Annotated in this window: 98 protein-coding genes, 6 tRNA genes and 1 riboswitch (2 of these 105 running past the window's edge); of the genes, 52 read left to right on the top strand and 52 right to left on the bottom strand. The window is 35.7% G+C overall.

What is annotated here, in order from left to right:
* From ACHZAX_RS10265 to ACHZAX_RS10280, 4 genes are all read left to right on the top strand, one after another.
* Positions 1-189 carry the final stretch of an alpha/beta fold hydrolase gene (locus ACHZAX_RS10265; RefSeq protein ID WP_320019042.1) on the top strand. The gene continues 693 nt to the left of window position 1, outside the view, so the window shows 189 of its 882 coding nt (coding positions 694-882); its start codon lies off the left edge, out of view; it ends in the stop codon at positions 187-189.
* Between the two features lie 53 nt (positions 190-242).
* On the top strand, positions 243-698 hold the full coding sequence (locus tag ACHZAX_RS10270) for a methionine-R-sulfoxide reductase (protein WP_320019043.1): 456 nt from the start codon (positions 243-245) through the stop codon (positions 696-698).
* A 329-nt stretch (positions 699-1027) separates the two neighbouring features.
* On the top strand, positions 1028-1633 hold the full coding sequence (locus tag ACHZAX_RS10275) for a MarC family protein (RefSeq protein WP_320019044.1): 606 nt from the start codon (positions 1028-1030) through the stop codon (positions 1631-1633).
* Positions 1634-1733: 100 nt separating this feature from the next.
* Entirely contained in the window at positions 1734-2474 is a 741-nt protein-coding gene (locus ACHZAX_RS10280; RefSeq protein ID WP_101308627.1) for a sulfite exporter TauE/SafE family protein, read from the top strand.
* A gap of 76 nt (positions 2475-2550) precedes the next feature.
* On the opposite strand, the gene ACHZAX_RS10285 is transcribed toward ACHZAX_RS10280, so the two are convergent.
* From ACHZAX_RS10285 to ACHZAX_RS10320, 8 genes are all read right to left on the bottom strand, one after another.
* Complete coding sequence (locus tag ACHZAX_RS10285; protein WP_320019045.1) at positions 2551-5016, bottom strand: TonB-dependent receptor; 2466 nt, start codon at positions 5014-5016, stop codon at positions 2551-2553.
* A gap of 204 nt (positions 5017-5220) precedes the next feature.
* A complete protein-coding gene (locus ACHZAX_RS10290; protein WP_218973003.1) occupies positions 5221-6069 on the bottom strand; it encodes a patatin-like phospholipase family protein in 849 nt (282 codons plus the stop codon).
* 21 nt (positions 6070-6090) lie between these two features.
* Entirely contained in the window at positions 6091-6825 is a 735-nt protein-coding gene (locus tag ACHZAX_RS10295) for a lysophospholipid acyltransferase family protein (RefSeq protein ID WP_101308630.1), read from the bottom strand.
* A 411-nt stretch (positions 6826-7236) separates the two neighbouring features.
* The gene (locus ACHZAX_RS10300; protein ID WP_101308631.1) at positions 7237-7932 is read right to left on the bottom strand and encodes an SIMPL domain-containing protein; all 696 of its coding nucleotides are present in this window, start codon (positions 7930-7932) and stop codon (positions 7237-7239) included.
* Positions 7933-8084: 152 nt separating this feature from the next.
* Positions 8085-8345 (bottom strand): zinc ribbon domain-containing protein, encoded by a 261-nt coding sequence (locus ACHZAX_RS10305; protein WP_101308632.1) that lies wholly within the window; start codon positions 8343-8345, stop codon positions 8085-8087.
* A 189-nt stretch (positions 8346-8534) separates the two neighbouring features.
* Positions 8535-9182: an HAD family hydrolase gene (locus ACHZAX_RS10310; protein ID WP_320019046.1), complete on the bottom strand. Its 648-nt coding sequence runs from the start codon at positions 9180-9182 to the stop codon at positions 8535-8537.
* Positions 9169-9786 carry a sugar O-acetyltransferase gene (locus ACHZAX_RS10315; RefSeq protein WP_320019047.1) on the bottom strand — a complete coding sequence of 206 codons (618 nt, stop codon included), beginning with the start codon at positions 9784-9786 and terminating at the stop codon, positions 9169-9171. Before ACHZAX_RS10315 ends, ACHZAX_RS10310 begins: the two co-directional genes overlap by 14 nt.
* 161 nt (positions 9787-9947) lie before the next feature.
* Positions 9948-10403 (bottom strand): ferritin-like domain-containing protein, encoded by a 456-nt coding sequence (locus tag ACHZAX_RS10320; RefSeq protein ID WP_320019048.1) that lies wholly within the window; start codon positions 10401-10403, stop codon positions 9948-9950.
* 374 nt (positions 10404-10777) lie between these two features.
* Here ACHZAX_RS10320 and ACHZAX_RS10325 point away from each other — a divergent pair, with 374 nt between their 5' ends.
* From ACHZAX_RS10325 to ACHZAX_RS10345, 5 genes are all read left to right on the top strand, one after another.
* Positions 10778-14839, top strand: coding sequence for a hybrid sensor histidine kinase/response regulator transcription factor (locus ACHZAX_RS10325; RefSeq protein WP_320019049.1), 4062 nt, complete (start codon positions 10778-10780; stop codon positions 14837-14839).
* A 374-nt stretch (positions 14840-15213) separates the two neighbouring features.
* Positions 15214-16878: a DUF1735 domain-containing protein gene (locus ACHZAX_RS10330; RefSeq protein WP_320019050.1), complete on the top strand. Its 1665-nt coding sequence runs from the start codon at positions 15214-15216 to the stop codon at positions 16876-16878.
* 37 nt (positions 16879-16915) lie between these two features.
* The gene (locus ACHZAX_RS10335; RefSeq protein WP_320019051.1) at positions 16916-20062 is read left to right on the top strand and encodes a SusC/RagA family TonB-linked outer membrane protein; all 3147 of its coding nucleotides are present in this window, start codon (positions 16916-16918) and stop codon (positions 20060-20062) included.
* A gap of 32 nt (positions 20063-20094) precedes the next feature.
* On the top strand, positions 20095-21786 hold the full coding sequence (locus ACHZAX_RS10340) for a RagB/SusD family nutrient uptake outer membrane protein (RefSeq protein WP_320019052.1): 1692 nt from the start codon (positions 20095-20097) through the stop codon (positions 21784-21786).
* 85 nt (positions 21787-21871) lie between these two features.
* Positions 21872-23269: a DUF6055 domain-containing protein gene (locus ACHZAX_RS10345; protein WP_320019053.1), complete on the top strand. Its 1398-nt coding sequence runs from the start codon at positions 21872-21874 to the stop codon at positions 23267-23269.
* 256 nt (positions 23270-23525) lie between these two features.
* Here the strand turns inward: ACHZAX_RS10345 and ACHZAX_RS10350 are convergent, their stop codons facing one another.
* From ACHZAX_RS10350 to ACHZAX_RS10360, 3 genes are read right to left on the bottom strand one after another with little or no spacing between them, the layout of a single operon-like run.
* A complete protein-coding gene (locus tag ACHZAX_RS10350) occupies positions 23526-23984 on the bottom strand; it encodes a ferritin-like domain-containing protein (RefSeq protein WP_320019054.1) in 459 nt (152 codons plus the stop codon).
* A 12-nt stretch (positions 23985-23996) separates the two neighbouring features.
* Positions 23997-25499, bottom strand: coding sequence for an NADPH-dependent glutamate synthase (gene gltA, locus ACHZAX_RS10355; protein ID WP_320019055.1), 1503 nt, complete (start codon positions 25497-25499; stop codon positions 23997-23999).
* A gap of 23 nt (positions 25500-25522) precedes the next feature.
* Positions 25523-26341 (bottom strand): sulfide/dihydroorotate dehydrogenase-like FAD/NAD-binding protein, encoded by an 819-nt coding sequence (locus ACHZAX_RS10360; protein WP_101308711.1) that lies wholly within the window; start codon positions 26339-26341, stop codon positions 25523-25525.
* A gap of 281 nt (positions 26342-26622) precedes the next feature.
* Between ACHZAX_RS10360 and ACHZAX_RS10365 the strand changes: the two genes are divergently transcribed.
* The 3 genes from ACHZAX_RS10365 (at position 26623) to ACHZAX_RS10375 (ending at position 27644) form a co-directional block, all read left to right on the top strand.
* The gene (locus tag ACHZAX_RS10365; protein ID WP_101308642.1) at positions 26623-26958 is read left to right on the top strand and encodes a TraR/DksA family transcriptional regulator; all 336 of its coding nucleotides are present in this window, start codon (positions 26623-26625) and stop codon (positions 26956-26958) included.
* 45 nt (positions 26959-27003) lie between these two features.
* Entirely contained in the window at positions 27004-27207 is a 204-nt protein-coding gene (locus ACHZAX_RS10370; protein WP_394698260.1) for a PLDc N-terminal domain-containing protein, read from the top strand.
* Positions 27208-27308: 101 nt separating this feature from the next.
* On the top strand, positions 27309-27644 hold the full coding sequence (locus ACHZAX_RS10375) for a translation initiation factor (protein WP_101308644.1): 336 nt from the start codon (positions 27309-27311) through the stop codon (positions 27642-27644).
* Positions 27645-27818: 174 nt separating this feature from the next.
* On the opposite strand, the gene ACHZAX_RS10380 is transcribed toward ACHZAX_RS10375, so the two are convergent.
* Together ACHZAX_RS10380 and ACHZAX_RS10385 are read right to left on the bottom strand one after the other, a co-directional pair.
* Complete coding sequence (locus tag ACHZAX_RS10380; RefSeq protein ID WP_320019056.1) at positions 27819-28769, bottom strand: phosphoribosylaminoimidazolesuccinocarboxamide synthase; 951 nt, start codon at positions 28767-28769, stop codon at positions 27819-27821.
* Between the two features lie 234 nt (positions 28770-29003).
* Positions 29004-29981: a PhoH family protein gene (locus ACHZAX_RS10385; protein ID WP_101308646.1), complete on the bottom strand. Its 978-nt coding sequence runs from the start codon at positions 29979-29981 to the stop codon at positions 29004-29006.
* 137 nt (positions 29982-30118) lie between these two features.
* Between ACHZAX_RS10385 and ACHZAX_RS10390 the strand changes: the two genes are divergently transcribed.
* The 24 genes from ACHZAX_RS10390 (at position 30119) to ACHZAX_RS10505 (ending at position 56170) form a co-directional block, all read left to right on the top strand.
* A complete protein-coding gene (locus ACHZAX_RS10390) occupies positions 30119-30907 on the top strand; it encodes an SAM hydrolase/SAM-dependent halogenase family protein (protein WP_320019057.1) in 789 nt (262 codons plus the stop codon).
* On the top strand, positions 30897-31187 hold the full coding sequence (locus ACHZAX_RS10395; protein ID WP_320019058.1) for a putative quinol monooxygenase: 291 nt from the start codon (positions 30897-30899) through the stop codon (positions 31185-31187). Before ACHZAX_RS10390 ends, ACHZAX_RS10395 begins: the two co-directional genes overlap by 11 nt.
* 169 nt (positions 31188-31356) lie before the next feature.
* Complete coding sequence (locus tag ACHZAX_RS10400; RefSeq protein WP_180327210.1) at positions 31357-32058, top strand: phosphatase PAP2 family protein; 702 nt, start codon at positions 31357-31359, stop codon at positions 32056-32058.
* A 15-nt stretch (positions 32059-32073) separates the two neighbouring features.
* Complete coding sequence (locus ACHZAX_RS10405) at positions 32074-33672, top strand: ArnT family glycosyltransferase (protein ID WP_320019059.1); 1599 nt, start codon at positions 32074-32076, stop codon at positions 33670-33672.
* Between the two features lie 2 nt (positions 33673-33674).
* Entirely contained in the window at positions 33675-34640 is a 966-nt protein-coding gene (locus ACHZAX_RS10410) for a glycosyltransferase family 2 protein (RefSeq protein ID WP_320019060.1), read from the top strand.
* A complete protein-coding gene (locus tag ACHZAX_RS10415; protein WP_320019061.1) occupies positions 34555-35508 on the top strand; it encodes a lysylphosphatidylglycerol synthase transmembrane domain-containing protein in 954 nt (317 codons plus the stop codon). Before ACHZAX_RS10410 ends, ACHZAX_RS10415 begins: the two co-directional genes overlap by 86 nt.
* Before the next feature lie 458 nt (positions 35509-35966).
* Complete coding sequence (locus ACHZAX_RS10420; RefSeq protein WP_320019062.1) at positions 35967-37916, top strand: ATP-binding protein; 1950 nt, start codon at positions 35967-35969, stop codon at positions 37914-37916.
* A 600-nt stretch (positions 37917-38516) separates the two neighbouring features.
* Positions 38517-40115: a vitamin K epoxide reductase family protein gene (locus ACHZAX_RS10425; protein WP_320019063.1), complete on the top strand. Its 1599-nt coding sequence runs from the start codon at positions 38517-38519 to the stop codon at positions 40113-40115.
* 72 nt (positions 40116-40187) lie between these two features.
* The gene (locus ACHZAX_RS10430) at positions 40188-40337 is read left to right on the top strand and encodes a hypothetical protein (protein ID WP_320019064.1); all 150 of its coding nucleotides are present in this window, start codon (positions 40188-40190) and stop codon (positions 40335-40337) included.
* Between the two features lie 67 nt (positions 40338-40404).
* Positions 40405-40557: a hypothetical protein gene (locus tag ACHZAX_RS10435; protein WP_320019065.1), complete on the top strand. Its 153-nt coding sequence runs from the start codon at positions 40405-40407 to the stop codon at positions 40555-40557.
* Positions 40558-40631: 74 nt separating this feature from the next.
* Entirely contained in the window at positions 40632-40787 is a 156-nt protein-coding gene (locus tag ACHZAX_RS10440; protein WP_320019066.1) for a hypothetical protein, read from the top strand.
* A gap of 148 nt (positions 40788-40935) precedes the next feature.
* Complete coding sequence (locus ACHZAX_RS10445) at positions 40936-41076, top strand: hypothetical protein (protein WP_320019067.1); 141 nt, start codon at positions 40936-40938, stop codon at positions 41074-41076.
* A 644-nt stretch (positions 41077-41720) separates the two neighbouring features.
* The gene (locus ACHZAX_RS10450) at positions 41721-42866 is read left to right on the top strand and encodes a DEAD/DEAH box helicase (protein WP_320019068.1); all 1146 of its coding nucleotides are present in this window, start codon (positions 41721-41723) and stop codon (positions 42864-42866) included.
* A 51-nt stretch (positions 42867-42917) separates the two neighbouring features.
* Positions 42918-45125, top strand: coding sequence for a B12-binding domain-containing radical SAM protein (locus ACHZAX_RS10455; protein WP_320019069.1), 2208 nt, complete (start codon positions 42918-42920; stop codon positions 45123-45125).
* A gap of 51 nt (positions 45126-45176) precedes the next feature.
* Entirely contained in the window at positions 45177-45425 is a 249-nt protein-coding gene (locus ACHZAX_RS10460) for a VF530 family protein (protein WP_101308658.1), read from the top strand.
* A gap of 31 nt (positions 45426-45456) precedes the next feature.
* Positions 45457-46089 (top strand): class I SAM-dependent methyltransferase, encoded by a 633-nt coding sequence (locus ACHZAX_RS10465; RefSeq protein ID WP_320019070.1) that lies wholly within the window; start codon positions 45457-45459, stop codon positions 46087-46089.
* A 1373-nt stretch (positions 46090-47462) separates the two neighbouring features.
* The gene (locus ACHZAX_RS10470) at positions 47463-47927 is read left to right on the top strand and encodes a hypothetical protein (protein ID WP_320019071.1); all 465 of its coding nucleotides are present in this window, start codon (positions 47463-47465) and stop codon (positions 47925-47927) included.
* Positions 47928-48159: 232 nt separating this feature from the next.
* On the top strand, positions 48160-48393 hold the full coding sequence (locus ACHZAX_RS10475) for a hypothetical protein (RefSeq protein WP_320019072.1): 234 nt from the start codon (positions 48160-48162) through the stop codon (positions 48391-48393).
* Between the two features lie 379 nt (positions 48394-48772).
* Positions 48773-50689 carry an ATP-dependent nuclease gene (locus ACHZAX_RS10480; RefSeq protein WP_320019073.1) on the top strand — a complete coding sequence of 639 codons (1917 nt, stop codon included), beginning with the start codon at positions 48773-48775 and terminating at the stop codon, positions 50687-50689.
* A 160-nt stretch (positions 50690-50849) separates the two neighbouring features.
* Positions 50850-51851 (top strand): DUF2971 domain-containing protein, encoded by a 1002-nt coding sequence (locus ACHZAX_RS10485; protein WP_320019074.1) that lies wholly within the window; start codon positions 50850-50852, stop codon positions 51849-51851.
* 234 nt (positions 51852-52085) lie between these two features.
* Entirely contained in the window at positions 52086-53261 is a 1176-nt protein-coding gene (locus tag ACHZAX_RS10490; protein ID WP_320019075.1) for an acyltransferase, read from the top strand.
* Between the two features lie 282 nt (positions 53262-53543).
* Positions 53544-53972: a cupin domain-containing protein gene (locus ACHZAX_RS10495; protein ID WP_320019076.1), complete on the top strand. Its 429-nt coding sequence runs from the start codon at positions 53544-53546 to the stop codon at positions 53970-53972.
* Between the two features lie 287 nt (positions 53973-54259).
* On the top strand, positions 54260-55243 hold the full coding sequence (locus ACHZAX_RS10500; RefSeq protein ID WP_320019077.1) for a bile acid:sodium symporter family protein: 984 nt from the start codon (positions 54260-54262) through the stop codon (positions 55241-55243).
* Positions 55244-55390: 147 nt separating this feature from the next.
* On the top strand, positions 55391-56170 hold the full coding sequence (locus tag ACHZAX_RS10505; RefSeq protein WP_320019078.1) for an N-acetyltransferase: 780 nt from the start codon (positions 55391-55393) through the stop codon (positions 56168-56170).
* A 295-nt stretch (positions 56171-56465) separates the two neighbouring features.
* Here ACHZAX_RS10505 and ACHZAX_RS10510 read toward each other — a convergent pair whose 3' ends face one another.
* The 6 genes from ACHZAX_RS10510 to pta form a co-directional block, all read right to left on the bottom strand.
* Positions 56466-57626 (bottom strand): twitch domain-containing radical SAM protein, encoded by a 1161-nt coding sequence (locus ACHZAX_RS10510; RefSeq protein WP_320019079.1) that lies wholly within the window; start codon positions 57624-57626, stop codon positions 56466-56468.
* A 1012-nt stretch (positions 57627-58638) separates the two neighbouring features.
* Complete coding sequence (locus ACHZAX_RS10515) at positions 58639-59550, bottom strand: phosphate acyltransferase (RefSeq protein ID WP_320019080.1); 912 nt, start codon at positions 59548-59550, stop codon at positions 58639-58641.
* 104 nt (positions 59551-59654) lie between these two features.
* A complete protein-coding gene (locus ACHZAX_RS10520) occupies positions 59655-60560 on the bottom strand; it encodes a bifunctional enoyl-CoA hydratase/phosphate acetyltransferase (protein WP_156197111.1) in 906 nt (301 codons plus the stop codon).
* A gap of 196 nt (positions 60561-60756) precedes the next feature.
* Positions 60757-63798 (bottom strand): sensor histidine kinase, encoded by a 3042-nt coding sequence (locus ACHZAX_RS10525; RefSeq protein ID WP_320019081.1) that lies wholly within the window; start codon positions 63796-63798, stop codon positions 60757-60759.
* 204 nt (positions 63799-64002) lie between these two features.
* Positions 64003-65211: an acetate/propionate family kinase gene (locus ACHZAX_RS10530; protein WP_101308672.1), complete on the bottom strand. Its 1209-nt coding sequence runs from the start codon at positions 65209-65211 to the stop codon at positions 64003-64005.
* A 38-nt stretch (positions 65212-65249) separates the two neighbouring features.
* The gene (gene pta / locus ACHZAX_RS10535) at positions 65250-66251 is read right to left on the bottom strand and encodes a phosphate acetyltransferase (RefSeq protein ID WP_101308673.1); all 1002 of its coding nucleotides are present in this window, start codon (positions 66249-66251) and stop codon (positions 65250-65252) included.
* 204 nt (positions 66252-66455) lie between these two features.
* On the opposite strand from pta, the gene ACHZAX_RS10540 reads away from it, so the two are divergent.
* Positions 66456-69386 carry an FAD-binding and (Fe-S)-binding domain-containing protein gene (locus tag ACHZAX_RS10540; protein ID WP_320019082.1) on the top strand — a complete coding sequence of 977 codons (2931 nt, stop codon included), beginning with the start codon at positions 66456-66458 and terminating at the stop codon, positions 69384-69386.
* A 13-nt stretch (positions 69387-69399) separates the two neighbouring features.
* On the opposite strand, the gene ACHZAX_RS10545 is transcribed toward ACHZAX_RS10540, so the two are convergent.
* The 9 genes from ACHZAX_RS10545 to ACHZAX_RS10585 form a co-directional block, all read right to left on the bottom strand.
* Positions 69400-69966 (bottom strand): cysteine hydrolase family protein, encoded by a 567-nt coding sequence (locus ACHZAX_RS10545; RefSeq protein ID WP_320019083.1) that lies wholly within the window; start codon positions 69964-69966, stop codon positions 69400-69402.
* A gap of 45 nt (positions 69967-70011) precedes the next feature.
* Complete coding sequence (locus tag ACHZAX_RS10550) at positions 70012-70659, bottom strand: TenA family protein (protein WP_320019084.1); 648 nt, start codon at positions 70657-70659, stop codon at positions 70012-70014.
* A complete protein-coding gene (gene thiD, locus ACHZAX_RS10555; protein ID WP_320019085.1) occupies positions 70659-71471 on the bottom strand; it encodes a bifunctional hydroxymethylpyrimidine kinase/phosphomethylpyrimidine kinase in 813 nt (270 codons plus the stop codon). Before thiD ends, ACHZAX_RS10550 begins: the two co-directional genes overlap by 1 nt.
* The gene (gene tenA, locus ACHZAX_RS10560; protein ID WP_101308678.1) at positions 71468-72136 is read right to left on the bottom strand and encodes a thiaminase II; all 669 of its coding nucleotides are present in this window, start codon (positions 72134-72136) and stop codon (positions 71468-71470) included. Before tenA ends, thiD begins: the two co-directional genes overlap by 4 nt.
* A complete protein-coding gene (gene thiE, locus ACHZAX_RS10565; protein WP_101308679.1) occupies positions 72137-72784 on the bottom strand; it encodes a thiamine phosphate synthase in 648 nt (215 codons plus the stop codon).
* Positions 72781-73575, bottom strand: a complete 795-nt coding sequence (gene thiM / locus ACHZAX_RS10570; protein WP_245870259.1) for a hydroxyethylthiazole kinase — start codon at positions 73573-73575, stop codon at positions 72781-72783. Before thiM ends, thiE begins: the two co-directional genes overlap by 4 nt.
* A 12-nt stretch (positions 73576-73587) precedes the next feature.
* The gene (locus ACHZAX_RS10575; protein WP_320019086.1) at positions 73588-74289 is read right to left on the bottom strand and encodes a class I SAM-dependent DNA methyltransferase; all 702 of its coding nucleotides are present in this window, start codon (positions 74287-74289) and stop codon (positions 73588-73590) included.
* Between the two features lie 119 nt (positions 74290-74408).
* Positions 74409-74507: riboswitch (TPP riboswitch) on the bottom strand.
* A gap of 106 nt (positions 74508-74613) precedes the next feature.
* Entirely contained in the window at positions 74614-75174 is a 561-nt protein-coding gene (locus ACHZAX_RS10580) for a cysteine hydrolase family protein (RefSeq protein ID WP_320019087.1), read from the bottom strand.
* 45 nt (positions 75175-75219) lie between these two features.
* Complete coding sequence (locus tag ACHZAX_RS10585) at positions 75220-76440, bottom strand: DUF6051 family protein (RefSeq protein WP_320019088.1); 1221 nt, start codon at positions 76438-76440, stop codon at positions 75220-75222.
* A 184-nt stretch (positions 76441-76624) separates the two neighbouring features.
* On the opposite strand from ACHZAX_RS10585, the gene ACHZAX_RS10590 reads away from it, so the two are divergent.
* From ACHZAX_RS10590 to ACHZAX_RS10600, 3 genes are all read left to right on the top strand, one after another.
* Positions 76625-77044 carry a hypothetical protein gene (locus tag ACHZAX_RS10590; protein WP_320019089.1) on the top strand — a complete coding sequence of 140 codons (420 nt, stop codon included), beginning with the start codon at positions 76625-76627 and terminating at the stop codon, positions 77042-77044.
* 344 nt (positions 77045-77388) lie between these two features.
* Positions 77389-77769, top strand: coding sequence for a C-GCAxxG-C-C family (seleno)protein (locus ACHZAX_RS10595; RefSeq protein ID WP_101308685.1), 381 nt, complete (start codon positions 77389-77391; stop codon positions 77767-77769).
* The gene (locus tag ACHZAX_RS10600; protein ID WP_320019090.1) at positions 77769-78167 is read left to right on the top strand and encodes a (deoxy)nucleoside triphosphate pyrophosphohydrolase; all 399 of its coding nucleotides are present in this window, start codon (positions 77769-77771) and stop codon (positions 78165-78167) included. Before ACHZAX_RS10595 ends, ACHZAX_RS10600 begins: the two co-directional genes overlap by 1 nt.
* On the opposite strand, the gene folK is transcribed toward ACHZAX_RS10600, so the two are convergent.
* Genes folK through ACHZAX_RS10615 form a run of 3 tightly spaced genes read right to left on the bottom strand, consistent with a single transcriptional unit; the run spans position 78153 to position 79649 of the window.
* On the bottom strand, positions 78153-78527 hold the full coding sequence (gene folK, locus ACHZAX_RS10605; RefSeq protein ID WP_101308687.1) for a 2-amino-4-hydroxy-6-hydroxymethyldihydropteridine diphosphokinase: 375 nt from the start codon (positions 78525-78527) through the stop codon (positions 78153-78155). The genes ACHZAX_RS10600 and folK overlap by 15 nt on opposite strands.
* Before the next feature lie 27 nt (positions 78528-78554).
* Complete coding sequence (folX, locus tag ACHZAX_RS10610) at positions 78555-78917, bottom strand: dihydroneopterin triphosphate 2'-epimerase (RefSeq protein WP_101308688.1); 363 nt, start codon at positions 78915-78917, stop codon at positions 78555-78557.
* A 9-nt stretch (positions 78918-78926) separates the two neighbouring features.
* Positions 78927-79649 (bottom strand): SDR family NAD(P)-dependent oxidoreductase, encoded by a 723-nt coding sequence (locus ACHZAX_RS10615; RefSeq protein WP_180327221.1) that lies wholly within the window; start codon positions 79647-79649, stop codon positions 78927-78929.
* Positions 79650-79833: 184 nt separating this feature from the next.
* Here ACHZAX_RS10615 and ACHZAX_RS10620 point away from each other — a divergent pair, with 184 nt between their 5' ends.
* Positions 79834-80493 (top strand): B3/B4 domain-containing protein, encoded by a 660-nt coding sequence (locus ACHZAX_RS10620; protein WP_320019091.1) that lies wholly within the window; start codon positions 79834-79836, stop codon positions 80491-80493.
* Between the two features lie 63 nt (positions 80494-80556).
* Here ACHZAX_RS10620 and ACHZAX_RS10625 read toward each other — a convergent pair whose 3' ends face one another.
* The 7 genes from ACHZAX_RS10625 to ACHZAX_RS10655 form a co-directional block, all read right to left on the bottom strand.
* Positions 80557-81273, bottom strand: coding sequence for an energy transducer TonB (locus ACHZAX_RS10625; protein WP_101308690.1), 717 nt, complete (start codon positions 81271-81273; stop codon positions 80557-80559).
* Positions 81274-81460: 187 nt separating this feature from the next.
* On the bottom strand, positions 81461-82159 hold the full coding sequence (locus ACHZAX_RS10630) for an energy transducer TonB (protein ID WP_180327222.1): 699 nt from the start codon (positions 82157-82159) through the stop codon (positions 81461-81463).
* 86 nt (positions 82160-82245) lie between these two features.
* Complete coding sequence (locus ACHZAX_RS10635; protein ID WP_320019092.1) at positions 82246-82950, bottom strand: energy transducer TonB; 705 nt, start codon at positions 82948-82950, stop codon at positions 82246-82248.
* Between the two features lie 101 nt (positions 82951-83051).
* Positions 83052-84830: a M56 family metallopeptidase gene (locus ACHZAX_RS10640; protein WP_320019093.1), complete on the bottom strand. Its 1779-nt coding sequence runs from the start codon at positions 84828-84830 to the stop codon at positions 83052-83054.
* 56 nt (positions 84831-84886) lie between these two features.
* Positions 84887-85261 (bottom strand): BlaI/MecI/CopY family transcriptional regulator, encoded by a 375-nt coding sequence (locus ACHZAX_RS10645; protein ID WP_101262091.1) that lies wholly within the window; start codon positions 85259-85261, stop codon positions 84887-84889.
* A gap of 128 nt (positions 85262-85389) precedes the next feature.
* Positions 85390-86169, bottom strand: a complete 780-nt coding sequence (locus ACHZAX_RS10650; protein ID WP_320019094.1) for an amidohydrolase — start codon at positions 86167-86169, stop codon at positions 85390-85392.
* A gap of 13 nt (positions 86170-86182) precedes the next feature.
* Positions 86183-86731 carry a 1-acyl-sn-glycerol-3-phosphate acyltransferase gene (locus tag ACHZAX_RS10655; RefSeq protein WP_320019095.1) on the bottom strand — a complete coding sequence of 183 codons (549 nt, stop codon included), beginning with the start codon at positions 86729-86731 and terminating at the stop codon, positions 86183-86185.
* Between the two features lie 183 nt (positions 86732-86914).
* Between ACHZAX_RS10655 and ACHZAX_RS10660 the strand changes: the two genes are divergently transcribed.
* Positions 86915-88024, top strand: a complete 1110-nt coding sequence (locus ACHZAX_RS10660; RefSeq protein WP_320019096.1) for a YitT family protein — start codon at positions 86915-86917, stop codon at positions 88022-88024.
* 23 nt (positions 88025-88047) lie between these two features.
* Here the strand turns inward: ACHZAX_RS10660 and ACHZAX_RS10665 are convergent, their stop codons facing one another.
* Both ACHZAX_RS10665 and ACHZAX_RS10670 read right to left on the bottom strand, forming a co-directional pair.
* Positions 88048-88770 carry an RNA polymerase sigma factor gene (locus ACHZAX_RS10665; protein ID WP_320019097.1) on the bottom strand — a complete coding sequence of 241 codons (723 nt, stop codon included), beginning with the start codon at positions 88768-88770 and terminating at the stop codon, positions 88048-88050.
* A 133-nt stretch (positions 88771-88903) separates the two neighbouring features.
* Positions 88904-89713 carry an SDR family oxidoreductase gene (locus ACHZAX_RS10670; RefSeq protein ID WP_101308698.1) on the bottom strand — a complete coding sequence of 270 codons (810 nt, stop codon included), beginning with the start codon at positions 89711-89713 and terminating at the stop codon, positions 88904-88906.
* Positions 89714-90111: 398 nt separating this feature from the next.
* On the opposite strand from ACHZAX_RS10670, the gene ACHZAX_RS10675 reads away from it, so the two are divergent.
* From ACHZAX_RS10675 to ACHZAX_RS10710, 8 genes are all read left to right on the top strand, one after another.
* Positions 90112-90184 (top strand) — tRNA-Lys (locus tag ACHZAX_RS10675).
* Positions 90185-90219: 35 nt separating this feature from the next.
* Positions 90220-90292: transfer RNA gene (locus ACHZAX_RS10680), tRNA-Lys, on the top strand.
* A gap of 35 nt (positions 90293-90327) precedes the next feature.
* Positions 90328-90400 (top strand) — tRNA-Lys (locus ACHZAX_RS10685).
* Positions 90401-90435: 35 nt separating this feature from the next.
* A tRNA-Lys gene (locus tag ACHZAX_RS10690) sits at positions 90436-90508 on the top strand.
* Positions 90509-90544: 36 nt separating this feature from the next.
* Positions 90545-90617, top strand: a tRNA-Lys gene (locus ACHZAX_RS10695).
* A gap of 36 nt (positions 90618-90653) precedes the next feature.
* A tRNA-Lys gene (locus ACHZAX_RS10700) sits at positions 90654-90726 on the top strand.
* 484 nt (positions 90727-91210) lie between these two features.
* Positions 91211-92251, top strand: coding sequence for a Fic family protein (locus tag ACHZAX_RS10705; RefSeq protein ID WP_320019098.1), 1041 nt, complete (start codon positions 91211-91213; stop codon positions 92249-92251).
* A 287-nt stretch (positions 92252-92538) separates the two neighbouring features.
* A complete protein-coding gene (locus ACHZAX_RS10710) occupies positions 92539-93099 on the top strand; it encodes a DUF2867 domain-containing protein (RefSeq protein ID WP_320019099.1) in 561 nt (186 codons plus the stop codon).
* Between the two features lie 68 nt (positions 93100-93167).
* Here the strand turns inward: ACHZAX_RS10710 and ACHZAX_RS10715 are convergent, their stop codons facing one another.
* Positions 93168-94202: a LacI family DNA-binding transcriptional regulator gene (locus tag ACHZAX_RS10715; protein ID WP_320019100.1), complete on the bottom strand. Its 1035-nt coding sequence runs from the start codon at positions 94200-94202 to the stop codon at positions 93168-93170.
* A gap of 183 nt (positions 94203-94385) precedes the next feature.
* Here ACHZAX_RS10715 and ACHZAX_RS10720 point away from each other — a divergent pair, with 183 nt between their 5' ends.
* Together ACHZAX_RS10720 and ACHZAX_RS10725 are read left to right on the top strand one after the other, a co-directional pair.
* Positions 94386-95807 carry a tagaturonate reductase gene (locus ACHZAX_RS10720; protein ID WP_320019101.1) on the top strand — a complete coding sequence of 474 codons (1422 nt, stop codon included), beginning with the start codon at positions 94386-94388 and terminating at the stop codon, positions 95805-95807.
* A 5-nt stretch (positions 95808-95812) separates the two neighbouring features.
* Positions 95813-97450 carry a UxaA family hydrolase gene (locus tag ACHZAX_RS10725; protein WP_320019102.1) on the top strand — a complete coding sequence of 546 codons (1638 nt, stop codon included), beginning with the start codon at positions 95813-95815 and terminating at the stop codon, positions 97448-97450.
* A 155-nt stretch (positions 97451-97605) separates the two neighbouring features.
* Here ACHZAX_RS10725 and ACHZAX_RS10730 read toward each other — a convergent pair whose 3' ends face one another.
* From ACHZAX_RS10730 to ACHZAX_RS10780, 11 genes are all read right to left on the bottom strand, one after another.
* Complete coding sequence (locus ACHZAX_RS10730; RefSeq protein WP_320019103.1) at positions 97606-98820, bottom strand: pectinesterase family protein; 1215 nt, start codon at positions 98818-98820, stop codon at positions 97606-97608.
* Positions 98821-98889: 69 nt separating this feature from the next.
* Positions 98890-99867: an alpha/beta hydrolase gene (locus ACHZAX_RS10735; RefSeq protein ID WP_320019104.1), complete on the bottom strand. Its 978-nt coding sequence runs from the start codon at positions 99865-99867 to the stop codon at positions 98890-98892.
* 193 nt (positions 99868-100060) lie between these two features.
* Positions 100061-102538, bottom strand: a complete 2478-nt coding sequence (locus tag ACHZAX_RS10740) for a glycoside hydrolase family 95 protein (protein WP_320019105.1) — start codon at positions 102536-102538, stop codon at positions 100061-100063.
* Positions 102539-102567: 29 nt separating this feature from the next.
* On the bottom strand, positions 102568-102954 hold the full coding sequence (locus ACHZAX_RS10745) for a cupin domain-containing protein (RefSeq protein WP_320019106.1): 387 nt from the start codon (positions 102952-102954) through the stop codon (positions 102568-102570).
* Between the two features lie 257 nt (positions 102955-103211).
* The gene (locus ACHZAX_RS10750; RefSeq protein WP_320019107.1) at positions 103212-104849 is read right to left on the bottom strand and encodes a glycoside hydrolase family 43 protein; all 1638 of its coding nucleotides are present in this window, start codon (positions 104847-104849) and stop codon (positions 103212-103214) included.
* 276 nt (positions 104850-105125) lie between these two features.
* Entirely contained in the window at positions 105126-106736 is a 1611-nt protein-coding gene (locus ACHZAX_RS10755) for a DUF5123 domain-containing protein (RefSeq protein ID WP_320019108.1), read from the bottom strand.
* A gap of 16 nt (positions 106737-106752) precedes the next feature.
* A complete protein-coding gene (locus tag ACHZAX_RS10760) occupies positions 106753-108534 on the bottom strand; it encodes a RagB/SusD family nutrient uptake outer membrane protein (protein ID WP_320019109.1) in 1782 nt (593 codons plus the stop codon).
* Between the two features lie 20 nt (positions 108535-108554).
* Positions 108555-111788, bottom strand: a complete 3234-nt coding sequence (locus ACHZAX_RS10765; RefSeq protein WP_320019110.1) for a SusC/RagA family TonB-linked outer membrane protein — start codon at positions 111786-111788, stop codon at positions 108555-108557.
* A gap of 10 nt (positions 111789-111798) precedes the next feature.
* Complete coding sequence (locus ACHZAX_RS10770) at positions 111799-113127, bottom strand: pectate lyase family protein (protein ID WP_320019111.1); 1329 nt, start codon at positions 113125-113127, stop codon at positions 111799-111801.
* 59 nt (positions 113128-113186) lie between these two features.
* A complete protein-coding gene (locus ACHZAX_RS10775; RefSeq protein WP_320019112.1) occupies positions 113187-114374 on the bottom strand; it encodes a glycoside hydrolase family 88/105 protein in 1188 nt (395 codons plus the stop codon).
* A gap of 7 nt (positions 114375-114381) precedes the next feature.
* Positions 114382-115343 carry the 3' portion of a glycoside hydrolase family 28 protein gene (locus ACHZAX_RS10780; protein WP_320019113.1) on the bottom strand. The gene runs 637 nt beyond the window's last position, so 962 of the gene's 1599 nt are visible here — the last part of the coding sequence; the start codon falls outside the window, past its right edge; the stop codon is at positions 114382-114384.

The raw sequence follows: 115343 nt of genomic DNA on the forward strand, positions 1-115343 counted from the left end.
AGCTATATACAAGGCAAAAAAGATGTTTTAGTGCCTTACCAAACACAAGCCTACTACCTTAAATTTCATAAAAATGCAGATCATAAATTGCTCGAAGATTTGAATCATTTTATTCCATGGTCGAATCCGGAACTTATTGTTCAGGCAATAAAAGAAGCAAATTCGCTGAATAGGTACAGTAAATTTTGAACTGAATCGTTTTTCAATTAACTTTAGAATCATTAAAAATAAGGAGGCGAATTATGAAGAGATATATCATTTTACTTGGACTTATCCTTTTTGTTAGTAACAATCTATTAGCACAAAAAGCAATGACAAAAGATAAATACAACGCGCTTAGCGCAGATGAAAAAAGGGTAATTATTGATAAAGGAACCGAATATCCGGGAACCGGAAAGTATTTACACAATAAAGCAAAAGGTGTTTATACCTGCAAGCAATGCAATGCTGAACTTTATCGATCGGACAGTAAGTTCGAATCAAATTGTGGATGGCCCAGCTTCGATGATGAGATTGATGGTGCAGTGAAACACATTCCTGATGCAGATGGAAGACGTATAGAAATTGTTTGCGCTAATTGCAATGGACACCTGGGTCATGTATTCACTGGAGAGGGATTTACAAAAAAAAATACGCGGCATTGCGTCAACAGCATCTCCCTCAATTTCGTACCATCGGAGGAGATTAAGAAGAAATAACAGAACATATAATTGTAAAAAAGACTTACCTCAGGTAAGTCTTTTTTTGCATAAACTACTAATACCTACTCTTCCTCCATAAAATATTTCAGCTAAGTTTAGAGGCAATTTCAAAAAAAGATATATCTTCGCGAAAGTTTAAAATTTTAACACGATTATTGTTTTTCTGTTTTATTTTAAACATACATATCAGTTTTATAGTTATTTTTCACAACAATAGCTTACTAAAATTAGAAGTTAGAAAGCCTGAACTTACTCATTAGATTAAAAAATTTGTAAGTTTATCCGAGAATCAATAGCTACACTTACAAGTCCAAAATTTTATTGTCATGAATTTCAATTTTATTCAAATCATCACCTCTTCAATGGTTCTTTTCGCAGTAATAGATATTATTGGATCCATTCCAATCATTGTAGATTTACAGAAAAAAGGAGGTAAAATTGAAGCCCTTAAAGCAACTCTTGTTGCACTTATTGTACTAATAGTCTTTACTTTTCTAGGTCAGAAACTTCTTGGACTATTTGGAGTTGATATTTCAAGCTTTGCAATTGCAGGTTCATTTATTCTATTTATTATGGGTGTAGAAATGGCTTTGGGAATCGAGATTATTAAGTATGATGGTCCCAGTGGTGTTTCAATTGTTCCAATCGCCTTCCCGTTGGTAGCTGGTGCTGGTTCATTTACAACGGTTCTTGCATTGCGTGCCGAATATGCAATGGAAAACCTAATTGTTGCCATTGTGCTAAATATGATATTTGTTTACATCGTACTGCGGTCAACGAATCTTGTTGAGCGCATTATAGGCGAAGGTGGAATTCATGTTTTGCGTAAAGTTTTTGGAATTATTTTGCTGGCCATTTCGGTAAAGCTGTTTATGACTAACGTAGCAATTCAGATTTATTCCTTATTTCCTTTCTTAAGGGAGGTTCTATAACATTTCTCAGAAAGGAATTTTAAGCATATTTAACGCTCAACATATTTTTGAATCCACTAACTTTGTATCATTCAAATACAAATTATTAATTGGTTTCCTAATGCATGACATTACCATAATTCAGATCATTCTCTGCACTATCGTTATCCTTTCGGCAGCATTTATAAAAGGGATGACCGGTTTTGGATTTGCATTACTGGCAATCCCATTTCTTTCTTTTATTTTCCCCATGCAGGTATTGGTTCCTGCCATGAGTTTATTCAATTTAATTACCAGTCTGGTGATTCTGTTTAAACTGCAGGAAAAAATAAGGGCATACTATTTTATTCCCATGTTTATTGCTAGTTTAGGAGGAATTCCTTTAGGTATTTATGCTCTTGAATATGTTAGCAGCGATACTTTACGACTTATAACCGGAATTCTCATTATTCTGTTTTCGATACAAATGTTAGGCAAGGTGAAATTGGCCAAACGCTTTTTAAATTTGCCAATTGTTTTTGCTGGTTTCATAAGCGGTCTTTTGGGCAGCGCCATATCTGTGGGTGGTCCCCCATTGGTTATTGCAATGAATCGTAAAGGCTATTCAAAAGAAAGGTTCCGTGGTGTATTTGCCTGGTTCAGTACTTTTTCAGCCTTTTTCACAACAGCAGCCTTTTTAATGAAAGGCATGATTGAAATGGAATCTGTAAATCTTGCTCTTTTCTGCCTGCCTATTCTATTTTTTGGATCGCATTTTGGAGCTAAGTTTTCCGGGAAAATTGAGCCTGAAAAATTCCGAAAAATAGTGATTGGGATTAACATCATTACAGGATCCTTCATTGTGATTTCGAGCCTTATTTAGCCATCCAAAATTAAGAGCATAAAAAAGGATGTTCCTTAGAACACCCTTTAAAATTAATTCGATATGGTTGTTGTTATTACATTTCAAATTCTTCTACATCAACCCCGCCTTCTGATCCTCTTTCACGCTTCATTTTATAGTTGTTAATTTTAAAACTTAATTTCAAATTGAAAGTCGGCGATTTATGACTAAACCGGCTAAAGTTGTAAAAATTATCCCCTTCGTATAAGGTTTCATGTTTTGCTGTTCCAAAAATATCGCGAACCTGGAAAGTAGCAGACAGCCTGCGTTTCATAAAATCGCGCTTTAAAGCTGCTGATGTTGTAAAGAACCCCTTGCGTTTCCCTTGAGCCCAATTTGTTTCTGATTGATAGTTCGCAGTAAACTGAACCCGTGTTTTTGGATCAAAAATAATGGTTGAATTATTCCTAAGTCCCCAATTGTAACTTTTCGTTGAGAAATCCTTATAAATATCCTCATCAGATGAATTGGTTATCGTAAAATCACCTTCTTCTTTGTAGTGATAGAAATTACCTATTAAATCGTTCTTAAACCATTTGCCAAAAGATAAATTTATAGTCGCTTCCATTCCTAAAGAATAATCATTACCTACATTAACAGAAGTGCTCTTCATTACGTTTCCCTGCTCTTCCCAAGGATATCTAACACTTTCTATTTTATTGTGAGTGACTTTATAATAAGTTTCAAAAGTCACTGACTGATCTCCAAAACGTTTCGAATAAGCCAACTCGTAAGAGTCAATATATTCAGGATTCAAATCAGGATTTCCTTGTCGCACATTGTAGGCATCTGTCCAGGTAACAAAAGGCTCCAACCAATAACCTCTCGGACGTTGAATTCGTCTGGTATAACTTGCCATTATCTGATTGTCTGATCCCAAATCCATCTGTGTATGAATGGTTGGAAAGAAATCCCACCGTTTAATGGTGAAAACCTCAGATTCATCTTTAAAATCAATTTCCCGGTTTGTATATTCAGATCGGAAACCCAGTTGGTAGCCAAACTTTCCAATTTTTGAAGCATAAGTTGTATACAAACCATGCACTTGCTGATCGTAAGTTACATCATGACTGTATAATGGCTGAGGCTCATATTGTTTGCTTACAACATTATAATCCTCTTGCTTCGTATCTGCCTCACTGGAGCGAATCTGACCTTGATATCCGAGTTCAAACTTTGCATCCTTTCCCAGTGGCAAAGTATAATCGGAACGGATTTCCCATCTGGTTCCAGGCCCATCCTCAGTTGCAATTTTCCCGGATGTTTGATTGCCATTAGCATCAAACAATTCGTTGGTTGACTGCTCATCCCCACTTCCGCGATGCGAATAAGTAACCTGAGAAGCCAACTGATGACCTTTACCACTAAATTTTCTGGTGTACGAAAAGTTTGAATTCACAAAAGTCATTTCTTTCTCCCAAAGATCTTGACTGTCGTATAAAATTCTTTCCGGATCAGTACTGTCAAACTCCTGATAATCCAAAACCGAACCCCGTTCCATGTCTCTGTTTCCGTATCGAAATCCAAACGAAATTGTATTTTTATCATTGATATCAAAATCGAAACCAGTACGAATGCCATAACCCAAACGCTTCATTTTAGCTTCACCATCCGATAACACAGAACTTGTAACACCCTCATAAATGGTTCTGTTTTCGGTTTTAGTTGTCCCTTCAAACTGACGGTTGCTGTAATCCAATCCTAAATTCCAATTCCATTTCTTCTTGCGGTAATTAATTAAAATATCACCGCTTCGGTTTTCCTGGCTACCCATTGATAAGTTAGCCACTCCATTCAATCCCTTTTCGGAATTCTTTTTTGTGATAATATTAATAATTCCAGCCGTTCCTTCCGGATCGTATTTCGCTGAAGGATTGGTAATAATTTCAATATTCTCGATTACACTTGCAGGCATTTGCTGCAAAATATCCGATGCATCCAAAATAGAAGGTTTTCCATCTACCAAAACGGTAAAATTTGAATTGCCCCGAAGACTTACATTCCCTTCAATATCAACACTTACAGATGGAACATTCTCCAAAACATCAACAGCAGTTCCACTTGCTGCAGTAATTTGCCGGCTAACAGGAATTACCTTTTTATCAATTTGATACTGCACCGGAGCACGTTCAGAAGTTACAACAACTTCGTTTAATGCTTCGCTTGCCTGTCGTAAGTTCACAATCTTTAAATCAGCCAGATTTCTGTTTCTATCGATTGGAATATTTCTAACGATGGCTTTATTATAACCAATAAAAGTAATTTCAACGAAGTATTTTCCAGGCTTCATCTTTGCAAGCTCGAAAGCCCCTTTTTCATCAGTAATGGTTCCGTCAATAAGGCTTGAGTCGGCCATATTGTAAACAGAAACCGTTGCGTATTCAACAGGAATATCCATAGCATTGTCCATCACAATACCTTTTATTACTCCGCCTTTCATTTCCGGTTTTAAAACCGGTTCCTCTGCCTTAGCTGATATTACTATAAAGCTTAAGCAGATCAGAAGAATTAATCGATTCATTTAAATTGAATTATGAGTTTTATAAATTGTCCAGACAAACTTACCATTCAAAAGCCAAAAACATCTACGAAATTTGATTTTTAGATTTTCGTTAACATTTGGGCGATCAAAAAGCCTATTCGCCGGACTATCATTCCTCTCTATAGACAATAAAAAAGGCAAAAGGTTTAAAAAGAAAATTATTTTTCCGATCGGAGGATCAAATTACAGAAGATTCCATTTTTCGATTGCAATTCGCCCCATTTCCCGTCCCAGTTCGTAATCTGTTACCAGTGTGGCATAATCTTGAGTGAATCGCTTTGTTTTGAAACTTTCGGGAGGACAAATATCCAAAATCTGAATGTTTTGCGGTGGATTTTGAATAAAATCGATTGATGAATTGTAATTGTCCGGACGATTCAACAATGCTTTCACCAAACCCGGATGTTTTCGAAAGAGCAAACGTCCCAATTTCGATTCCATTCCTTTTTTCATCCGAAAAGAATTTGGACGGGAACGAATCACCATAATTTTAACAGCTCCCTTTTCCACTGCTCTTTGAATTGGAATGGGTGCAGAAACGCCTCCATCTGAAACTATTTGTCCGTCTATTTTCAAAAAATTGCGGTAAAAAAGAGGAACTGTACAGCTGGCCTTCATCACATGACTAAGGCTTTCTGCATCAGGCTTGATAAAAACCGATCGGCCATCTGAGTTCATGGTAACTCCAATTTCAAAATCAGGATTGTTGGCAAACAACACATCCAGATCAATAGGCAGTTCGCGGGTAGTGATATCCCATGACCAATCTAAATCCATTAAATGTCCACCGGCTAAAAACTTCTTCCAACTGATGTATTCAGGCCGTAAAGAATAATCTGTAAACATCTTGAAATTTCTCTTTCTCTGCCTGGAAAGATAAGTGGCCGCATTAACTGCTCCAGCGGAAACACCTAATACAGAGTGAAAAGGATTGAATTCCATCTCTATAAACTGATCCAAAACACCCGCAGCAAAAATACCGCGCATTGCACCACCTTCCACTACCAATGCTGTTTTGTTGTTTTGGTTCATCATTGAGCTTTTCCTTAGTAATTATTGGTTCAATTCTTTCTTAATTAAAGCTTCAACCATTTCGGTTAGTTCAATTGCAGTGTAAGCTGCAGGCTCAATAGGTTCTAAAACTTTATATCTAACCTTAGCTCCCAAACACAAGGGGAACATTCCTTTTTCTTCAATTTTATAATTTCCATCGACCACAAAAGGAACAATTAACGCATTTGGCGCGGCCTGAAGTAAAGCCTCTATTCCACCAGCTTTAAAAGGTTTCATCACTCCTGTTTTACTTCTGGTTCCCTCAGGAAAAATGCTGGCTGCATAATTGTTTTTTGCGATTAACTGACCCAGCTTATAAATTTCAGGTATTGCCTGAGCTCTGTTCTTTCTATCGATTAAAGCAGCTCCCGAATGGCGAAGATTATAAGACACGCTCGGAATGTTTTTAGCCAATTCCTTTTTTGAAATGAACTTTGGATGGTGTTTTCTGAAAATCCAGACAATTGGCGGTATGTCGTATACTCCCTGATGATTGGAAACAATGATTAACGGCCGGTCGGTCGGCAAGTTAACTTTTGGCAAAGATGTAATACGAACGCCTAAAAACACAACCACACGCATTAAAAAAAAGTTTAAAACATCAACCGAATTCTTGTGAGCCTGATAGCCAAACAACTTGTGGCAAATTACTTGTATTGGATGAAAAATCACCAATAAAAGCAAAAACAGGATGTAAAATATAAAGCTGAGAATATAAGACAGGATCTTGATCATTTATTTTTCGATTTTGTATTTCTCCACAAAAGAACAAAAAAAAACATTTATAGATAAAGTGTTGCGGGAAAAATTGACGAATTGCCGCTAAAAATACCACTATTCCTGGGATAGCTGAAGTGAAAATTTAATCACAAAGAACTCGAAGTACTGCACAAAGTATCACAAAGCGTCTGTTTCTTTTCTTTGGGTGACTTCGCGATAAGCTAATGGGTGACAATTTAAAAAACACAGTAAAATTTAACCGCAAAGTGCTCGAAGTACTGCACAAAAGTATCACAAGGCGTCTGTTTCTTTTCCTTTGTGTGACTTCGTGATAACTTTATTTTTCCTCGGTGGTAAATGCCTTTTCTGAAGCATAAAAAAGATCCCTATTTTTATAGAGATCTTCGTGTTTCTTTCCGGTTAATTCTATTCCAAAGCAAAGCTGATCATCACGGAATATTCCAATTTAATTTTCTGAAAATCAAGATCAGGAACACCCATAGCCGATTCAAAGTTTTCACTTTTAACCCGCATCATTGTATTTACCATTTGTCGGCCATAGGGCGAAGAAACTTCATTGATATAAATGGCTTTCCCCACTTTTTGTCCGATTGCCTCGGCCAGAGCTACAGCTTTTTCTTTACCTGCTATAACAGCATTTATTTTAACCTGCTTGCGATACTTCTCAATTTCGGAATGATCCACTCTCAAAATACTGATATTTGATATCTTGATTTTATCCAACTCAACAAACACCTTTCCGAGTGTTTTAGAATCGTGTACCAACAGCTCAAAATCTTTCGATTTCTTCATATCGGCACGTTGAAAAAAGTGATTCTGCAAATTACTGGCAAAATCAGATACTGAAAGCTGCTCCTCCAAATTGATACCGGCCTTTTTTAAAGCCACAAACATTTGCTTTTCCAATACTTCAATGCTTTCCTTGTTCTTGGTGTCTTCCTCATCCAAATGAATGTTTAAATAAATTTCATCGGGAACGACCTCTAATTCTGCCAATCCTTTTACTTCAATGTAGTTTTGATCAATAAAGTTTTTCTGAGCTTGTGCCATTGCACTCCAGCTAAGGAAAACAGCCAATAGTAGTATTACATTTCTTTTCATCTGTTTATAATTTTTTGTATGAATGTTATTTTTTACAAGGTTTTAGTAAACAAATACCGTGCTAAGCATTATTCTTTATTCAAGATAAGATGAATTGTATGCAATTTAGTTGCGTCAAACTTTACTAAAAAACAATATTCTAACAAATATCACTACTTCTTCCATCTTTCCAAACGTCCCATACCTCGGGTAAACAACCAGGAAATAAGCTTCGAATGTCCGCCTTCCATCATCTTTTGTTTACAGAAATTCTGAAAATCGTGAAGCGTTCCTGTATAAAGAAACTCTCCGTTCGCGTAACAGTAGCTGCAGTATTTCAAATTTTTACTTCCATCGGCATTGGTTCCTCCAGCCTGAGGGTCTTTTTTCATGGGCATTCCACAACTCTGACACATTTTATTTGCTTTATTCATGCTGTTATCGTTTAAATGATGTATTTGGAATTATAATTTAGTTCGGTAATCTGATTGTGAGACTTACCTTATCAATTGAAAAACGGAAACAAACTACAGCCTTGAATTTACGAAAAAAACAACAATTATCCCTACAGCCTATTGAAGGTAAATCGCACAATTACAAGAATTTGTCAGCGATTATCAAATTTAAATTTTGGAATTTATCCAATCGGTAAAATCACTGGTATTATAAAATAATTCTTCCGGATACAACTCTGCAAGTTTCTCCGGTTCGGTTGAATTTGCCCATGCCGCTGCAGCTATTGGAATGCCGGCATTTTTACAGGCAACAATATCACTTGGAGCATCGCCAACATAAATTACTTCATTCTTGCTTACATCCTTAAAGTAATTTAAAACAGCAGTTATTCCTTCCGGCTTTCGTGGTCCGAATGAATGTCCGGTTTCAATTGTTTCAAATAAATGAGCAATACCAAATTTCTGTAATGAAATAATTGTACTGTATTTTCCTTTGCCGGTAACCATGGCAAGCCTGATTTTTCTATCTTTTAAATCGGCCAACAGGTTTGATATTCCATTAAAAGGTGTTGGACACATTTCGTGCAGTTGCTCATAATAACACAAGTAACGCGAAATGCCTTCCTCGTAATTGTTGGGAGCCAATGCCATTATTGTTCCTTCCTCCGAAGGGCCGAAGGTTGCAATTATTTCTTCATCGGAAATTGATCTGCCAATAAGCGGTTCTATTGATTTTTTGAAAGCTTTAATACACAATGGCAAAGTATCGCCAATGGTTCCGTCGAGGTCAAAAATTACAGCTTTAATCTTTTCCATGCGATCTGTTTTGCTCATTTATTTTTCGGATTATTTTGCATGGATTACCAACCGCTACACAATTTTCAGGAATCGATTTGGTTACAACACTTCCTGCTCCAATCACAGAATTCTTTCCGATTGTTACTCCTGGTAAGATAATCACACCTCCTCCAATCCACACATTGTCCTCAATTTTTACGGGCAGTGCATAGGTTCTAAAGAATGGAAGTTCTGTACCGGGATCCCAATCAGTTACCAAACGCTCGTTTACATCTGTTGAATGAGTTGCAGTATAAATCTGCACATTTGAGGCGATCAACACATTGTTTCCAATTTCAATTTTATTACAATCAACAAAAGTGCAGTTGATATTGATAATTACGTTGCTGCCAACAAAAATATGCTTGCCGTAATCGCAGTAAAAAGGCGTATCAATATTTACATTATCGCCTAGTTTCCCAAATAGCCCGCGCAAAATATTCTTTCGGTTTTCGGCATCGGTACTTTCTGTCGAATTATAGCTTTTTGTTAATTTCCGCGCCTTGTGTATCAGACTTTGATTTTCCTCGTTGGATGTATTAAAGACTTCCCCATCCAAACATTTTTGCATTTCAGTTTTCATTTCATTCGTTTTTGAAATTCAAAAATAGAGAAGAACAGCCGATTATTTTTTCATCTATCTTAAAATCATCCATTCGCCCGTATGGTAATTAAATGTTGTTGGGTCATTCCCAAATAGGAAACAATATATCCCAAATTTACCCGGCTAAATATTTTCTAATTTTAATTCTCTGTTAAAATATTATTATTGTATTCCACTTCAAAACAAAGTTTATGCTTTGCTTCTTCCTGAGCAAGCACAAGGAATAATTTTTTCGACGGTTCATCTAGGGCTGCAGAAGCTAGATCCTTATACAATCTAAAAGCGATTTTCTCCTTTTTCATGGCAATAATCAGTGCGTCCTGATAGGTAAAATCATTTCTGGTGTGATCTACATCCTCAAGACTACCAGTAATTTTCATATCCTTAATTTCATCCAGGTTCAATTCCGGTTTCGCATCCTTCATCTTCTCCAGTCGAAGCATTCTGGCTGTTTTCTCTAAAGCAATATCCCCAAAAAGTCCTTTCACATGTTTCCTGTCCATTCGACTTGCAACCTCCGAGTAAAACTCAACTTCATCCATCTCCTTATCGATTGCATAATCAATAATTTCTTCAAATGTCCAACGTCTTTTCACACCCTAAATTTAACTGTTTTAAATGTGAAATTTTACTCCGGTCGTTTTAGGGGCTAAACTAGGTGTGTTTTTCTTTTCAGCTGTAGTAACAATCAATACAAATGAATTTTTGTATATGAATTCTCAATTCTATCCATCCTCAAATTGAGAGAATCTATTAGTCATCAAAAAGCTAACTTAATATAATCACCAATTAAAAACACCATCATATTCAAGCAATAAACTTCTCATAAAATGATTCAAACATGTTTTAGAGCAATATATTGTACATCTGAAAAGAATAAATATCTCAAAATTGCATTTCTTCTATTATCGTACATATATTAGCACAATTATTATATCAACTTCAATACTTGGAACTCATCATCCAGATCATGAAACAATTAAGTTTACACCAAAAAAAATGGCGAATAAAACATATTCTTCTCATTATTATTATTTTTTTACACATCGCTATCCCTTCAAATGCACAAAAAATAAAAACTCCACTCGAGTTTACTCATTATACAACTAAGGATGGATTGCAATCAGCATATATTAAAAGTATCGTTCAGGACTCTGATGGTTTTATATGGGTTGCTGACAGAAATGATGTATTACGTTTTGATGGAGAAAATTTCAGCAAATTTCCTGCATATGATGCTTCGGGAAAACAAACAAAATTATATTGTCAAAAGCTATTCGTCACTTCAGACTCCATTTTGTTAGGAAGAACTAATCTAAAAGAATTTTACTATTTCGATAGTAAAACTGAATGCTTTTTACCTTACAAATTATTAAATGACTTGAATCCTATTCAGGAAATTGCCACATCATCAAAAGGATTTTGGATAAAAAAATCAAACAAGATTTTTTTCCTTGACCCTAAAAACGGACATATTGAAAATATCCTGCACAAGCTGCAGATAAAACAAACTCCAGAGAATGCAAATCTTTATACAGTATCAGTAAATAATAAATGGTTAGTTTTTAATTCTGAAAACCAATTGTACTGTTATAATCTAGAAAATGAAGAATTAATAACACATACCTTCTCCTCCGAAGAAAATTTAATTCAATATGAGTTATTGTTTCTCGATTCGAAGCAAAATATTTGGTTAAGTTCATTTTATTCAGGCATTTTAAAATTTAATTTAAAAAGTAAAAAATGTATCCACTTTTCAAAATCCAAAAATGGTAACTGTCATCTACCCAGCAATTTTATACATTCTTTCTCTGAAGATCAATTAGGCCGAATCTGGATTGGGACAGAATATGGATTGGCTGTTTACGATAATGAGTTGGAAAAGATGAGTATTTACAATCATCAATTTTCCAATCCTAAAGGACTAAATAGTGATCCAATATACGACACATACTGTGACAAACATGGCAACATTTGGCTGGGAACCTATTTTGGAGGTATTAACTTGTGGAGTAATAATAAAACTTTCTTTCAAAAATGGACCCCTGGCCTGGGAGAAGGACAAATCAAAGGGGATGTTGTTAGATGCATAACCGAAGACAACACAGGCAACCTTTGGATTGGCTTAGAGGACAAAGGACTCAATAAGTATTCCCGGCTAACCGGTAAAGTCACACACTTTACCGATAAATACAACAACCGACTATCATACAATAATTTGCACGACATTATATTTATTGATGATACTAATGAGCTTTGGATCGCAACTTATACTGGAGGTATTAATGTTTTAAACGTCCAAACCAATAAGTTTCATTATTTCAACCGCGAAAACACCCCTGAATTATTTGTTAATGACATCTGCATGTTTGAAAAATATGGCGACTCTATTTACATTGCCACTTACAGTGGTATATTAATATATTCACTAAAAGATAAAACATTTCGAAAATTAAAACCTAACCGCATTAATAATATTGTAGTCTCGAGTATATGCAAAACAAAAGATGCCTTATGGTTTTCTGCCCTTAACCTTATTTATAAATATGTACCTGAATCTGATTCGTTAAGCATTTTCGATAAATTCCCTGAATTGCACGGGATTAACTTTGTTAAGACCGATTCCAAAAACAAAATTTGGGTAGGTGATTGTTACGACGGCTTATTCTGCTATAACAAAGAACAAGATAGTCTTTCACACTTTTACCTCGAAAATGGATTTCCCGCGAATTGGATTTATAGCATGGAAGAAGGAAGTGATGGCTGGATCTGGGTAGGAACAGACAAAGGATTGGTGAAATTTCTTCCGGATAGTGCTAAAAGTATTGTTTACGATAATAATTCCGGAATACCTATTGAACAATTTAATTACAATACCTCTTTTACTGATAGCAAAGCAAATATTTATTTTGGAGGAAACGGTGGAATGATATCTTTTAATAAAGATGCTGATCCACCAAAACTTCAGAAATTATCAATTGTATTTACCGGGGTTAAACTTTTTAATAAGTTGCTTAAACCTGGCGACTTAAAAAATTTCGATCAATCAATTAACAAGCTCGAAAAACTGATACTCAAACATGACCAAAACATTATCACACTAGAATTTTCTGCATTAAGCTATGCATCAAATGAAAAATGCAAATATTCCTACTATCTGGATGGCTTTGAAAAAAATTGGAACGAAATCAGTAATCGTAATTCTGTTACATATACCAATCTAAATCCAGGAAAATATACATTTAAAGTAAAGGTCTTTAAAGATGATTATATTGTTGAATATGGAAAACGTGAATTACAAATTATTGTATTGCCCCCATTTTGGTTAACATGGTGGGCATACACAATATATTTTGCTATTGGAGTTGTACTGATTTTCTTCATTTTTCGTGTTGGGAAAAACCTTGAGAAATCAAAATTCAGTGCAGAATTTGAACATCGTGAGAAATTACATAACGAGGAAATACATAAGATAAAGATGGATTTTTTCACCAACATCTCTCATGAACTTAAAACACCATTAATGCTCATACTTGGACCAATTAATAAGATCCTTGAAAAGCAGAAAATAAGTCCAGTGGTAAGAAGAGATCTAAATAATGTAGAACAAAATGCCGAACGCCTATATACTCTCACCAATCAATTGCTTGAATTTCAGAAAATTGAAAATAGTAAGGAAATGTTACGGGTAAGTAATTGCGATCCAACACTATTTTTCAATGAAATATCAAGTTCTTTTGAATCATTAGCCGAATCTAGAAGTATTCTTTTCCAAACAGATTTCCCAAAAGAAGGAGAAAAAATATGGATTGACCTTGATAAAATTGACAAAATCATTTTTAATCTTTTATCCAATGCATTTAAATTCACTCATGAAGGAGGAAAAATCACCCTTTCAATCCAACTAATTAAACGTTTTCCTTCTTTAAACAGCTGTTTTGATTTGCTGATTACTGTAAAGGATTCAGGAAGAGGTATTCATCCTGAAGAGCTTGATAAAATATTCGAACGCTATTATCAGGCAAAAGAAAATTCTAACGGTTCAGGTATTGGGTTAGCTTATGTGAAAAGTCTGGTTACGATACACCGCGGAACAATTAATGTGGATAGTATTGTTAATACAGGAACTTCTTTTACTGTTAAAATTCCGATAAATAAAACTGATTATACTGAAAATGAATTTAATACTGCACCCGATCAATTTATTCCTCATAAAGAAATCCCTATTCTGCAAATAAACAAAAGAAAAAGTAATTCGATAGATATGGATATCCTCTCGAAAAAACCTCATATTCTAATTGTAGAAGACAATATAGAATTGCTTGATTTTTTAAAAGAGGCACTCGAAGAGAACTTCAGAATTACAACTGCGATTCATGGAGTAGATGCCCTTGAAAAATTGGAGAAAATTACTCCTGAGCTAATTGTTAGCGATATTATGATGCCACAGATGGATGGAATCCAATTAACTGTTCAACTAAAAACAAATTTGAAATACTCACATATTCCTATTATTCTACTGACATCAAGAAGCGGAACTAAAAATAAATTAGAAGGGTTACAAACTGGAGCCGACTTTTATATTGAGAAACCATTTTATCCTAAACTCCTTGAACAGAACATTAAAAACATTTTGAATACCAGAAAAAATGTGATAAATAAATTCAAAACAGAGAACAATGTCGCCATTGAAGAAATGACAATTTCCGAACCGGATAAGATTTTTCTGGAAAGAATTATCGCTATAATTAGAAAAAATATCAGCAATCCTGAACTTGATGTAATGTTCTTAATTAAAGAAATGAGTATAAGCCGTACGCTGCTGCATACAAAACTAAAAAATATTGTTGGATGTTCATCAACCGAATTTATAAGATCCATACGATTAAAAGAAGCCGTAAAACTAATATCTTCAAGAAAATGTAATATTTCGGAAGCAGCCTACGAAACAGGATTTTCCAGTCCTCAATATTTTTCAAAACGTTTTCGTGAGTATTTTGGTAAATCACCCAGAGAATATTTTGATATTTAGTAGTCCCATTTATAGTATAAGTAAGGATACATATCACAAAAGATAACTAAGTCAAAATAATAATTTGAATTCAATTACAACTATAAATAGTCTGTTGAGGAATGAATAATATTCTCTGACAGACTTTTTTTTCAATGATTTTTTAACCCCAATTAAAAAATAACCATCCCAAAATCCTTATCTCTTCTGTACTTTACCGCAAACGTTTGATGAAGAACATATTAAACAAATTCAATCAAGCTTTTATTTGTGGTTTCTGAACATTGATTTAAGTTTTCTGAACATCTATAACCTTTCGTTTCAATTCTTTAAGCTTATTTGCATGCATAAGTAAATATAGTAAAATACCTAACCCTTAATCAATCTATTGTAATATGAAAATAAGAAAACTTTGCTATCCAATTTTAGCTATTTTCCTGTTAAGTGCATGCGGGGATGATTTAATGAATCCTGTCCCATTAATAGAAATCGATCCCGGATTTGCAACTTCAGGATTTTACAATGCAACTTCAGTTTCACAAAATGAATCTGAAAAATATACCATTGAATACAACAGAGTTCATGGAATATCCAGAGAACTAAGTATGAGTTTTATTATTGACGAAGCATCCCTTGAAAAGTACAACGAGGACAATGGAACCAGTTATCAACTCTTACCGTCCGAGTATTATTCGATAACAGAAGGTGTGAAATTTGACATTAAATCGAAAAAGACAAGTTTTGAAATGACCTTGTATTCAAAAAAACTCTATTTATACGCTGGTTCTGTTGAGGCTGCATCAAACTATCTATTACCAATTAATGCAGTTACTACTGAAACTAAAGGTGTAGACATTTCTGAAAACAAAAATACACTTTTGGTTCATGTAAATATGAAATCCTCTGCCATTACTGTTTCTACATCTGCACCTACAAACCTTTATTTATCAAAAGACAGTGAAATAAAAGAAACAATTAGTGTAACCGGGGCTCTAAATTTTACGGGCATTTATCCTAACACTGTGTTAATGTTTGTAGATACTCAGGCACCTTTATTAAGCACAGGAGAATATACTCTTTTACCTGAAGAAAATTATTCGTTTTCGGAAGATAATGTTCAAGGCTCCGGAAATATAACTGTGAAAGGAGAAATTAATGCGACGGGTTTAACTGAAGATAAAAAGTACCTGCTGCCATGTCGTTTACAATCATCCAATTCCGATTATCTTATAGTTCAGGAAGATCCGGTATATTATATTATTAATATTTCTGACCTTAAGGTATCCATAACAGAAGCAAGCGCATCGGAGACTGTTGAAACGGCATCCTGTTTAAATATTCTTAATAGTTCGGTGAATGTTACAACAAACACAATAGTATCAAGCGATTTATCAATTAATTTCAACTACGATCCATCTCTGATTTCTGCTTTTAACACTAACTCAGGCACAAACTACCAAACTTTACCTGAAGGAACTGTAACAATTGAAAATGGCAAGGTAGCTATTGGAAGTAAAACCGCAAATATCCCTTACAGCATAGACCTTTCCGATATAGATCTCAGCAATGATGTTCATTATTTGGTTCCATTTGTTTTAAATGAAGGAAATTTGGAAACAGGAACAATATCCGGATCAAATACAATTTATCTTGACATAACAAAATCGTTGGCCGGAACCTATAAATTAAACATTACTGATAATGCACGTTCTCGTAATATTGGGAATGTAGTATGGGATGCTTCTAAATGTCAACGTGCAGGCGATACAGCTTGGGATGCGGTTATTGCTGATGCTCAGTATGGTTTCAATGGAGATGGTGATTGGTATGTTGTATTATTCTCTGTTACAGATGAAGATATGACAGGCAAAGAAAATTGTAAAAAAATAAAGATCCACACTTTCCTTGAATTATTAGAAGAAAACGGAGGAACAAACAAGGTAACAGAAAACAAATCATATTTCAATACACTTACCGGCGAGGTTTATATCGACTGTTATGTTTATGAAAGCTGGTTTGAAAAATCATATAAAGAAACCTATTCATTCACATTAGAATAAAAATCTAAACCCAATTGAAATAATAAAATAAAAGAATATGAATGAAAATTTAAAATTCAATCCAATATTGCGTAAAATCATATTTTACACAATAGTATGCCTTTTACTCATTTCTTTCTTTCCCGCAAATGCGGCAATAACAAAGGATGATATTGCTATCCTTCAAGGTGAAGTAATTGTAAAAGGGACTGTCAAAGACATAAATGGAGAACAATTAATAGGAGTCAACGTTATCGAAAAAGGAACAACAAATGGAACAATTTCTAATCTTAACGGAGATTTTTCGATAACTGTTTCTTCTGAGAATGCAACTCTTGTATTTAGCTATATCGGTTTTAACCAGCAGGAATTCGCTATTGGAAATAAAAGAGAATTTAATGTAGTCATGAAAGAAAATATGACAGGATTAGACGAAGTTGTTATTGTTGGTTATGGTTCCCAAAAGAAAGCAACTCTCACCGGTTCTATTTCGCAGGTAAGTGGTGATGATCTCAAGAAAGTTTCAGCAGCCAACCTTACCAATACTTTGGCAGGAAAAACTGCCGGTGTGATTGCTAATGTGAGATCCGGTGAGCCGGGAGAAGACAATGCAACAATTTTTATTAGGGGAAAAGGGACAACTGGAAATAACAGTCCGTTGATAATTGTAGATGGAATTGCCGGCCGGGGATTTTCCCGACTAAATCCGGAAGATATTGAATCAATCTCGGTACTAAAAGATGCTTCGGCGGCAATATACGGTGCCAGAGCTGCTAATGGTGTAATTCTTGTTACCACAAAACGCGGAAAAAAAGGTGGCATTACAGTTAAATATAATGGTGACTACTCCATTTCGCAGCCAACACGCATCCCCGATATGCTAAATTCACTTCAGTATGCAACATACGTGAACGAATACGACAGAGGACACGGATTATCAGAAACTTATAGTGAAGATGCTCTGCAAAAACTGCAGGATGGTTCTGATCCCATTAATTATGCCAACACCGATTGGTGGAATTCCGCAGCAAAAAAGTGGGCTCCCAAAACACAGCATAACATCTCGGTAAGCGGAGGTAATGAGAAAGTGCAATTCTATACTTCAGCTCAATACATGTGGCAGGATGTCATCTATAAGAACAGTCCGCAGGACTATTCTCAGTATCAGTTTACAGCAAATTTAGATGCGGAACTTTCCAAGCGGATCCGTTTTGGTTTGGATGTTAATGGCCGTCAGGAGAGCCGGAAACGTGGAGTTTATGCTACTGATTATCTTTTCGGTTATTTCTTAACAACAAATCCGATGGCTGCTCCATACTACGAAAATGGTTTGCCTCGTGTTGGATTTGATGGAGTTACAAATAACGCAGCGGTAATGGTAACCGATCAGCCTGGCACCAGTGAAAAAAAGAATAATATTATCAACTTGAAACCATTTTTACATATTGACCTTGATTTTATTACAAAAGGTCTTTACACTGAAGGATATGCAGCACTTGACTATTCATTTCAAAATGGGAAAGATATAAATCATCCTTATGATTTATATCAATACGATTCAGCAACCGATAAATATAACAGCAAGAGATCAGCAACCGGAGCTATTTCGTTAAATTCCTGGGCAGATAATTCAGATGCAATAACCATTAATGCTCGTTTGGGCTATCAAAATTCATTTGGCAATCACAAAATAGATGCTTTTGCTGCTTACGAGCAATACAAATACAATTATAATAATGTATCGGCATATCGAACCAACTATCTTTCTACATCCATAATGCAGATTTTTGCAGGCAGCAGTAATCCTGAGGATCAAGGTACCGGAGGATATGCTGGTGTGAGTGCCCGCCAAAACTATTTTGGACGTATTAACTATAATTTCAACGATAAATATCTTGCAGAAATAAGCCTTCGTTATGATGGATCAATGAATTTTCCTGCTAATAAACGTTGGGGACTTTTCCCAGCTATATCAATAGGCTGGATTATGTCTGAAGAATCATTTTTTAGTCCTTTAAAATCTGTTGTAAACTTCTTTAAACTAAAAGGCTCTTGGGGAATGATGGGTAACGATAACATCAATCCATTCCAGTTTTTGTCAAGTTATGGCTTTATTTCAACTGAAGATCACTCATCAGATGGAGTTTTGTTTGGTGATGCTGTGCAAAAAGGGCTTTTCGAGAAAGTTACAGCCAATCCTTACATTACCTGGGAAACAGCTAAAACAACAAACTTAGGAACTTCAGCTCAATTCCTTGATGGAAAATTCAATCTTGACTTTGATTACTTTGTCTCTAAAAGAACTGATATTTTACGCACAAGAAATGCCTCAATTCCTGACTATGCCGGTTTAGCTTTACCTGCTGAAAACATTGGCAAAGTAAAAAACAGCGGTATCGAGATTGTTGCAGGTTATAACGGCAGCCATGGTGACTTTAAATGGAATGTCAGCGGTAATTTCACCTTCGCTGAAAATAAAATGGAATACATTGATGAAGCTGTATCAACACCAGCTTGGCAACGTGCAACAGGACATCCGATTGATGCAATGGTTTTATACGATGCTCTTGGAATTTACCAAACACAGGAAGAAGTTGACAACTCAGTGCACATCGATGGAGCCAAGCCTGGAGATCTGATTTACAGAGATACAAATGATGATGGAAATATTACTTACGATGATGCCATCAGAGTTAACGAATCAGCAACCCCAAAAATTGTTTATGGTTTAACATTAAACGGAAGTTGGAAAGGCCTTGATTTTAATGCCTTTTTCCAAGGACAGGCAAAAGCAAAAATGATGGTACAGCCTACTATGAATATGATGACAGATTTTTATGAAGGTCGCTGGAGTGATGCAAATTCTGCAGAAAAAAATGCAGAAGCCCGCTGGCCAAGAGCCTTCATAAAACAAACTTATGGGGATGATTTCAACGGCAGAGCTTCTACTTGGTGGTTAAGGGATGCAAGGTTTTTACGTTTAAAATCAGTGGAGTTAGGTTATTCATTACCAAAATCAATATCTCACAAAATGGGAATAACAAACTTGAGGTTTTACGTAAATGGAAGCAATTTATTTACAATCGACAAAATCAAAGATTTTGATCCTGAAATATCTATTAATGCTGATAACTATCAAGCCAACGGACTTACTGCTTATCCTCTGCAAAGGACAATTACAACAGGGGTAAATCTATCTTTCTAATCAGGTAAAAATCAAAAACAAATTATAATCATATGAAAAAATATATTATATACGGACTTGTATTATTCGCGTCTTTATGCATAATTTCCTGCGACGACGAGATACTGGATGTCGATCCGGTAGATACATTCACCGATGCTGCAGTATGGAATGATTTAGCTTTGGCCGAATCTTACTTAAATACTTCATATACCAAAATAAAAGCAGAAGCAGAAAAGGGTTCAAGATTTGCAAGCCTTTCAGAAGAAATTTTTCAGATGCACACCTATGGTACAGAAAATGTTCGGCAAGGTTATCTCTCTTCTGATAATTCAAGCTTTGGTTGGGAAGACGACATGTGGAATCCTTGGGATTACTTCTATGGAGCTATAAAAGATGTAAATCTATTTCTCGAAAACATAAAAGAAGTCCCAACTCCAAGTTCAGGAGATGATATCTGGAAAAATGATTTAATCGGACAAGGACATTTTTTAAGAGCTTATTTCTATTTCCAGCTTTACAGTCTTTATGGAAGAGTTCCATTAATCAGTCAGGTATATCCGTTGGATACAAAAGAATTTACAGAAACCCGCGCATCACTGGAAGATGTAGCTAGCTTTATTGTTACCGAGTGTGATTCCGCCGCGAACCTTTTACCTCTGGAATATAGTAACGCTAAAAATTTTGGAAGAGCTACAAAAGGTGCAGCTCTCATGCTAAAAGGCCGGACATTGCTCTTTGCTGCCAGCCCTTTATACGATAAAAATTATCCAGATCAGATAAAATGGCAAAAAGCTGCAGATGCAAATAAAGCTGTCCTCGATCTGCATAAGTACAGTTTACAATCCATCTCCAATTCTGATGAATATGCTTCTTTATTTTTAGATTCTAAGAATCCTGAAATTATTTTCGAAAAGTTGTATGATAAAAAATATGTTGCGGGTTCTAATAATGTTTTCCTGCATCAGGCTCCTTGCGGAACAGGAAATGGGTTTCAGGGATGGGGAACCTTACAGCCAACACATAATGTTGTAAGTAAATTCCAAATGAGTGACGGTTCTAAATATATTCCCAATACAAATACAGAAAAGCCTTGGGACAACAGGGATCTGCGCCTTCATGCCACTATTTTTGTAGATGGAGACAACTGGGGATTCGGTGATGATAATCGTGAAATAGAATTTTTTGTTTCAGGAGAAGCTGAAGTCGATCCAGGGAAAGACAGCCGGGAAGGGCCATCGTGGTGGAATGCCACTCAAACTGGCTATGGATTAAAAAAGTTCCTTGATCCGAACTATGATAATTTTGGCACTAATGCCAACACAACGCCATGGATTTATATGCGGCTTGCTGAAGTGTATTTAAACTATGCTGAATGTTTAATTGAATTACACAAAAACCCAGAAGCGCTTATCTATATCAACCTTGTTCGTGAGCGCTCCTTACTGCCTCCCGCAGAAGGCGTAGATATACGTGCAGAATATGAATACGAACGCCAGATAGAACTATTGTTTGAAGGTCAGCGTTGGTTCGATATCCGAAGATGGAAACAAGCTGAAGAAATTTACAAAACACCAATTGAAGGAATAAACATCAAGAAATTTAAAGATGGAAGTAAAACCTACGAGCTAAAATCAGAAGCAATTGAAACCCGTAACTTCTATGCTCCGAAAAACTATTGGATGCCAATTCCTCGCAGTGAGTTAAGAAAAGCACCACAACTGGATGCTACTCCGTACGAATAAGTTTATAATAATTGACAATACAGAGCTTGAAGAAGGGAATTCTCTTCTTCGAACTCTTATTTATTCAACTTAAAACGTTTTAAAAATGATCAAAATACGACCCTACTTATTCTGCCTTATCTTTCAAGTGTTGTTTTTTTGCAGTTGCGGAGATTCTGATGATTCTCCTGATAATCCTATAGTTAAACCTGATCCTGAATTCCCCGAAGAAGAAAGTTCAAAAGAAACCTATTACCCAGCAAGTATCTGGAATGTGGAACAAGATAATGACTACCAAAATAGTGCAAGTCAGTTCTCTGTTGCGAGAATGAAGGAAACAGCAAATTTGGTTGCTTTTTGGGAATCTAAATTTGGAAATGATCCTTCAAAAACAGCAGATACAGAATATCGATTTCAATTGGACGATCTAATAGAAGAAAGTGAAAAAATGTACAAATTCTATCGTGACAGTCTCAAATTTGTAGAGAAGGGAAACTCCCTTACCGACAAATACCGAATGAACTTCTACATTTATTATAGCAACGAAGGAACCGTTTATGGAGGAGGTGCAGAAAATAAAATTGGAGCAATGTGGCTTACCCCCAACCGGATTAAAACCAAACCTTATGCAGCTATGGCTCATGAAATGGGACATGCTTTTCAATACATGGTATCATGCGATGGTAAATGGGGATTTACATCCGGCAACAACGTGTCCATCTTCGAAATGACTTCGCAATATATGCTGTTTCAGTTTTATCCAAACTGGATGGAACTGGAGAATTACCACTTCGACAATTTCATGCTGAATACACACAAGGCTTTCCTTCACGAGGATAATATGTATTGTTCTCCCTATATTTTGGAATATTGGTCAGACAAACACGGAATTGATTTTATTGGTAAACTTTGGAATAAAGCCATAAACGGGGAAGATCCTGTTATGACATACCAAAGAATAACTAAAATAGATCAAGCCGCCTTCAACAATGAAATATTAGATGCTGCCCAAAAATTTATGACTTGGGATATGGATCGCATTCGTCCTTATGCAAAAAATTATGCAAATAAACATACCTGCGCTTTTAAATCAATAGGTGACGGCTGGTACCGCATTGCAGAAAACCGATGTCCTCAAAACTACGGTTACAATGGAATAAGATTGGAAGTTCCTGCGTCCGGAACGGAAATAAGACTTGATTTTGAAGGCATTGCCGGTGCTGACGGATACAATGCAGTGAATGTGGATAAAGTAGGTTGGGGCTATGCTTTTGTAGCTGTTAAAACCAATGGTGAAAGAGTGTACGGCACTCCCAATTTCAATTCAATTGGTAAGGCTTTATTTACAGTTCCCGAAAATACTTCTTACTTATGGTTAGTTGTTACAGGTGCTCCTTCCGAACATTGGATACACAATAATGACGGGTTTTCAGGCAACGATGAACAATGGCCCTACAAAATTAAACTTACAGGAACAACGTTACATAGTTCTGTAAATAAGTAAAAGTTCCCTTTTCTCATACAGAGGTGAATTTTTGAGTCGGTTAATTCGTTTTAAGAATTGCCGGCTTTTTTATTACAACCTCCTAATTTAAATCTTCTGTTCAGTTTGAGTCCAATTATCCATTCTTTGCTTTAAAGAAGATCTTTTAATTTTTGACTCACGAACTAAAGACCTCCACTCTATATCTATTAAAGCATAATAATAAAAAAGAGCTGCAACCCAATGCTGCAGCTCTTCCATACAAAGTTTTCTAATTCTAATTCTCTGTTAGAATATTATTGTCGTATTCCACTTCAAAACGAAGTTTATGCTTTGCTTCCTCCTGAGCAAGCATAAGGAATAATTTTTTCGACGGTTCATCTAGGGCCGCAGAAGCTAGATCATTATACAATCTAAAAGCGATTTTCTCCTTTTTCATGGCAAGAATTAACGCTTCCTGATAAGTAATATTTGATTTATCAACATCTACATCCAGTAAATAATCCCCAATTTTCAAATCTGCAACTTTAGCTTCTGAAACCTGGTACTTTTTACCATTCTTAATTGCCTCCAATTTGGCTCGGTGACCAAGTTCTTCCAAGGCATATTGCTCAAAAGTATCCTTCATCTCCTGATGCTTCATTTTCCCAGCAAGTTCTGTGTAAAAATCGGCAGCCATTTGTTCTTCATTAATGGCAAAATCTAAAATATCTTCAAGTGAATTAAACTCTTTCATTTTTTCTAATTTTTAGTGTTCCACTTTATTGGATAAATATTTTTCCTGCAAATAGATATTCATATTTTTAGCAGCTTTTCTACCATCTCCCATTGCAAGAATAACTGTAGCGCCACCGCGAACAATATCTCCACCCGCAAATACTTCAGGTATTGACGATTGCATTTTATCTTTTACAACTTCAATCGTTCCCCATTTCGAAACCTCCAAGCCTTCCACAGAATTTGGAATCAATGGATTTGGAGAAACTCCTACTGCTACCACAACTACTGTTGCATCAATAGTATATTCAGAACCTTCCATTGGAATTGGTCTTCTTCTGCCCGATGCGTCAGGTTCGCCTAATTCCATTTTCTGAACCTTAATTTGCTTTACACGACTATTTTCATCAGCAATGTATTCAATTGGATTCGTTAAGGTAAGGAACTCTATTCCTTCCTGCTTTGCATGATGAACTTCCTCAACACGGGCAGGCATTTCTTCTTCAGAACGACGATAAACAATAATTGCTCTTTCAGCACCTAATCGTTTTGCAGTACGAACCGAATCCATAGCAGTATTACCACCGCCAACAACCACAACATTTTTACCTCGTAATATTGGCGTATCCGATTCTTCCGAATCAGCTCCCATCAAATTCACACGGGTTAAATACTCATTTGATGACATAATTCCGTTCGAATTTTCACCCGGAATATTCATAAACCGAGGTAAACCAGCACCACTACCTACATAGAATGCTTTATATCCTTCTTCTTTTAAATCATCTAAGCTTGCAGTTTGTCCTACAATGTAGTTAGTGATGAATTTCACACCCATTCGGCGTAAATTTTCAATTTCCACATCAACAACTGCATTTGGCAAACGGAATTCAGGAATGCCATATTTCAACACTCCGCCAATTTCATGCAGAGCTTCGAAAACAGTTACATCGTAACCCAATTTAGCCATATCGCCGGCAAAAGACAAACCTGATGGTCCGGAACCGATAACTGCAACTTTAACACCATTTGATTCTGCCAATTCAGGAACAGAAATTACTCCGGATTCTCTTTCAAAATCTGCAGCAAAACGTTCCAAATGACCAATTGCTACAGAAGGCAGATTCAATTTCTCAACATAAAAACACCTTTGCTCACATTGTACTTCCTGAGGACAAACACGACCACAAACCGCTGGCAAAGCGCTGGTTTCTTTTAAAACAGATGCCGCTTCCAAAATATTGCCGCGCTCGATATTTTTAATAAATTTAGGAATATTGATACTAACAGGGCATCCTTCCATACAGGTTGGATTTACACAATCCATACAACGCGTGGCTTCACGCATTGCTTCCTCTTTGGTTAAACCAACATTCACCTCAACGCGCTGAGACTTAATTCGTTCTTCAGGAGCCATTTCTGTCATCTCCACCCTTTCAACCGCCATACGATCTTTGGCTTTTGTCAGTTTTTGGAGTTCGACTCTCCACTCTTTTTTACGTTCGTTTTTTATATATTCTTCAGACCTTTCCATTGTCCTGTTTTGTCTTTAATTGATTAATTTTGAAAATGATCCATTTTGTCATTTTCTTCTTCCTTGTAACCGCCTAATCTTGACATCATTTCGTCAAAATCAATTTTATGAGCATCAAACTCAGGTCCATCTACGCAAGTAAATTTAGTTTTACCATCAACGGTAACCCTGCATGCTCCGCACATACCCGTTCCGTCAACCATAATACTATTCAAACTCGCCATGGTAGGAATTTCATATTTCTTGGTCAGCAAGGAACAGAATTTCATCATAATGGCAGGCCCAATGGTGATGCACTCATCCACTTTTTCACGCTTAATAACCTCTTCCATACCTTCAGTAACCAAACCTTTTCTTCCATATGAACCATCATCAGTCATCACGATAAGCTCATCGGAATGTTTGCGCATTTCATCTTCCAGGATCAAAAGCTCTTTTGATCTTGCTGCAATAACAGTAATAACACGATTACCCGCTTTTTTATATCCTTCAACAATTGGAAGCAGTGGCGCAACACCAACACCACCACCGCAGCAAAGCACAGTGCCAACATTGTGAATTTCAGTTGGTTTTCCAAGCGGACCAACTAAATCTGTTACATATTCACCAACTTCAAGCTGACACAATTTAGTAGACGACACGCCCATTTTCTGAACGATAATGGTAATTGTTCCCTTTGCAATATCTGCACCGGCAATTGTTAAAGGGATACGTTCCCCTTTTTCGCCTACCCGTACAATTACAAAATTACCTGGTTTGCGAGCCTTAGCAATTAAAGGTGCCTCAACCACAATTTTTACTACTTTTTCTGAAAAATTCTCTTTTTCAACTATCTTGTTCATTACTTTTCTTAAATAAATGAATGAATAAAATGCTAAATAACTGGAATACCACAATTCAAACAATCTGATTCGCAATCGATTCCATTCTGATACTACAGCACATATTTACAATTCAAAAGTATAAAGAAGTAAGATTCCAGCCTAGCCAAACACATATAAATTAGCCTGATAAAATACTTTAGGATGAATCTAAATAGACACCGAAATAATTCATTCACATCCAAACAGAAAGAACAAAATACTTTTTAATTTTACCTTGTTATTGATTTCAACAGTAATTTATGCCTGAATTAAACAGAGTTCAAATCGAAATACTAATTACCGATAGAATTTCAAAACTTGAAAATGAAATCGTAATGCTGAAAGATCTCACCCAACCTGTTTCGCCGGATTGTGCCATTGGCAGAGTTAGCCGAATGGATGCAATAAACAACAAAAGTGTAAATGAGGCTGCTTTGCGTAAAAAGGAAATTCAACTATCGGCCTTGAAAGATGCTCTGAAGAATATTGATTCGGATGATTTTGGAAAATGCATAAAATGCGGAATTCAAATTCCCATTGGAAGAATCATGATTATGCCTGAAAGCAAGAAATGTGTAAATTGCGCCAATCAATAAAGTAACTAAATTGACGAACATCAAATCACAAATTTAAAACTTACGATGATACTTTCAATCATATTTGACATTTGGCTGCTAAGCAAACTAATAGCAATATTACTTCCGATAATTGCCATAATTGATATACTCCGTAGAGATTTACTAGGCATCAACAGATTAATCTGGATATTACTTGTTGTTTTTATCCCTTTTGTAGGCTCAATCATCTATTTCTATGATCGGTTTACTTACAAAGCCAAATTTTAAATATCTTTGTACTGATAGTAATAAATAACTGGTGCTTCGTGGTAAAATATCCATTTTAGACTGGTTACTGTGTACTAATTACTAACATACAATTAAATAAAATGGCAAAAAGTAAAAAAAATATCGTTTACTCAACGAACCCCGACTACAATTACGAATACGATGATGAACCGGTAGAAGAAACCTTAGCTCCGAACAAACAAAAACTAAGAGTTTTACTGGACAAAAAACAGAGAAAAGGTAAAGTTGTTACTTTAATTGAAGGTTTCGTAGGTACTTCTGATGACCTAAAAGAATTAGGCAAAATATTAAAAAGCAAATGTGGCGGCGGAGGTTCTGCCAAAGATGGAGAAATCTTAATTCAAGGCGATCACCGAGATAAAATCATGGATCTTTTAAAAGCAGAAGGATATCAGGTTAAACGAGTTGGAGGATGATTCTAAAGATCTGAGAAATTAGATTTCAGATATTAAGCGAATCAAATCTCAGCCTTTTATACGATTTTAGATACAAAATTACACAAATGATCTAATACAAAAACCGAAATCCATAATGGATTTCGGTTTTATTTTTTCTTTCCTATTAGTCCCCTTTAGGGGATTTATGGGTAATTATTTTAAAGATTCCAAACAAGTTAAAATGTTCTTCTCTATTCTTGCATTTACACTTTTAGCATCTGCTTTCACGAACTTTTCACCAATAATTTGCTCGTACAACTCGATGTAACGCTCCGAGATTTCATTTACTTTTTCTTCAGTCATTTCAGGAACTTTTTGTCCGTCTTTACCTTGAAAACCATTCTCCATTAACCATTCGCGAACAAACTCTTTCGACAATTGTTTCTGCTGCTCATTCTTAGCCAAACGCTCAGCATATCCCTCCGAATAAAAGTAACGGGATGAATCTGGTGTATGAATCTCATCAATCAGGTAGATCACACCATCTTTTTTACCAAATTCATATTTTGTATCAACCAAAATCAAACCTTTTTCGGCAGCAATTTCAGTTCCTCTGGCAAATAAAGCCTGAGTATATTTTTCAAGCATTTCGTAATCTTCTTTAGATACAATGCCTTGTTTCAATATTTCTTCTTTGGAAATATCTTCATCGTGACCTTCCATTGCCTTTGTTGTTGGCGTAATGATCGGTTTTTCAAATTTCTGATTTTCCTTCATTCCCTCAGGCATCGGCTCACCACAAAGTGCGCGTTTACCTGCTTTGTACTCTCTCCATGCATGACCGGTTAAATATCCTCTAATCACCATCTCAACCATAAACGGCTCAGCCAGATGACCAATTGTTACCATTGGATCAGGAGTTGCAATTTTCCAGTTTGGAACGATATCCGATGTTGCATCTAAAAAGCGGGTTGCAATTTGATTCAATACCTGTCCCTTAAAAGGAATACCTTCAGGTAATACAACATCAAAAGCTGAAATGCGATCAGAAACAACCATAGCAAGATACTCATCGTTAATATTATAAACGTCTCTTACCTTACCTACATATAGATTCTTTTGATTCGGGAAATTAAAATCTGTTTTAACAATTGCTTCTTTCATTGCTCCAAAAATTCTAATAATTTATAAAAATGGTTTAAACTATAAGCCATTAGCCGTAAACTGCCAGGCATCAGCTGATATTTGCTGCATTCTGCTACCAAAATAACAATAATGTAAAATTCAGCTTTTAATTTAGTGCGAAGATATATAAAAGTAAAAAAGCAGAAAAGCTGTAACAGTTATTTATATCCATCTTCACCATACTTTTTACAAAACTGTTTACCGATAACTCTTTTACTGATCTTTGCTTTCTCTCTTTTTTTCCTGCCTATCCTCTTCAATTTCGTAGGCCGTCACAATCTCTTTCACCAGCCGGTGACGAATTATATCCGACTTATCGAATTCAACCATTGCAATTCCTTTTATATCCTTTAAAATCCGAAAGGCCTGAATCAATCCTGATTGTTGCTTTCTGGGCAAATCAATTTGCGTAATATCGCCTGTAATCATAAACTTACCGCTGGTTCCCATGCGGGTTAAAAACATCTTCAGCTGCTTTGTTGTTGTGTTTTGCGCCTCATCTAAAATTACAAATGCCTCATTCAAAGTTCTTCCTCGCATATAAGCCAAAGGTGCAATCTGAATGATTTCGGCCTCCAGATAATCGGCTAGTTTACGAGGCGGAATCATATCCAGCAGGGCATCATACAGTGGTTGCAAATAAGGATCAATTTTCTCTTTTAAATCTCCGGGAAGGAAACCAAGATTCTCTCCTGCTTCAACTGCAGGACGACTCAAAATGATCTTTCTCACCTCAGAATTACGCAGGGCTTTAACAGCCAGGGCAATTGCCGTATAGGTTTTACCCGATCCGGCAGGACCAACTGCAAAAACCATATCGTTTTTTGCTGATTTTTCGACCAACTTTTTTTGGTTCGCTGTGCGGGCACGAATAATTTTTCCATTATTACCAAAAAGAATAACACTTTTAGGATCATCTGGATTTTGTATATCCGGCGTGTTTTCCAATACAATCCGTTTTATGTTGGCCAGCGTAAGAACATTGTATTGATTGTAGTGCTGAATCAAAAGATTCACTTTCATTTCAAACAAGTCAAGGGTCTTTTCTTCACCGCTGGCAAATATTTCATTCCCTCTTCCAACAATCTTCAATTTTGGAAACATCTCCTTTAAGACTACCAATTTTGAATTATTAATTCCATAAAATTCAAGAGGATCAATTACCCCTAAAGATATACTCTTTTCAATCATATATTCCGTTCAATATTCATTACTTTTGAGCCTACAAATTAATTATTAATTCTGATTTGTTTAGCAGTACCAAAGAGAAATCTGAATATATTTTTGTTTAAAATAATTCCTCTTTCTCTTTAAATTTAGATCCATTTATGGCAATAATAAGTTTAACTACCGATTGGCAGCACCGCGATTACTATCTGGGGGCACTTAAAGGGCGCCTCCTATCGATCTGTCCCGGAGCACAATTGGTAGATTTAAGTCACAATGTTGACAACTACAATATATCTCAGACATCTTTTATTATAAAAAATGCCTTTGTCCATTTTCCAAAAGGAAGTATTCATATTATTGGTGTTAAATCAGAAGAAACACCGGAACATCCGCACGTAGTTGTAAAGTATCAGGATCATTATTTTATTGGTGCCGACAATGGTATTTTCAGTCTGATAATGAAAGGCGATCCTGAAGAAATTGTACGCATTGAAAATATTGAAAAGGAAGATCACTTTCATACTTTTCCGGAACTGAATGTATTTGCCAAAGCGGCTTCTCACATTATTAAATACAACAATCTATCAGGACTGGGATCTACCCAAAAAGAACTGTTCCGATTGGTTCCCATCCGCGCGTTAATTCAGAAAGGAACAATTACCGGACAGATTATTTACATTGATTCGTATGGGAATGTAACCACAAATATTTCAAAAGACTTGTTTGAATCGGTGCGTCAGGAAAGAGAATTCGAAATTTTGGTGCAAAGCAATCATTACCGGATTTCCAAAATCAATCAGAACTATCACGAAACTTCCGAAGGTGATTTTCTGGCACTCTTCAACTCATCAGGCTTACTGGAAATAGCCATAAACAAAGGCAATTTAGCCGAACTGCTGCAACTGGATATTAACTCAGATATTAGAATCAAACTTCATGATTATTAGATTTGTAAAGCTGGAAATACTTCCACAATATATTACCGATTTTAAAAATCTTACTTCAGGCGAAAAAAAAGATATTATTGCTTTCCCAGGTTGTTCTCATCTTGAAATTTTACAGGATGTATCAAATCCATCGGTATTTTTCACGGTGAGCCATTGGCAATCGGAGGAAGATTTAAACCATTACCGAAACTCTGATTTTTTTCAGGGCAACTGGAAAAAGGTAAAACAATGGTTCGCAGCCAAACCTGAGGCATGGAGCTTATTTAAAGCTGTAGAATAAACCTGAAAAAGCAAATAGAATATCCAAAAATAAAATATTCACCCTAAAATAACAACCAAACAGTTCTTAACTTTTTTGACACAAAAATTCAATTATTTCTTAAATCTTATTTCATCTACTGGAATTATTTAAAATTCATATTTGTACTGAACTTCTATCAGTATAAAAGATGAAATTAAACAATCTGGATTCCAACGTTCGATATGCTGTTCAGCTATTTACAGGATTCGTAGTAATCGGTGCAATATTACTGTTCATTTTTTCAGATATCGAATTCTCAATTCTCGTAAATAAATATTCCAATCCATTTCTTGATCCCTTTTTTAACGGAATTACCCAACTTGGATTGGGAGCACTTTTAGCCGTTTTAGCCGTTGTTCTTTTATTTATTCGCTACTACTATGCAATTCTTTGTGCTGGAATTCTTTTGGTTTCGGGCATCGTAACTTTTGTTTTTAAAAAGATATTGTTTGCCGACGCTATGCGTCCACTCTTCTTCCTGTCTGGCAAACAATTAAGATTCCCCATTGGCATGGAAGAGCATTTCAAACATTCATTTCCAAGTGGACACACAATGACGATTTTTGCTATTGCTTTTATTCTATTTTGGATCTATAAAAACTCCAGAGTTGCTACCATAAATTTTACTCTTGCTGTATTTGTCGGCATTTCCAGAATCTATTTATTCCAACACTTTCTGATAGACGTATATTTTGGTGCTATCCTGGGAATTGCAGAATCGATATTTGTAGTTTGGCTTTTCGAAAATAAATTCAGACTCCATCAAATAAAAATCCTCCGTAAATCAATACTTTCCAACAAAAGAATTCCTCAATGGGATTTCAATAAAGGAAAAATGGCTCCTCAATAATATCACTTCGATTTTATGAATTTTTTATTTTCTCAGATGCAAATAAGAAACTGGATTCCGGCAATCATATTTTTCATATCCTTATTCTCTCTTTCTGTAGGTATAAACGGAGATATTTTTATTGTAGATGAAGCCAGAAATGCTGAATGTGCAAGGGAAATGCTTGAAAGAGGGGATTTAATAGTTCCTACATACAATTATGAGCTTCGAACTGATAAGCCTCCTCTGCATTACTACTTTATGATGATTTCCTATTCCCTTTTTGGTGTTTCTGAATGGTCGGCCAGATTGTTTTCTGTTCTTTTCGGTTGTTTTACAATTTTAATAAGCTACCTGTTTGCAAAACGCTGGTTAGGTATTAAAACTGCTGTTTGGACTGTTGTTGTGTTGCTTTCGTCAATCCACTTTAGCGTACAATTTCATATGTCGGTTCCAGATCCATATTTAATTTTCTTTATCACATCAAGCTTGTTCTTATTTTTCGACTGCCTAAAAAACAAAAGCAAAGCAAAAGCATATTTAATGTATTTGTGTCTGGGATTGGGAGCTTTAACTAAAGGACCAATTGCCATCGCCTTGCCAGGCTTAATTATGTTATTGTATTTGATTTTCAGCAAGCAATTTTCATTAAATACCATCTTATTATTACGCCCTTTTGAAGGCTTACTTATTGTATTATTTACTGCACTACCATGGTATTTGGCTGTACACCAGCAAACGGATGGAGCGTGGACCAAAGGTTTCTTCCTTGAACACAATTTAGAGCGATTTGCAAACACCAAAGAAGGTCATGGGGGAACTCTTTTTATTGCTCCTGTTTTTGTACTTGCAGGTATGCTTCCTTTCTCTGTCTTCTTTATCAGAGCGATAAAAAAAGTATTTGTCAGCAGGGAAAAACCTTTACTCATATTCGCACTAACTGCAACTTTATGTATTGTTGGATTTTTTGCTGCATCATCAACCCGCTTGCCAAACTACACCGCTCCTGCATATCCATTTTTTGCAATTGTACTGGCACATTATCTTTCTGATTTAAACACAAAAAAGCATCGGATAGAAATTATCTTTCTGATCATATTTTCTGCCCTTTTGATTCCTGCAGTCTATTTTGGACTTCATTCGGAACCCGAATTGCAATCACTGCAAAAACTTGCAGTGCTATTTTTACCAGGTTTTATTGCCAGTATTGCAGCACTCTATTACTATCGCAAAAGCAAAATACAAACATCGCTTGCAATTTTAGCATCAGGCTTTTATATCTGCTCTCTGATGATTTCACAGCTCATGTTCTTGGATGTGGCCGCCGAAAATCCAGTCAAAAAAACTCTCGCTCTTACAAATTGTGATACTCATATCGTGTACTTCAAAAAATTTAACGCCTCTTTTCCTTTTTATCTGAAAAGAAAAATAGAAACCCTTGAGACAAATAAGGAGCTTGAAGATTTTTTCACTCAATACCCGCAAGGCATTGTTATTAGCCAAAAGAGAAAACTTAACGAAATAAATTTTAGTGCTTATGCTCAGATTTGTTTTGAACAGAAGGACTTGTTTGAAGGAAGAACAACAACAGTTTTAAAAAGTCTCGGTAAAATTTCAAAAATAACAAATAATTAAATATGAAAAAGTTAAGTCTGGTAATTTGTGTTTACAACGAAGAGGATAATATTATCCCCTTAAGTGAACAAATTGTAAGAAACCTTGACAATTACGATTTTGAGGCGATTTTTGTTGATGATGGATCTACAGATGAAACAAGAAAACGAATTTTATCGATTCCCGATGAACGATTCGTAATGGTTCAGCTTAGAAAAAATTATGGACAAAGCTCAGCACTTGCTGCAGGAATTGGACAAGCGGAAGGAGAATATATTGTTACTCTTGACGGAGATTTACAAAACGATCCTTCGGATATTCCTGCCATGTTAAAGTTAGCGGAAGATGAAGATTGGGATTTAGTAGCAGGAATTCGAGAAAAAAGGCAGGATGGCATGATGCTGCGATTAATCCCAAGTAAAATTGCGAACTACTTTATCCGCCAATCTACCGGAGTTCAAATAAAAGACTACGGATGCACTCTAAAGGTATACAAGCAGGAAATTGCAAAAGACTTAGGCTTATACGGAGAACTTCACCGTTTTATTCCTGTGTTAGCCAGTTTAGAAGGTGCAACAATTACACAAATACCAGTTAAGCATCATGCCCGTCAATTTGGGAAATCGAAGTACAATTTGAATCGCACCTTTAAAGTAATCAGCGATTTAATACTAATGGTATTTCTGAAAAAATACATGCAGAAACCAATGCACCTATTTGGTGGATACGGCATTGCAATGCTGATTGTTGGCAGTTTAATCAACATATATCTTTTAATTTTAAAGTTAATGGGGCAGGATATTTGGGGCAAGCCGATACTAATATTAGGCATGCTTCTTATGGTAGCAGGCATTCAAATAATCACCATCGGAATTGTCTCTGAAATACAGGTAAGAACCTACTATGAATCACAAAACAAAACACCTTTCAAGGTTAGAAAAGTTGTTAAAACAAACAGTAAATCCGAAGTTACTAAAGGCGTTTGCTAAAATCTTTATTTCAGCACTGGCACTGTATTTTGTTTTTACGAAAATTCCGTTTAGAGATGTGTGGTTTCAAATCAAAGATGCTAATGTATTCCTTATGATTTCCGCCCTTGTCTTGTTTGTTCTGTCCAAGATCTTGGCTTCCTTTCGACTATTGCTCTATTTTAAAGCCATAGGTATTAAACTCGATTCCATAACAAATTTAAAGTTGTACTTATTGGGTATGTTTTACAATCTTTTCCTTCCTGGTGGAATTGGTGGTGATGGGTATAAAATTTACCTGCTTAAAAAACAGGAATACAGCAATGTGAGACGACTTTTGGGCAGTGTATTGGTTGACAGGCTAAGCGGATTATATGCATTGTTTTGTTTGCTTATAATCACTTTTGTTTTTTGTTCGTTTTATATCCCATGCAAACAAGCCCTTTTAATACTGATCCCAATCTCATATTTTGCTTATCAACACTTTATTAAATACATTTTCCCATATCTGAAAACCACAACAAAAGCCTGTACTTTATACTCTTTTATCGTGCAAGCGTTGCAAATGACTATGGCATTTTTTTTACTTCTGGCTTTGGGCCAAAATGCTAATATTCCAGGGTACTTATTCCTTTTTTTAGTTAGTTCGGTAGTGGCTGCATTACCTCTTACTATTGGTGGAGTAGGTGGCCGAGAAATAACTGCTCTTATTGGTGCCGATCTGCTTCACCTAAACATTGATATTGCCATTGCACTTAGTCTCTGCTTTTACCTGATAACTGCCTTGGTTTCTCTTTCAGGAATTTACTATATGATCATTCCTTTCGAAACGCAACTTTACGCAAATAAGCTTTCTTTGAATTGCACCAACTCCCATGAATCAGAATAAGTTACACGATACTAATACCGCATTGTGATCAACTATGCAATAAGAAATACTGAATTAAAAATGAAGAAATTGTTACAGCATTAAAATAAGGCTCCTTTTTTTATGATGCTCTGTTTTAAAGGGCCAAAGCCAAACAAATTATTGAGACTTTGTTCTCTCATTTCCTATCTCCAGATCAGTTCCATTTTCTGACTATTTTCTGCCCAGCCCATAATTCCACCCTTTACTTTGGAGGAATCGCTTCAACTCTATCCGCAGGTTTCCTGCCAACAACCAATATATTTTTAGCATAAATAAAACAACATTTAAATCTACACCACACCTAAGTACATAAGCTACTGTTATTTGGTTTGCAATCAAAATATTCATAACTTAATATAACACAGCACCTAAACCAATCAGTAAAATCGATTACTCTTGTTTAAATAAATTTGACTTGACAAGCCTAATATCTACACATGGGGAAAGAAATACGATATATCACCAACTTTTTTATTCTAATCATTGTTTGCATTACCTTATTAATAGGTTGCTCTTTGGCTTGGGATATTTATAAGGAAAATCAGACCTCATATGAATTAGCCAAAGGAGAAGCATTTGGCAGCTATAATAAAGATCTGGTATTTCGCAAATGGGCATCTATGCACGGTGGTATTTATGTTCCCATTTCAAACTCCATTCAACCCACCCCCTATTTAAATTTCTTAGATGAACAAAATGTAACAACCACTACAGGTAAAGAGTTAACCTTGATAAACCCTTCTTATATGACTCGTTTGGTTTTAAAACTTGGCGAGCAGCAATACGGTCAAAAAGGACATATCACCAGTTTAGATCCAATTAATTCTGAAAATAAAGCTGACGAATGGGAAACGAAAGCTTTAAAATTATTCGAAAAAGGAAAAACAGAATACTCCAGCATTGAAAATATAAATAACAAAGAGTATTTGCGCTTAATGATACCAATGGTCGTTGAAAACAGTTGTTTAAAATGTCATTACAATCAAGGATACAAACTTGGTGATATCAGAGGAGGAATAAGCGTTTCGATACCCATGAAAAAATACAATTCTGTCGTGCAAACCAAAATTGAAAGCATGATATTCACTCATCTAATTTCATATATCGTTGTCCTTTTTTTTAGTGCTTTAGGTTATCGAAGAATACTAATTGAGATGAAAAAACGCAATATCGCTCAGAAAAAAACAATAAAAAATGAAGCACTCCTCCTTCAACAGAATAAAGAATTGATTTTAACCAAAAGGAAAGCCGTTGAAAGTGATCGACTTAAAACAATCTTTCTTCAAAACATAAATCATGAAATTAGAACCCCAATGAATGCAATTATGGGTTTCTCTTCATTACTTACCGAGCAATTTAACGACAAAGAGTGTATTGAGAAATACTCTAAAATTATTATGCAGCGATGCAATGATCTTCTTTCTATTGTTAATGACATTATGGACATTTCGCAAATAGAAACAGAACAGATACATTTCAATATTGAAGAATGCAATTTGAACACAACCCTCGTTGAAATCCATGCATTGTTTAGGGAAGAACAAGTGCGTCAGAAAAAACAAAATATCAATCTAATACTAACAAGTTCAACAACTAACAACAAAACTTTTATCACCGATAAGGAAAAATTAAAGCAAATAGCAGCAAACCTAATTAGCAACGCCTTAAAATTTACCGATCATGGTGAAATTAATATAATTCTTAAAATAGATGATCACAAGAATATAATTCTTCAAGTTTCGGATACCGGAATTGGTATTCCAACTTCGGAATTTAAAAATATTTTTGAACGCTTTACGCAGGTAGAACAAGATGAAAACCGTGTTTTTAGTGGTACTGGACTGGGTTTATCAATCGTTAAAGGACTAACAAACTCCTTGTCTGGTACTATCCATATCGATTCTGAACTTGGTAAAGGAAGTACTTTTACGATTACATTACCCCAAAATTCAAATCACAACAACACAAATTCAAACTCTGGTTCTAAACAAACAAAACAAGTTTATAATTTTAGCGGGAAAAACATTTTAATTGTAGAAGACGACGAACCAAATGCTCAATATTTGAAAGAAATTTTTAACAAGACATCTGCTAAAATTATACATACCGATAAAGGAGAAGATGCTGTACAAATTGCATTATCGCACTGCATTGATGTGGTTTTAATGGATATTCGTCTGCCGGATATTAGTGGTTATCAAGCTACCCGACAAATTAGAAAAAACGATCAAGATGTTCTAATTATTGCACAAACAGCTTATACTTCAAGCCAAGACAAAAAACAAGCTTTTGATTCGGGATGCAACGAATATCTCTGCAAACCAATTAAGGCGAAAAAATTACTTGAATTAGTCAACAAGCATCTTAGCGAAGCGGTTGTAATATAAAACAGAACAGTTTTTATTTCTCTAACTAAAGTGAAATTTTTACATTAAAACGGTATCATAGACAGCAGTGAAATGAAGCCCCTTATTTGTGCCCGTCTATTTCATCAAGACATTACTATTGCACTTAGTCCCTACTTTTACCTGAATAGCGGATAAAACAACTTAACATTACCCCATACATGTATTTTTAAATCCCCCCTATTGCATTTAATGACCACAAACCCATCAAACATCCTTCATCTGAAACAAACCGAAGCGTCAATAACTAGTGACAAACAAACATTTTTCAATGCCAAATGAAATAATAATTCAAAAATAACCAACCATATAATAGTCAAATTAAAATTTATTTTAATAAATTAGTCTTTGTTCAAAAAAAAATATAATTACAAATCACATTTCAAATACTCGTCAATTTATTTTAGAATTTACACAAAAGCCTTTTCAGTCAACTCGTCGGAAAGAGAAACAAGAAGATATAGAAAAAGAATAGTCATAATATTTTGTTTTAAGAAGACTTTCCCTAATTAGTCGTTCTATAACACTTTTTATTAAGTCCTTTTTTAAATAACTAATTACTAAATAATTTACTTACCTCAAATGGACGAAAACTTATTTTTCCTATTAAAAGAACTACTTACAAAAAATAGCATAAAAGTTAATAATGAAGAATTAAAGCTTCAATTATTTGGTCATCCTTCGTATCCAAGTTTACATTCTTTGACCGGAGTTTTGGATCATTTTAACATCCCAAATCTTGCAATAGAAATTCCAAAAACAGAGGAAAACATTGCTCTTTTACCCGATTACTTCATAGCTCATATCGAAAACAACAGAGGTGATAATTTTGCATTAATCAGCAAGAAAGCGGATGCTATTCAAATTACACGTGAGGGAAAAAAATCGGAGCTTGTATCTATTGACAGCTTTATTGATTTATGGACCGGAATCGTCTTAGTTATCGAAACGGATGAAAATATAAAAACAGATATCACTTCTATTTTCTCAAAAGGATTACTTGTAAGTATTCCAGTCTTACTAATAATTTGTTTTTTATTCTTGAGTCAAAACCCATATGAATCATTTCATTTTGTTTTTTCGATGATTGGACTAATGATATGTATCTTTATTCTTCAACACGAAATAGGAACTTCTTCTCAGGTTTTGAATAAAATTTGTACTGGTGTTAGTGATAAAGTTAGTTGCGATGATGTTATGCAATCGAAAGGATCCAATCTTTTTGGCTTTGTTAAATTAAGTGATCTTGGTATTATTTATTTTCTAACCTCAGTATTATCTTCCTTACTTTTTGTGATAAGTAAAAACAATTTCACACCACTCTTCCTTGCTAGTCTTATGGCTCTGCCATTTACAATCTATTCCATCTACTATCAGTTCCAAATTGTAAAAAAATGGTGTCTCCTTTGTCTTGGTGTTATTTTGGTTTTATGGATACAATCAGCTTTGGCAATTGCAAATATCAATTCAATCTCTGAGATAATATCAGAACCAAATTCTTACTTACTCTTTGCATTTGCGTCATACCTTACCACAGCTCTTTGGTTATTCATTGCTCCCAAAATAAGGCTAAAACCAGAATATTTTAAATTAAAAGTACAATTCAATAAATTCAAAAGAAACTTCGAAATATTCAACAATCTGCTTTCCAGATCGCAAGCAATAAACACCACAATTACAAACTGCAATGAAATAGTATTTGGCGCTAAAAATTCTGAATTGGAAATCGTTATCATCACAAACCCCTTATGTGGCTTTTGCAAAAATGCTCACAAATTAATTCACATAGTATTAGATCAAGAAACCGAAGTAAAAATCATTGTTCGTTTCAATGTATCTCAAAATACAAAAGCCATTGATAATAAAATTGCAGCAAAACTAGTTGAGATCTGCCATTTAAACGGGGAAGAGATATGTCTAACAGCAATGAATGAAGCCTATTCCAGCAGAGATGCTGCCACTTGGCTAAATAAATGGGGAGAATCAGAAAATGAATGCTATTCTCAAATTTTAATGGAAGAAAAGAATTGGTGCACAAACAACAATATTCCCTTTACACCTGAAATACTTCTAAATGGCAAATCCTATCCAAAAGAGTATGATTTTGAAGAATTGCAATATTTTCTTGAAGATCTTAACGAGTTCGAAGTTTCGACGCAAACAGAACTCATAACAGACTAAAAATAATTATAAAACTGAAGTCTTGACAGTTTTAAAATGTTCAAGATGCACACATTATTAAATTTCAATATTATGAAAGATTTACAAAAATTAAACGGTGCTAAAATTCTTAGCAAAAAGGAACAACAAATGGTCAAAGGTGGACGAGCATGTAATAATGAGTATCCTTGTCCATCTGGTTACAGTTGCATTAATTATATTTGCAAAAAGGGTGAAATTTAAACCAATAAGATGAAATCTTAACGTTTTTAAAATTCTCGAGATATACACATAAATTAGATTTTATAAAATGAGAAAAATACAAAAATTAAACGGTGCTAAGATTCTTAGCAAAAAAGAACAACAATCGGTTAAAGGTGGAAAAATGCAATGTCCTGTAGATGGCAAATGTCCTAGTCCAATGCAATGCATTGATGGTATTTGTCAATATGGTATTGAGTAAAAAATAATTTGCAAGCCGAAACCTTAACGGTTTTAAAATGCTCAAGATACACACATTATTAAAATTTCAATATTATGAAAGATTTACAAAAATTAAACGGTGCTAAAATTCTAAGTAAAAAAGAACAGCAAACAGTTAAAGGCGGTAAAATGCAATGTTATGCAGATGGAACATGTCCTGCCGGATGGACTTGCATAAGTGGTACTTGCGAACGCTATATTTTAGAATAAAAAAATATTAAGGGAGGAGCCAACAAATATATTTGCATTCCTCCTCCCTTCAATAAAATAGCCTTCAATCAAGAACTAAAGAAAAACAAACTGAAGTCTTGACGGTTTTAAAATGTTCAGAATATACTCATTATTAAATTTTAATATTATGAAGGATTTACAAAAATTGGCAGGCGCTAAAATTCTTAGCAAAAAAGAACAACAAAATATTAAAGGTGGACTAGCATGTTGGGCTGATGTCTATCTCTGCCCGTCAGGTACTACTTGTATAAATCATCTTTGCAGATAATGATTAAAAAAGGCTGCTCTCAGTTTAAGACGGCCTTTACATCAAACATCTTTAACATTTTCTATAAAATTTATACGACAACAAATAATAATTAAGATATCAGAGTATTCAAACCGCTGAAGAAAGAGAATTAATACACAACATCATCTATCAAGAATTGGTTCATGGTAAATTCAAAAATGAATCAGGAGAAATTTATAAAACATCATTAAAAGTTGAGAACAAAGAGGTACTGAAGATCTTATCTTGGACTGTACCGAAATCCCTTTTCTGATATCAGAATATGATGTGGACATTCCTACATTTGACACCATCACCATTCATGCCTAAAAAGCTGTAGAATGAGCACTAAAAGCCAAATCAAAAATATAAGCTTCCGGGAGAAACCTCTGTGCCACTTTGTGTTCTCTGTGGTAAAAAAACAATTACCCCTAAAATTTAATTTGTTTTAGTCCCTTAAAAATAACCACGACGAACAAAGGGAGACACAGAGAAAAAAAATATTTGTGTTTCTTTGTAAAATACATTTGTGTTCTTATTGCTTAATTGTACTGTTGCTTTCTCCATTTATAGCTAGTTGAGCTTTATTTCCCTTATCTTTACCGGCGGAAATAAATCCGCACCAATAATCAGAACAAAAATATATGTCGTTTGCATCTTTAGGACTATCTTCATCTTTGCTAAAAGCTCTGGCCGATCAGAATTACACCGAAGCCTATCCAATTCAAAAAGAGGCTATTCCTGCCATTCTTCAAAAAAAGGATGTGTTGGGTATTGCCAAAACAGGATCGGGAAAAACAGCCAGCTACGTTTTGCCCATATTAACCAACCTTCAGGGAGGAAGTATTTCCAAGAACAGATACATCAAGACATTGGTATTGGTGCCTACCCGCGAATTGGCTATGCAGGTTTTGGAAGTCTTTCAACAGTTTTCATCTGCCCTCGCCGATCCAATTAAATGCCTGGCCGTACACGGTGGTGTTTCTATCAATCCTCAGATGAAGGCGATGAATAATGTGGATATTTTGGTTGCCACTCCAGGTCGTTTATTGGAATTGGTAGATTCGAATGCAGTACACTTATCGGAAATTGAAGCCTTGGTACTGGACGAAGCTGATAAAATGCTGAATCTGGGTTTTAAAGACGAAATGAACCGCATATTTTCTTTATTGCCTAAAAAGCGTCAAAATCTTTTGTTCTCGGCCACTTTAAGCGATGATGTAAACAACGTAAATCAGGTTCTTTTGAATGAACCAGTGATTATAAAAATAGAGGCTGAAGAAAATACGCTTGATTTAATCGATCAGATAGCCTACTCGGTTAGCGAAGAAAAGAAAGGGCCGTTGCTTCGGTATATCATTAAGAAAAACAATTTGGAGCAGGTTCTTGTATTTGTATCATCGGCACACCGGGCTGATGCCGTTGCCTATAAACTAAGCAAAAATGGCATTCAGGCCACCAGTACTCACAGCAAGAAAAGTCAGGGAGCACGAACTGAAAATTTACGCAAATTTAAAACCGGCAAGCTGCGGGTTTTGGTTGCCACCGATTTATTAACCCGAGGTATCGATATCGAATTTTTACCTTACGTGGTAAATTACGATTTGCCTCGCTCTCCTAAAGATTACATTCACCGAATTGGGAGAACTGGTCGTGCAGAATCGCCTGGAGAAGCCATTTCTTTTGTTTCTGAAGAAGATGAACATCACTTTAACGTGATTCAGAAAAAAATGAAAATAAGACTGAACCTTATCAAAAGTGAAGACATCAATTTAAATGATTGCAAATAAAGCATTATTCCAAACCAACATAATATCGTCCATTTAAAAAAAACCAATCACGTGAAAGACCTTTTTCTGGTAACTCCACCTTTTACTCAATTAAACACCCCTTATCCGGCAACAGCCTATTTAAAGGGATTTTTAAATGAGAAAAACAGATCTTCCTTTCAAATGGATTTGGGTATTGAAGTAATTCTGGAACTTTTTTCCAAAGAAGGTTTATCAAAGGTATTTGAAGTCGCTTTTCAGCAAGAGCAGATTATTTCAGAAAATGCGTCAAGAATATACGCCCTGCGGGAACATTATTTATTGACAATAAACGATGTGGTTTCTTTTCTGCAAGGAAAAAATCAGACTCTGGCACGACAGATATGCACTGATAATTTTCTACCGCAAGCCTCGCGCTTCAATCAGGTGGAAGATCTGGAATGGGCTTTTGGTTTGATGGGAATGCAGGACAAAGCCAAGCATTTAGCAACCCTTTTTCTGGAAGATCTGTCAGATTTTATTACCGAATGCATCGATGAGAATTTTGGATTTAGCCGATATGCCGAACGATTGGGCCGAAGTGCATCTACCTTCGACCAATTGCAGCAGCATTTGCAGGAAGAGTTAAGCTATATCGATAAACTAAGCATTAAGATACTTGCCAGGCAAATAAACATTCAAAATCCTAAACTGGTTTGCTTTTCGGTTCCTTTCCCCGGAAATTTATACAGTGCCTTTCGTTGTGCTCAGTTCATTAAAAAAGAATATCCTGCCATTAAAATTGTAATGGGCGGCGGATTTCCAAATACAGAATTAAGAAGTCTGACCGACCCCAGAGTCTTCGATTTCGTTGACTATATTACATTGGATGACGGAGAATTGCCCTTGGAACTTTTGGCAAATCATGTACTAAATCCGCTTAGCGAAACACCTGCATTAAAACGAACTTTTGAGCGGATAAGCGGCGAAGTAAAATACAACAATTCTTCTCCCATTCAGGATTACAAACAGCATGAATTGGGCACACCCGACTACTCCGATCTTTTGCTCGGCAAATACATTTCGGTAATTGAGATTGCCAACCCCATGCACAGTTTGTGGAGCGATGGACGATGGAATAAATTAACCATGGCACACGGTTGCTACTGGGGCAAATGCACATTTTGCGATGGCTCACTGAATTACATCAAATATTTTGAACCCATTGCAGCCAAAGTGCTGGCAGACAGAATTGAGAAAATTGCGGCACAAACCGGAGAAAAAGGCTTTCATTTTGTAGATGAAGCTGCACCTCCGGCATTAATGAAAGCTCTCGCCATCGAGATCATTAAGCGCAATCTAAACATTACCTGGTGGACCAATGTCCGTTTCGAAAAGAGCTTCACCAAAGATCTTTGTTTGTTGCTGAAAGCTTCGGGTTGCATTGCCGTTTCGGGCGGACTGGAAGTTGCCTCCGATCGATTGTTAAAATTGATCAATAAAGGAGTCACTCTGAAACAGGTCGCTCGGGTTACCAACAATTTCACCGAAACGGGAATCATGGTTCATGCCTATTTGATGTATGGATTTCCGTCGCAAACTGTGCAGGAAACCATCGACAGTCTGGAAGTGGTTCGCCAAATATTCGAATTGGGGATTGTGCAATCGGCCTTTTGGCATCAGTTTGCACTTACAGCTCACAGTCCTGTCGGCTTAAATCCATCAGCTTACGGCATTACACCCAAGTACAATAAAATTTCATTCGCCAATAACGATATTCAATTTACCGACAAAACGGGAATCGATCACGATCTGTTTAGCTACGGATTAAAGAAATCGCTCTACAACTACATGCACGGACTGGGCTTTGAAATTCCTTTGCAGAATTGGTTCGACGATGTACCATCCGGTTTTAGAATTCCGAAAACCAGTATCAGACAGGATTTTATTCAAACCTGTCTGGAAACTGTCGAATACAGCACTCCAAAAGATTCAGCAAAACCAATATGGCTGGGAGGCGTACCGGAAATAGTGACCATCACGAAATCGAAAAAAGGCAGAAGTTGGGAACTATACAAAATGTGTTTTCATGAAAAGACAGAAAGCTTCGAAATATCGCTCGAAAAAGAAAAAGGAGATTGGTTGCTTGATGTACTGAAAAACATATCCGTAAAGGAAGAAAACACACTTACTTTGGCGGCTTTAAAAGTAGATTTTGAGAATCATTTTGAAGATTTTGAATTATTTTGGTATTCGAAACCAATGAATCAATTACGGGAATATTCTTTGCTGATTTTGTAATTAGTACAGAGTAATTAGTACAGGGTAATTAGTACAGAGTAAATAGTTAATATGGAATCAAACGAAAATAATACAACCAACAGAGAGCAGGTAAATAATCCCTTGCACGGTGTTAAACTGTCTGATATATTGGAATTTTTGGTGGCTTATTATGGCTGGGAAGAATTGGGAAGCATGATTAAAATAAACTGCTTTACCAGCGATCCTTCCATTAAATCGAGCCTGAAGTTTCTGAGAAAAACACCATGGGCACGCGAAAAGGTGGAAGGTCTTTACCTGAAGTGTGTGCGAAAACACTAAACACAGCACTAATCCTGTAAAGTTGATTAACATGCAGCATCAATGTCCTCTTTGTAACAACAATGCGAAGCTTTTTTATAAAACAGAGAATCGCATTCATTATCAATGCAATGCTTGCTTTGGTATATTTGCCAATGCAAACTCAAGACCCAGCCAAGATGTTGAAAAAAAGCACTATCAGCAGCACAATAATGATATTGATGACAAGGGATATCAAAAGTTCGTCTCTCCCATTACCAATTCCGTTCGCCGGGATTTTACTGCAAATCATAAAGGCCTCGATTTTGGTGCAGGCACAGGTTCTGTAATTTCCAAGGTGCTGACAGATCATGGTTTTTCCATTGCACCCTACGATCCTTACTTTCACAACTACCCCGAATTACTGGAAGAACAATACGATTACATCGCCTCCAGCGAGGTGATAGAGCATTTCTTTGATCCCCGAAAGGAATTTACTTTGCTTCGAAAACTATTGACACCCCGGGGAAAGTTGTACTGCATGACTCACCTTTACGATGAAAGTATCGATTTTGAAAATTGGTATTACAAAAACGATCCCACTCACGTATTCATCTATCAGAAACAAACATTTGAATGGATTCGAAAAGAATTTGGATTTTCTGATCTGCAAATTGATAATCGATTAATCGTGTTTTCGATTTAAAAAGCACAAATACTAGTTATCCCCTGAAAAGTTCATCTTACGTATAGTCAGGATATGACATGCTAGAATTTTTAAATATTATCACCACAAAGGAACTCCAAGTACCTCACAAAGATCTCAAAGAAAATTAAACGCTAAAGAATTCTTATTCCTCTGTGATTCTCCGTGTTCCCTGTGGTGAAAAAATCTGCAATTTGATAATTTATGACTCGAAATCAATCCAGTCATAACCTGACAAGTCCGGCTTGCCTATAGTCAGGATATGACATGGTAGAATTTTTAAATATTATCACCACAAAGGAACTCCAAGTACCTCACAAAGATCTCAAAGAAAATTAAACGCTAAAGAATTCTTATTCCTCTGTGATTCTCCGTGTTCCCCGTGGTGAAAAAATCTGCAATTTGATAATTTATGACTCAAAATCAATCCAGTCATAACCTCACAAGTCCGGCTTGCCTATAGTCAGGATATGACATGGTAGAATTTTTAAATATTATCACCACAAAGGAACTCCAAGTGCATCACAAAGATCTCAAAGAAAATTAAACGCTAAAGAATTCTTATACCTCTGTGATTCTCCGTGTTCCCCATGGTGAAAAAATCTGCAATTTGATAATTTATTACTCGAAATCAATCCAGTCATAACCTGACAAGTCCGGCTTGCCTATAGTCAGGATATGACATGCTAGAATTTTTAAATATTATCACCACAAAGGAACTCCAAGTACATCACAAAGATCTCAAAGAAAATTAAACGCTAAAGAATTCTTATTCCTCTGTGATTCTCCGTGTTCCCTGTGGTGAAAAAATCTGCAATTTGATAATTTATTACTCGAAATCAATCCAGTCATAACCTGACAAGTCCGGCTTGCCTATAGTCAGGATATGACATGCTAGAATTTTTAAATATTATCACCACAAGGAACTCCAACTTCAAGTGCATCACAAAGATCTCAAAGAAAATTAAACGCTAAAGAATTCTTATTCCTCTGTGATTCTCCGTGTTCCCCGTGGTGAAAAAATCTGCAATTTGATAATATATTACTCGAAATCAATCCAGTCATAACCTCACAAGTCCGGCTTGCCTATAGTCAGGATATGACATGGTAGAATTTTTAAATATTATCACCACAAAGGAACTCCAAGTACCTCACAAAGATCTCAAAGAAAATTAAACGCTAAAGAATTCTTATTCCTCTGTGATTCTCCGTGTTCCCCGTGGTGAAAATTCCATCACGAAATGCCGCAAAGAAAAAAAGCTCACTATGCAATTCTATCCATAGCCAAACAAGCCTGAATACAAAACATCAAACTCTGTTGCACATATTATGAATAGATTAACTACCTTTTCAAAACAATTAATCCTAAGGCCATGATCTTACAATACACAACAGGAAAACTGCCTCCCAATTTCTTTATGTTGGGTGTTATTTTATTACTGATAGGCATGCTGGCAATAATTATGTCTGAATTTGCAGGCCTTGCGGCTATTATTTTGTCTATCCCCTTACTATTTATCCGAACAGGCATTTTAATTGATAATAAAGAGAAACGGATCAAAAAATACATCGGTCTGTTTGCATACAAAACAGGGAAATGGGAAAGTATCGCCCAAATTCATCACCTTCAAATTATCCGGGTACGCCAAACTACAGGAATGGCTGTTCTCTCCATCGCCAGAAATGAAACCAATGTTGTTTACAAACTGTTGGCCGTTTTGCCCAATGAAAATATTGAACTGTTATCAGGAGAAGGACGCTTTATTGGTGAAGCGGCAAGCGATATTTCCAATCAATTGAATACAGAAGTTTTAGAACCTGCAAGCGGAATTAAATAAAAGCATTGCAGATAAATTCCTGATGATTACTTATGCCAATTTAATTTCAAAACAGACTTTACTTAAAATGAATTAATTTTTAGCTGTATCGAGGCAAAAAAGTAAAGCACAGCCATGTTACGATACATCTCTGCTTTTGCCAGACAATATCCTGAACCTTTAAAAAGCAATTCTATTTGATACCACCAAAACTGACCGCTCCCAACAGCTGGCGCGCGGGCTTTTCGACCTGTTGAACAAGGTTGACGGCGTAAAAAACAGCAAAAACCGACCGGAAAAACTGATGCGCGACAGAGCCTGCACCTACCTGAAACAATTGGTCGACGAAATTCGTGCCTATGGCAAGTACGCCTTCTGGAACGATGAGGAGAAACAAAAGAGGTATTCGAGTGAGTATCAAAGAAAGGTTTACAAGAAATACACTGAGGCAAAAGCAAGTGAAAAAATGCCAAAACCACTACAATAGTTGACTTATTTACCAATAGGAGTACTTTTTTACCAATAGGAGTTAATTTTTGCCAATAGATTAGAATTGCCAAGCAATAGAATATAATTTATTCCAATAGGAATAGTAATTATCACAATAGACATATAAAATTAGCAATAGACATATAAAGAATGCCGATAGCAATACCAATTCAAGCAACTGGAATCATTTTTTTTAATTACTGAAAACAATTAAATACCCATAGCTCCGGCGGCATTGTCCAATTCTATTTTATCCTTTATTTAGAACTATTCTCAGAATCTAAAATAAGTCTTCTAAATAATGTTTTGTTAATTTTAAAAAACGAAAGAATAAAACACTTTTACGTTATGCGGCATGTTAAAAAACCAGACTACCTATGAAAATAGAAACTATAAGAATTGAAAATTTTAGGGCATTTAAGGACGAAACTATCCAAATTGACGACTATACAACTTTTGTTGGTCCAAATGGAGTTGGAAAATCGACTGTATTTCATGCCTTAAATCTTTTTTTTCGTCAAAGCAAAGACAGTCAAACAGATTTAATAAAGTTATCAGCAAGTGACTTTCACCATTTTAATATTAAAGATGATATTAAAGTCACAGTTACTTTTCATGAATTATCGGACGAGGCAAAAGAAGATTTATCAGATTACGTACGTCAAGAAAAATTAATAGTAACTGCAATAGCAAAATATGACCCTGCTACTGAAAAAGCGGAGGTTAGACAGTTCGGAAATAGAATTGGAATGGAAGAATTTAGAAAATTCTTCGAGGCTGATAAAAATGGAGCTAAAGCTCCCGAACTTAAAGAAATTTTCAAATCATTTAAAGACAAATATGATGCTCTGAGTCCTGCAAATTCAAAGGCTGACATGATAGCCTCAATGCATGAATTTGAGGCAAAAAATCCAGATATGTGTGTTTTGATACCAAGTGAAGACCAATTTTATGGTGTCTCAAGAGGAGTAAATAAGTTAGAACAACATATCCAATGGATTTTTGTACCAGCAATAAAAGATGCAACAGAAGAAAGTGAAGAGTCTAATAAGTCTGCTCTGGGACAGCTTCTTGCTCGGACAGTAAGGTCAAAAGTTTCATTTGATGAAAAGATTAGAGAATTAAGAATCAATGCCAGAGCAGAATATCAAAAACTACTAGATGCTGAACAAAAAACATTAGATGATATTTCAACATCATTACAAAAAAGACTTTCTAATTGGGCTCATCCTAATATTACAGCATCTGTACAATGGAAACAAGACCCTGATAAGTCAATAAAGATTGAAGAACCTTTGGCTGGATTAAAAGTGGGAGAAAGAGGATTCGAGGGGGAGTTATCAAGATTTGGACACGGTTTACAAAGGTCTTACATGCTTGCCTTACTTCAAGAACTATCATCATTTGAATCAGAAAATATTCCGACTTTAATAATGGGAATTGAAGAACCTGAGTTATTTCAACATCCACCACAAGCAAGATATTTAGCGGAAACACTTTTAGACTTGACGCAATCAAATTCTCAAATAATAATATGTACACATAATCCTCTTTTTATTCCTGGTGACAATTTCAATAAAATAAGACTTGTAAAAGAGGTTGGTAATCCAAGTGAAACTAAGATAAATCAACTCGCTTATGATGAATTAGCGCAGAAACTTCATGAAGTTGGAGAAAAATTAGTAAGTGAAAGCGGAATGGTGGCAAAATTATATCCTTCATTAAATCCCGTTGTCAATGAGATGTTTTTTTGTAAAAAATTGATACTTGTTGAAGGACATGAAGATATTGCTCATATTACTTCCTACTTGATTTTGACAGATAGAATTTTGGATTTTAGGAGAAACGGTTGTCACATAGTTCCAGTTGAAGGTAAAAGTAAATTAATAAAACCTTTAGCCATGGCAAAAATGCTAGGCATACCGACAATGGTAATCTATGATAGTGATACGAATAAAGAAAATCCAAATGAGGTTAGTCAGCATAAAAAGGAAAACAAAGCTTTATTAACAATATCAGGTTATTCCGAGGAAAATGAGTGGTTAGCCGACCATATTATAAAAAAAGACTTGACTGCTTGGCAAACAAATTTGACGAATGAAATAGCAAATGAACTAGGTGCTGACTTAAAGCAATTTGAAGATAAATCAGCGGCTTTTTATGGCAACGCAGGGAATCTAAAAAAGAATCCTCTGGCAATTGCCAAGACTTTGGAATTAGCTTGGGAAAGTGGACTAAAATCTAAATTATTGATTGATTTGACAGAAAGAATTTCAACTTTTCTTAATGAATAAAACACGACCGCATAACAAATTGTAAATTGCATTGCGGGGTTTGTGGTGTGTCGTACGCTGGATTCTCGCAACATCGTTCCGTCCTGCCGGACAGGAACGAGCTCCGAAATCCGCAACGACAACTTACAAGTGACCGTTATGGGCAATAAACTAACAAACAATGAAAGTATATAAATATAGAGGTATAGGCGAGTTTACAAGAGATCTTGGTTCACTTGATAGAAACGAAATTTATGCCCCTCTTTTTAAGGATTTGAATGATCCTTTTGAGGGACTTTTTAAGGATGAGTTAGCAAAATTTATTGAAGACAAAAAAAAAAGAATAGATCAGTTTCCGATTAGTATGACTGAACTCTATACTAAAATTAAAGATTCTAAAGATTCCCTCGGAATTTACTCTTTATCAAAAAACTACTGCAATGAATTAATGTGGGCTCATTATGCAGATTCGTATCAAGGCTTTTGCATAGAATACGAATTAGAAAAGCTAAAAACCAATTACTTAATACCAAAGACTGTAAATGAGCTCACTGTTAAATATACTCCTAAACCTCAATCATTAACTTATAAAGATGCGGGTGAGAGCTCTGGATTACAAAAATTATTTGCAACAAAATCAATTCCTTGGGAATACGAAAAAGAAATTAGGTTAATATTTGATACTTCAGGTACTAAATCTTACCCTTTATCTGCATTAACTGGGATTTATTTCGGCTCAGAGCTTTTGCCAGAGAATAAAGAAAAATTAATTAATACTCTTGAAGGTAGAGATGTGAGATTCTATGAGATTAATCGGAAGGATAATTCTTACAAATTAGAACGTAAATTAATACATGAAAACAAGCGAAAGTTAGAATTCAAATTAGATAATGATATTTTTGAAATATTAGGAACAAACCATAAACCTAATGTTGAAAATTTCAACTTATTATATAAAGGGACAGACATATCTATTGAAGGATTAACAAATTTCATTTCAGATTTTCGAAAAGAATATGTGACAATTAATGGTAACATTAAAATATTTAACGACACATCCATATTACCATTATTAAATAAATATCCTTTAACAACTCTTGAAGAACGAATGTTTGCTACTCATTGTATTGCAGAAAGTTGTTTTGGTTCAGAACAAGATATTGTTTTATATCCTTATAAATAAAAAGTTTAAAGCCCATAACAAAAACTAAATTTCATGGGCGGTGATGCGCAGTTTGAGAGTTAGTTCAATTAACAAACATCAGCAAGCCACTTAGATTTGGTTTGCTAAAAAATATAAACAAATTTATGCGGCTTGCTTTCGTGCAGTTTGAAAGGGAAATTCTTCGAACAAGACCGTTATCAGTAATTTTCCTTCCAGAATGTAACTTTAACTAATTGCTTAAGGCCTATTTACATGAATAATTCAAAAAGAAATCTTTGGGTAGACTACTTACGATCAGCCATTACTGTCTTGGTAGTAGCACATCATTCTTCATTAGCTTACACGACATTTGCAAGGTTTGATAACAATGTTTATATAAACTCTACACATCCTATAGTCGATTCAAAACGATGGATAGGACTTGATATATTCCAGAATTTTAATGATGTTTTTTTTATGTCGCTTATGTTTTTAATAGGGGGATTATTTCTTATGAAAAGTATCAATAAAAAAGGCGTGTTTAATTTTATAAGAGATCGATTTTACCGACTTTTTATTCCTTTCCTATTCTTAGGAACTTTTTTTATGGTAATTGCTTATTTTCCTCCTTATCATGTTGTATATAACAATTTTAATATTGTTGCTCACATAAAAGATTTTTTTGTAATAGAAAAATGGCCAGCTGGCCCACCTTGGTTTATTTGGGTACTATTCCTTTTTAATTTGCTGTTTGCATTATTTCTTTCGCAATTTAATAAAGCAAGCGAAAAAATAGGGAAGCGACTGTCAGACTTAAAAAATAAACCGCTTACTTTCTTTGGTTTACTATTCAGTATCTCCTGGATACTCTATGTGCCAATAGCACACATAATGGGAGCAGGTGATTGGACAGGAATAGGCCCTTTTGATTTTCAGATAAGCAGAATACTTCTGTATTTTGGGTATTTTACATTTGGAATTCTGATTGGGAATACGGATTTTAATAATGAATTATTTTCAGCAAAATCAGTTATTGTAAAAAAATGGTGGCTTTGGCTTTCACTTTCGTTAGCTGCTTATTTTGTTCTAACAATAATTGGAGAACCATTAACACAATTAGTTAAAGAAAAAAAGATAGAAGAAATCAATGCGTATATGATTTATTATACAGTTTATGTAGCTTCATGTACATTAAGCAGTGTCGCTTTCATTACTGTTTTTGTTAGATTTATTCATACTGAAAAAAAGTGGTGGAACTCATTATCTGAAAATGCCTATTTGATTTATATAGTTCATTTTATTTTTGTTCTCTGGAGTCAGTTTTTATTAATGAAATTCAATATCCCTGCTTTTGTTAAATTTTTATTAAGCTTTACGGTTTCACTCTCACTGAGCTGGCTCGTAAGTAAATGGCTTCGAAAGGTGAAGGTTGTAAAGAAATATTTATAATCGGATAATGGGGAAATAACGAATAAAAAACTACTGCTAGTCAAGTAAGTCAGGGGAATTTGACTTCGTCGATTTTCAATTCACCCCTAACTTCTCACAGAACCGTGCGTGAATCTCTCAATGTGTATAATTACTAAGGGTTTCAGAGGTTTTCGAATGTTTTCATCCGCATCAATTTTCAGTGGTAGCCTGATACCTTACAAAATCATACACTCAACGTCTCCCTTGTAGATCATGAATCGAAGCCTTTACAAACTATTTTAAATCAACAAACTATTTAAAATGAAGAAATTACTGATCCTGTTTTCTTTCTCAAGCCTACTGTTGTTTGCCTGCAGTACCAGTGAAACAAGCAAAACCGAAGTTATTACTTTAAGCAAAACATCTGAGAGCTGGAATGGCACTCCCCTTCCAAAATATCCCGATGGCACTGCAGAAGTAACTATTTTAAAAATAACGATCCCACCCAAAACAAAGCTGGAGCTGCATAAACATCCTGAAATTAACGCAGGTGTTCTATTAAAAGGGGAATTAACTGTAATTAGTGAAACCAACGACACGCTTCACCTTAAGGCTGGTGAATCTATTGTTGAATTAGTAAACCAATGGCATTACGGGAAAAACGAGGGCACTGTACCAGCCGAGATCATTGTTTTTTATGCAGGAATTAAAGGCACACCAATCACTATTGGCAAGCACGAAGAGGAATAAAATTATGGCTGAAGAAAAATCGTGTGCATAGTAAAAATTAAACTGAACCATCAAATTTCACATGAAAACACCAACAAGCAAATTAAAACAGTACTCCTTCCCTATTTAAATTCTTTATTTATTTGCCATCACAAGCTTACTGCAATAAAATAACATTTATTTTTGCTTGCTTTGTTTCTGTGCACATGATTAAGGCAACACAATTGGGACGCCTAACAAAGCGACGTAACACACCAACAGATCAACTGCACTGTTTTATTTAACATACCTTAATCAATAAAATATTTATGAAGATAAAAATTGATAAATTTGTTCTGTCTATTATAGCAGTAATCAGCATAGCTTATATTTTTCCAGATTGGGGAACACATGAAAGTAAGATTCCTATCGACACAATTAGTGCAATCGGAATTTCACTTATCTTCTTTTTTTACGGACTTAAATTGAGTCCCACAAAACTAAAAGAAGGAATCAAAAACTGGAAACTGCATCTTCTGATACAATCATCCACTTTTTTGATATTTCCCTTACTGATTTTAGTATTTCGGCCATTCATTCAAAATGAAGAACAAAAAATCATCTGGTTGGCGTTTTTTTTCCTGGCAGCACTTCCATCAACCGTATCATCATCTGTAGTAATGGTTTCTATCGCAAAGGGTAATATTCCTGCCGCTATTTTTAATGCCAGTATATCCGGAATTATTGGTGTTGTTATTACCCCCTTGTGGATGGGGTTATTTGTTCAGAGTGCCCAAACAGATTTTAATTTTACCGATATCTATCTAAAACTCATTGTTCAAATAATTTTACCGGTAATAATGGGAGTTCTTTTACAACGCTTTTTTGGAGAATTTGCGCAAAAACACAATAAGCATTTAACATTATTCGATAAATCTATTATTCTACTGATCATCTACAAAAGTTTTGCTGCATCGTTTGAGGAGAATATATTTAGTTCGGTGTCTATTTGGGATTTACTTCTGCTCGTTATTGCCGTTTTGCTATTGTTTTGTTTGATGTTCTTTTTTACAGGATTCCTATCTAAAGAAATGGAATTCAATACCGAAGATCAAATTACAGCCCAGTTTTGTGGAACAAAAAAATCATTGGTACACGGAACGGTATTTTCTAAAATAATATTTGGAAACATAGCTTCCATCGGCATTATCCTTTTGCCTCTTATGTTGTTTCATGCTTTACAATTATTAATAATTAGTATCGTGGCATCAAAAATGAGCGTTAATTACAAATCTGTCTCCATCACTGCATAGCTTTTTACTTTGCTGACAGCATCAGCAAGGCTTAATTCGACGGACTGGCTTCTAAATAATTCTCATTTAAGTAGAAGCAATACCAACAGACTCTATTCAACGAATCACTTTCATGTTTTGTAAAAGCATACAAACGAAATAAGAAAAATGGAAAATATTATCACACTTAATCAAGCAAATATTGACAAGGAACATATTTGTTGTGCAATCTCAGACAAGAAATGCAAGGACAGTTACGAATTTAAAAAAAACTGGCTGAAAAAGGAATTCGACAACGAATATGTATTCCGAAGAATTGATGCAAGAGCGAAAGTCTTTATTGAGTATGGCCCCGCCGAAAAAGGATGGGTTCCCATTGAAGCTGCAAATTATTTGTTGGTAAACTGTTTTTGGGTTTCGGGTCAATACAAAGGTAAGGGTTACGGAAAAGAATTAGTAAGACTCGCCCTTAAAGATGCTGAATCACAAGGTAAAAACGGTCTGGTTACAGTTGTTGGAACGAAAAAATTTCATTTTATGAGCGATACAAAATGGCTCTTAAAACAAGGATTTGAAACTATTGAGGAGCTGCCTTCCGGATTTAGTTTATTGGTGAAAAAAATAAACCCCAGGGCTGACAATCCAAAATTTAAAGATTCTGTAAAAAGCAACAACATAATTGATAAAAATGGATTAGTAGTTTACTATTCAAATCGTTGTCCGTTCTCAGAGTATCACGTAAGAAATTCGATGGTTGAAACAGCAAATAAAAGAAACTTGCCGTTACAAATTATTAAACTGGACAGCATGGAACTGGCGCAAACTGCACCAACGCCCGCAACAATTTTCAGTCTGTTTTACAATGGGAAATTTATAACCACCGATATCAGTGTTTGTATGGACAGCCGATTTGACAAAGTGATGGAAAAGAATAATACCAACATCTAAACATGTCTTATAAAATGCTTCTTTTCAGCTATATCTTCGTTAAAAAAGATGCATCGTAACATGGCTGTGCTTTACTTTTTTGCCTCGATACAGCTAAAAATTAATTCATTCTTAAAGTCTGTTTTGAAATTAAATTGGTATAAATAAGACACAAGGAGGAAATGAGCAATATCTAAGCATCAGCTGTTCGCAACTAAAGATTTTTCGACAAGCTCAAAATGAAAACGACAGTAAACTATTCAAACAGTTTTATGAAATAATCTCATTGACACACTTCTGGATTGTGTTTGCATTCTCAGAATTCGTAAGTCCTAATCAGCACCTCATCAAGGCTCTCTCCTCTCATTTCATCCAAAAGTGCCGTTTCCTTCTCAAAATTTTTCCATTGTTTTGAGAGATTATCACTTAGCATATAGGCTTCGCATTCTTTAAATTGGCGAATCACCGCTTGGGGAATCTGCTTTTTGGCTGCCCACTGGTAAAATTGATGAAAGGTTGCAACAACCATTTGTTTGCTGCTTTCGGGCAGTGCTTTTGTATTGTAATGCAAGGGGCGGTCGAGCATGTTAATGTAAAGACCATCGGGTTCTATAATCTGCTCCAGCAGGCAAATTTGGTACAAATCAGGCAAATTCAAAATGGAAAAGACAGAAATGGTTGGGGCAATTAAGAAGCGAATGTTTTTGTAAGTACGAATTTGATCTCTGTTCGCCAAAAACCGCTCCCAATTGAGTCCTTTTCGGATGTATTCCCCCAATTTGCCATGCGCATCAATACTGGCCAATATTTCTACTTTCGTAAAATGTTTCCAGTAATCCAATACATTGTACTCTCCCATTTGTAAAACAGAAAAGTTGGTGTTGTAGCGCAAATAGATTTGTGTGGCTTTATTTTTCACCAGCCAATCGAGCAAAAGGTAATGTTCTTTGGTAACCAAAGGCTCGCCACCTGCAAAGTAAATTTCTTTGGCCTGCAGCAAAGCTTCACCTGTTTCTGCAATAAAAGCATCAAAGTCCTGAATGTTCTGTAATACAGCCTTCTCTCCTAAATTACGTTTCAACTGTTTGGCTTCGGGAAACCATCCTGAACTGGCACCATGCCAACAGGTGCGACAAGCAAAGTTACAGGCATTCGAAAAGCGGATATCGAAAGTAAAAGGCAAATTCATTTTCTGTTCCTGATAGTCGGCACCAAATTTTTCGTGTGTCTCCTGACGGATGCTTTTCCCTCCAGCTTCCTCTAAGCGGTAACAAACTGCACAGCGGGAATCTTTCTCTCCTTTCGCAAATCTGGCTCTTAATTCGTTTATGGCATCACCATTCCATATTTCGGTAAAAGACCGGGTATTGCAATCTCCGTAAGGAATATTGGCAACACAACAGGCTTTTACACGCCCGGCATTTCCTACATGATAATGTATCCAGGGCATCAGGCAGTATGGTTTTTTGTTTGTCATTTAACAAAGATAGGAATTGAATTATGAGTTAGGAATTAATAATTATGAAATAGCATAAACTATACACCTTGTTTTTCTCTGTGTACCTCAGTGATCTCTGTGATTCACGTATTATTCCTAACCAACACTCAGAATATGGTTTCTTAATTGAATTATGAGTTATGAATCAATAATTATGAAATAGCATAAACTATACACCTTGTTTTTCTCTGTGCCTCTGTGGTTCAATTATTCCCCCCTCTTAGAATATTTCAATTTTAGCCTTTGTGTCACTTTGTGAATAACTTCTTTTTCCTTTGTGGTTAAAATTCTTTACGCTTCACCGATTATTTTACACCACAGAGACACGGAGTCCGACACAGTCTTAGGATAGGATATTTTTTGTGAATTTGATGTTGTAAATTAATAATTATCAAATAACACAAGCAATACAACCCTTTTTCTCTGTGCCTCTGTGGTATAATTATTTTTTCCGTTGTGCCACTTTGTGAATGCCTTCGGTTTTCTTTGTGGTTAAACTTCTTACGCTTCACCGATTATTTTACACCACAGAGACACGGAGTCCAACACAGTCTTAGGATAGGATCTTTTTTTGTGAATTTGATGTTGTAAATTAATAATTATCAAATAATAAAAGCAATACAACCCTTTTTCTCTGTGCCTCTGTGGTATAATTATTTTTTCCTTTGTGCCACTTGGTGAATGCCTTCGGTTTTCTTTGTGGTTAAAATTCTTTACGCTTTACCGATTATTTTACACCACAGAGGCACGGAGTCCGACACAGTCTTAGGATAGGATCTTTTTTTGTGAATTTGATGTTGTAAATTAATAATTATCAAATAACACAAGCAATACACCCCTTTTCTCTGTACATCTGTGGTTCAATTATTTTTTCCTTTGTGTCACTTTGAGAATGCCTTCGGTTTTCTTTGTGGTTAAACTTCTTTACGCAAAAAAAAGAGACACGATACATCGCGCCTCTTCAATTATTTATTGATCATTACCTATTGTATTAATCCGCCATTAAAACAGACAGTGCAATGCAATAGTATTTTGATTTTTCACTTTCGCTTCGCGACATCACCACAACCGGTTTTGTTGTTCCCTGAATTAAACCAGCCAACTCACCACCAGCAAACAGCATTAGTCCTTTATAGAACGAGTTACAAGCTTCCAATGATGGAAATACCAGACAATCAGCCTCACCCTTAATTGGTGTTGCAATTCCTTTGATCTCTACAGAAGCAGGATCGCAAGCCAAAAACACATCCAATGGTCCATCAACTATGCAATCTTTTATCTGACCCCGATCGGCCATTTTGCAAATAATGGTATCATCAATACTTGACGGAAATGCTGTATTTGGTTTCTCTGTTGCCGATATCAAGGCCACTTTTGGTTTTTCAATCCCAAACTTTCGAGCCATTTTTACCGAATAGTTCACCATAGCAATTTTCTGGTTCAGATCAGGAAAAGGCAATACTGCCGTATCTGAAACAAACAAAAGTTTGTCGTACTTAGGTAAGTCCAGTGCACAAACGTAGCTCATTACTGCTTTTGACGGCAACAAACCATGCTCTTTGTTTAAGACTGCTTTCAGAAATTTATCGGTACCTACCAAACCTTTCATCACTACATCTACCTCATCGGCACGTGCCATACGAACGGCCTCTGAAGTTGCCGCAACATCATTGGGAATATGAACAATCGTGAATACATCAGGATTAATTCCTTCCTCTTTGGCTTTATTTCTTATTTCAGCTTCATCGCCAATCATAACAGCCTCTACAAACCCTTCTGATATGGCCTTGGCAATTGCGCCAATGGTATTTGGATCCTGAGCATATGCAACAGCAATTTTCTTTTTCTTTCCGCTTTCGCGAAGGTATTCGACCATTTGATCGAGAGAACGTATTGGGGACATAAACTTTTAGTTATTAGTAGTTAGTCACTAGTATATAACAAATGATACAATCAGAACAAAACGCAGTACTTGTTACTTGTCTCTTAACACCTGACACCTGTAACTTATTTTGAAGCCACCAAAGCTGCCAAAGCGATAGAATACAATTTGGTTTTGACACTATCGCCGCGAGAAGAAAGAATTGCCGGACATTTGGCACCAACAACCATAGCTCCCAGCTCAGCATTTGCCAATTTGGTATTCACCTTGTAAAATACATTACCTGCTTCAATATTTGGAAATACCATACAATCGGCATCACCTGCAACCATCGAATCTAATTTCTTAATCTCTGCAGATTCTTTATCAATAGCAACATCAATTGCCAAAGGGCCGTCAACATAAGCATTTTTAATTTGACCGCGATCTGCCATTTTCGAAATGATGGCTGCATCGACACATGCCTGCATTTTTGGCAAAACCTGTTCCGAAGCTGCTATTAAGGCAACCTTAGGTTTCTCGATACCCAAAGCACGTGCAACATTTATAACATAGTTTGTGATGGCAATCTTCTGATCTAAATCGGGCTGAGGAATAACAGCCACATCACTTACTACCATTAATTTGTAGTAATTCGGATTCTCCATAACAGTAACATGACTTAAAACTGCTTTCGGAGGCATTAGTCCGGTTTCTTTATTTAAAATTGCCTTCATGTACTTATCTGTACTAACAAGGCCTTTCATTATCATATCACCTTCTCCGTTATTGATCAACTCCACTGCTTTTTGGGCTGCCTTCAATTCATCCGGTTCGTGAATAACAGTAAACCTAGCGATGTCAAAATTGTGTTCCGCACAAGTTTTCTCAATAGTTTCCCTGTCGCCAACCAATGTTGCATCAATAATACCATGCTGCACTGCATCATTTACAGCTCCAATAGTATGAGAATCGTTTGCATAAGCCGCTACCAAACGCTTCTTTTCGCGGTTTTTAAGAACATCAATGATTTGATCTAAACGTGTAATCATTTTCAATATTTTTTTTTTAGTGAATGTGTTTCAGGAAATTAAATCCTTATTGTTTAAGTTGTAAGGCAAAAATAGAAAATAATTACGAATTGCATTGAAAACAGACGCCAAAACCTACAAATATTATCTTTTACAGTGATTATTATTGCAGATTGAAATTTTATAGGCACACATGAAAGAATTTCTTGGATTTCAGTTATTTTATTTTGGGAATTGAGAAAAAGAAACTTGTCCCTTTATCTTTTACGCTTTCCGCCCAAATTTCACCTCCATTCAATTCTACAAATTCTTTGCAGAGCATTAGTCCAAATCCTGTACCAGATTCATTTGCAGTACCTTCGCTGGTAAATACTGTATCAATTTTAAAGAGTTGTTCCAATTGCTTTTCCGTCATTCCAATTCCCTGATCAGAAACCTTAATCACAACAAAACCATTTGTCCGATTCAAACTTAATGCAATTGTTTGACCAGAAAATGAAAATTTAATTGCATTTGACATTAGATTCCGAATCACAGTATCTATCATCGCTTTGTCTGCTTTCACATTTACATGATCAAATTCACCTTTTACCTCAAGCCCTTTTAACAATCCCAAACTCTTATGAATACTCAGGTTCTTTTCCAAAAGAGATTTCAAATCAAACTCTTCCACATTTAATTTAAAATTTCCCTTCTGAACATTGGCCCATTCCAATAAACTTTCCAAAAGCTTAAATGTATCATCAGAACTTCTGTATATGGTCTCGATCAGCTCATTTTTTTCTTCTTCCGTCAAAATATCAGAATCCTTAATCAGAATTCTTGAAAACCCGCGAATGGCATTAAACGGATTCCTTAGATCGTGAGCAATTATCGATAGAAATTTATCTTTTGCAATATTCGCTGTCGATAAATTCTCATTTGCATTTTGCAACTGACTTGTTCTGTCAGAGACAATCTTCTCGAGTGCTAACAAATTCTTTTTTGTTCTTCTTTTACTGTATTCATTCGTTAAATATATCAGAAATGATACGATTAAAATTTCCGTGAGAATAGTATACCAACTTAAATACCATACCTGTTTAACTACAAGTGTAATTATACGATGTTCGCTCCAGGTATAATTTCCTTCATGTTTTCCACGAACACAAATTTTATACCTCCCAGCTTCTAAATCGGATAGTAAAATCTGATTTTTTGCAGACAGCTCTTTCCATTCAAGTTTTTTTTGAGAGGCATTAATTGTACAATATTGAAATTTATTTTGTTTCTGCGGATAAATGCTGGCTGCAACATCCAATAATAACATGGAGTTTGCCCTCATCGAAACAGAATTATTTTGAAGAATAAGCTCCCCTTCGTTATCTGCTGCATATACTAATGGCATTGGAGTTGGCAGAATAGAATCTGATACCGATGCAAAAGCAATACCATTAGAAGTTCCTACCCATAAATAATTCTTCGAATCAACCAGTAAACTTCGGTTTATAAATGTTTTTGAAGGCAAGCCCTGCTCCTGTGTAAACAAGGAAATATCTGCTTTTTGCTTACGAACTACTCCTTTACTTGTTGTCAGCCATATTGAATTTTGTTTGTCAATTGCAACAGAATTAACTTCACTATTTGACATTTCTCCTAAGTCAACTCTCTCAACAAGATTTTCGGTGTATTTTAACAACCCCTCCGAAGTGCCCATATACAACATATCCTTATTCATCTCAAGATCTATCACCCAAAAATCTTCGCCTATTGCAAATGAAATTGGTTTGCTGATATTAATAATCGAATCTTTGGCAAGATCATATTTAAACAAATAAGAGTGCTTAAACTCCCCGCCTATATAAAGATTCTTTTTTGAATCTAAACAGATATCCTGTACTATGCGCTTCCCCCGAAATGAATCAAGATAACTCTTCACCTTACCTGTCGTTAAATCAACCTCAAATAATTCTTTGTTGGCAACTACCCAAGCAATTTGTTCCGAAGGAATCTGAATACTGGTAACTGCCTGATTTGAAACGGCTATATCCAAAAGTAAATCTTCGCCTTTAAAAACATATAAGCGACCTTGCTCAGTGCCTATTAGTTTTAAATCTCCCGAACACTTAAAAACATGAAGCGATCCCTCAAAATTAACCGGCAGCCTTTCAATGCCTTTTTTATCATCCACCTTGAAAAGGCTCATTGTACCGGCAAAATTTACATTCCCATCATCAGATAGATCAATAGATGCAATATATTCCGAATTCGAAGATTGAAATTGATATGAAAAGAACTTCTTTTCCATAAGTACTGCTCCGGAATTTGTGGATGCCCAATACTTTCCAAAATCATCCAAAAAGATATCATTAACCGTAAAATAAGGGAAGCCACCAACATTGGATACAGAATACTTATCTGCGATATCAAGCTCTGCCAGTCCTTGAAACCATGTTCCAATTAATATTTTATTATCCGAAATCCTTTCGAAACAAGATGCCATTATATTCTCTGTAATTACATCTTCCCTAATTACTTTGGCCTGTGAATCAAATACTATCTTAATAATACCTTCAGAGGTACCCAGTAAAAATTCATTGGCTCCGATTTTAAAAGAAGAATGAATGATTAGATTCAGATTAAAATCTGAATCGGTAAATGTATTGTTTTGAGAATCAAAATTATAAAACCATCCCTTTTGAGACACTACAATCAAATTTCCATTGTCGCACTCCAGAAACTGAAAAGATCTGATATAAGATGAGGTCAGGTTTTTTTCATCCATCCTGAATTTTTCAACAGTATCTCCCTTATATCTGTAAATATGATTATAATCTGTAATCCATAAATCATTTTTCTGATCCTCAAACAAATGCTTTGGGTATTTGGGTTTAGATGGATCGGTATTGCACTCAATAAACAATTTCAGCTCTGCTTTTTCCAATGATCCTTTAATTTTATAAACAGCATCATCGGAAACAGCCAAAAGTTCTCCACTCTTCCTTTTGAACAATTCTTTAAAATAGTTCGATTTCCCTTCTGGTAAAATGAGTGGTACAAAATGATCATTATGCAGGAATAATACTCCATCATCGGTGGCAAAATAGTATACACCCAAAGAATCCTGCTGGGAGGATTTTACCAATTCTTCATTGAGTTTATTCTCCTTGTTGTATTGATAAAATCTAAAATTCGTTCTCTGCCCTTCTGAAGAAAATGAATTTGAGATCAACAATAAAATAAGAAAAAATTGAACTGATAAAGTAGATGTTCTAATCATAGAATTCAGTTTGAGCTGCACAAATCATATTTAGCAGATGAATACTAGTGTCTTAACGATAATTCTGATCTTTTGTTTCAAAAAAAATATAACCTATTTATTTTTTTGTCTGATATATGGATGAGAATTTTAGACCTGCCCGTTTTGCAAATAAAAAAAAGCCCTGTCTTTCGACAGAGCTTTACTATATTATTATTCACCGAATTAATTCAATGCACTTACAATACGCTGAGTATCTGAAGCAATAACCAATTCTTCGTTTGTTGTAATAACCATGGCTTTCACCTTAGATCCTTCTTTAGAGATGATTGCATCTTTACCACGCAAACCATCATTCTTTTCTAAATCAAAATCAAGACCCAGGTAAGCAAAATCTCCGGCAATTTTTGCACGGGAAATTGAATCATTCTCTCCAATTCCACCAGTAAAGATTACCAAATCAACACCTCCCATTGATGCAGTATATGAACCTACAAAACGCTTCACGCGATAAGCAAACATATCCAAAGCCAATTGAGCTCTTTTATTTCCTCCTTCGGCAGCAACTTCCAAATCTCTCATATCCGAAGAAATACCTGAAATTCCAGCCAATCCACTTTGCTTATTTATCAATTTGTTTGTTTCATCAATCGACAAATTTTTCTTTTCTGCAATATAAAGAAGTGCACCCAAATCAAGATTACCTGTACGGGTACCCATTAACAAACCTTCATTTGGAGTAAATCCCATCGAAGTTTCAACAGATTTTCCACCATCAATTGCACAAACAGATGCTCCGTTACCCAAATGACAGCTAACAATTTTCTTATCCTCAATGTTCCATCCCAAAATTTGACATGCTTTGTTAGCTACAAATTTATGACTGGTTCCGTGAAAACCATATTTACGTACACGAAGAGTTTCGTAACAATCATATGGCAATCCATACATAAATGCCTCTGGTGGAAGCGTTTGGTGAAAAGATGTATCAAAAACAGCAACCTGAGGAATACCGGGAAGTAATTTTTCCATAGAAAGAATTCCTTCTAAATTAGCTGGATTATGAAGTGGTGCCAATTCACAACACGACGCTATTAATTCTTTTGCCTTCGCATCAATAAGCGCACTATCTTTAAAATACTCACCACCATGAGCTACACGATGACCAGCAGCATCTATTTCTTTAATACTTGAGATAACACCATGTTCAGGGTGAACCAATGCTTTTAGTACAAGGTCGATTGCTACTCCATGATTTGGAATATCCTGAACCGACTCGAACTTCTTCTTCCCCTCTGGTTTGTGAGAAATAACGCCTTCTTTAAGACCAATTCTCTCTACAAGACCTTTTGCCAACAAAGTGGCTTCTTCACCCATACTCAATAACTGATATTTTAAGGAAGAACTACCACAATTAAAAACTAGAACGTTCATCAGAATTTTGTTTTATATTTTGTTTGATATTTGATTTATTATAATCCTGCAGCCTGATTCGCCGTTATAGCAACCAAGTTTACTATATCGCTGACAGAACAACCTCTTGACAAGTCGTTAATTGGAGCGGCCATTCCTTGTAGGATAGGACCTACAGCCTCTGCTCCTGCCAAACGCTGAACCAATTTATAAGCAATATTTCCAACTTCCAGAGTAGGGAAAACCAAAACATTAGCTCTTCCGGCAACTGCGCTGTTTGGAGCTTTCTGAGCACCGATTGCTTCTACAATAGCTGCATCAGCCTGCAATTCTCCATCAATTTGAAATTCCGGTGCCATTTCTTTTGCCAAACGAGTTGCTTCAACTACTTTATCAACCATTTCGTGTTTACCAGATCCCATAGTAGAGAAACTTAACATGGCTACACGAGGTTCCATTTTAGCAATTGCTTTTGTGGTTTTTGCAGTTGCTACGGCAATTTCAGCCAATTCACTTGCTGTAGGATTAGGATGAACTGCACAATCTGCAAATACCATCATTCCATTATCACCAAATGTTTTATCTTTTAAAATCATTATAAAAGCACCTGATACCACAGAAATACCCGGCATTGTTTTTATAATCTGAAATGCAGGACGTAATACATCACCGGTAGCATTTAAAGCACCTGCAACTTCGCCGTCTGCATCACCGGCTTTAATCATTAAGGTTGCCAAATACAATGGATCCTGAACCAAAACCATGGCTTTTTCCATTGTCATTCCTTTACTCTTTCTCAATTCAACTAAAATTTCAGCATAAGCCTCCATTTTGTCATGTTTTTTTGGATCAACAATTATCGCTTCACCGATATTTTTCAAATTTAAGCGAGTCGCCTCAGAAGCAATTTCATCAGGGTTTCCAATTAGAATGATCTTAGCGATTTTTTCACTTAATAGGATGTCAGTAGCTTGTAAAGTTCTCTCCTCTGTTCCTTCAGGTAATACAATTGTTTTACCACTTAAACGCGCATTTTCCTTAATTCTCTGCAATAAGTCCATTGATGTTCAGTATTTTAATCAGTTTTGTAATCTCGACTTTACAAAAGTATGAATAAAATGCAAACTTTAGATTCCTAAATCAAAAATATTTTAAAGTTTTTAATTAATTTTTTTAATAAATATTCATTCTCAATAAGCCGGCATTTTAAAATAAAAATGTAATTTCAGTTTTGAAGAATCTAACACTACAATTACACCAACACTATGGAATATACGAAGCAAACTGCACTATTTGAGGAACTTAATGCAAAAATGGATGGCGAACTTTTTCGTGACATGACTACACGTCTTATTTATGCAACAGATGCTTCTGCTTATAAGGTTCTTCCCCTGGCAGTTTGTTATCCTAAGACAGAAAATGACTTACAACACTTAATTCGGTTTGCATCTGATGAAAATTTAGCACTCATCCCGAGAGCCGCAGGAACATCTTTGGCAGGACAGGTAGTTGGTGATGGAATTGTGGTTGATCTATCAAAACACTTCACTAAAATTATTGAAGTCAACAAAGAGGAAGCATGGGTTCGCGTTCAGCCCGGCGTAATACTCGATGAATTAAACATGTATTTGAAAGATTACGGTTTGTTCTTTGGTCCGGAAACCTCAACAAGCAGTCGTTGCATGCTGGGTGGAATGCTGGGAAATAATTCCTGCGGATCGCATTCAATTATCTATGGAAGTACGCGCGATCACACTATCGAAGTAACCTGTCTGCTAAGCGATGGAAGTAAAGCTCTTTTTTCTCCTTTAAGCAATGAAGAATTTGAACTTAAATGCAATGAAAACAAAGGTTTGGAATCTAAGTTGTATCAGCAAATAAAAAGTATTCTATCATCTGATGAAAATCAGGAAGCAATTGCACGAGAATATCCTGATCCAAAAATAAAAAGAAGAAACACCGGATATTCCATTGATATACTGGCGTCTTCCTCTCCTTTCAATTCAAAGGGAAATGCGTTTAATTTCAGTCAGCTTTTAGCTGGATCAGAAGGAACATTGGCTCTCACAACCGAAATAAAATTAAGCTTGGTACCGGTTCCTCCTAAGGAAAAAGCATTGATTTGCGCTCATTTTGAAAATCTGGAAGATGCAATTCAAGGCAATCTTATTGCTTTAAAATATCACCCTGGTGCTGTCGAATTAATGGACGATCAGATTCTGAAATTAACGGAAGGAAATATTACACAAGCAAAAAACCGATTCTTTTTGAAAGGAAATCCGGGTGCATTACTCATAATTGAGTTTGCCAGAGAATCAAAAAACGAAATTGATAAAATTGCCCGGGAAATGGAAGCTGAATTTAGAGAACAAAAACTGGGCTATCATTTCCCTATCGTTTCAGGAGCAGATAACATGTCGCGAGTTTGGGATTTACGTAAATCTGCTCTGGGAATTTTATCGAATATGAAAGGTGATGCCAAACCAGTTTCCTTAATTGAAGATACCTCGGTAACTCCTGAAATATTATACGATTATATTGCCGAATTTAAAGATTTGATGAAAAAGCATGAGATTCAATGTGTATTTCATGCACATATTGGAACCGGTGAAATTCACATGCGACCTGTGTTGAATTTAAAAGATTCGAAGGATCAGGAAAAATTTCATGCCATTGGTTTGGATTCTGCGAAACTGGTGAAAAAATTCAATGGATCGTTGAGTGGTGAGCATGGTGATGGAAGACTGCGTGGTGAATTTATTTCCATTATGATTGGAGAACAAAACTATCAGCTCTTGCGGGATATCAAACAATGCTGGGATCCCAACAACATCTTTAATCCCGGCAAGATTGTAGATACACCTAAAATGAATACCCATTTGCGTTATGAAGCCGATCAGAAAACGCGCGACATTCAAACTTATTTCGATTTCTCCAACGACATGGGGATTGTTCGTGCTGCAGAACGTTGCAACGGATCCGGTGATTGCAGAAACACGCATATCACCGGCAAAGGAATGTGTCCAAGCTATCAGGCCACACTGGATGAAAAGCTTACCACCAGAGCCCGCGCCAATTTATTTCGTGAATTTCTTACCGATTCGAACAAAATAAATCCATTCAATCACAAGGAATTATACGACATATTGGATTTATGCTTATCGTGTAAGGCTTGTAAATCTGAATGTCCGTCGAGCGTTGATATGGCCAAGCTAAAAGCTGAATTTTTACAACAATATTTCGATTCAAATCCAGTTCCTTTTAGAAGCAGGCTAATTGCCAACATCACAAAAATAAATCAATTGGGTAGTTATGCTCCCAGCCTGTTCAACTATGTGAATCAACATCCCACAATAGGCAAAATTGTAAAAAAGAATCTTGGTTTTGCTGAAGAAAGAAGTATTCCTAAGCTGCACAAAACAACGTTGCGAAAATGGCATTCTTCATCCCAAAAAGAATCTGCTAAAAAGAAAGTATATCTCTTTGCTGATGAATTTACAAACTACAATGATACTCCAATAGGCATCAAAACAATTCAACTGCTTGAACATCTGAATTATCAGGTTGTTATTCCAAAACACTTTGAAAGCGGCAGAACTTATCTATCGAAAGGATTGGTGAAAAAGGCTAAATTCCTGGCAATAAAAAACGTGAACCTGCTTAAAAATCTAATCACGGAAGAATATCCGCTAATTGGAATTGAACCATCAGCAATACTTACTTTTCGTGATGAGTATCCTGAGTTGGTAACTCCGGATATGATAGAAGATGCTAAAAGACTATCGAAAAACACCTTTACAATTGAAGAGTATTTGTATCAGGAAATGAAAAACGGCAGAATTAAAAAAGAACAATTTACTACAGCAAAAAAAGAAGTAAAATTCCACACACATTGTTATCAGAAAGCTTTAGCCTCATCCTTACCCATAAAAGAGATATTAAGCTTCCCCGAGAACTATAGCGCAACGGAAATTCAATCTGGCTGTTGTGGCATGGCCGGATCGTTTGGTTACGAAAAAGAGCATTACGATTTAAGTAAAAAAGTTGGTGAATTAGTGCTCCTCCCCGAGGTACGAAAAGCACCTAAAACAACACTAATAGCAGCTTCAGGCACCTCCTGCCGTCATCAAATAAAAGATGAAACAGAACGTGAAGCCCTGCATCCGGTTGAAATATTGTTTGATGCCTTAGTTTAATAGAAAACGATCTCTACTTCAAATAATTTAAAAACTCATCTGTATCAAGAACAGTTGCAAACTCTCCGTGCAAACTTGCCAATGCTGTATCGTGAATAAGCTGAGCAGAGAATTTCTCACCATTAACACCAATTTTATCAAAAGCAGCAGTTGCATCTTCAATTAAGTAAGTTTCGTAGCCAAAGTTACCAGCCATTCTTGTCGTAGTAGAAATGCAATGATCTGTGGTCAAGCCAACAATCACTAATTTAGTTATGCCTTTTTCATCAATCAGTTCTTTTAAATTTGTACCAATAAAGGCCGAATTCACATTCTTTTTAATCACAGGTTCACCCTCAATTGGTCTGGTCAATTCCAGGAATTCATTTCCAGGATTACCTTCAACAAAAGGCGAACTTGGTGTAGTAGAACAATGTTTAATGTGAAATAAAGGCAATCCTCTTTCACGCCAGACTTTCAAAATTTCAGCCGCTTTTTTTTCTGCTTCAGGATTATTTCTTTCTCCACCCCAATGCTCAATATCCTCAAATCCTTTTTGAAGATCGATTAGCAGAAGTGCTGTTTCATTTGTGATTTTCATGATTCAATCAATAGATTTTCAATTAAAACTGACCATTTATCAGTACTACTTTGCAAACAGCATTGATTCTTCAAAAATACGCAATTCATGCTCACTTGCTTCAATAAAAACATTGATCATATCTTCTTGAAAACATGAATTCACAAAATTTTGCTCCACTATTTCAATAAATGTGTTTAGATATGAATAATATTCATCACCTGAGTAAGTTGAAATAAACTTTTGATATGGATTATTTTCAGTCATTCTTGCAATTATAAAATCACAAACTGCTCCATAAATCCAAAAACAGGGTAATAAGGCTGCACATGCAACTTCATAAGGCGATTCCAATGAATGCTTTAGTAAAAAATCGGAATAATCAGCGAAAGCTTTGGATTGACTTGCTGCTTCCTGAAGTTCGTAATAACCGAGGTATTCTTCTCTTATCACAAGCTCAACTTGAAGACCATCATTTCGCAATTCTTCAAAAAACAATTGATCCTCTGCCATAGTCGCCCGCTTACTTAAATTCCCTAAAGCTTCTGCATCTTTTATAAGATACAATACATCCTGAGTTAAATAATGTGCAAAACAACTTTTTGGCAGTGAACCATCTGCTAGTTCACAAACAAATCGACATGAGGTTATTTCTTGAAATGTAGGATGAACCAGCTCCCAAACTTGCCGGATAAAAAGACCTCTTGTTTTCATTACTTCCAGTATTCGTAAAAATGATTCACAGGCCCATTCCCTTCACCAATCCGGTAATCAACCCCAGCCACAATTGCATTGTTAATGTAATTTTTAGCCAACTGTACCGCCATTTGCAAATCGAAACCACGAGCCAGAAAAGCAGCACAAGCTGATGACATTGAACACCCGGTTCCATGAGTATTTCTTGTATTTAACCGTTTGGATTTCATCGATATACTCTCCTGATTTTCAAAATCGTAAAAAACATCAATTAAATCATCATCGTCTAAGTGACCCGCTTTTAGCAAAACTGAAACCTGAAATAAATTTGCTAATTCCTTGGCGCAAGGAATAAATTCCGATTGAGATTCAATCTTTCGGCCCAATAAAATTTCAGCTTCCGGAACATTCGGTGTTATCACTCTTACTCTTGGAATCAAAAACCTTTTTAGTGTATCAACCGCCTCATCCAACAATAAAACATCACCCGATGTTGCAACCATTACTGGATCCAAAACAATATTCTTTATGCCCTTGTATTGATCCAAAACGCTGCAAACAGCAAGAATTGTATTTGAAGAATGCAACATGCCAATTTTTATGGAATCGGCACCAATATCTGAAAGAACTGATTCAATTTGCTCCTGCAAAATCTGATCTGGAACAGCATGAACATTACTCACGCCCAAGGTATTTTGAACTGTTATTGCTGTTATTGCCGTTGCAGCATAGCAACCGCAAGCCGAAATTGATTTAATGTCAGCCTGAATTCCAGCTCCTCCTCCGGAATCACTTCCGGCTATACTTAAAACTCTATTGTATGTTTTCATACATAAATTATATTTGATTTTACAGGCCACTCCTCCATTTCATAGGCACTTTTCCAAAACATCCATTCTAATTTCGACGCCATTACAAAAGCATCAATCATTTTATTTTGATTGCATATCGTAGTTCCTTTAGCCAATTCGTTGCAAATGTCAATAGCCAACTCAACCGCTTCCGAAAATTCATCTCCTCCATAAGTATCAATCCAATTTTGGTACTGATTCTCACCAGGTATCTGATTTTCCAAAATATAATCTCCAACTTTTTTGTAGATCCAAAAGCATGGCAAAATAGCAGCAACAGCCTCCTCGATCGAAGTTGTTGCCAATTGTTTATGAATATAGCAGGTATACAGCAAACAAGAAGGCGAAGCTTCTACGACTTTCTTCCTGTTTTGCAAATAAAACTGATGCAATGCCTGTTCAACAGCCACCGTATCAAGAGCAAAACTCAAAAAAATCTTTCTATGCTCCGACTTATCTAATTTACAGGCAATACCTGCCAGCACTTTCCCAAATTCAGCCAAATAAATAGAATCCTGCTCCAAATAAAAATTGAATTTTTCCCGTTCAAGCGTACCACTAGTCAATTCCTTTATAAAGGATAAGTTCAATATTTGTGTGTAGATTTCCTCAATTGATTCCCAGGCTTTTGTACTCCAGTCCATTTACTCAATGTGTTCATTCATTATACTATCAATAATCTTTTTTAATTCTCTTGCTGCTTTTTCAGGATATTCCTGCGAAATTATTGCAGAAACAAGAGCAACGCCATCAGCCCCTGCCTCTATAATACTTCCCAAATTATTCTTATTGATCCCGCCAATAGCCACGCATGGATGTTTTGAAAAAGAAGCAATCTCCTTTATCCCATCAAGCCCCAATGGTTTAGCAATATCGCTCTTTGTTTGCGTCGAAAAGACAGGCGATAAACCAATGTAATCTACATCCAAATCATTTGCCTCTCTTGCCTGTTCGATACTCTCCACGGATAATCCAATGATCTTATCGAATCCTAGAATTTTTCTAGCTTCCTTATAGGGCAAATCACTCTGTCCTATATGTAAACCATCCGCATCAACAGCCAAGGCAATATCCAACCTATCATTAACAATTAATGGTACATTGTAAACTTTTAAAATGTGTTTTACCGACATTACCAATTCATAGAATTCTCTAGTCGTCGAATTCTTTTCGCGAATTTGTACCATACTCACGCCTCCTTTAATGGCAGCTTCAATAATCTCTGCAAGAGGTTTCCCGTTCGCAAGGTCACTGTCAGTAACAAGATACAATTTTAGATCTTCCTTTCTCATTGTAAAATACAAGTTGCTTTTTCAATTTCTATTTCAGATAAACTGTACAGACAATCAATAAAATGCATTTGCATACTTCCAGGTCCAATAGACTTAGACGCAGCACATTCGCCAGTAATTCCCATCACCATCATCCCAAATACTGCCGCCTGAAATGTATTGGGATTTGTTGCAGCAAATGCACCCAAAACTGCTGTTGCTGTGCATCCCATTCCAGTAACTCTGGCCATCAATTGATCTCCAAAACCAACCGATTCAACTTTTATTCCATCAGTAATAAAATCAATCTCACCGCTTATAACAACAACACAATTGTTTCCCGATGCCAAAATTTTAGCTGATTCTAAAGCAACATCCGCAGCCACAGAACTATCAACTCCTTTCGTAAGCATTGTTTGATCAACTAAAGCCATTATTTCGGAAGCATTTCCCCTTATTATATTAGGCTTGCACGTTTCAATTATTCGCAATGCACTAGACGTTCGATAAGGCGTTGCACCTGCACCTACAGGATCGAATACAACAGGTATTTTTCTTTCCCGGGCTTTTTCACCTGCAACAATCATCGATTCAACCCATTCTTCCGATAAAGTTCCCATATTAATTACCAACGCTGAAGCAATATTTACCATATCTTTCACTTCATGCAAGGCATGTGCCATTACTGGAGAAGCACCAATAGCGAGCAGAGCATTTGCAGTCGTATTCATCACTACAAAATTAGTAATATTATGAACCAAGGGAGCTTGCTCTCTGATAGCAGATAAATTTTCAATTAATTTATTACTCATTTTCATAACCGATTAGTTTTTAAGTGCACAAATAGCTACATAATCACCACAATCAAAACCGTTAATTGGTTCTTCAGCCACCAAATTGGAATTTATGGGGTGTTTGGTTAATGTCTGAGCAAATTGAAGATTATTAAAATTGGATTTCTTCAGCATATCCACTTTTTCGGCAGTGGTTCTCCAATTAGCTACTTTCACAAACTCAATAGGATAAGGGTTTCTTGGGTGAACTCCTTCTAATAATGGGTGTTCCCAAGTGCCTAACGCTTTTGCCAGATTATACAAAACTCCATAAGAACTTTCTTTGGGAACATCAATAACTACAATTTTACCGCCTGAACGTAGAGCATCGTAAGATTTATTAAATGCTTTTTGTAAATCGCTAATATAGCTTGGCGTACCATTAAACAAAATTGTATCGTAGTTTTCCTTACCTAACTCCATCTCCTCCGCAGTGCTTATGTCCACATTAAGGCCACGTTTCCTAGCTATATCAGCCATTCCTTCCGAAGGTTCAATTCCATTTTTTATCGAAATATTGAATTCTTTTTCAAGAATTGTTTCGAACAAGCCACTTCCACAGCCAACAGAGAATACATCTCCTGCATTTTCAAGAAAATGGGCAACAAGTTTTACTTCTGAATACAATACATTTTCATTTTCCAGAAACCACGCATCGTAATCTGATGCATACTTATTAAATTTAGAACTCATTTGTTATTTTTAATTAGTCAAATAATTAGTTATAATTATCTGCAAAACAAAAGGCTGTAAAAACAGAAAACCGCCTCGTACATAACGAAACGGTTCTATCTAATTACTTAGGCAATTTAAAATCAGACGAATCATTTCCCTACGCTACTATTATGCAGATCAGGTAAAAGGGTAAAGTCTCAGCCCAAATAAATACTCAAGCACCCCTAATGACACGACAAAGGTATTAATATTTTACAATAGAATGTATTAAAAACAAATGATTTTGACTTCTGTTTGTAGTACTTAACAAATCACCAATCCTCTCTTGAGAAGGCATATTTCCTAAGTATTAAATAAGATCTCTGCGGTTGCAGCAACTTCAACCCTTCCTTTGGTTGGAATCAGATCACTCCAAACCCAATTGTAATGTTCAATTACTTTCTCTGCAGATAAATGGGGCCGATCCGCCGTTGTATGCGCATCTTTAACTACAGTAATATTAAAATTCTTAACCAATGCAGATTGAATTGTGGATTCTACACAAAAATCAGTCGCACATCCCGTAATTACCAATTCGCTCACGTTTAGTTCTTTCAATTTCTCCTCCAGATCGGTTTCATAAAAAGAATCATTCGCCGTTTTATATACAACCAAATCAGATTCAGCAATGTTTAGTTCATCCAGAATTTCCCACTCTTCGGTATTCGGCACAAAACAATTCTGCTTCGAACCATTGTGCTGTATATATATTACAGGATTCCCATATTCACGAAATTTTGCGGCCAATTGATTGATTCGCTTCACAACTCCCTCTGTGTCATAACGAGGAGTTGCGGATGTAAACGAGCCTTTTTGCATGTCGATGATTAGAAGAGCACTGGAATTTGTCTGATTTTTTTTCATTTCAACCTGTATTAAAAAAGGATTAATTTAATTTGATAATCAGATTTATTCCTGATTCAAAAAATCACAAACTTTACTAAATACAATATCCAAGCTTTCTTCAATATTTACAGACTCTGCCTTATTCATTGGAAATGGATTTTCATGTGAATATGAATATGGAAAATCAAGCTCCTCTACAGTAATATTAATATCTCTGGAGGCTCCTTTCAAGGTATTTTCAATCTCGTAAGTCGGAAAAACAGAATCTCCTTTCAAGGCTATCGCGTAAATCTGATTTTCGGCTTTTTTAAACAAAGCTTCTCTAAAATGTCTCATATTCTTGTATTCCAACATGGTGTGAAACACCTTCCCTTCCATGTGATCTTCTTCAATGTAATGATGCAGAAGATTATCTTTCTTTAAAAAACTGCTGAAATGTTCAACCAAATAAGAATACAAGGTAACATTAACTTCACTATCCAGAATAAATTTAGAAACAGGAGACAAACGATTAAATACAGCACCACTGCAAAACAAACACAATTTTGTTTCACTAAAATAATTTTTGTGGTTTGTTAACTTCAGAATTTCAGCCAAAAAACCTCCAATAGAATATGCAAAAATATCAAAACTAAAATCCTTATCTATTAGTTCATGCTTGCCACTTTTACACTCTTCAATAAATTGAATGATATCGTAATAGGTTTGTAAACCCGACCAAATAAATCTTTGCGGCATGGAATGAAGCCGCATGCTGATGGCTACATTCGATAATGAGGAACCAATAATATTTGGAAATTGGGCTTTTCGTTTTTTACTCAATTCAAACATTGCCTTTTTATCGCTCCAGTGCTTTGGTGCACGCTGCATATGAAATGCGATCGAAAAAAAAACAACTGCACTCTGTGTTTTCTCACAAATAGCTTGTCCCCATGGCAAATATTTATCCCACGTTTTTTCATTAAAGCCATGAAAGATAAATGTTAGTTTTTCTATTTTACAATCCCCTTTTGGTTTTAAAATATTATAACTGAAGTTTTTATTTTCCTCAACAACAACATCATTCATATGCACATCATCCTGTATTTCACCAATTTCGTTTTGGGCAAACATGTTCTCGATAAGATCCAACTTATGACTTTCACAATAATAGTTGGTTTTACCTGGTAAAATATCGTGTGCTAAAGAATGAAATTGATACTCTCTAAATTCCATCCCGTCAAACTCTGACTCTACACCATCAAAGGCCAATTTTAATTTTTGACATCGATCAACATATGACATAATAATAAACTTTAATGAATTGATATAGATTGCTGAAAACAATCAGCCATATTCTGTTAGCAAAATTCGAATTTACAAAAACACCGCTGATTAACAAAAAACAATCCAGTAATTAGATATACTTCTTAATTTTTTCTGATTATTTTTACAATTACGAAACAAAAAACCACTCCAAATCAAAATTATGTACCAGAAAGACTTTATCATGCGAATGCTTGAAATGATTGCTGATTTAATCGCTCTCCTTTTAGGTTTAATTAAAAAAGGTGACTTATCGCAAGCTCATAAATTATTAGAGAATGCTTATCGTGATTTTCTGAAAGAAGATGCTTCATTCTTTAGAAATCTCCCAAAAGAAAAACTTACCGAAGATTTGCTTACAAAGCACAATTACACAAATAGTCATTTAAAGATATTATCGGAGCTCTTTTTTGCTGAGGCAGAATTGAATATTGCAAAAGGCGATAAAGTGAATGGCTTAAATTATTACGAAAAATCGTTATTACTGCTGGAATTTACAGAAAAAGATTCCAATACTTTTTCGCTAAGCAACGAATCTAAAATCAAATCACTAAAAGAGAAAATTAATATATCAATGCGGTAAAACATGAAATTTAATCTTCAAGAAAACGACCTTAAGTCAATCGATTGTAGTCATAGCATTAATTTTAATTAGAATCTTTTTGTGAAAAAATAAGACGTGATATATTTCACGTCTTACTGTTAACCTTCCAAATGACTGCGCACTTTTAATAAAATACATATCCTTCTAATCACAGGAATAAAAACACAAGCCAAAATCCCCCTACTTTGTTCACTGATTTTCTCCATTATAAAATCAGCAATACCATTCTTTTTTCTCATATATGTTGAAGAAGCATACTAATATTTGAATAATATTTTTGGAAAAGCCTACATTTGCCTGTTATCAAAGCAATATTTTAATCAATGAGCTTTTCAAATAAAGAGACAAAGGCCGATATAGCCTTGAAATACTTTCACAAACCGCCTGGTTATTACAACTGCGCTCAGGCAATCTACAAAGCTTTTCAGGAAGAGTTTAGGATTACCAATGATGAGATAAATGAGTGCTCGAAATATGGCAATGGAAAAGCAAAGGGCGGCAATTGCGGAGCTTATCATGCTGCTTTGGAATTACTGAAAGACAAGCCTGAATTATTAGCAGAATTCACCAGACGTTTTCAAGAAAAATCAGAACACCTAACCTGTTTCGACATCAAGTTCAACTACAGCATTTCCTGCAAAAATTTGGTGCGCCTGGCATCCGATTTACTCGAAGAATTAACGCCATTATCTTCCAATAACTAATGGAACCGATCAAAGTTACCGCCGCAATACTCATTAAAAACGGGAAGATATTTGTTGCTCAACGAAGTAAGGATGACGAATTATCCGGCAAATGGGAATTCCCGGGTGGTAAAATTGAATCTGATGAAACACCTCAGGAATGCCTAAAGAGAGAACTGTTTGAAGAATTTGGAATTGAAACAAAAATTCTTGACTATTTTGGAGAAAGCATATTTGATTATGGCAACAAGCCAATTCATTTGCTTAGCTACTTTGCTGAGCATCTGTCGGGTGAATTAATCCTTCAAGTTCATCAAAATTACAAATGGATTGAGCCTGAAGAATTAGATAAAATTGACTGGGCGGCGGCTGATATTGAATTGGCAAAACAATTAAAACAGAAATTAACCGAACATTAACTCATCCACCGATTTCTTTAAAAAATCTCTTGAATAGTAGTCCTCATCCACAATTTCATCATTCCATACAACAATATCTAAATCAATTATACGCGGACCAAATTTTGGAAGACTCCTGTCCCTTCCCATCTTATCCTCCAATTGTTTCAAATACAAATTGAATTCCTCACGGCAGTGATGGGTTCTTAGCCTCACAGCTCCATTAATAAAATCCTCTTGATTGGTAATTCCAATCGGCGCTGTTCTAATCCATTTGGAATGTTTTTTCAGCAAATGATCTTTCGACAGAAGACACAGCATCTTTCGAATGTTTTCTGTTGGATTAATATTCGATCCTATACCTACTATACAATCGTTCATTACATATTGATTTAGTGAAATTTCAGTTTAAGTAACACCCTTTCTGTAAGCCTCCAATTCAATCGACACAGATTCTGCAAAACGCAAAGCATGAGGTTTATCCACCTCTACTTTTGCCCACTCCACTTGGGGATTCATCAAAATTACATCCAGCACTTGCCGGGTCAAATTCTCCAACATTTTAAATTTACCTTCCTGCACAAGCACAATCACCTTTTTTGTTATTGTTTTGTAATTGTATGAATTCTCAACATCATCATTAGCTATAGCATTGTCTACATCCGCCTTAATGGTCATATTAATCACAACATCTTGTTTGTTACGCAATTCGTCCTCATTAAAACCAATATAAGTTCTAATCAACAAATTTTTCACACGAATAATTGCCATATATCTAATTTATAAGAGTTGTTCACCTCCGTCGCAGTACAAAATCTGTCCGGTTAGGTTCTGATTTGCCAATATATAATCCAATGATTGCAAAATGGGTTCAATTCCACCGGAAATTTTCATTGGCGTTTTTTCTGCAAGCCTCTGTAAATACTCTTCTCCCTTATCCACCGGAGGAAGAGTGGCTCCGGGAGCTATACCATTGACCCTAATTTTTGGTGCGAATTCAAGTGCAGCCATTTTTGTTAAATGAGCCAGTCCAACTTTCGACAAACTGTAAGCCGCATACAAATTTGAATAGCTTGCAATTCGAGTATCCAACAGATTTATAATCAATCCACTTTCACTATTCATAGCATAATCCCTTGACAGGATAAAAGGGGCTAATAAATTCACATTCATCTGATCCTGAAACAATTTTACCGAAGTCTCTTGAATTACTCCTGGATCGAAAACAGATGCATTATTTATTAATACATCAATCTTCTCAAAATGTAACAAAACCTTATCAATTAACCGATCTGTGTCTTGAGCAGAATTCAAATCACTTTTAAAAATTTTGAATTTTTGTTCCGGATACTTATTCACCAAATCTGTTTGTAACGAAATTGCATCATTTTTAGACGAATTGTAGTGAATGGCAATACTAAAACCATTCTTTGCCATATGCATGGCAATAGATTTTCCAATTCGCTTTGCAGCACCAGTTATTAAAGCAGTTTTACAGGTCATTTTTTCAATCGTTATCATCTAAAGTTAACGAATATCTTTCCTGATAAAAAGTTTATGATAAAATTTTTTCTGATTCTGAAATTAAATTTATTCCTGTTATTAATTGTAATAAAATAAGTAGAATCTGTATTTTGCATTCAAATTGCCAATTAGTGAAAATACCGATTAGCCAATGAAAATTGATATGACTAAAATCGAAATAGAAGCAGAACTAAAACAAATTTGTCCATCTCTTTGCCTGGGCATTATTCAATGCAGGGTAAGCACGAAAGAAGAATGTCCGAATCTATGGCAGGTAATTAATGAAAAAACAGTAACCATTCAACAAAATCTGGCCATTTCAGGAATTGTAGATATCCCAAGTATTAATAGTTCAAAAAAAGGATACCGGGCAGTTGGAAAAGACCCCAGCAGGTATCGCTTGTCCGCAGAATCTTTGTTACGAAGAATTGTAAATGGGAAAGGATTGTACAAAATAAATAATGTGGTAGATTTATTAAATTTGGTGTCTATTACAAGTGGGTTTTCAATTGGCGGATACAATGCTGACAAAATAGAAGGTGTTGTTCGCTTTGGCATTGGAAAAGCTGACGAAGCCTACGAAGGAATCGGACGAGGATCTTTAAATATAGATAAACTGCCCGTTTTCAGAGATGATCTGGGAGCATTTGGAAGTCCTACAAGCGATTCTTTACGAACCCAAATTGATGAAAATTGTCAAACCTTTCTGATGATCATTATTAGTTTTCAGGCTGATAAAGCTTTGCCGGAAGCTATGGATTTAGCAATTGATCTGTTAAAAAAACATGCAGAGGCTGAAGAAATTCATTCTGTGATACTATAAAAATAATAAAGCCTGCTAAACTATTCAGCAGGCTTCACTTTTATTTGTCTGTATTCTGATCAATTACTGAAGTACAAAATTTATCACAACGGAATAAGAAACTTTCACCGGCTTTCCTCTTTGCTTACCTGGTTGAAATTTGGGTAAATTTCGAATTACACGCAGAGCTTCCTGATCCAATGAAGGGTCAATTCCCCTAAGCAATTCTACTTTTGAAATACTCCCGTCTTTCCCAACAATAAAACTAACAAAAACCCTTCCTGTTATCCCATTTTCCTGTGCAATAACAGGATATCTGATACTCGAATTGATGTGTCTGTACAATTCCAAATTACCTTCAACATTGTTTTTGCAGATATCAGGCCTAAATATTGGCATTTCCTCTACAATCACGAAAATTTTCGCTTCATCGTCAACTTCTTCCTCAACAAATACTTCTTGTGGAGCGATTTCAAATTCAGTTTCCTGATTCAAATTTTCCTCAACAATTTCAATTTCATTTTCTAACTCGGTATTATTTTCAACAATCGTAATTACATCTGTTAATTGAATTTTTGGTGGTAATTTGGGTTTTTCTTTAATTTCTTCCTGTCTGGTAATTGGAATTATTTCTTCATCCAATTTTAAATCAACCAAATTTCTAATTTCAACAACCTCTCTTACTTTTGTAGGCCATTCAAAAGATATTAAAGTTAATGCTAAGGCCATAACCAACCCAATTTCAAAAAACAATGATTTTCGTTTTTCCAAATCAGCATTTGGATTCTTTTTGGGAATCATAGCTAAACATTTTAAATATTAAAGTACAGTATCAGTAGTGACAATAAACTAAACATCACCAAAACATCTAATAATGCTTAGCTTAAGTCCACATAAGAGGATGAGTTCAAAGAACGCTTTATAATTAAATATACGGATTTAAGCTGTAATAGTTGCAAACTTCCGAATACTTATGTACAACTAAAACCTATTGCAAAACAAAATTAATATAGCCTGAGAACCAAACCGGTACTTTTTTATTAAATTGTTTGCCAGGTTTAAATTTTGGTAAATTCTGTACCACACGAACAACTTCTTCATCCAATAAAGGATCCACTTTACGAGTCACCTGGATATTTGATATGTTCCCTTCACTTGTAACAACAAATTTCACAAATACTTTTCCGTAAATATTAGACTCCTGCGCTGCTATCGGATACCTAACCATTCTTTGCATGGTGATAAACAAATCTTTGCACCCTTCTTCATAGGTTTTATTTTTTTGTGGATTAAAGATTGGCATCTCCTCTACGCTTACAAAAGGACTCATTTCTTCTGATATTTCCTCTTCATAGGCTGGTTGTTCCAATATTTCCTCGTTCGGATCTCCAAACGAATCCTCAGGAATATATTCCTCTTCAGGCTCTTCTTCAATCACCAGCAGGTCAATTAATTCTATTTTTCTGACTTTTGGCGGCTCCATTTTTTTCTCCGGTTCACGAAAAGTTACTGCTGTCAATTCTTCCATATCATCAATCGAATCAAATACAAAATCTTCCGGTTCATTCATTGGCACTTTGTATTCGAAGGCCATTAGCACAAATAAGAAACTAATTATGAAACCAAATTGTAAGAACAGAACTCTTTTCTTCTCTAAATTATATCGGGGGTTCTTTTTCACTTGCATAATCATGAGTTTTTTGGTGAGACATTTAATGGTTTTTTATGCACACGAAAACTAAATTGTTAGTTATACGATTCAAAAAAAAGGATCTATTGCAATACAAACGAAATGTACCCGCTGAACCAAACACTTACAGGTTTGTTTCTTTGCATTCCCGGTTTAAATTTGGGCAGGCTTTGTACAACACGAATTGCTTCTTTATCCAGAGAAGGATCAACAGGTCTCATTACTTGAATCTGTTCGATATTTCCTGTTTTAGTAACTACAAATCGAACATACACCTTTCCTTCAATTCCATTTTCCTGAGCCACAATAGGATATTTGGTCATTTTCTGCATAGTTATAAACAAATCTTTTAATCCTTCATCATAGGTATTATTCTTTTTGGGATTAAATATTGGCATTTGCTCTACCCTTACAAATGGCACATCTTCAACATCTTCCTCGATATCCTCTTTTACATCTGTAATAACATAGGAATCATCTTCACTAATATCAGAATCCTTAATATCCAGATCAGGTACATCATCATCATCTTCTACTAAAGTTAATTCTGTTAAAATCATTTCTTTAATTTTAGGAACTTCTTTTGGTTGAGGTTTATCCTGCACGGTTATGGGAATAATTTCTTCCATTTCTTCAAGAACATCAAAATCCAGATCTGCCGTTTTTCCAACCGGGGTTTTATACTCAAAAGCCATTAATACAATTATAAGACTTAAAAAGAATCCGATTTGTAAAAATAAACCTCGTTTTTTTTCCAAATCATAGCGGGGGCTTTTCTTAACTTCCATAATAAAGGGTTTTTGGTTAGACAATATAAATTGGTTTGTTTTTATTCCTAAGAAATTAGTTTTATAACTAATTTCTTAGTTAATATACGTAAAAAAATTTATTAGTTCAAAGAAAAACGAATAGGAATTGTATATTTAACCTCAACTTTTTTTCCGTGCTGCTCGCCGGGCACCCAATTAGGCATGCTGTTAATAACACGTAAGGCTTCCTTATTTAATTCAATATTTGCTCCTTTTATTACTTTCGCCTTCGCAACACTACCATCAGTTCTCACAACAAACTGGACAAAAACCTGACCTTCGTAGCCCTGTTCAGCAGCCAAAACAGGATATTGAATTTTTCTTGCAATATATTTTCTCAAATTGCCATTTGCCTCAGTAAACTGCGGCATTTTCTCTACTACAACATATTCTTTGCTCTTATTCACATTAGCTTTAAGAATATTTTCCAGATGATAGTCGGATGAATTCTTAATTCTTGAATACAAAGGATCCGGCGACTCAACAGGTTTATCGATTAAATCCTTTAATTGAAAATTAATAGGAACAGTATATGCAATATTCACAAATTCTCCATCTTTCTTTCCTGGGTTCCATTTAGGAAGAGATGATACAACCCGTAAAGCTTCGCGATCTAGTAAGGGATTAACTTTTCTTGCCAAAGCTGCATTAACAACTCTGCCTTCTTTATTAACCACAAAAGAAACAAACACACGACCTTCAATTTGCTTAGTTTGAGCAAGCTTAGGATATTTAACATGTTTTGCCAAGTATTTTTGAAGGGCGATTACACCACCCGGAAAAACAGGCATTTCGTCGGTTATGGTCTTTATTTCTTCAGGGCTGATTGTTTCTTTATACTCCAGCTTATTAATTTTGTGAGTGACTAATTGCGGTGAGAATTCATATTTTGTTTCTGAATAAAAATTTGCCGGCTCGCTTCGTAAGGAAGAAAAGATATTCAAGTCCATCGGCAGCAACTCTTTAAATGAGAATTCAGTATCTAACTTTTCTTCCTCCTTAATTGTAAAAGCAAAAGCTGATAACAGAACCACAAAAATTGGTATAATAAGCAAGAGTTTTACCAAAGCAATTCTTGGTGTTTTTATTCTGCCCAACATCGAGATTCTTTTTTTCAGTGTTGACTGCCCAAAATTATTGGCCAAACGAAACAAATCACCACCCGCAAATTGATTCACAATATGCATTTTGTACTCATTCGCATTCACGGCTCCATTTACAACCTTATCATCGGCTAAATATTCATGCACTTCCTGAATTGATGATTTATAAAACCAAACGACAGGATTCATCCAAAAAATTACTGTGAGAATTTCAATCATCAGTAAATCGAAGGTATGAAGCTGATCGACATGCACCCTTTCGTGAGCTAATATGGATGTAAAATTGGTCTTTTGGTAATCAGCCTTACTGATAAAAACAGAATTCAAAAAAGAAAAAGGAGGATAATCATCATTCATGATCACCAGCCGAAGTCCCTTTTCACGCAGAATCTTACTGCTTTTTGTCCAGGAAAATAACTGGAATAGATTTTTAAAAAATCGGATCGAAAAAAGAAATACTCCCAAAATATACACTACACCTAAGTATTGGTACCATGTAAGAGCTTTTTTTACTGTTGCCGTAACAACAACCTCTTCGAGCATATTGCTGTTTAAATACTGCTGTGAAGCTAAAACCACGGCATCTAATACATGAAATGAATTTTCAATCGTACTCTTGGGTTCGGGCTGAAAAGGTATTTCCAAAGTTGGAATTAATATCGAGGCAAGTAATGTAAGCAAAAGGAACACACGGTTAACTCTAAAAAAGGTATCCCTTTTTAGAAACAACCAATACAGGGCATAAAAAAAAGCCATGCATATTGCCGATTGCAAAAAATATAAGATTATGCCTGTAATCATTTATTATTAGCTTATCTACTTTGCTTTTTTATTTGCTCTTCAACCATTCTTTTCACCTCTTCCAATTCCGATAAACTCACTTGCTCTTCCTTAGCGAAAAATGAAACCATATCTCGATAAGAGTTCGAAAAATAATTACGAACGAAACCCTTCATAAATTTTCGGGTATATTCCTTTTTTCCCATTAATGGAAAGTACTGATGACTTTTGCCGTAAGCAATATGACTCACAAATCCTTTCTTCTCAAGAATTCGTGTAATGGTGGATATGGTATTATAAGCAGGTTTGGGTTCTGGTATTTTTTCTATAATTTCCTTCACAAATGCATTTTCCAGATCCCATAGGATTTGCATCACTTGTTCTTCTGCCCTAGTTAATTCTTTCATTTATTTTATTTTAGGATGGTTTCCAAAGATAAATATATAACTATAAGTTTAGTTTTACAAGTGCCCGAAAGTACATTATTGCTACAAAACAACAATTCACTATTAATCAGACATATATTTGGTGTATTTTAGCTTATTTGAAATGAATCTGCATCCAAAAGAACCGGAAATTTACTTCTGAATTCATTTAATGAATCTAAATTTAATTGCAGACTAACAATTTCTTCGGTGTAATCGGCACATTTTCCAACAAGTTGACCTTTTGCGTTAAAAAGAGCTGAATCTCCGGCATAAGAAAGTCCCAAACCATCAAATCCTATTCGATTCACTCCAACAACAAACGACTGATTTTCTATTGCCCGTGCTTTCAAAAGCGTATTCCAAACCTCTCTTCGGGCTTCGGGCCAATTGGCAACATACAGCAAAATGTCATAATCATTCTGATTACGGCTCCATACCGGAAAACGTAAATCATAACAAACCAAAGGACATATTCTCCATTTTCCCAAATTGAAGACAACCCGCTCACTGCCACTTGAAAAGTGGTGATGCTCCTCTCCCATTCTAAACAAATGACGCTTATCATACGAACAAATAATTTTCCCGCCATCAACACAGTACAAACGGTTAAAATATTCGCCGTTTTCCTCTACAATTATACTTCCTAGAAGAACCGAATTTAACTCTCCGGCTTGATTTTTCATCCAGTCAAGAGTCATTTTGGCTTTTGGCGAAATCAGGCTTTTACCTTCCATCATAAAGCCTGACGAGAACATCTCAGGCAGAACAATTAAATCAGTCTGATTTTTTAGAGGTAAAAGCAGATTCGAAATTCTATTCAAATTCCCTTCTACATTTCCCCAATCCAAATTCAATTGTACTAAACTAATTTTCAGAGTATCAGACATCTTATTCTTTTGGTTACAATCCTGTTGTAAAATTCGCCGGATATTTAGGCTTACAATTGATATACTTGCTTTTAATCTTAATCATATCCTTCTCTACATCGCCCGTTGGATAAAAAGCCTCACCACAAGTTAAGGTTTTTTCCTCGTAGTTAATTTCAGCCAGATAAATAGGAACATTTGCCTTTAGCGCGATATAATAAAAACCTTTTTTCCACTCAGAACGAAGGCTGCGGCTCCCTTCCGGTGCAATTGACAAATACAAAGACTCACGACTCGCAAATTCTTTAATCAGTTCATCAGTCATATTGCCTTTTGTTGAACGATTAACAGGAATTACTCCCCACGATTTCCAGATGTACTTAAGAGGAAAAACGAACATCTCTTTTTTCATTAATACCTTTGTAGGAATATTATAAGATAAAAAAGCAAGCTTTCCCCAAACAAAATCCCAGTTGGAAGTGTGCGGAACCGCAATCACAACAGCCTTCTTAACCTGCGGTATATCTCCAATATATTTCCACCCAAACAATTGCATTAGTAGCTTACTAATTTTAGCCTTCATAGTCTCCCGTATTTGATCGTGATGCAAAACAATCAATTCTTTACTAACAAAACAATACCAATTCAATTTATTTTAACAGAAAAATATCTTGTGAAGCTCCGTAAATCTCAATAAAAACTATTATTTTGTAAAAAATCCAAATAAGCTTTAAGACTAATTCCAACTCCATAAATCATAATCGTTTTGACTTTTATACAAAAAGATACACTCTTTTCAAGTAAATGGTTTTATAATTATACCATTCTTATTTTCGGTGCATTTGTTGTTGCTGCCGGATTTGTTTTTTTTATTATTCCTCATGGAATTGTACCAGGTACTGTCTATGGTTTAGGTATTGTCATTAATAAACTGACAATTGGGTTATTTCCTCACGGCATTTTTGGCACATTAAATCCTGCTGATTACAATGGCTTTTTCTCAGGTATACTCTATCAATTCATGGATTATTCGAATGACTTGTTTCGAAAATACGGTGGAGGTATTCCCGTTGGATTAGCCAGTTTGGCTATAAACATTCCTTTGTGCTTTATTGGCATAAAACTATTGGGGCCCCGTTTCGGTGTTAAAACCTTTATATCATTCATTTTGTGCGCATTATTTATAGATATTGTAAGCACTTGGTGGGGATTTATTCCATTAGTAGATGATGTGCTGCTATCCTGTATTTTTGGAGGAATCTTTATTGGTTTTGGTTTAGGCCTGATAATTAAAGCAAGAGCAAGTTCTGTCGGAACAGATATTATCGCCATGATTGGTGCAAAATATACCGGACTTCCCCTTGGCCAACTAGTTATTTATGTTGATTCCCTGATTATTTTAAGTTGTTTATACATTAAAATGGATTGGCAGATTCCATTGTATTCATGGATCGTACTTTTTATTATTGGAAAAGTTACTGATATCACCTTGCAGGGTTCTGCTTACGAAAAAGCATTATTTATTATTTCTGATAAACATGAAGAAATCAGAGCCAAAATCACCGATGATTTCAATCTTAACGGAACCATTATAAAAGGCAGCAGAACACTCGATTTAAAAGAAAAATCGATAATTTTTATTGTTGTAAACAGAAGAGAATTGTCGATGCTGCAGGATTACATCCACTCTATTGACCCAATAGCGTTTGTTTCGGTAGAAGAGAGTAAAACCCTTCAAGAAATTTACTTGTCGGTTGACAATCCGAATTTAACTTTTTTTAGAGTGAAAATAGAATGGGCCGAATTATTTGATTTGAATTCAATTCCTCCCCGAAGAGAATTTTTCGATGAAGCAGACATCACCTCTACTTTGTGATTGTTACAAATCCTTTTTATTTCTCACTTAAAAATTCCAAAGAAAGAACTTCGCCAATTCCTCTTCTGCATTTCTTTTATTTCCAAAAGTAATTGATCGGAACAGCTGGATGGCATAGGTTCATTACCCATTTTTAAAAACAACTGAAAAAGCTCTCTGTCAGCATCCGTTACATCAGACAAATCCATTCTCGAAAAATACAGTCGAAGCTGTTCTTCTTCTTTTAATGTTGACTTGCCGGAATAGTACTTAAATAAAACTTCATTGTTTTTAAAATCTGCCAAGGTACCATTTTGATCTATTCTCGCTCTAAGAACTTTTCTTACCACCGACAGAATAGATTGTACATTATTTATTCCTAAGCCCACAACAATTGAGATATCATCCATGCGTAACCGAACCATTGAGCGCAAACACATTACTTCGGCTTGTAAGGGCGATAAATCCTGAGTTAGAGAACAGAAATGAGTTAAAACCGGATTGGTATCCGCTAATAAATTATTCGTGCAGCCTACAGACATTCTTTTCTCAAAACCAGAAGCTTTAAGTCTTGCCAACTTTCTTGCAATCTTAAACACATAAATCATATCGGTATGGCTAAATTTCTTTCGCTCCTTCCAACATTCCTCAATTGTTAAGCTTACTACCTCAAGAGTCTCCTCCTGATTTCTCAATAAACAATATACGTAATAGTAAATCTTATCCGCACTGGAGAAGATAAACGTATTAAAATGTGATTTATCCATTTATTGTAGTAGTGATTGTGGATTGCAATTAAATTATCACAATCGTGAAAGTATACTGCCAGCATTTATAAAGGTTACGGGGCTGGTCAAAAACAAATGGATGTTCATCAAAACACCCATTTGTTACACTGTACTATTTTAAAGGAGAATCAGGCTCTTTAGCCATATGATTATAGGTTAGCTTTTCCAATAATGAAGGAAACCATTTTTTAAGCCATACGGTTAATTTCCCTTCCATAAATGTCATGATCAGTTCACGCTTTCGTTTCACTACTGCAATGGCAATTAAGCGCGCACATTCCTCGGCACTCATCATTTTACTTTCGTCGCGGGGGGTTTCACCCTGCATCGATCCATCAGCCGTTAGGGCAACATTTCGAACATTTGAGGCTGTGAAACCTGGTGCAGCTACCAATACATGAACACCGGTTTTTAGGTTTTCGACCCGTAAGGTATCCAGAAATCCGCGAATGGCATATTTTGATGCCGAATATCCCGATCGGGCAGGCAAACCAATATAGCCCGCAATTGAAATTACTCCTACAACCGATCCTTTTGATTTGGTAATGTATGGCATTGCAAATTTGGTACAGTAAACCGTTCCCCAAAAATTAACATCCATTAAATTTTTGATGACCGACAAATCCAAATCAGTAAAAAGAGCTCTCATCGAAATTCCTGCGTTGTTTATCAGTACATCTACTCCACCAAATCGATTTACAGTCTCTGTTATCAGATTTTTACAATCTTCTTCAACACTTACATCCGTTTTAACGGTTAAAACCTCATTTCCCAAAGCCAGAATACTTTCTTCCACTTCTTTTAGTTTTTCGAGATTTCTTGCGGCCAAAACAATTTTAGATCCACGGGAAGCAAATTCTAAAGCCAATGCCTTTCCTATTCCAGAAGAAGCTCCTGTAATCACAACAATTTTTTGTTTCATGAAAGAGATATATTAACAGATTATAAGAAGCAGGAAGTAATTCCTGTTATTTTTTCAGCGACTACAAATTTAAAAATATTTTAATGTATTGAAATATTTAAAGCATAAAATCAGGTTTGGCGACTAATGATACCGAAATATATTCCAATTCATTCCTTTACTAAAACGGTTCCTCAGAACAAAAAACAGGCCATTATCATAAGGATTTTAGGACTATTAAAAAAAAATGATCTTTTTTCTCACCATTATTTCTTTCCACTATCAAATTACGAACCAATACAATAAAGCTAACCAACCTCACTTCCTCTTGGGAAATATAGATATTTCTGCCATTTTCAGTTTGCGATTTCCATTTAATCACTCTATATTTGCATCGCTTTAAAAAACGAAGTTTATCTGATTCCTTAGCTCAGCTGGTAGAGCACATCACTTTTAATGATGGGGTCCTGGGTTCGAACCCCAGAGGGATCACAAAGACAACCAAAGTCTTCAAAAAAAATAAGGAGGATTCCTTAGCTCAGCTGGTAGAGCACATCACTTTTAATGATGGGGTCCTGGGTTCGAACCCCAGAGGGATCACTAAAGACAACCAAAGTCTTCAAAAAAATAAGGAGGATTCCTTAGCTCAGCTGGTAGAGCACATCACTTTTAATGATGGGGTCCTGGGTTCGAACCCCAGAGGGATCACTAAAGACAACCAAAGTCTTCAAAAAAATAAGGAGGATTCCTTAGCTCAGCTGGTAGAGCACATCACTTTTAATGATGGGGTCCTGGGTTCGAACCCCAGAGGGATCACTAAAGACAACCAAAAGTCTTCAAAAAAATAAGGAGGATTCCTTAGCTCAGCTGGTAGAGCACATCACTTTTAATGATGGGGTCCTGGGTTCGAACCCCAGAGGGATCACTAAAGACAACCAAAAGTCTTCAAAAAAATAAGGAGGATTCCTTAGCTCAGCTGGTAGAGCACATCACTTTTAATGATGGGGTCCTGGGTTCGAACCCCAGAGGGATCACAAAAAACCACCAAATTGCATTTGGTGGTTTTTTTATATCCAAAAAGAAAATGCTGCACTTGTATCTTTTTACTATTCAAAATGTAGACCGCGCACAGCGGCAGGTAACAAAGCAAATGCAAAAGCATACAATTTCCTGGGCAATTGTTCCAAACAAAAAGACAAAAGGCAGATGCTGCAGGCTAAGGTGTGCCAAACAAAAATGAAACAGGAGTAATTGCACAAGCAAGACAAGCATTTCATAGCTTAAAATGCAGTACTTGTATTGTTTTGTTAATTGAAAACAGAGTGGTACATTGGGTGAATGTTAATCACGCTAAGGACTTTGTATGCAATGTCCCTACCATACAACAACAAAAATTACTCTTTGAAAGCACCCATGAACCTGAGTAAATTCGTTGCAGCTCATTTTTTGGAGAAATACAGCTCAAATATTAGCGATTGTGAGCTTTAAAATGTAGATTTATGAGCTAAAATTATTGCAATGATTGATTCAAGAGACCAGCAGATAATCTCCTATATTAAGAAAGTTGGAGCAAGTTCTTCAAAAGAGGTGCATGAGAATGTGGATATTTCGGTAAGCTATGCAACACTGAAAAGAATTTTGTCAAAATTAATAAATGAAAAATATTTATCAGCAATAGGACAAGGGAAAGGTACTAGATATATTGTTTCTCCAACCTATGATCTTTTACAACCAATAGATTTAGATAAGTATTATGAAAAAGAAATTGATGACCGAGAGATAAAGGAGGGATTTAATTTTTTAGTTATAAATGAGGTTCTTGCAGAAAATTGCATTTTTACTAAAATAGAGTTAGAGAAGTTGAAAGACCTACAAGCGAAGTTTCAAAGAAATATCACTCAATTGTCAGAAAATGAATATAAAAAGGAATTTGAGCGGTTGGCGATTGATTTGAGTTGGAAATCATCACAAATTGAAGGAAATACCTACTCTTTATTGGAAACAGAAAGACTCTTAAAAGAGAAGGAAACAGCTGCAGGAAAGACAAAAGAAGAAGCAGTAATGCTTTTGAATCATAAAGAAGCACTGGATTTTATAATCGAGAATCCTAATTATTTAAATCCATTGTCAGTTTCAAAAATTGAGGATATACATAGTATTTTGATAAAGGAACTTGCCGTAGAGCGAAATTTGAGAAAAAAACGTGTAGGTATCTCCGGGACAAATTATCGTCCGTTGGATAATGAATTTCAAATATCAGAGGCGGTTAAAAGTTCCTGTGAAGTAATAAACTTAAAAGAGAATATCTTTGAGAAAGCGTTGCTGGCATTGGTGCTGATTTCCTATATTCAGCCGTTTATGGATGGAAACAAGAGAACTGCCCGAATTGTAAGTAATGCTATTTTAATAAATGAGAAATATTGTCCGTTATCTTTTAGAACTGTAGATTCTATTGACTATAAAAAAGCAATGTTGCTGTTCTATGAGCAGAATAATATTTCGAGTTTTAAAGAAATATTTATTAATCAGTTTGAGTTTGCTGTGAATACATACTTTTGAAAGTAAAGACGTGCCACAGCCAAGCAGGTTACTACCAATCTATTAGCCTGACAGAGAACTTCCCGAACTGGATTTATTAATAGACCAAACAGTTAAAAGACTGAATGCAACTCCCCTAAGCTATTTAGCGATGTTCGTAATTTAAAATTGGGCTTCACAAAATACAAATAAGTAAATTTATCCGGATTGCTTACCAGGCACGCTGATGAAATTACTCTTTGAAAGCACGCAAGAACCTTAACAAAACATTGGCGGTCATAAAAAACAACTGCATTATACCGAAATAAATGATCAAAAAACAGACAAAGATTCCCGACCAATCAATCCTGAATGAAAACAAGACCATATTCCACTATATTGATAGTTTTCAAAGCGATTTTATGAGCCACGAATTGGATTATGACATAATTAGTATCGGAAAATTATTCTTCAACAGCAGTCCCAAATGGGCTGATAACTTAATGTCATTCAGAGATAAAATAGTAGGACTGTTTGGATTAAAAACAGCTTCTCAGCTTACTGCCGAACAAAGGGACACAGATAGTTTTACGTTTGAGCCTGGTGAGCAACTCGATATCTTTAAACTTTATACCAGAACAGAAAATGAACTTATTATGGGTGAGGATGATAAACACCTAAGCTTTCGATTTTCATTATTGCTTGAGAATATAAATGATGGTACTATAAAACAGAGGATTACATTAACAACGGGAGTTGAATTTAAAAATTTATTTGGCCGGCTTTATTTTTTCCCAGTCAAGCCATTTCATCAACTTATTGTAAAAAAAACGTTGAAAAAAATGATTCGGAAGATAGAAAAGGAAATTTGTAAATCCACAAGCTTATAAAACATCATTAATTGCAGGCAACTTTAATGAAGAAGACCAAAACCTTAAAAACGCAGCACGCAACACCTCTACTGACAATACATTACATTCTCTTTGTTGATAATATCCAATGGCATGTATTGATGCAAAGGCACATCGGTTTTTAAAACAATGTTTTTGTACAAAGACTGCATGCCTAAATAGCCTTGCATTTTAGGCTTTTGATGAATCAGATAATCGATAGCTCCGCAATTTAGCAATCGTAAATTTGATTGCAGTAAATCGTATCCCACAACCCGTAACCGATTTGTTTCTTTGAACTGAATCAACTGCTCGGCCAGCTTATAGGTTTTTGAATTGGGAATAAAAAGATGAACTGGATTTTCATGTTTCAAGAGTACATTCAAGAAATCATCGGCAGTAATCTGATCTTTTTCAAGGTTTACCTCATGAATATTCGCATGCTTAATCTCATTTTCGTCGAAATAGCTTCGAAAACCTTCTATTCTGTTTTTAATGATTTGCTCTTTAATATCCGATTCGCTGAAGGTGGTGATGTAAATCTCGTAATCCGACAAATATTTATCGTGCAGCAGGCTAGCGCCCAAAACGCCGCTTCGGTACGAATCCTGACCAATAAAAGTGAGCTGTCCTGCATCAATAATGTTTGAATCAACAAACACATATGGTTTTCCTTTTTCCCTTAATTTGCATAGCAAATCGGCTTGCTGATGAAATGCCGACGGAGCAATAATAAAACCATCTGCATCGGAATCCAATATCTGATTCAGCTGCATTGCCTGAGAACCATCGTTGGCCACAAAACAATAACCGGCTGTAAAACCCATTTGTGCAAATTCTGCACAGCCTTCTTCTATGCCCTCTTTAAGCATCAGCCAGTAGTTGTTTTCCTCTGGCAAAATTACCGAAATCCGATAGGTCTTATTTAGCTTTAAATGACGCGCCATTACATTTGAGGAATAATTCCCTTCTTTAGCAATTTTGAGCACTTTATCGCGGGTTGCTTCTGCCACACGTCCCCTATTGTGCAAAACTCTATCGACTGTACCAATTGATACATCTGCTTTTCGGGCTATTTCCTTAATTGTAATTCGATTCACCATCTAAAAAAAACTTCTGTTTATTATGCAAATGTAAGCACAATATACTATATTTGTTGCAAAGTGTTAACGTACACGCAAAATATATCCTTTATTCGTAAAGGTTTTTTTACTAAAATATGCGGTAACGTTACCGCAAATAAATTGAATCGCAATTTCTTCACATTTATTTTAAAAAATTAAGTTATGAGACAGTTAAATAGAGAAACAGTACCATCACAAGAATTACCAATTAAAATTCTTCAATTTGGAGAAGGAAACTTTTTACGTGCCTTTGTTGATTGGATGATTGACATTATGAATAAAGAACACAATTACAATTCGGGTGTGGCTATTGTTCAACCAATCGAATTTGGTATGACTGATCTTCTAAGAAAACAAGATAATCTATATCACCATATTTACCGCGGACTAAAAGATGGAAAGGCAATCAGCGAAACCAGACTGATCTCTTGCGTACAAAAAGCAATCAACCCATTCGAACAAAAGAAAGAATACGATGATTTGGCGATTCTGAATGAATTGGAATTGGTGATTTCGAACACAACCGAAGCTGGTATTGTTTTTAAAGCAGACGACTGTCCTAAAGAAGGCGAATTGGCTTCTACCTATCCTGGAAAATTAACACAGTTGCTTTTGAGCCGATTCAATCATTTTAATGGAGATACTACCAAAGGATTGAAATTTATTCCTGTTGAATTGATCGACAAAAATGGTGAGAAGCTTAAAAAAGCAATTTTAGACTATGCCAAATTATGGGATTTATCGGAAGAGTTTACTCAATGGGTTGACAAATCCAATTATTTTGCAAATACTTTAGTAGACCGTATTGTTCCAGGATATCCAAAAGACGAAATTGACGAAATTAAAAAATCAATCGGTTTTGATGACAATTTAGTGGTATCCTCTGAAATTTTCCACTTGTGGGTAATTGAAGGATGTGAAGAAATTCAAAAAGCTTTTCCTGCTGACAAATGTGGCTTGAATGTGATCTATACAAAAGATTTATCGCCTTACCGCACCCGAAAAGTTCGTATTCTGAATGGTGCTCACACATCAATGGTTCCGGTTGCTTTGCTAAACGGTATTGAAACAGTTCGCGAATCGGTTGAAAGCGATAATGTAGGTGAATTTGTTCGTCACATCATTTTCAATGAAATTGCACCAACTATAAATCTGCCAAAAGCAGAATTGGAATTGTATGCAACAGAGGTTTTGGAACGATTCATGAATCCATACATTCATCATGAGTTAAAATCTATCGCCCTAAACTCAATATCGAAATACAAAGTACGTGTATTGCCTTCATTACTTGACTATTTGAACACAAACAACAAATTACCGGAAGGATTGGTGCTGGCATTTACCTACTTAATTAAGCTTTATCTATCTGAATCGTTTACCATTCAAGATAATGATGAAGTAATTGCCTTCTTCTCTGCTCTTTCAGCCACAACTGAAACTCCGGAAGCTATCATCCGTAAAGTATTGGGCGAAGTTTCATTCTGGGATACTGATTTAAATCAAATTAACGGTTTAACAGAAATGATGACCAGTCAGTTTGAAAAATTGAATAAAGATGCAGCAATCAGCAACTTTAAATTTTAACAATCATGAATAAAGCAATCACGATAAACAGCAGCGACAATCTTGCCGTTGCTCTTACAAACCTAGCAAAAGGTGAAGTAATTTGTGTTAATGATATTAATATCACTTTACAGGAAGATATTAAGGCGAAACATAAATTTTCAATTCATGATCTTGCTGTTGGCGATGAAATGTTTATGTACGGTTTGGTTGTAGGTACAGCCAGCAAAGCAATCAAAAGCGGCGAGGCAATTACCGTAAATAATACAGAACACAAGGCAACAGAATACGATCCAAATAAAACAAGCGAGTTTCATTGGACTGCACCAAATGTAGAGCGGTTCAAAGATAAAACTTTCATGGGTTATCACCGGGCTGACGGACAAGTTGGCACGGCCAATAACTGGTTGGTTCTGCCTTTGGTATTTTGCGAAAACAGAAATGTTTTAACCCTGAAAAAAGCTTTTGAAAAAGTTTTGGGTAAGAAAAAGACCAATCCATACGAAAATTTAGTTCAGGATATGGCTGCCGGTTATCAATCCGGCGTTTCTTTCGAAGGATTGTCATTGGCTAAAGAAGAGGATGTTGATCAAAAACAGGTTTTCGATCAGATAAACATCAAATTCATCACCCATGAAGGTGGCTGTGGTGGTACCCGTGAGGACAGCGATAGCTTGTGCAGATTACTGGCAGGTTATTTAAAAAATCCAAATGTGGCTGGAGCTACCGTATTGAGTTTGGGTTGTCAGAATGCGCAAATAAGCATTTTACAAGCTGCTATTAAAAACCTGGATCCGAACCTTGACAAACCGATCTTAATTTTTGATCAGCAAACAATTGGCAATGAAACCGTAATGCTTGAAAAAGCCATTAAAGAAACCTTTAAAGGTTTGGTTGAAGCCAATAAAATTGAACGCAAACCAGCTCCTCTTTCAAAATTAACCATTGGGTTGGAATGCGGAGGATCTGATGGATTTTCTGGTATCTCGGCCAATCCTGCTTTGGGACGGGTTGCTGATTTAATTACTGCCTTAGGCGGTAAGGCAATTCTATCGGAGTTTCCTGAATTGTGCGGCGTTGAACAAGAATTGATGAGCAGAACCGGAAATCCTGAGCACGCTGAAAAATTCATTACAATCATGCGTGATTATGCACAAGCAGCAATAAATGCAGGATCTGGTTTTGATATGAATCCTTCTCCCGGCAATATTAAAGACGGGCTGATTACCGATGCAATGAAATCGGCTGGTGCTTCAAAAAAGGGAGGTTCCTCTCCTATTAATGATGTGCTGGACTATACCGAATACGTAAAACATGATGGTCTTAGTTTGCTGTGCACACCAGGTAACGATGTTGAATCTACAACCGGATTGGTTGGATCGGGTGCTAATGTAGTTTTGTTTACTACAGGTTTGGGAACGCCTACGGGTAATCCTGTTGCTCCTGTGCTAAAAGTTTCTTCGAATACTGAGCTATCGAAAAAAATGTCGGACATTATCGATATCAACGCTGGTGTTGTTATTGATGGTACTCAAACTTTAGATGAATTGGGAGAAAGCATGTTGGAGCACATTATAAAAGTTGCCAGCGGAGAAATTGAATGCAAAGCGGATCAATTGAATCAGGAAGATTTTATTCCCTGGAAAAGAGGTGTGTCATTGTAGGATTTACCAGCTTAAATCGTTTATTATAAACCCGTAATACTCAATCGTAATAATTTTGCGATACCACACCCGATTGCCAATGCATTTTGCATGAACAATCGGGTTTTTTCATTTACAACAACTAAACTGAATTTTATTTTTAAATTAAATTGCTGCTATTTAAATGTTCGGGGCTTTACTGTTGCTTTGATGTTTTGAATATTTCCACTTACCAACTCAAATTCCTTTTTTACTTCTTCCTCAGTTAAAGTATTCTCTCCTTTAAATTCCAAACGTTCCCGTCCAACTCCATTAAAATAGGAGAAAATTTTACCGCTTTTTGTTTGAATTTTTAAATCGCCAACCGGCATTACAATTTCATCGAACCATAAAAAAAGAGATTGGTTTTCATATTCCGCTTTAACTACTTTAATAGAAGAAGTATCTTCAGGATTCCATTTCTTATCGAATGTCCATTCCGGAGTTATTTTAGCTGCCGAGCTGGAATCAATATTGTTGGCGAACCATGAATAATTACCTGCTTTACGATCACAATTGTAAAAATTGTATCTGTCACCACACAGGTAAGGTCTGTTTTTTTCCGGTTTATCCGGATAAGAAACGTGAAGAATAGATTTATCCCTCATTTCTGCAGGAAAATTGCAATTCAAAAAATAAAACTGAGCATCATAATGATGCCGGGCTAAATAGAAGCTATCCACTCCCATAAATTCACAATGACTCAACACCATTTTTTGATTTTCATTTGTAGTTGCAGCATGCCACACGGCTGCGGTATTCATCAACTCTTTAAAACTTGAATTGGAAATATAACACCATCCACGGGGACAAACAAAATCAACACCACCTTCAAAACTGCAGTTGTCGTGATAATACATTCCTTCCTTATAATTCCAAAGAGAAACCGTATCACCGCCATTGCTGGTTACATTGCAATTTGTTATAATCGTTCGTGTTCCTGTACCATAAATGGTAAACGCATGAGGCCCCAACTTGGGTTGAGTGTTTTTTATGGTGAGATTATCTAAAATAATATCATCAGCATGAATGTTGATAACCGCAGGGCCAATATAATCTCTGTTCTTTTGCCAATCTTCTCTTAGCTGAGCATATTGAATAATGGTACTGTCACGGCTTTCTCCGCAAATGGTCAGATAATCCTGTTCTATTCGTATCTTCTCATTGTACACACCATTCTTTACAAAAATCACCAAACGCTGATAATTGTAAAATGGCAAATGATCAATTGCCTCTGTCAGCGAGATGTAATCTCCTGTTCCGTCAGCGGCAACTACAATATCACCCTTATTGTCTGCAATAGCACAGTTTGTAAAAACTGTCAACAATGCAATGATCCAGATATATTTCATTTATTCTATTTTAAATCATTTATAAATTTTGTCATTCGCTTCTAAGTACACCGAAAAACAGCGATCTTCTTATCCTTCAAAAACAGTGTTAAGAAAATTAAGAATGCAGTCATGTGCTTCTTCGAACCATGGATGAAAAAGCCAAAAGGGATGAGGTGTATTTTCAATTGTATGTACTTCGTGATACGTTTTATTCCTATCGAGGATATGAAACAAAGAATCTCTTCCGGCATGAAAACGTGGCAATGCACTGTTTATATACAATGTTGCGGGCATATTTTCATCCACGTAATTAATTGGAGATGCTTCCTCCCATAGTTTCGGATTTTCCTGGTAAGTAACTCCAAAAAACAGACTTGCAGCCGATGGCTTATTGGGATTAGTTATTTTTCGGCTTTCATTTGGGTCTGTATAATCAACAACGCCATCTACATTCACCAAGGCCTGTACTCTTGACGAGTAGTTCGAATAAACCGATTCAGAATCATCAAACTTTGTTATTCCTGCTGTAGCAGCCATAAAACTTGCAAGTGTGGCTCCCGATGAGCAACCCAATACCGCTATTTTCGTTGTGTCTATGCCATATAAATCACTATTGTGTTTTAAAAACCGAATGGCCTCCTTCAAGTCATAAACAGCAGCCGGGTATATAGCTTCAATTGACAAACGATACTCAACCGAGGCTGTTACATAACCATCAGCAGCCAACTGCTGCGCCATTGGAACCAAATGCGATTTATTACCAGACCGCCAACCACCACCATGAATCATCATAACAACCGGTCGTTTCTGCCCGCAATCTCTGTTCGGAAGAAAAACATCCATGCGAAGCTTTCTGTTTGGTCTTATCCGGTAAACTTGATTCGGTAATGATAGAAACTCATTGGAAACAATTTCTTTAACCGGTAAAGCTTCTGGAAAATCCTTCTTTATTTTTTTCCCTGCAGAATATACCGAAAACGAAGTGTCCTTAGGAAATTCATTTTGCCCCCAACCCATTATTGGGAGCAAAATCAGTAAAAAAAGAATTGTTTTGTATTTCATCATTCCTGTCATTTTAATTTGTAAAACATATTAAACGTGGTTCTATTTAAAAATAAAACAGCAGATATTTTATTTACGATAAGCAAAAACAAATCGCAACACCCTAACACATATGATTCAATTACAATCAGATAAATACAGGTTTCATCTTTAAATAGTCGTCACTTTTATATTGGTAAATTGTATTATAATGGCATCATTTCGAGCTGATATTAATTATGTCTCCAACATTCATATTAATATCGTATTCATAAACTTTTCTAACAATTTGCTTTTGAATCGATTCACCTGAATGATTTTTTGTTTTTGGATTTGTTCTTGTTGAGAAGAAATGATTTGGATTGTCCCCTTGCGCTTCAATTAAATGCTTCCCCTGTAATGGGGTATAAGAACGAATACGGCAATTGCCGTTTATTGTAGATTCAATGACTGCATTTGTTAGCTGACCATTTTTCCAATTCATACTTACAATAAAACCTCCACGGGATTTAAGGCCGGTTATTGCTCCTTTATCCCAAGTATCAGGTAAGGCCGGTAATAAATGAATAGCACCGTCATGGCTTTGTAATAACATTTCTGAAATGCCTGAAGTACAACCAAAATTTCCATCTATCTGAAATGGAGGATGGGCATCAAATAAATTTGGATAGGTTCCTCCTTGTTGGCTTCCATCTTCCTGAATGGATGGACGTAATTGGTCAGCTATTAATTTTAAGGCATGATTACCATCAAGAAACCTTGCCCAGAGGTTCACTTTCCATCCCATAGACCATCCTGTAGATTCATCCCCGCGTGCAAGAAGCGAAGTTTTTGCCGCTGCCAATAACTCCGGTGTTTCAAAAGGTGATATTTGGTTGGATGGATAAAGCCCATATAAATGGGAAATGTGTCGGTGTCTATCATCCTGTTTGTCCCAATCGTGCATCCATTCCTGAAGTTGCCCCCATTTGCCAATTTGCATGGGCGCTAACTTGTTAAATAATGAACGAAGACTGTCTGCATATTCATGATCGATATCAAGTATATCTGATGCCTCAATGACATTATTGAATACATCGTAAACCAATTGATTGTCCATTGTTGTCCCCCCTGCAATGGTTGTACCGGAATGATGTGAATTTTCAGGCGATATGGAAGGACACACAACCAGCCAATGATGTTCCGGTTCTTGAACCAATATATCTTTATAAAACAATGAAACACCTTTTAATACAGTGTATTTTTTCTTTAAAAAATCAACGTCACCTGAATACATGTAGTGGTACCATAAGTGCTGACTTAACCACGCACCTCCCATTGGCCATAAACCATAATAACCTCCATCAACAACTCCTGAAATTCGCCATATATCTGTATTATGGTGAATATTCCAACCTCTGGTACCATACATATAAGAAGACGATTGTTTACCTGTTTCTGAAATATCATCAATAAGATCAAACAAAGGTTCGTGCATTTCCGAAAGGTTTGTTGGTTCTGCAAGCCAGTAATTCATTTCCGTATTTATATTTACGGTATACTTACTATCCCAGGGCGGTTTTATTTTATTATTCCAAAGACCTTGCAGATTGGCAGCCTGTGTTCCGGGTTGCGAGCTTGAAATTAAAAGGTATCTACCAAATTGATAATATAAAGCTACTAATTGAGGATCGTTCCCCGTATTGAATTGTTCCAATCGAACGTCAGTTGGATTTTTAATAGAATCGGTAATCCCTACATTTATTTTAACCCTGTCGAAAAATTTCTTATACAAATTCGTATGGGCTTGTTTTAATTGGGCAAAATCTTTTGTAAATGCAGCATCTAAAATACTTTTCGCTTTTAATTCAGCATTTCCTGAAATATCCTTGTAATTTTTAAAATTTGTCCCCACGGACAAATAGATAACCAGTTTATCTGCATTAGTTATAACTAAGGTACTATCAGTAGATTTTAGTTCTCCTCCTGTTATCTTTGGTTTTATGATGGAAGTAAATTTTACTTTTCCTTTTTTATTCTCATAATCGCTGCTTGTACCTTGCAACCAAATAGCATTATTATTGCATTTTATACTATGTTTTTCATGAGGACTATTAACTGATAAAGTACACGAAACAGAGGATGGCTTATCAGCTGTTATTTCAACAGCAATAATATTATCTGCAAGAGATGAAATTACCTCGCGCCGATAAGTTACGCCCTTGGTCTTATATTCAACACTCGCAACAGCTTTTGAAATGTCTAAATCCCGATAATAATCAGTTATATCATGGTTGTCTGGAAATACTATTTGCAAATTTCCAACAGGCTGGTAACACATGCCGTAATTATTATCCTCCTTTGTTATACGAGGCAGGTATTTGTCGGCTAGTTGTTGAGCTTCCTTATATTTTCCTTCAAAGATGAGTTGGCGAATTTCAGGTAAATAATCTTTAACCGCAGGTAAAATATTATTTCCCGGTTCTCCTGCCCAAACTGTTTCTTCATTAAACTGAATGGTTTCTTCAACAGTTCCACCATATACCATAGCACCTAACCTGCCATTACCAATGGGCAAAGCTTCCTCCCATATCTTTGCCGGCTTAATATACCATAGTTTTAATTTGCTTTCGGTGAAATTTTCATTATTAATTGAATTGGATGTACAACCTGTAATTGTCAGAATACTGGCGAATAAAATTACTCTTAAAATCATATATCTCTTGTTATTTTGTATGCAAAGTCCTACTTTTTATGCCTGCTGTCAACACCTAAATAAGATACTCCACTACCCGATAGAAAATCTTCCCGAACCGGACTGAATACATCTATTAATACACCCGCTTCCAGACATACTGCTCCATGTAACATATTCGGCTCAATATATACGCCGTCACCTACGCCAATCACCTTTTTCTCACCACCAATAGTAAACTCAAACTGACCACTTGCGCAACAGGTTGTTTGTGTGTGGAAATGCTGGTGAGGTGCACCAACAGCTCCTTTCTCAAATTTCACTTTCACCATCATAATTTGATTGTCATAGCCTAAAAACTGACGGGAAACACCAGTTCCTAAATCTTCCCATTCTAATTCTTCTGTCAAAATAAACTTCTCACTATTACGTTTCATATGATTATAATTTTATGTGTTTGTCATATGGAACTTACCATATAATCATCTCCCTGTGTGTAGAAAGCTTTATACATGGACGTTTCATATGTTTATAATTTTAAACTTTTGCCATATAGCCTGTCCCGAACTTGTTTCGGGAGAACTTACCATGAACAAATAATCATTCTTCTTCGGTCACAATTGCCTGTCATGGACGTTTCATACCTTATTTTTAAATTAATTTTATAGATGCTTTAGTTCAATAAAGACGAATGTTAATTCATAGTAAACCTATCAATATCCACATAACCTGAATCGTTTACTTTATTCATGCGTTGAGCAAAGAAACCAATTTTACTACCAATCCATCTTCCGGTATTGGCTGTGAAAGGTAAACCAACCGACTTATAATCCAATCCATTTTCGGAATATGAAAAATGACAAATTCCTCCCACCTCAACTTTAACTTTCAAAAACAAATCGGAAGATACAGACTGAAAATCACCTGTATAATTCTCCTCCGATCCTTTGCGTGCATTCAAACAAGTAATCTCATTCAAAACCAATTCTCCATTTTTATTCTCTATAACTACTGAGGCATAATCCTGTCCCATCACTATCAATCCAAATCTCTCACCTTCATTCAAAAGTGATAATTTTACTTTTGCAACAGCCTCAAAAGAAACAGCCGGCCATTTCTGAAGAAACAATGAAGGTACATCCCATAAATTTACAGATCCTTCAGAAGACGACTGACAATACATTCTGAAAACACCTTTTCCAGGAAAGCTTTTTCCCCAATCGAGACCAGGATTGGCATGCCATTGCCATAACAAAGAAGGTGCATCACCATTAAATTCATCATTCATACTTTCAGGAGAAATCATCTCTGTTTGTTTAACATCAGGCTTACGATAAGTAATAACAGGTTCTCCTGTTCCATCGCCGTCAGCATCATCACCAATCACAGGCCAATTGTCTTTCCAATTCATTGGCTGCAAATGCACAACACGTCCGTATGCTTCCTGATCCTGAAAATGAAGGAACCAATCTTCACCGTCAGCCAAACTAACCCAAGCTCCCTGATGAGGTCCGTTAATTTCTGTTTTGCCTTGACTCATAACTATCTTTGATTCATAGGGCCCTGTAATGTTTTTAGAACGAAGCACCAATTGCCAGCCTGTAGAAACTCCACCTGCGGGAGCAAAAATATAATAATATCCATTCTTTTTATAGAATTTAGGTCCCTCAACAGTACCATTTCCATCATGACCATCGAAAACCAAAATGCCATCGTCCAACAATGCAGTTCCATCTGGTTTCATTCGGTTAACAGCTAAAATACTTTTAATACCTGCTCTTGAACCTGCGTAACCATGTACCAAATAAGCTTGTCCGTCTTCATCCCAAAACGGGCAGGAATCAATCCATCCTTTGGCTTCTTTAATTAAGAGTGGTTCGCTCCAAGGCCCCTCTGCTTTTTCAGATTTCAACATGAAAATTCCAAAATCGGGATCGCCGTAAAAAATATAAAATGTTCCATTGTGGTAACGCAAGGATGGAGCCCATATGCCATTACCATGTTGTATTTTATTATAATGAGCTTTGGGCATTACTTTGGGTGAGGCATAAGCTATCAGTTGCCAATTTACCAAATCACGGGAATGAAGAACAGGCAATCCTGGTGCACATCCGAAACTAGAAGCTGTCATGAAAAAATCATCGCCCACTCTAATGGCATCAGGATCGGAGTAATCAGCCTGAATAATTGGATTGGTATAAGTACCATCTCCATTATCAGCACTTTTGAGTGTTACCTGAACTCCCTTGTAATCAGGAGATATGGTTGACTCAGAACAAGCCGAAACCAACAAATAAACAGCTGCAAGTACACAAATCAATTTACTTTTCATTTTTCAATACTCTAAATAGTTATAACTATATTTTGTTTTCCCATCTCACCTCCTAATTCACTGTTAATTTCACAATTACAGATAACAATATTCCGAAAATCACCAACCTCTTTATCTGACGCGGCCTCACACCACAAAACGGAAAGTTACGGCACGTATGAGAACAGCCCCCATTCCTCCCATATTCCTTCGTAGCCATGATTAGTATATGGATAAGTAAAATAAATATGGGCATGACATAACTGTCATGCCCATAAGGTAAATAATTTATAAATTTTATCTCCAGCGAGGATCACCCACCACATTATCAATCAGTGTTTGATTGCTAAGGGTGAAATCACCATTTATTGCATCTGCAAATCCAGGATCTAATTCTGTATATGAACTATCGTCATACACTATCATACTATTATCGTAGAAACCAACAGCATTAACGTAGTTATTGTTACCAAACGTCTTTTGAGTAGTTTCACATCTTGAGTCCCTGCCATATACAGTAGTTCCCATATTGACGAATAAGTTATTCATAGAGATTAGTACTTCATCAGTATTAATCCATCGTACATAAAAGAACTGTTGCGCAGAGGAATTGTCATAATTAAGGACATTATAGAAAGTACAGGAATTCACTTCAATAGTTGGTGTGTGGCTTCCATCATCATAGATATTAGGACCTTTATCAGAACCGTCATAACGTATAAATTGTCGTTTATTTCCATCTATTGAGCAGTTTGAGAAGGTTGAATTGACGATAGAGATGTTTTCGGCAAAACTTTTACGGAAATCAACAATATCTCCACCATTTCCATAAATACTATCAACTACGCAACTATTTACAGCAACATTAGCAATTGTCCATGCTCCACTTGACGCACCAATAAATGATTTATTATACTGATTCACAAGGCAATTAATCATTTCAAAATTCCCTAAATCGGTTCCATCTATAGGTGTAATTTGAATGGTATGATCCAAAAGCATTTCTACTGATGTAGCAGTATCGGTATACTTGCCACGCAACTCTAGTCCTGAAATAGTAACATCAGTAACACCTTCAAGTATTACAAACTGTACATTTAAAACAGGTCGGTTGCTTGATGATAAGCCTTTTAATGTGATACTTTTAGAAATATTAATCAATCCTTGAGTTGCATAAGTACCACCTTCCAACAAAAAGATCTCTCCATCTTCAGCATTTGCGAAAATTTCATTTAGATCATCTGATGGCGAAAGAGTAATCCCTTCAGGTAATGTAGTAAAAGTGACAGCTCCTCTTTGCTTAGGACTAGTACCATTGTACATTACAACTTTATACTCTGTGGCAAAATCAAGTCCTGTAATGATAGCTTCACCTGCAGTTTTTTCCTCTGCAGTAATATCTCTTCTTAGCTCACCTGGTGTGATAATAAAATGTGTTACTTCACTATTAGCAGGCCAATTTAAAGCAGCCGAACTTTTTCCAATTTTATTATCAGTAAGCGGTAAAAAAATATTTTCAGCATCAGTTTTAAAACTAACAGTTGTCCATTTGGATTCTACCAACCCATTATCACTTTCACCTTTAACTCTAGCTGAATATTGCTCTTCACTGCCAAAAGTTTCTTGAAGAGGCAACTCATCAGGCAAAACTTTTACTGTTCTAATAATTGAACTAAATTCCAAACTATCATTACTAAATTCCACAGTATAAAAGTCAGCACTGTCCTGAAGAGTCCAACTTAATTCAACGGTTATTTGATTTCTTACAATCGCTTTTATATCCGTTGGTGAAAACAAACGGTTATACTCTATTTTATCTATAATCGGATCTATATTATCATCACATGCTGCTAGCAGTAAAGAAGCGAATCCAATTAACAAGGCTATTTTAACAAATATATTTTTCATTGATAACTCCTTTTATTTAATAATCATAATCATTAACAAGTTTTCCATTGCTGGCATCCAAAAACACTTGCCAAATTGGCCAAAATTGTCTTTCATCAGGATTTTTAGTATAAATTGATTCAATCTTACTATCCTCTAACTTTTCAGGTGCTACCCATGTTTCATTGAAAGTATATTCACTTGATTTATCTGCAGTCTCTCCTCTGTTTAAGCCATAAATAACCAGAGATTCATTATCCTCAGCATAATCGTAATATAATTTCTCAGGAACATCAGAATATTCACCGGTACGGCTTCTCAAAGCGTACATTTTTGTTTTAGCCTCATCCAATTTTGTTTTAAGCAGATTCCAGCGAATCAAGGACTGCTTACGAATCATTTCGCCACAAAATTCAAATTTGTTCTCATCAACAATAGCATTAAACATTGCTTCTTTTGTAGTTAATGCATCCACATAAGCCTCTACCTTTTCATTCCAATCTTCAGGAGCAAAAGCACGTTTTCTAATCATCTTCAAGTAAGGAGCGGCCGCAACCGGTCCATCGATTTCATTTACTGCTTCCGCTGCCATTAAAACAACTTCAGCATAACGCATATATAATTTATTCACCCCATCATCGTTACTTGAGGTAACAATACGGTTCATCCACTCATAACGATACTTACCAAAACTCCAATGATCCAATCCCAACAATGATTGCTGAGAAAAACCATCAACAGCTTTAGCCCATTCATAAGGTACAACCGTTACATCTCTTCGAGTATCCTTTACATCATAATCATAAAATAAATTTGGTACCGGACCAGCTTGTCCTCCTCTTGCTTGCGAAGTATACTGATCAACACTTTGATGGCGAACAGCAAATGTAAACAATACGCGACCACGTCCGTCAGCGAAAGGAATTTCCCATAACGATTCGCTTCCTGCATTTACATTGTCCTGGCAATTCTTTTTAAATACCGTTTCAAATGAAGGCTCTAATATGGCTGTTGTACTTGCAATTATATCTAAACATTCCTTCTTTGCAATCACTACCATTTTATCATATGATAATTCAGGATATCTTGAACGACTAATTCCGATTCCCGGATACTGCTGCCAACCTGCTGCGGCTAAAGCCAACCGAGCACGTAAGCCCTTCACAAATGCTTTATTAATTCTTTCTACAGATTTTGTGGCCGCTGAACCATTAGGCCAGGGAACTAAATTTTCGGCCTCTTCCAAATCCTGTAAAAGTTGTATATAAATTACCTCTCTCCATTCTTTCTCCTGATAAAGAGTTTCTGTTGAAATAGGTTCAAAACGAGCAGGAACATCACCCCAGGTTTTTAATAAATCCGCATAATAAACAGCTCGTAAAGTTAATGATTCACCCAATAGATATCCCAATTCAGTTCCAGGCTCAGGGTTTCCATAATTTCTCAAACCTCGAATACAAATATTGGCACGTTCAATACCTTCGTACATTTTAGCCCATGCGTTATTTGTTGTATTCATGTTTCCATTATTGGCTTCAGCATTATATACTGCCAAATCTGAATCTTTCCCAGGCGTATCAGAGCTATTATACCATTCTACATCTGTATTCATACCATACCATGGTATAAAACGTCCACGATAAGAGTTTGTTTCCCCAAAAGGAACTTTAATGCCATCTACCGCGCCTTTTGCTAAATCGGGAGTCGAAAAAATAACCGATTCTTCCAATGAAGACTTTGCAGGAGCCTCAAGCTGATCTTCGCAAGACATTGTAAAACCTGCGATAACGAGTAATACTAAATATATTATCTTTTTCATATTAAAAATCATTACACTAATTAAAAAGTAAGATTCATCCCCATAACAAATTGGCGGCTTCTTGGATAAGCAGAGTAATCAACGCCAGGTGTTAGTGCTGTTTTCCGTCGCGTAGAAACTTCAGGATCAAAACCAGAATAATTCGTTAAAAGGAATACATTATAGCCAGTAGCATAAAACCTTAAATTTTGAATTTTCATTCTCTTGGTTAAAGCAGAAGGTAAAGTGTATCCAACAGTTAAAGTACTCAATCGTAAAAAAGAACCATCCTCAACAGCCCAATCTGTAAATACGTTTCTGGCCATGTATGGTGACCACATAGTGGTGCTTGCATTCATGCCTGCAAGTACTGTTGGATCAGTCACTAACTCTCCTGTAGCCTTATTAATGTTATTCCATCGTTGACCGGCTCTCATCTCATCAGTTAAATTCCGATACTGAGTTCTTGCTGTTGCTGTTGTATATTCTATTTTATTGGCATTGTAAATATCATTGCCATAGCTCCAATTAAATACTGCAGCCATATCAAATCCATGTACACGTCCATTAATGCTAAACCCACCTGTATGATTTGGGTTTGCGCTACCAATTATTTCCCGATCATTAAGGTTAACCTCATTTTCGTCCTCTCCATCAAGAGTTACCAAATTTCTCAGCTTCATAACACCTGGAGCTAAAGTACCAACAACATCAGATGCATCAGAAACTCCATCTTTTAAAATCCATTTTTTGGAAGCCTGGTCGTATCCTTCAAAATCCGAAACTTCATATCTTCCTGCAGATCTGAATCCATACATTTGTCCTACACTTCCTCCAACTTTCACCATAAAATCATCCCCTATGTCTGAAGAAGCCCATCCCGATGATGCTCCGAAGTCATCCATTAAACCAAGCGACTTAATTTTCCCTCTATTAAAGCCGATGTTAAAGCTGAAGTTCAAACCATAATCTTTCTTATTAACAGCAACCCAATTCAAAGTCACTTCAAGTCCCTTATTTTCAGTTTCCCCCATGTTACGATACTGATAATCATATCCGGTACCTGCAACAGGAAACTGAATTAATAAGTCCTTTGTATTATTCAAATAGGCTTCGACAGAACCATTTACACGACTTTTAAACATGGCAAAATCAACACCTAAGTTACGTGTAACCGTTGTTTCCCATTTCAAATCAGGATTCGCCATCGTTTTCGAAGGAGCCCAATAACTATCAAATCCACTTATCCATGCTGTTGAACCTGATCTAAACGATTGAGATAACTGACCTGTTGGAATATTGTTATTCCCAGCAGTTCCATAACTTACACGAAGTTTTAAATCATCTAACCAAGCTTGTGTATTAGACATAAAATCTTCTCCTGAAATACGCCATGCAGCTGCAGCTGATGGAAAATAACCCCACTGATTGCCTTTTGAAAACTTACTTGAACCATCTGCTCTAAAAGTTGCAGATAAAATATATTTGCTGTTAAAATCATAATTTAATCTACCAAAAAAGGACAATAGTTCGTCATCTGGACTTAAAAAATTATCTGTTAAAAAAGGAGTTCCTTGAGAGGTCAGCTTAAACGCTTCATTAGACTTAAATAGCTTAGGAAAACCATGAACTACCGAAGTTAATTCTTCCGACTCTTTATGAATTAATTCCTGTCCTAATAACAACTTCAAACTATGACCACCCTTTATATATTCTTTAAAATCATAACTTAAGGTATTTGTATTTCTTATACGATCCTGTTTGCGATCACGTAAGATAACAGCAGGATGATTTTGATTTTCTGAAGTTGGAGCATTCTTAATATAATATGTAGTCAATCCATAAAAACGATTATCGTTAGTTCTGTATGTATCAAGGCCAATTTCTGTTTTAAACTTCAGATTTTTATAAAATTCCCAAGCAAAACTACCAGCCATATTAAAATTGGTTTTGGTTTGCTCACGGTCATTATCATAGGTTCCCACAATTGGATTTATTAATGAATTAGCTATTTCTTCATCAGTATCATCACTAGTTAAACCATCAATTGGAATTGGAGTATAAGTTATACTGTACTTCAACCGCGAGTCAGCAGAAGAAGCTTCATTTTGTTCGTTGGCACCAGCACCATTTACTTCTGTATTCGAATAGCGAACAGAAAAATCCATTGACACTTTATCATTAGGATTAGAATTTAATTTTAGTGATACATTGTCACGCTTAAAATCTGAACCAATCATAATAGACTTCTCGTTGAAATGAGAATAGCTAAACGAATACATCAGTTTTTCAGTTCCTCCGCGTACGGATAAATCGTGGTTAAAAACCTCACCTGTACGTCCATATACCTGATCTTGCCAATTATTTCCTTTTTTGCCGTTAAAAGCATCTATATCCTGATAATTTCCAAAATAATCGGTATAAGATTCAAGCTTATCAAGGCCATCTTCTAAAACAGCATATTCGTATTGCCAATTCACATAATCTTCAGGATTTAGAACATCCAATTTTTTGGCAATTTTCTTTACTCCATAGTATGCATTGTAGTTTACTGTAAGTTTTCCTTCTTTTCCACTCTTAGTGGTTACAATAATAACTCCGTTTGCACCTCTGGATCCGTAAATTGCAGTTGAGGCTGCGTCTTTCAATACATCAAGTGTTTGAATATCTGATGGTGAAATATCAGAAAGACTATTTATTGGAAATCCGTCTACAATAATTAAAGGTGAATTATCCTGTGTAATAGATCCTCCTCCCCGAACACGAATAGTCATTTCTGCATCTGGGGATCCTTCCGTAGAAGAAACCTGTACACCTGCCATTCGTCCTGTCATAGCTTCCGCCGCTGAAGAAACAGGTACAGCTTTTAAATCATCACCCTTTATTGAAGCCACTGACCCTGTGATATCACGCTTTTTAATAGTACCATACCCAACAGCTACAACCTCATCCAATTGAGTAAAAGAGTTTTGTAAAACAACGTCAATTGTTTTTCTTCCATCCACTGAAATCTGCTGGCTCTCCATTCCAATAAAAGAAACAACGATCACATCCGTTTTAGCATTTGGCAATTGCAACTCATAATATCCATCAATCGTTGTAATAGTACCATTGGTTGTACCTTTCAATAACACTGTCACTCCCGGAAGTGGAATATTAGATTCATCAGTTACCGTACCGCTAACTTTTTGTGCATAGATATCTAAACTACTGCAGAGTAGCATAAACAAACCAAGCATGCAAAATCTGCCAATTTGATTAAGATTTTTTTTCATAAAGAAAATTTTAAAGTAAACTATTTAAATAGATTTCAAGATTTGTATAATTAATGTCTAAATTTTTTAATAATGAATCGGTTTTATCTTTCGGATTAAGCCCCTTATCTATTTCCCACTTATCAGGTAAGCCATCCATATCGCTATCAATGGGAGCTTTAACATACCCGATATCGGGCCACCCCCCAACTTCTGACTGAGAATTGATAATTCCCCCTTTACCAAAATGCGATGTACGTTCACGAGTTTCAGCCACAATACGAGAATCAACACTATCTCTTTGGTAACTAGCCCCCGCATTTTGCAATACATGCTGGTAGGCCTCTATTGCTGATTCCATTTTATAATCAGAAATACTCATTTCCTTATTTTTAAAATAAAAAGGAATAGAATCAGCAACCATCATGACTCCCAAAAGATTATTTTTATTAACCTCATCATTCCCCTCTAAATAATTATCATGAAAACAAAATGTGCTATAAGGACTATAAGGTTCCAAAATGCTTTTCGCAGCAGATTTTTTTGTAGCAGGTCCAGGTATAAAATAGTTAGCCACAATAGAATAATTTCCTGCCTCTCCGGCATAAATACATTTCGACCGCCAGTTATACACCACATTGTTAACCATTTCCATTCGCTCTATTGCTGGATTTTTATGCCATCTACTTCCTTGTAATCTTGGGTTACGACTAATATGATGTGCCAATAAATTATGGTGAAAAGTAGCTTTCATACCACCCCAAATACCACCATAACCATGCTCTCCCTTGGAATGATAACTTTGGTCAAGGCTTTCACTAACAATACACCATTGTAAAGTGAAATTCTCATTATCGTACATTGAACAAACCTCATCAGTTGACCAACTCATACTACAATGATCAATAATAATATCTTTATGTCTCCTTCCAGTTACTGCATCTAATTCTACTCTTAACGCATCACCTGGTCTAATACGTAAATATCTAATAATTACATTATCAGCATTCACTCTCAATCCATAATCCCGAAGACAAATACCATAACCTGGTGCTGATTGTCCAGCAATAGTAATATCGTTATTATTGATATCAAGAGGTGATTTGAGATGGATATTCCCACAAACTGCAAAAACAATTGTTCTTGGTCCCTTTTTACGAATCCCCTTACGTAAACTCCCTGGCCCTTCATCATTTAGATTTGTAACAATATAAACAATTCCATCACGCCCCCCGGTTGTATATTTCCCAGCACCTTCAGCTCCGGGAAAGGCAGGAATCAGAACACTATTTTCTAAGACTTGACAAGTAGCAGTTAGAAGTTGAATATTTACAATAAGTACAATAAATAACAATCTCATATGAAATATTTTAATTTATTAAACATTCTTTAAATAAAAGCGCTTTTCAGAGAACGCTTCTATCTATCTAACTCTAAAGCAGCCAAAATAAAAGGTGCAATTCCTTTAGGATCATTTACAACCCTCTTCTCTCTAATATAATATTCAAAAGAACCATCTCTGTATGGATTGCCACCCAAACCGCAACCTCCACAAATATCCTTCATCTTTATTCTTCCATTTTCATCCGTACTAATAAGGTTTTTAATAATAGAATCGAATACAGAATTGGCTATATCCTGATATCCTTTATCAAGATATCCCTTGGATGCCCCTTTGGCAAACGCGTAGCAAAACATTGCAGAACCAGAACCTTCCAGATAATTCCCCTCCCGGTTACCCTGATCAAGAACCTGATACCATAACCCACTATCTTTATCGCGTACCTTCAGCAAGGCTTCACAACTATTTTGAAGAAGCGCAATAAGCTCATCCCGATCCTTGTGATTCTCAGGCAAATAATCTAAAACATCAACAATAGCCATAACGTACCACCCCATAGATCTGCTCCAAAAATTAGGTGCACAGCCTGTTACTTTATTACTCCATCGCTGTTCACGACTTTCATCATAAGCGTGATATAACAAGCCAGTCTTTTCATCTAAAGTTTTTTCATAGATTAATTCAATCTGTAAGCATACCTCATCAAATAGTTCCGGAGTATTGAATTCCTTTGCATATTGAGCTAAAAATGGAGAAGCCATATATATCCCATCCAACCACATTTGATTCGGATAGACTTTCTTATGCCAAAAGCCACCACTTTTGGTTTTTGGATGATTTTGCATTTGCTCTACAAATGAGTAAAGTGCTTTGCGGTACTTTTCTTCACCAGTTCTTTTGTAAAGAGTAATAATATTCTTAGCTGGATTTATTCGATCAATATTATACTCCTCTATTTTATAGCCTTTTACACCACCATCTTCCTCTACAAAATAATTCACATAATCTTCCATATAACGGGAATATTTTGAATCAATGTCTCCTAAATGATCGATCGCCTGTCCTAAAAAAGCAATATCGTATTGCCATTTTACAGTTTTAGGATTTAAATAATGAATAAGGCTATCCGATTCCCTCATCACCTCATCGGCCATTTTTACTGACCATTTTTGCATCTCTTCCTTTTGATTATTTCCCGTTGCAGATGGCTTAGACTTACAACTGGTAAAAACCAATAAGATGATTATAAATGAAATATTTTTCATAAGTGTTTTATTTTTTCACAGCAGTTTGCGTATTCTTTTCCATATCACTCTTAATGATATTCCCTTTTTCTGTCAAAAACGGCACATCACCTTCAACCAATAAATCTACACCTGAAAGAATATTATTTATTACAAATAGATTTGTTACCGACTGATTGCCTTCAATAAAAACAGGCAATTCTGTTGGTTGAAAACAATTATTTACCAATATATCAGAGCAATTATCCAACTTTATCACCGATGCATCGGCGGACAAACTATAAACGGTTAGATCGCTGATCTGTATTTTTTCCGAATGATTAAATTCAATTGCATTTCCATTACTCACAGAAAGGCGAATATTTTTCATATCAATATTAGAAGCGTAATCACCTGTGACACCTGTTTTCGCATCTATCTGAATATCGTTAAAGCTTATTTGCTCAGCCGAACGTTCTTTCAATCCATAAATAGCAATGCCTTTATTAGCATTAGTCATTCTAATATTTGACAGATACACATTCCGAATAGCCGGAGTTCGGTCTGAAACCGGTTCCTCCGGTGTTTCATGATAATGCATATTAATCATCACACCTTCTCTTAACATATTGTGCATAATAACATTTGAAACCCGAACATCCTCAACAACACCACCTCTTCCTCTCATGGTTTTAATACGGATACCTCTGTCGGTTCCCTCAAACACGCAATTTGAAATAGCAACCCTACGCACGCTGCCAGACATTTCGCTGCCAATTACAACACCTCCATGCCCGTTAAGCATGGTACAATTTGAAATTGTAATATTTTCTGTTGGTCTGTTCGCATCACGGCCATCAGCATCACGGCCTGATTTAATTACGATACAGTCATCACCAACACTAATGTGGCTGTTACTGATTCTTACATTTCTGCATGATGAGGGATCAATTCCATCTGTATTAGGTGAGTCTCCCGGATTCAATATTGTAATTCCATCAATAGTAACAT

The organism is Labilibaculum manganireducens (assembly GCF_963665805.2).
Taxonomy (GTDB): Bacteria; Bacteroidota; Bacteroidia; order Bacteroidales; family Marinifilaceae; genus Labilibaculum; species Labilibaculum manganireducens.

Coding starts and splice junctions, on each gene's coding strand:
- ACHZAX_RS10270 (WP_320019043.1), top strand. CDS start 243: ATGAAGAGATATATCATTTTACTTGGACTTATCCTTTTTGTTAGTAAC.
- ACHZAX_RS10275 (WP_320019044.1), top strand. CDS start 1,028: ATGAATTTCAATTTTATTCAAATCATCACCTCTTCAATGGTTCTTTTC.
- ACHZAX_RS10280 (WP_101308627.1), top strand. CDS start 1,734: ATGCATGACATTACCATAATTCAGATCATTCTCTGCACTATCGTTATC.
- ACHZAX_RS10285 (WP_320019045.1), bottom strand. CDS start 5,016: ATGAATCGATTAATTCTTCTGATCTGCTTAAGCTTTATAGTAATATCA.
- ACHZAX_RS10290 (WP_218973003.1), bottom strand. CDS start 6,069: ATGAACCAAAACAACAAAACAGCATTGGTAGTGGAAGGTGGTGCAATG.
- ACHZAX_RS10295 (WP_101308630.1), bottom strand. CDS start 6,825: ATGATCAAGATCCTGTCTTATATTCTCAGCTTTATATTTTACATCCTG.
- ACHZAX_RS10300 (WP_101308631.1), bottom strand. CDS start 7,932: ATGAAAAGAAATGTAATACTACTATTGGCTGTTTTCCTTAGCTGGAGT.
- ACHZAX_RS10305 (WP_101308632.1), bottom strand. CDS start 8,345: ATGAATAAAGCAAATAAAATGTGTCAGAGTTGTGGAATGCCCATGAAA.
- ACHZAX_RS10310 (WP_320019046.1), bottom strand. CDS start 9,182: ATGGAAAAGATTAAAGCTGTAATTTTTGACCTCGACGGAACCATTGGC.
- ACHZAX_RS10315 (WP_320019047.1), bottom strand. CDS start 9,786: ATGAAAACTGAAATGCAAAAATGTTTGGATGGGGAAGTCTTTAATACA.
- ACHZAX_RS10325 (WP_320019049.1), top strand. CDS start 10,778: ATGAAACAATTAAGTTTACACCAAAAAAAATGGCGAATAAAACATATT.
- ACHZAX_RS10330 (WP_320019050.1), top strand. CDS start 15,214: ATGAAAATAAGAAAACTTTGCTATCCAATTTTAGCTATTTTCCTGTTA.
- ACHZAX_RS10335 (WP_320019051.1), top strand. CDS start 16,916: ATGAATGAAAATTTAAAATTCAATCCAATATTGCGTAAAATCATATTT.
- ACHZAX_RS10340 (WP_320019052.1), top strand. CDS start 20,095: ATGAAAAAATATATTATATACGGACTTGTATTATTCGCGTCTTTATGC.
- ACHZAX_RS10345 (WP_320019053.1), top strand. CDS start 21,872: ATGATCAAAATACGACCCTACTTATTCTGCCTTATCTTTCAAGTGTTG.
- ACHZAX_RS10350 (WP_320019054.1), bottom strand. CDS start 23,984: ATGAAAGAGTTTAATTCACTTGAAGATATTTTAGATTTTGCCATTAAT.
- gltA (WP_320019055.1), bottom strand. CDS start 25,499: ATGGAAAGGTCTGAAGAATATATAAAAAACGAACGTAAAAAAGAGTGG.
- ACHZAX_RS10360 (WP_101308711.1), bottom strand. CDS start 26,341: ATGAACAAGATAGTTGAAAAAGAGAATTTTTCAGAAAAAGTAGTAAAA.
- ACHZAX_RS10365 (WP_101308642.1), top strand. CDS start 26,623: ATGCCTGAATTAAACAGAGTTCAAATCGAAATACTAATTACCGATAGA.
- ACHZAX_RS10370 (WP_394698260.1), top strand. CDS start 27,004: ATGATACTTTCAATCATATTTGACATTTGGCTGCTAAGCAAACTAATA.
- ACHZAX_RS10375 (WP_101308644.1), top strand. CDS start 27,309: ATGGCAAAAAGTAAAAAAAATATCGTTTACTCAACGAACCCCGACTAC.
- ACHZAX_RS10380 (WP_320019056.1), bottom strand. CDS start 28,769: ATGAAAGAAGCAATTGTTAAAACAGATTTTAATTTCCCGAATCAAAAG.
- ACHZAX_RS10385 (WP_101308646.1), bottom strand. CDS start 29,981: ATGATTGAAAAGAGTATATCTTTAGGGGTAATTGATCCTCTTGAATTT.
- ACHZAX_RS10390 (WP_320019057.1), top strand. CDS start 30,119: ATGGCAATAATAAGTTTAACTACCGATTGGCAGCACCGCGATTACTAT.
- ACHZAX_RS10395 (WP_320019058.1), top strand. CDS start 30,897: ATGATTATTAGATTTGTAAAGCTGGAAATACTTCCACAATATATTACC.
- ACHZAX_RS10400 (WP_180327210.1), top strand. CDS start 31,357: ATGAAATTAAACAATCTGGATTCCAACGTTCGATATGCTGTTCAGCTA.
- ACHZAX_RS10405 (WP_320019059.1), top strand. CDS start 32,074: ATGAATTTTTTATTTTCTCAGATGCAAATAAGAAACTGGATTCCGGCA.
- ACHZAX_RS10410 (WP_320019060.1), top strand. CDS start 33,675: ATGAAAAAGTTAAGTCTGGTAATTTGTGTTTACAACGAAGAGGATAAT.
- ACHZAX_RS10415 (WP_320019061.1), top strand. CDS start 34,555: ATGAATCACAAAACAAAACACCTTTCAAGGTTAGAAAAGTTGTTAAAA.
- ACHZAX_RS10420 (WP_320019062.1), top strand. CDS start 35,967: ATGGGGAAAGAAATACGATATATCACCAACTTTTTTATTCTAATCATT.
- ACHZAX_RS10425 (WP_320019063.1), top strand. CDS start 38,517: ATGGACGAAAACTTATTTTTCCTATTAAAAGAACTACTTACAAAAAAT.
- ACHZAX_RS10430 (WP_320019064.1), top strand. CDS start 40,188: ATGAAAGATTTACAAAAATTAAACGGTGCTAAAATTCTTAGCAAAAAG.
- ACHZAX_RS10435 (WP_320019065.1), top strand. CDS start 40,405: ATGAGAAAAATACAAAAATTAAACGGTGCTAAGATTCTTAGCAAAAAA.
- ACHZAX_RS10440 (WP_320019066.1), top strand. CDS start 40,632: ATGAAAGATTTACAAAAATTAAACGGTGCTAAAATTCTAAGTAAAAAA.
- ACHZAX_RS10445 (WP_320019067.1), top strand. CDS start 40,936: ATGAAGGATTTACAAAAATTGGCAGGCGCTAAAATTCTTAGCAAAAAA.
- ACHZAX_RS10450 (WP_320019068.1), top strand. CDS start 41,721: ATGTCGTTTGCATCTTTAGGACTATCTTCATCTTTGCTAAAAGCTCTG.
- ACHZAX_RS10460 (WP_101308658.1), top strand. CDS start 45,177: ATGGAATCAAACGAAAATAATACAACCAACAGAGAGCAGGTAAATAAT.
- ACHZAX_RS10465 (WP_320019070.1), top strand. CDS start 45,457: ATGCAGCATCAATGTCCTCTTTGTAACAACAATGCGAAGCTTTTTTAT.
- ACHZAX_RS10470 (WP_320019071.1), top strand. CDS start 47,463: ATGATCTTACAATACACAACAGGAAAACTGCCTCCCAATTTCTTTATG.
- ACHZAX_RS10480 (WP_320019073.1), top strand. CDS start 48,773: ATGAAAATAGAAACTATAAGAATTGAAAATTTTAGGGCATTTAAGGAC.
- ACHZAX_RS10485 (WP_320019074.1), top strand. CDS start 50,850: ATGAAAGTATATAAATATAGAGGTATAGGCGAGTTTACAAGAGATCTT.
- ACHZAX_RS10490 (WP_320019075.1), top strand. CDS start 52,086: ATGAATAATTCAAAAAGAAATCTTTGGGTAGACTACTTACGATCAGCC.
- ACHZAX_RS10495 (WP_320019076.1), top strand. CDS start 53,544: ATGAAGAAATTACTGATCCTGTTTTCTTTCTCAAGCCTACTGTTGTTT.
- ACHZAX_RS10500 (WP_320019077.1), top strand. CDS start 54,260: ATGAAGATAAAAATTGATAAATTTGTTCTGTCTATTATAGCAGTAATC.
- ACHZAX_RS10505 (WP_320019078.1), top strand. CDS start 55,391: ATGGAAAATATTATCACACTTAATCAAGCAAATATTGACAAGGAACAT.
- ACHZAX_RS10510 (WP_320019079.1), bottom strand. CDS start 57,626: ATGACAAACAAAAAACCATACTGCCTGATGCCCTGGATACATTATCAT.
- ACHZAX_RS10515 (WP_320019080.1), bottom strand. CDS start 59,550: ATGTCCCCAATACGTTCTCTCGATCAAATGGTCGAATACCTTCGCGAA.
- ACHZAX_RS10520 (WP_156197111.1), bottom strand. CDS start 60,560: ATGATTACACGTTTAGATCAAATCATTGATGTTCTTAAAAACCGCGAA.
- ACHZAX_RS10525 (WP_320019081.1), bottom strand. CDS start 63,798: ATGATTAGAACATCTACTTTATCAGTTCAATTTTTTCTTATTTTATTG.
- ACHZAX_RS10530 (WP_101308672.1), bottom strand. CDS start 65,211: ATGAACGTTCTAGTTTTTAATTGTGGTAGTTCTTCCTTAAAATATCAG.
- pta (WP_101308673.1), bottom strand. CDS start 66,251: ATGGACTTATTGCAGAGAATTAAGGAAAATGCGCGTTTAAGTGGTAAA.
- ACHZAX_RS10540 (WP_320019082.1), top strand. CDS start 66,456: ATGGAATATACGAAGCAAACTGCACTATTTGAGGAACTTAATGCAAAA.
- ACHZAX_RS10545 (WP_320019083.1), bottom strand. CDS start 69,966: ATGAAAATCACAAATGAAACAGCACTTCTGCTAATCGATCTTCAAAAA.
- ACHZAX_RS10550 (WP_320019084.1), bottom strand. CDS start 70,659: ATGAAAACAAGAGGTCTTTTTATCCGGCAAGTTTGGGAGCTGGTTCAT.
- thiD (WP_320019085.1), bottom strand. CDS start 71,471: ATGAAAACATACAATAGAGTTTTAAGTATAGCCGGAAGTGATTCCGGA.
- tenA (WP_101308678.1), bottom strand. CDS start 72,136: ATGGACTGGAGTACAAAAGCCTGGGAATCAATTGAGGAAATCTACACA.
- thiE (WP_101308679.1), bottom strand. CDS start 72,784: ATGAGAAAGGAAGATCTAAAATTGTATCTTGTTACTGACAGTGACCTT.
- thiM (WP_245870259.1), bottom strand. CDS start 73,575: ATGAGTAATAAATTAATTGAAAATTTATCTGCTATCAGAGAGCAAGCT.
- ACHZAX_RS10575 (WP_320019086.1), bottom strand. CDS start 74,289: ATGAGTTCTAAATTTAATAAGTATGCATCAGATTACGATGCGTGGTTT.
- ACHZAX_RS10580 (WP_320019087.1), bottom strand. CDS start 75,174: ATGAAAAAAAATCAGACAAATTCCAGTGCTCTTCTAATCATCGACATG.
- ACHZAX_RS10585 (WP_320019088.1), bottom strand. CDS start 76,440: ATGTCATATGTTGATCGATGTCAAAAATTAAAATTGGCCTTTGATGGT.
- ACHZAX_RS10590 (WP_320019089.1), top strand. CDS start 76,625: ATGTACCAGAAAGACTTTATCATGCGAATGCTTGAAATGATTGCTGAT.
- ACHZAX_RS10595 (WP_101308685.1), top strand. CDS start 77,389: ATGAGCTTTTCAAATAAAGAGACAAAGGCCGATATAGCCTTGAAATAC.
- ACHZAX_RS10600 (WP_320019090.1), top strand. CDS start 77,769: ATGGAACCGATCAAAGTTACCGCCGCAATACTCATTAAAAACGGGAAG.
- folK (WP_101308687.1), bottom strand. CDS start 78,527: ATGAACGATTGTATAGTAGGTATAGGATCGAATATTAATCCAACAGAA.
- folX (WP_101308688.1), bottom strand. CDS start 78,917: ATGGCAATTATTCGTGTGAAAAATTTGTTGATTAGAACTTATATTGGT.
- ACHZAX_RS10615 (WP_180327221.1), bottom strand. CDS start 79,649: ATGACCTGTAAAACTGCTTTAATAACTGGTGCTGCAAAGCGAATTGGA.
- ACHZAX_RS10620 (WP_320019091.1), top strand. CDS start 79,834: ATGACTAAAATCGAAATAGAAGCAGAACTAAAACAAATTTGTCCATCT.
- ACHZAX_RS10625 (WP_101308690.1), bottom strand. CDS start 81,273: ATGATTCCCAAAAAGAATCCAAATGCTGATTTGGAAAAACGAAAATCA.
- ACHZAX_RS10630 (WP_180327222.1), bottom strand. CDS start 82,159: ATGCAAGTGAAAAAGAACCCCCGATATAATTTAGAGAAGAAAAGAGTT.
- ACHZAX_RS10635 (WP_320019092.1), bottom strand. CDS start 82,950: ATGGAAGTTAAGAAAAGCCCCCGCTATGATTTGGAAAAAAAACGAGGT.
- ACHZAX_RS10640 (WP_320019093.1), bottom strand. CDS start 84,830: ATGGCTTTTTTTTATGCCCTGTATTGGTTGTTTCTAAAAAGGGATACC.
- ACHZAX_RS10645 (WP_101262091.1), bottom strand. CDS start 85,261: ATGAAAGAATTAACTAGGGCAGAAGAACAAGTGATGCAAATCCTATGG.
- ACHZAX_RS10650 (WP_320019094.1), bottom strand. CDS start 86,169: ATGTCTGATACTCTGAAAATTAGTTTAGTACAATTGAATTTGGATTGG.
- ACHZAX_RS10655 (WP_320019095.1), bottom strand. CDS start 86,731: ATGAAGGCTAAAATTAGTAAGCTACTAATGCAATTGTTTGGGTGGAAA.
- ACHZAX_RS10665 (WP_320019097.1), bottom strand. CDS start 88,770: ATGGATAAATCACATTTTAATACGTTTATCTTCTCCAGTGCGGATAAG.
- ACHZAX_RS10670 (WP_101308698.1), bottom strand. CDS start 89,713: ATGAAACAAAAAATTGTTGTGATTACAGGAGCTTCTTCTGGAATAGGA.
- ACHZAX_RS10705 (WP_320019098.1), top strand. CDS start 91,211: ATGATTGATTCAAGAGACCAGCAGATAATCTCCTATATTAAGAAAGTT.
- ACHZAX_RS10710 (WP_320019099.1), top strand. CDS start 92,539: ATGATCAAAAAACAGACAAAGATTCCCGACCAATCAATCCTGAATGAA.
- ACHZAX_RS10715 (WP_320019100.1), bottom strand. CDS start 94,202: ATGGTGAATCGAATTACAATTAAGGAAATAGCCCGAAAAGCAGATGTA.
- ACHZAX_RS10720 (WP_320019101.1), top strand. CDS start 94,386: ATGAGACAGTTAAATAGAGAAACAGTACCATCACAAGAATTACCAATT.
- ACHZAX_RS10725 (WP_320019102.1), top strand. CDS start 95,813: ATGAATAAAGCAATCACGATAAACAGCAGCGACAATCTTGCCGTTGCT.
- ACHZAX_RS10730 (WP_320019103.1), bottom strand. CDS start 98,820: ATGAAATATATCTGGATCATTGCATTGTTGACAGTTTTTACAAACTGT.
- ACHZAX_RS10735 (WP_320019104.1), bottom strand. CDS start 99,867: ATGATGAAATACAAAACAATTCTTTTTTTACTGATTTTGCTCCCAATA.
- ACHZAX_RS10740 (WP_320019105.1), bottom strand. CDS start 102,538: ATGATTTTAAGAGTAATTTTATTCGCCAGTATTCTGACAATTACAGGT.
- ACHZAX_RS10745 (WP_320019106.1), bottom strand. CDS start 102,954: ATGAAACGTAATAGTGAGAAGTTTATTTTGACAGAAGAATTAGAATGG.
- ACHZAX_RS10750 (WP_320019107.1), bottom strand. CDS start 104,849: ATGAAAAGTAAATTGATTTGTGTACTTGCAGCTGTTTATTTGTTGGTT.
- ACHZAX_RS10755 (WP_320019108.1), bottom strand. CDS start 106,736: ATGAAAAATATATTTGTTAAAATAGCCTTGTTAATTGGATTCGCTTCT.
- ACHZAX_RS10760 (WP_320019109.1), bottom strand. CDS start 108,534: ATGAAAAAGATAATATATTTAGTATTACTCGTTATCGCAGGTTTTACA.
- ACHZAX_RS10765 (WP_320019110.1), bottom strand. CDS start 111,788: ATGAAAAAAAATCTTAATCAAATTGGCAGATTTTGCATGCTTGGTTTG.
- ACHZAX_RS10770 (WP_320019111.1), bottom strand. CDS start 113,127: ATGAGATTGTTATTTATTGTACTTATTGTAAATATTCAACTTCTAACT.
- ACHZAX_RS10775 (WP_320019112.1), bottom strand. CDS start 114,374: ATGAAAAATATTTCATTTATAATCATCTTATTGGTTTTTACCAGTTGT.